Below are 113,264 nucleotides of genomic sequence, written 5' to 3' on the forward strand. Positions count from 1 at the left end.
TGACCGACCGACGGCAGACCAACATCCTGATCACGGATCGCGGGCGGCAAACCCTGGAGGACGCTCCAGATCCGCTGCAACAGCTCTATGTGCAGCGGTTCAAGCAGATGGAGGACTGGGAGCAGGCGATGCTTGTTGCCGCGCTCGAACGGGTTGCAACGATGCTCGACGCCGAAGACCTTCAGGCCGGCGCGATCCTGACAACCGGCGATCTGAACAAGGCGGAATAATAAATAGGCCGGAGTGACCGGCCCAGAGCTGACTTTAGCATGCCGATCCATCTCAGCACTGCTGCGTTTCCCCAAAACGGTCGTTGGTCGAAGGGCAAAGTCGAGGCATCTTGGAAACGGAAAATCGTTAGATTGAAATAGCAGCCGCCGACTTGGCTTAGCAAACAAGCCTGATTGCGGCACTATCGTTTTCCTTCAGCGGCCCAAATTGCACCCCGGCGAATGATCTCCTTGACCTGAGGTTGTTTCAAGTCGTCCAATTCATGCCCTATTGAACAATAAAAAACGCGCCCCTTATCCCATCGGCGCTTCCAAACCACCGGGATGACTGTCCCCTCGATCCACCACAGATGATCACCGGAAAAGGTTGTCGTCGCCAACACTTCGTTAGATGGATCAACCAGCATGTAATACTGCTCGGTTGTCAGACGAAAGCTTTTGATCCCTTCAACGATTGGGTCATCGGGTTTGCAAATGGTTACATCATAATCAATGTAATCCTCGCGTGGTTGAAGGTTGTCAGGCCATCCAGGTGGATGAGCAACAAACTGGCCTCCGATCAGAAAGTGGTAGGTTGGTCGGTCCCGGAACGCGTCACCCATATGGCCATGCCATCCAGCAAGCCCGCATCCATCCCCTATCAGTTTCAAAAGCCCGTCTTCCTGCGGTTTGGTCATGTTCCCATATTTGTCTTTGTGGCCGGATCTGGCAGATGACCAAATTGGTGTGATCAGATCCAGATCGGCCAGTTCATCCGGATCTTCCAAAGGTTCCAACGTGTCGTAGACATCCACTTCGAACCCGTTTTCCTTCAGGAGCGCCTCATACCAATCGCTGAATTGCTTGGGGGCGTGACCTTTCCAGCCTCCAACAAAAAGTGCGGCTTTCATCCCGATTGTCCTCGCATGTAGTTGAAGATGGACGCCATGTCGCGCGCATCAAAGCCTTGTGATTCGGCGTTTTTCAGCACCTGAAAAGTGGTCTCAGCCTGTGGCATCGGCACACCGACATCATGCGCCAGAGCCAGAGCGAGCCCGACATCCTTGCGTGCAAGCGCAACTGTGAACGTCACAGCCTGACTTGCTTCGTTCAGATAAATTGGGCGGCGGAACTTTAACATCGGCGCCGCAGCGGCAGAGTTTTCAATCACATCGAATGCGAGGTCGGTGGCAATACCAGAGCGTTCGGCAAGGCAGAGCGCCTCAGAGACCGTCTGGTTCATACCGTGGATCAACAAATTCACCGCAAGTTTCATGGCAGCGCCAGCGCCGACCTGCCCCAACCAGATGGTCTTGCGCCCCATCGCGTCAAAAAGGGGCGACAACGTCGGGGCGAGCGAAGCATCGGCGCCTACCATAATCAGAAGCGTGGCATCTTCAGCGGCGTTGGTTGCCCCGGAAACCGGCGCATCAACAAAGCGTTTTCCGGCTGTCTCGGCAGCCTCTGCAATCTCGGAAACCAAAGCCGGGCTCATTGTGCCCATCTCAATCAATAATTGCGCGCCTGGTGCCGAGATAAGACCTGCATCTCCGAAATAGACTGCCCGTGCGGCTGCATCGTCTGCGAGCATTGAGACTGTGACATCAGAAACTCGGGACAATTCTGCAGCAGTGTTGGCAATTCCGCCGCCAACACTCTGTGCAAAATCCTGCGCAGGACCGGTGCTGCGGTTCCAGACCGTGACCTCATGCCCTGCCCGGGCACAGTTGGCTGCCATCCGGCGCCCCATGCGACCCAATCCTGCAAAACCAACCCGCATCACGCGACCTGCGTCGTGCCGTTGTCAGAGAGGCCCGAGATAGCCCGAACCAGACTATCTTCGGTCACATCTTCAGACGTGAATTCCTGTGTGATCTGCCCTTGGAACATAGCGTAGATCCGGTCCGCAACGTGCAACACTTCAGGCATTTCCGAACTTATGACGATCACCGCATATCCCTGCGCGGCAAGATCCCGAATCAGGTTGTGAATCTCTGCTTTGCTACCGACATCGATCCCCCGGGTCGGTTCATCAACAATCAGCACGTTGGGGTGCATGGACAGCCATTTTCCGATGACAATCTTTTGCTGGTTTCCGCCTGATAGGTTTCCGACAAGTTGCCTCCAACCGGGCGTTCGGATGTCCAGCCGGTCGCGGTATTGATCAAAGATCGAGATCTCGGCCCCTTCGGCCACAAACGGACCAGCCTTGAGATCATCAACCTGAGGCAGGGTCATGTTGTCCCGGCAGTTCATGCCCAAGACCAGCCCCTGACCTTTGCGGTCTTCCGGGACCAGCGAGATGCCCCGCTCGATCGCGTCTGAAGGTGTGTGGATGCGTATCACTTCCCCATCAAGCAGGATTTGTCCGGCGGATGGATCGCGCAAACCAAACAGGGTTTCGGCAATCTCGGTTCGCCCCGCGCCAACCAACCCATAAAAACCGACCACTTCGCCGCGTCTGATCTTGAAACTTACGTTTTGGTACAGATCGCCGCAACTCAGGTTTCGCACCTCCAAAGCCACGTCCCCCAATTCGTGGTGCGAGACGTTGCGGGACAAGTCCAACTTTCGCCCGATCATCATCTGGGTGACGGATTCTTCATCCGTTTCAGCTGTGATCGCGGTGCCGGTGTGCTGCCCGTCCCGCAGAACACTGACCCTGTCGGTAATGCGAAAGATCTCTTCCATCCTGTGCGAGATGTAAATAATGCCCACGTCCCGCGCTTTCAGATCGGCGATCACTTCGAACAGAACATCCTTTTCCGTGTCTGTCAGTGATGCGGTGGGTTCGTCAAAAATCACGGCTTTGGCGTCGACTGTTAGGGCGCGAGCAATCTCGACCATTTGCTTGTTGGCGATGGACAGATCCCCGACGAGGGTCTTTGGTGTAAAACCGACCTTCAGCCGATCCAGAATGTTCGCTGTATCGGCATATAGCTTGTCCCAATCGACCCGCCCGAAAGACTTGCGCGGCAACTCACCGAGATAGACATTCTCGGCCACGGACAATTCGTCTGCGAGGCTAAGTTCCTGATGAATGAACACAACACCCTTAGCCTTGGCTTCCAGTGGTGAGGTCATCGCAGTCGGAGACTCTTCGATCAGGATCTGGCCTTCATCGGGTTGATAGATACCCCCCAGAACCTTCATCAGTGTTGATTTCCCGGCTCCGTTTTCCCCCATCAGCGCATGCACTTCTCCGGGCATGACTGCAAAGGAAACGCCATCAAGCGCGCGAACACCGGGGAATGTCTTTACGATCCCTTCAAGACGCAGGGCGGGTGTGCTTTCGGTCATGTCTTGAGCTCCTCTGCACCTTTGCGGTTCAGTTGCTTGTCGAGATAGAGCACGGCGATTAGGATCAGACCGATCACCAAATTTACGGTTGAGGTGTCCGCACCGATATGCCCCAAACCCTTGCGCAAAAGCTGGATCGCCAGCACGCCCCCAAAGGTCGAGATCACCGAGCCAGCGCCACCGGTCAGCTTGGTGCCGCCAAGAACCACCGCTGTGATAATCCACAGCTCGTACAACTCACCATCATTCGGGTTTACGGATCCGCTTTCGGAGTAAAACACCACGGCCGAAAGGGCCGCCAGAAACCCGATGATCATGAAATTGACCATCATGTGTGGGCCGACCCTGATACCCGCATTCACCGCTGCCTCGCGGTTATCGCCAATGGCATAGGCATTGCGTCCGTGGATGGTGCGATTCATCACAAACCAGATCACCAAGGTCACCGCCAGAAGGAACCAGGTGGCAGTGTGCAGGCCCAGAAACTGAGCCTCGGCGAAATCAACCAATGTCCAGTTCAGATGACTTGTCGGCTGTTCACCATTGTACATGAACACCAGACCACGATAGCCCAGCATCGAGCCAAGCGTCACGATGAACGCATCGACCCCTGTTTTCCAGACGATCAATCCGTTAATGGCGCCCAGCACGATGCCGGTCAGCAACGCAAGGCTCCACGAGATTGGGATGACCCAATCCCCGAGACCTGCAAAGACAGGCCATGTCAGGCTGTCCAGCAAGACAATTGCGCAGAGTGCAAAGGTCGCTCCGACGCTTAGGTCAATATTGCCATTGATCATGACGATGGTCATACCCATCGCGATGATCCCGATCGGAGCAGACTGTTTAAACAACAGCAGCATGTTATCGAGATCCATGAAGGCCTTGTCACTGAGTGACAAATATTCTCCCGCAACGCTGAAGAAAATCAGCTCGAAAACGATAAAACCCCAGATGGCGCCTCGCTTCAGGAAAGTGCTCAGAGTACCAGCTTGCATGTATCCGTTTCCCTTAAGCGATTGGTGACCAGAGTTTGCCGCGCTTGGCCGCAATATCGAGCCATACCGCCAAGATAATGATCACCCAGGTCACAACATATTGGACGTAGAATTGGAGGCCGACGAGCAGTAGCCCGTTCTGAATAAACCCAAGCATCAGGACGCCAATCACCGTCTTGAAGATTGTCCCGGACCCTCCCAGCAAAGACGCACCTCCGAGGATGACCGCTGCCAGCACTTCAAGTTCCAGACCTTGGCCCACGGTGTTCTGGCTGCCCATCGAACGGCTCGCTTGAATAAGTCCGGCGGTCGCGACACAAAAGGACGACGCAAGATAGCAGACGAAAACAACGCGCGCACGTCGAATGCCCGCGAAGGTTGCAGCGACACCGTTGCCCCCCACAGCGTAGACCTTGCGGCCAAAAGGGGTTTTGGCCAGCACGATACCCAGAAAAGCGGCCAACAGAACAAACAACAGAATTGGAACAGGAATGCCCAACGCGTCGCCCTGGCCGAAAACGCTGAACCAAGTGCCTTCCTTGTCGGCAATATCCATATTCTTGCCGCCAGAATAGGTTAGCGTCAGCCCGTGGATGGCCGACAGCATTCCAAGCGTCACGATCAGAGAGTTGAGTTTCAGGTAACCAACAAGAAACCCGATCAGGGCTCCCAGGCACATGGTCATGGCAAACATCGAAGGGATTGCCAGCGTTGGCCCAATCTTGTCGTGAAGGTCCAGGACAACAATTGTCGAAAAGGACATCATTGAGCCAACGGACAGATCAAGATTGCCGCTGATCACAACAAAGGTTACCCCCAGCGCCATGACACCCAGAATGGCAGATGAGCGGATCACGCCCATAATGTTGTCCGGATCCAGAAATCTGGGGTTCGCCAACGTAAATCCGATGATGAACACGACAAAAGCAACAAGAATACCTTGCCGGGCCAGTATGCCTCCGATGTCGGATTTCTTCAGTTGCGCCATCCCGTTCTCCCCGTCTCCGACAAGCCGGAGCATCTATCTTATTCGTGCGCTCACCGGGCGCAGCGTGTTCATACCAGCGTCATGCCGCCATCAATCATCACGATCTGGCCGGTCATGTAATCGCTATCCTGCGACGCAAGAAACGTTGTCGTTCCAGTGATGTCCTCAGGCTGGGCAACACGTCCGCGCAATATTTCAGCCGAAAACTCCTCCATCGCCTGTCCGGGACGCTCGGCAGCGCCAATCTCCATCAGGTCGCGGTCGACCTCTTCCCACATTTCCGTCGCGACCACGCCCGGGGCGAAGCCCGTCACCGTGATATCATGCTTTGCCAAATCCCGCGCACCCGACTGGGTCAGCGAAACAACAGCCCATTTTGAGGCGCAATAAGGCGCTACGTTGTCGAACCCCTGTCGGCTTGCAATTGATGCGGTATTGATGATTTTTCCACCGGTTCCCTGAGCAATCATCTGACGTGCGGCCTCCTGCATGCCTATCATGCATCCCAACCCATTAACGCCCATGATGAAATGCCAGTTCTCATCTGTCACATCGAGGAAATTCATCGGCTTGTTCACACCGGCATTGTTAAATTTCACATCCAGTTTTCCAAACTGGCTTACCGTATGGTCGATCATGGCGCGGACCTGTTCACGATCGGTCACATCGACGGCTGCATGGGTGACCTGACCGCCATAGCTGTTGGCTTTCTGTCTGTTCTCAGCGGCAACCGTCGCCACCTTGTCGCCGTTTATGTCGGCGAAACAGACATCAGCGCCTTGTTCCAACAGCGCTTCGCCGATTGCACGCCCGATACCTTGAGCTGCCCCCGTGACAATACAGGAACGTCCAGAGACTCGCCCCATGGGTTTCTCCCTGTTCAAATGAGTTTATTAAACTGCGCAGAGCCCAATGGGCTCCGCGCATCTGGGGGAGACTTAGAAAACCGGCTTGGTAAACTCGCTTTGGTTTTCCTGCGTGATCTTCGGTGTGTCGAAGTAGTTCAAGAACGGCAGTTCCTTACCTTCGAGCGTTTCGATCGCTGTTTTCAATGCAGCCTCGGCATCGTCAACGGGCGACTGGTAGATCGAGCCCCAGTATTCGCCACGCTCCATAGCTTCGTAGCCAACAGCGAAGTTGGTGGCACCAACAAAGATAATGCCTTCACGACCAGCAGCTTTGGCGGCGTTCAATGCGCCCACGCCCATATTGTCATCGCCGGAATAGACGCCATCGATGTCATCATACTTCACAAGGAAAGCTTCCATGACCTTCTGGGATTTTTCACGGTTCCAGTCACCAGGTTGGGTTTCAACCAGCGTCACGTTGGGGCAAACTTCCGGCAGGCGATCATCAAAGCCTTTTTGGCGTTCGATGGCCGTGGTGTAGCCCGGCTGCCCCGAGATCTGAACGACACGTGCTTCATTTTCGATACCCATGTCCTTGAATTTATCGCACATGATTTCCGCTGAACGCGAACCTTGTGTGATGTTGTCGGGGCCAGAGAAGGACGCGACGAACGGGAAGCCTGCTTCGGCGATGTTTGAGTTGGTGACAATAACGGGGATACCGGCCTTGTGCGCCTTGCGTACCGCCGGGATCACGGCTTCGCCATTGGTTGGCCAGATGATGATGGCATCCACTTCCTGTTGGATCAGGTCCTCCATTTGGGCAATCTGACGGGCTACGTCACCACCTGCATCCAGAACGACAACATCGACATCGCTGTTCGCCTCGGCGGCTGCGATAAAGGCTTTTTCATACGTGGTCTGGTAGCTGTCGACGCCGACATTGTTTTGCGTAATGCCAATGGTCATTGTATCAGCCATAGCTGCCCCGCCGAAAGCCGTCAGGGCCAGGGCGGTGGTCGCCACAAGAGTTTTGCGGATATTCATTCGGTTTCCTCCCGGGTAAATTCTTGGTCTTGCCAACTCCCGTCTTTCCTCCGCGGGAATCATCATCCGTAGATCGGATTAGCCCCGACAGGTTCGCGAAAACTTCCGCGCTAAGACCCCCCGAAAATATCCAAATTGAGAATCATGGTATCCAGAACGGATATCTAAGCAATACTGCACCACGATCATTCTGAACATTTTGAGAGGGAGGGCAATATGAACGAATCGAATTTGTCCAAATCGAACAATCCAGCGCCGGACTCGGCCCAAACTCATGATCAGGGTGCAAAGCGGTACAAACCCATGGACGGCTCAGCTTCGACATTTCAGCAAGGTTATTTTCAGGACAAGACCGAAATGCTTCAGGTCGTCTCGTTTCTGGAAAGTTTTTGCGAAGAGTTGGAAGACGTGATCGAGGTCTTTGCCCCGAACCCGTTTTTCCTGATGTCCCTTTTCCTGATCCGAAATCACATTGAGGGTAAGACCGTCACCCCGACGTCACTCATATCGGCGTCGCACATTCCTTATGCCACTGCGTCGCGCCGCGTGAAGGAAATGATCGAAACAGGACTGATTGAACAGCGCCCGCGTACCAGTTCCGGCAAAAGCTTCTCTCTTCATCCCAGCGAACACCTACTTGACGGATGGATGCAGTTATCTACCCGCATACGGCGCCTGGCAGAGATTGAATTTGGAACAAGCGAACAACGCGCAGAATCCACCGACTATTATTTCGGCGGATCTTACATGGCGACCAAGTCGATCCCACCACTTCAAGTTTTGGGAGACCCCCTTAAACTGGCTGGTGGGGTTCGCGTTCTGGTTCATGGCGACCCGACCTTCATGGTGATGGAAACGCTCAAGCGGCAGTTTGAACAAGTGATTGGCTCGCCGATCCATCAACGTGCCTTTTCAATTGATCGCCTGCGAGAAGAAGCTCTCAAAAACGCGGAACGCCCAACCAGCCGATATGACATTATCGCGGTTGATCTTCCGTGGATCGGTGAGTTTGTCGAAAAAGGAGTACTGCTGCCTCTGGAGGACGTGATGGAATTGGCCGTGCTGGATCCGGCCGATTTTCATACTGCAGGCTGGAAAGCGGCACATTGGGGCGGGAAAGCCTATGGTGTCCCGGCGCAAACCACACCAGAGCTTTTGTTCTATCGGCGCGATCAGTTTGCTGATGCCGGGCTTGAACCACCTGCGACAACGGATGAACTTCTGACAGCGGCACAGGTTCTCCACGATCCGCAGCACGGACGATATGGCATAGCGTGGAACGCAGCGCGTGGTACTGCGCTTGGACATACATTCCTGACGACGCTTTCAGATTTCGGGCAGCCGATCGTTGATTTAAAAGAGATAGCCGGCGGTTTTGACACCGAAGACTTACACCATGACAGCTACCAATTCACCATCAACACGGCTGTGGGGCTAAGTGCGGCTGAGTATCTGATGGAACTGCTGAAATACTCGCCGCCCGACATTTTGTCGATGTCGTGGTACGAACGTATCCGTCCCTTTGCCGCAGGCAAGGTGGCGATGGCATATGGCTATACGCTACTGGCGCCTTACTTCGAAGCCGATCCGTCGTCACCCGCACATGGGCAGACTGGTTTTCTTCCACATCCTGCGGGACGTGGCGCCACTCAGGTGGCACCGGTCGGCGGTTATGTGATGGGCATCCCTTCCAATCTGCCGGTCGAGCGTCGTGCCGCAGCAGCAGAAGCGTTGCGGGTCTTCACGTCTCCCGAGGCTCAGAAGCTGTATGTCCAGAACGGCAGCCGGACCAACCCGCGTTATTCGGTTGGTGCCGACCCCGAAGTACGTCGATCGTCGCCGATTTTCGAAGCAGTTGACGCGATGTCCTGGCGAGATGAGCTGCAATTCTGGCCACGCCCTCCCGTACCGGAGATCAGCGATGTCATTCGCATCTGCGGGGAGGAACTCCACGACATGCTGCGTGGGATCATACCCCCAAAAGAAGCTCTGCGCCGTGCGCAGGATCGTGCTGACGAAACGCTAAGTGGCAAGCGTCGAAGATAGAACCCCAAGGAGAAGATCATGGACCCCAATCGCCTGAAAGGTAAGAATATTCTGATTACTGGTGCCGCTCGCGGCATGGGACAGGCGAACGCCGAGTGCTTTGCGTCTCAGGGTGCAAATATCTGCATTGGGGACATTGATCACGCAGAGGCGCAGAAAGTTGCGGATGGCATCAATGCCAACGGCAACGGCAGCGCAATCGCGGTAAAAATGGACGTGACCAAGCGCGAAGACAATGCGGGGGCCGTTGCGGCAACCGTCGACGCCTTTGGCAGCATCAACGTGGGTCTGTTTAACGCGGGCCTGAACAAACCCCGGTTTTTCATGGATATCGATGAAGACAACTGGGACATGATCATGAACGTCAACACCAAGGCGATGTGGCTGGGTATGCAGGAAACTGCGCGTCAGATGATCAAACAAGGCCCGATGGAGGGACATCCTTACAAGATCATCAACGTCGGTTCGATCGCCTCGCGCAAACCACTTGTTGATGTGACGGTTTATTGCACCTCGAAGTATGGCTGCCTGGCCCTGACCCATTGCGGTGCCGTTGCGCTGTCCGAGCATAAAATCACGGTCAACGGTTATGCGCCGGGCGTCGTTGTAACTCCACTTTGGGAACAGCTCGACAAAGATCTGGTCGATATCGGTTTTAAGGAACGCGAAGGGCAAGCGTATGAAGACATCGTGCGTGATGCACTTCAGGTCAAACGAGTCTCCTATCCAAACGACATCGTGGGTACCGCATCGTTCCTGGCCAGCGATGACAGCGACTATATGACCGGCCAGATGATCCACATCGATGGCGGCTGGTGCATTCAGTAACGCAGCAACACCGCGCAGTCCCTACACAACATATCGGTGGTTCGACCACCCGAAGGAGCCGTCATGTCCAGAGCACTAATGCCCAACCTGCTTACTCCGCAGGATCTTGAACCCAACTGGCAATGGGAAGGGCGATTGCCCGCATGGGGTCATACATCCGTCGACTTTGAGCGTCGAATTGATCATGACCGCCTGCGCCGTTATCGCCTGGCACGCACGCGTCAGGCTCTGAGAGCTTCGAATGCGGGCACGCTCCTGCTCTTTGATGTAAACAACATTCGCTACGTTTCGGCCACCAAGATTGGGGAATGGGAACGCGACAAGATGTGCCGGTTCTGCCTGCTGACCGGCGACGACGCGCCCTATGTCTGGGATTTCGGGTCCGCTGCGATGCATCACAGAAAATATTCGGATTGGCTGGTGCCGGATCATTGCCGTGCAGGTGTAGTCGGCATGCGAGGCACCATCCCGCCCGAGTTTGGATTGATGCGCAAATACGCCAAAGAAATCGCCGGACTAATCCGCGAAGCAGGAATGGGGGATATGCCGGTTGGATTGGACTATGCAGAAACAGCGATGTTCGAAGCGCTCAAGGCTGAGGGCATAAATGTCGTCGACGGCCAACAAATCATGTTGGCAGCACGCGAAATCAAGAACTGGGATGAAATCCAGCTACTGACGCAAGCTGCTTCGATGGTCGACGGCGTCTATCACATGATTTACGAAGAGCTGAAACCGGGTGTGCGTGAAAACGACATCGTCGCGCTGTCGAACAAGATGCTTTATGAGATGGGCAGCGACGATGTTGAGGCGATCAACGCTATTTCCGGCGAACGCTGCAACCCGCACCCGCACAACTTCACCGACAGGCTGTTCCGTCCTGGTGATCAGGCATTCTTTGATATTCTGCAATCCTATCAGGGGTATCGCACCTGTTACTATCGGACATTCAACATCGGCCGGTCCACGCCGTCCCAAAACGACGCCTATGTGAAGGCGCGCGAATGGATCGACGCATCGATTTCAATGATCAAACCGGGGGTCAGCACCGACAAGGTGGCTGAGGTTTGGCCAAAGGCCGAAGAGTTCGGCTTTCCCGACGAAGCGTCTGCCTTTGGCCTTCAGTTCGGTCACGGGCTGGGCCTTGCATTGCATGAACGGCCGATCATCAGCCGCGCTGTCAGCCTTGATCATCCAATGGAGATCAAGACGGGAATGGTCTTCGCGCTTGAAACCTACTGCCCGGCTACAGACGGATACTCTGCCGCGCGGATTGAGGAAGAGGTCGTGGTAACCGAAACCGGTTGCGAAGTGATTAGCCTTTTCCCGGCCGAGGACCTGCCAATCGCCAACCGCTACTGACGCTTATCCAACCGGTCCTTTAGGGGCCAGCGTCACTTCTTAGGAAAGATTATCATGAGCGCCGCAAAGACCAACACTGAGGACTATCTGCGGATGTACGCCCAGATGGTTCGCATCCGAACATTCGAAGACAACGCAAACCAGTTGTACCTGTCGGCCAAAATGCCGGGGCTGACGCATATGTATTCCGGAGAAGAGGCCGTGGCGGTTGGTATTTGCGAGGCTTTGCGAGTGACCGACAAAATCACCTCGACCCACCGTGGCCACGGCCATTGCGTCGCCAAAGGTGCCGATTTCAAGGAAATGTTCTGCGAGTTGCTGGGCAAAGAAGAAGGATATTGCCGCGGCAAAGGCGGATCCATGCATATCGCGGATCAGTCCAATGGGAACCTTGGCGCGAACGCGATTGTTGGCGGGTCGATGGGTATCGCAACAGGAGCTGCCTTTTCAGCTAAACTGTTGGGCAAAGATGACGTCACTGTCTGTTTTTTTGGCGATGGGGCTACTGCACAGGGGCTGATGTACGAGGTCATGAACATGGCCGCCTTGTGGAAGTTGCCCGTGATTTATGCCTGCGAAAACAACGGGTATTCAGAATACACCCGCACGGATGAAATCGCGGCAGGCACCATCACTGCACGCGCCGAAGCCTTTGGCATCGAGGCCCATCAGGTCGATGGGCAGGATGTGCTGGCCGTGAATGAACTGACCGAGAAGTTGGTCGAGCGTACACGCAAGGGCGAGGGTCCGTTCTTCATAGAACTGATGACTTATCGCTACCACGGCCACCACGTGGGCGACATAAATCGCGAGTATTACCGGTCGAAAGAAGAAGAAAAGCACTGGAAGGATAACCGCGATCCGATCACGCGGTTCCGATCCTGGCTTGTTGCAGAAGGTATTGCATCGGAGGCCGAGATTGAAGCCATGAACGCTGACATCAAATCCGAAGCTGCCGCCGCCGTCGAATACGCCCTGAACGCCGACTATCCAGACGCCGCCGAAGTCGACATGCATGTGTTCACAGACGTCAAACACGCGCTGGCCTGAGGAGCAGAATATGCGAGAAATTACTCTGTCTCAGGCTGTCAACGAAGCGCTTGCCGAAGAAATGCGTCGCGATCCCTCTACATTCATCATCGGTGAGGATGTGGCCGAAGCAGGAACACCATTTAAGATCCTTTCCGGTCTGGTCGAAGAATTTGGCACAGATCGCGTGGTCGACACCCCAATTGCGGAACCAGGGTTCATGGGGCTTGCGGTTGGTGCCTCCATGACCGGCACCCGTCCCATCGTTGATCTGATGTTTGGCGATTTCATCTTCCTGGTCATGGACCAGCTCTGCAATCAGGCGGCCAAGATCCACTACATGTCTGGTGGCAAAATGAACGCGCCGTTGGTCCTGCGCACAAATCTGGGCGCGACTCGACGATCCGCTGCGCAACACTCCCAATCCTTGCATGCGCTTGTGGCCCACATTCCGGGTTTGAAAGTGGCGTTACCTTCTTCGGCCTACGAGGCCAAGGGACTGCTAAAGACCGCAATCCGCGATGACAACCCGGTTGTGATTTTCGAAGACAAGCTGATGTACAACGACAAGGCACCGGTCCCGGAAGAAGAGTTCCTCATTCCCTTTGGCGAGGCCAATGTCAAACGCCATGGCACAGACATTACGTTGATCGGCACATCTTCGATGGTTCAAGTTTGTGAGAAGGCCGCTAAGATTCTATCAGCCGAAGGGATTTCAGCCGAGGTGATTGATCCACGTACAATTGTTCCATTGGACGAAGAAACGCTACTTGCCTCTGCCCGCAAGACGAGCCGTGTGATTGTTGTGGATGAAGGGCACCAAAGCTATGGTGTGACGGGTGAAATAGCCAGCCGTATCAATGAGAAAGCGTTCTACCACCTTGATGCACCTGTGCTGAGGATGGGGGCCATGGACGTGCCCGTCCCGTTCTCGCCCGCACTGGAGGACATTACTGTTCCAACCCCGGAAGGTGTTGCTGAAAACGCCCGCAGGCTCATGGCGGGGGACATGTTTCATGCCGCATGAGGTGATCATGCCGGCCCTTGGCATGGCGCAGGACACGGGTCTTTTGGTCAACTGGCTGAAAGCGCCGGGCGAGGCGGTGAGCCTGGGTGATCCGCTCTTCGAAGTGGAAACCGACAAATCGACCATGGAAGTAGAGGCACCTGCGGATGGGTTTTTGACCGATCTCAAAGCCGAAGCAGGTGCAGAAATACCAGTGGGTCAGATCATCGCCCTGATTTCGGATACTGCCGAGGGTGAAGGGCTTACGCAGGAGCCCAGCGACTTCATTGACACCCAAGTCGCGGAAAAGGTCGACGCAGAACCTACGGCCGCAATCCCAACACACAAGGTCGCTGATCCACCCGTTGGGTCGCGTCAAAACACAAACATCGCCGTCGCACCGGTCGCAGAGAACGAACGCATTCTCGCCTCGCCCAAAGCGCGCCGCCTTGCCCACGAAGCAGGGTTGGACCTGAACCGGCTGGTATTGGCCGGGCATCCACAGCCTTATCATGTCGCCGACATCGAGGTGCTTCGAACGTTACCCAAAACCGGCAGCAACGCAGCCACTTCGGCCCATCTTTCTCAGATCACAGCATGTGTGCCACGAACCGGCACGGATGACTTCCTCAACTGGATGCTGGAAGACGGCGGAATTACCATTGCACCAACTGCACTGTGGGCCAGTTTCGCCTCGGGAGCACTGCGTTCTGCGATGCCAGACACAGTGGATCTGATAATTGCACTTTCGAATCTGACCGGCGTAACCGCAGTTCTGAAGAACCCTGACAAAACGCGCTTGCTCCATCAGATGGAGGTGCCGGATAGTCACGCAGATCTGGTATTGAGAGACATGACGGACAGCCCCATCACCGGGTTGCGATTAGGTCCCCCTGACACGCCGGTTCTGAGCGTCGCAAGCGACAGAGACATGTTGCGCCTCAGCCTTGAATTCACGTCGGACCAGTTAGAGAGCGAGGCCGCAATCGCGCTGATTTCAGGCTTTGCCGAACGATTGGCCGACCCTTTGCAATATTTGATATGACCTGAACGGACTCACCATGAAAAACACCGATCTATACATCAATGGTCAGTGGCATGCCGGCGCTGCAGATCAACGATTTGACGTAGTCAATCCAGCAACCGAAGAGGTTATCGCATCGGTCGCATCCGCCGAAATCGCGGATGCAGACACCGCATTGGACGCTGCCGAAGCGGCGATGGCAGATTGGGCCGCACGCACGCCCCGCGCACGCTCTGAGGTATTGCGTAAAGCGTGGGAGCTGATGACGGACCGCCTTGAGGAGTTCACCCATCTGATCACTTTGGAAAACGGCAAGGCACGAGCGGATGCGATTGGTGAGGCAACCTATGCCGCAGAATTCTTTCGCTGGTTTGCCGAAGAAGCCGTGCGCGCGGACGGCATGATCACCCACGCGCCCAGCTCGGGTGCGCGGATCATGGTGCAGCACAAGCCCGCTGGCTTGGCTGTGTTGGTGACACCCTGGAATTATCCCGCCGCCATGGGCACGCGCAAGATCGCCCCGGCCCTTGCAGCCGGTTGTGCCGTCATTATCAAACCCGCCTCAGAAACCCCACTGACCATGTTGGCATTGATGCCTTTGTTGGAAGAGGCCGGAGTTCCACCCGGTTTGGTCAATGTGCTACCATCACGGCGCACCGGTGCTTTGGTGGATCACATGATGCATGATCCGCGTGTGCGCGTTGTGAGTTTTACCGGCTCAACCGGTGTGGGTCGAAAACTGCTGAAAGGCGCGGCGGATCAGGTTTTGAAATCCGCAATGGAGCTTGGCGGCAACGCACCGGTTATCGTTCTGGAAGATGCTGACATGGAGACCGCGATTGAGGGCACGATGCTGGCCAAGATGCGCAATCTGGGCGAGGCATGCACGGCCGCCAATCGCATCTATGTCCACGAATCCCGCGCCGAAGAGTTTACGAGGCGCCTATCGGAAGAAATGTCTGCGTTGAAAGTCGGGGATGGTACCGATCCTTCCGTTGACGTCGGCCCATTGGTCAACTCTGACACTCGTAACAAAGTCGCTGAGTTCGTTGCTGATGCGGTCGCAAAAGGGGCCCGTGTTGAATGTGGTGGTGCCACGCCTGACGGGACAGGTTTTTTTTACCCACCAACTGTCCTGTCAAACGTACCGGAAAACGCCGATTGCGTGCATGATGAGATTTTTGGACCGGTCGCTGCCATACAGACGTTCACTGACCAAGAGGATGCAATCCGCCGGGCGAACAACACAGAATATGGCCTTGTGGCATATGTGTTCTCGCGTGATTTCAAACGCGCATTACAGATATGCGAACGGCTGGAATACGGTATGGTCGGCCTAAACCGAGGACTGGTAAGTGACCCTGCGGCGCCATTTGGCGGCGTCAAACAATCAGGCATTGGGCGCGAAGGTGGCCACGAGGGTATGCTGGAATTCATGGAAACTCAGTACATCTCGGCCAGTTGGTGATTTTGGCACTTCAAACTGAGCAAAGACTGGAAATTGAAACCACCGATAGTGACCCACCATTGGAATAACATGCTTCAAGGAGGACCAGAGCTCAGACGCTTGCGATCATGGAAACATCACAATCGCCGTCGATAAATCAATGTCTGCTCTCAGGTGTGCGTTGTTGGTTTTTCGCACATGCAGCGAAAGACCGCTTCCCGCCTTCAGAACCTCAATGCGCGTTCAGTAACCGCTGACGAAGTTCACTCACCTTCAATCACTATGACGCTTTCCTATGACACCCCTACCCGCTTTCTGTGCCGAACCTGCCCACCTTACCGTCACAAGACCCTTGTTTTATTGATCCGAGGTCTTCTGGTTTGATGCCTAAAACGGTCTCGAAAACCGTTGTGGGTGCAAGCCCACCCAGGGTTCGAATCCCTGTCTCTCCGCCATAATTTCCAAATGGTTTCTTTGCTTTCACAGACCGACAGGTCTGTCGTGCTGCGCAAAGAGAGGGGCTGGCCAAGACCCCCTCATCCAGCCCCCCTCACACCGCCCCTCACATTCAACCACAAAGTGAGAGATCAGTGCCCCTTTTGGCCCAATAGGCCTATGCAAACAAAAGTCGTTACTCGCTAATTTGGGAACCGAACCCGATCACGATCCGCAAAATGTCTTATTTACCCTGTCTGACTGCAGTGTCGGTCATTTTGGGATCAAAGGCAGTGAAGTCCTTCACATAAGACCAAAAATTCGACCGATCCGTAAAATGCGGACCTCGCTCGGCTCCATGTTCTCGTTCACGGACTGCCGAGCGACCCGCAGAATGTGTTTTCGTTAAAATTCAACGCAAAATCCAAAACGGTGGGCGCTTTGTCGCCGGATCAAGCCGCCCAATCAGCGTAGCTTGGCCCAAACCCGTATTCTGCTGAGAAATCACAAGAATTCCCCCTTTGAGTCGTCCTAGAATTGGATCATCCCAGCGGCACAAATTTCCAAAGGAGACATATAATGTCGCGTACTCTTCTTATCATCATCGTCCTCGTCGGCCTTGGCGCGGGCGGGTATTTCTATCTCAACCAACCCGAACCGACGCCGGCTGAAAAACTTGAAGCCGCAGCCGAGGATGCGGGCGATGCGGTCAGCGAAGCGGCCTCGGCCGTGCAGGAAGCCGCAAGCGAAGCACTGGAATCGGCCACAGAACAAGCCAGCGAAGCGGCGTCATCTCTGACCGATCAGGCCACTGAGGCCGCGTCATCTGTTGCGGATCAGGCTACTGAGGCCGCCAACTCGATCGCAGATCAGGCCTCCGAGGCTGCAGATCAAGCCGGTGATCAGGTCGCCTCGCTGGCCGATCAGGGCCAGGAGCTGTTCAACTCCTGGGTTCAAGAGGGCATGCTAACTGCTCAGAACTTTGACTATGACGCCATGGTCGCCTCGGTCCAGAACAGCGAGATGGCACAGGTTGTCAAAGATCAGGTGATCAAGATCCTGGATGAGATCAAAGCCTCGCCCGAGGCGGTTCTGACCAAACTTCAGGACCTGCAAAAAGCGATGAGCCAATAAGGGTCAGGCCGTCCATGGGCGGCCTTCTTCACATGCCGCGACGTTAGACAGCGGCAGAATTGACGCGGCGCGGGGCTTTTGTTTGGCTTGACCCAACACGAACCCCGCGCCGTTTTTCTTTGCCATCAGGCTTACCCCTGATCCGGAGAAACGCGCAATTCAAGGACTGACCAATGACCGACTTGCCCTCTACCATGCGCGCCGTTGTCCTGAAACATGACGGCTATTCCGGCACCATGACAGGCCCCACAATCACAGACGCGTCTGAGTGGTTGGTCGATGCCGAATTGCCCGTCCCTACCCCCGGCCCCGGACAGGTTCTGATCCGGCTGCGCACTGCCTCGGTAAATCCGTCAGACATTCACTTCATCAAAGGCGAATACGGCCAACCCCGTGTCAAAGGTACCGCTGCGGGCTTTGAAGGGTGCGGACATGTTGTAGCAACGGGCAAAGGGGCGGAAGGTCTACAAGGCCTGCGCGTCGCCTTTGTCGCTGCCGGATCGGGGGCTTGGGCGGAATATGTCGTAACCCAGATGCAAATGTGCATCCCTCTGCGCCCTGACATCTCGGACGATGACGGGGCTGCGCAGATCGTCAACCCGCTGACCGCGATGGCTATGGTTGATATAGCCAACGAAGACGGCGACGCGTTTGTCGTTTCAGCCGCCACCAGCCAATTGGGTAAGCTGATGTGCAGCCTTGGGCGGGATCTGGGCTTGAAGCCCATCGCTATGGTGCGGCGCGCTGAGACTGCTCCGATGCTGAAAGAGCTTGGGGCTGCGGAAGTTCTGGTCACAACGGACCCTGACGTTGCGCGCCAATTTGCCGAACTGAGCGCCAAGCTGAAGCCCCGCGTCTTTCTCGACGCTGTCATGGACCCTCTGTCCGAGCAGATTTTCTGCGCCATGCCCAATCGCGCGCGCTGGATTTGCTATGGCAAACTCGGCAGCGACGCCCCGACCCTGACCCAAACCGGGCAGCTGATCTTCATGGGCAAACGGATCGAAGGATTCTGGCTGACCAACTGGATGATGACCACCCCTCCGGCCGATCAGATGCGCGTTGTGACCGAGGTTCAGGCGCGTTTCGCAGACGGGCGTTGGAAAACAGATGTGTCCGAGCGTCTGACACTGGGCGATCTGATCTCCAACCTAGCGGACGCTTTGAAAACGAGTGACGGGAAGGTGATGATCACGCCCTAACCCTATGAAAAGAAAAAAGGGCCCGCACATGCGAGCCCTTTTGAAATTCGTAGTTCGCAACGATTAACGCTTCGAGAACTGGAACGAACGACGCGCTTTGCGCTTACCGTATTTCTTACGTTCCACAACACGGCTGTCGCGGGTCAGGAAGCCAGCGGCTTTCAGAGCACCACGCAGCGACGGATCGTACAGCTGCAGCGCTTTCGAGATGCCGTGCTTGACCGCACCGGCCTGACCGGTCAGGCCACCGCCTTTGACGGTTGCAACAACGTCGAACTCACCTTCCACACCGGCAACCTGGAACGGCTGGCGCAGGATCAGCTGCAGAACCGGACGCGCGAAGTACTTGTCCTGGTCTTTGCCGTTCACGGTGACCTTGCCGGAACCCGGCTTGATCCAAACGCGGGCAACAGCGTCTTTACGCTTGCCGGTGGCATAGGAGCGGCCCAGCTCGTCGCGTACGGGTTCACGTACGATGACTTCTTCGGCCACGGTTTCAACGCCTGCGACGGCGCTCAGCTCTTCGAGAGTATTGATCTGATCAGCCATCGGTCATTAGCTCCGGGTGTTTTTCTTGTTCATGGACTTAACGTCCAGAACTTCGGGCGCTTGCGCCTCATGAGGATGCTCGGCACCGGCGTAAACGCGCAGGTTGGTCATTTGCTGACGCGCCAGACGGTTGCCCGGCAGCATGCGCTTGACCGCCTGGGTCACGACGCGCTCGGGGTGGGCACCTTCCAGGATCTGCTGTTTGGTGCGCGACTTGATGCCGCCCGGGTGGCCAGTGTGCCAATAGAAGTTCTCTTCGCGCTTCTTGCCGGTCATCTGGATTTTGTCAGCGTTGATCACGATGACGTTGTCGCCCATGTCCATGTTCGGGGTGAACGACGCTTTGTGCTTGCCACGCAGGCGCATGGCGACGATCGAGGCAAGACGGCCCAGAACAACGCCCTCGGCGTCGATCAGGATCCATTTCTTGTCGATGTCTGCAGGTGTTGCAGAAAAGGTTTTCATGGCAGGATAGTCCTGTTTGATGTGAAAGACCGCCCCAAGACAGAGCGGTCCGAATTCGATGGACGGGTTCTATGACCTAGGGATGTGCAGGTCAACCACCACAAATCAATTTTAACAATGTAAAAACAATGCTTTATAAAATGGGTATTATTTTACCCCACATTTCTAACCCCTGTCCGCTTAGCTGTTCGAGCCCTTCATCGCGGAGACCTTGCACCAAAGAGGTTCAGATGCCCACACTAACCCATGTAATTTCCGACTACGGCGCCGCTTGGCAAGAGCATGATGACGCCGCCCGATTGGCCTTGCTGATCCGCTGTTTTGCTGTAGACGGTCGCTATGTCGACCCTACGGCCGATGTCAGTGGGCGGGACGCGCTGAGTAAACATATCGGTGAAGTTTTGGATAGCTCGAAAGGTCGCGTGGAGCTGACCAGCAAACCGGTTTCGCACCACAACGTTGTGCACTTTACTTGGCACATGATCGACGCGGATGGGGCCGAGATGGTCGCTGGCCACGATTTCATTCAGTTGGGCGAAGACGGAAAGATAGCGTCTTTGTCTGGCTTTTTCGGCGACCCTCAGCCTTTGGGCTGATTGGTTGGACGCTGATGTTGGTGCCCAAGTCTGCGATTTTCTTAGATCGCGCGACTTCTCTATCAAACCAATACACTACCCCACTTTACATCAAAAACTTGAGCGTCAACTTGATCTCGCACTATTATTGAGAACGTATCAGCCAGATGATCTTCGTTGAATTCAATACCGAAAACCGGAAAAGACTTATTGTCTGCAGAATCTTTCGCGAACGCGTCTGCAAAGTTACCGCGAACCGAGGTCTCGCGAACTAGGCCTGCCAATAGGTCAGCGGCTTGAAGTGGAAGAAACTGTTTATCGTCGCCGAACACTGGTTTTCTTCCATACAAGTTGCGAACGTTGTCGGAGCGGTTGCAGATATATTCGTCCCAGAAGCCCATAATGGCCCGTTGCTCTCCCACTTGTTCGTCAAAAAAGAAATCGATGGGTTCGGTAGCAGGGACGATTTCCGGGAATTCAGACCGTGACGAATGAAACTTGTCCATCATACAACGAAATGCAACGTGGTAAGGGTTTTTCAATCTTCCGAAGTCGACGGATTGAGCTGCCGGTATTTGTATTCTGCGAACAGCGTTTATTACATCGTTTGTGTTGATGCGGCAGAAGATGCCAAACATGGCGTGCTCATGGACAATATTTTCAAAGATCTTGATTCTTTCGCGGCGTTCCGGATTGGATGCCATTTGATTGTATTTAAAGTGATAGCTATTTGCCTTGTGGTCTAGAACACCAAACCTCCTGAGGCCTCGCTCCCACTCTCGTGAGAATTTGGCCCAACGTTCGGCGCTTGAAACGTAGCCACCGAGAACAAACACGCCGCCAGGTGCATAACTTTCGTCAATGAATGCCTGTAACGCCATAGATCGATTCGACATTAGCCAGATTAAACTCAGTTAATTTGCTGATTTATCAACAGTGTAATATGTATTCATGAATTTCGAACTTTAGTCTTACTTTAGTTCGAATTCAATTTAACAAGAAAGAAAGTGTCTGTTTTTAAACGCTGATTTGCTCGGGCGGATTGTCCAGCAAAGCCCGTAGACGGAGCATCGCGTCCTCGAACCGCTGCAGAGAGACATGCCCGTTCATGGCAATGCGCACCGCATTCGGGGCGCGCCCGTCCCGCAGCGCGAACTCATCCGCAGATCGCAGTTGAATTCCTTCGCGCTCAGCCGCGCGACTGAAAGCAGCAGCCCGCCAACCTGACGGCAAATGCAGCCAAACAAACGGCACATCCGGCGCCCAGTTTAGATCGAACCCACCCAGAGCATTCACTGTTACCCGCACATACTCTCCCATCCGCGAGCGCACATCCCGCGCGATTTGGCGCGTGCGAGGGTCAGAGAGCAGCAGCCGGGTCAGTTCGGCCAGCGGCTGTGCCAGGCCAAAATATCCGTATTCGGCTGAACGGCGCAGATCTACGCTCCGGTCCCTGGGCGCAATGGCAAAGCCGACACGCAAGGACGGTGTCAGCACTTTCGAGATCGAAGACACGTGCCATCCCCGCTCGGGGGCCAACGCGCGGAAACTGGGTTCTTTTGCGTCTCCCATCCGGTAGCAGTCGTCCTCAACGATCTGCACATCGTATTTCCGTGCGATTTCCACGATTTCCTTGCGCCGCTCCAAAGGGGTGTGCAGCCCGGTCGGGTTCTGAACCTCGGGCGAAACACAGACCGCCTGCGCTGGCGTCTGGCGCAAGACATGCTCCATCGCTGCTGGGTCGATGCCCCATTTGTCCATACGGATGCCAACCGCATCGGCCCGCATCAACTCTGCCGCGCGACGGAACCCGGCATAAGAGAGGTCTTCGACCATCACGATCGGTTTGGGACCCTGCAGAATGGTCTGGAATACAAGGCACAGGCCGTTCTGACCGCCGTGTGTCAGGACAATGTCGTCGTCGCTCAATTTGCCGAGCGGCAGGTCCGACAACCATTCAACAACCGCCTGACGCATGGGTTTATACGCATCGCGTGTCGGGTAGTTCATGAACAAAGCCGGATCGGACTGCGCGACTTTCTTTAGACACTCGCGGATCAGAGAAACCTGCCCCATATCCGCAAGCCTCGGGCTGAACAGGCTGACGTGGTTGGCATTCTGAGCTTCGGCTAGATGAAGCTGCCGAGACCAAACATCGTCCAGAATCGGAGATTTCGGAGGGGCGACAAATGTACCACGTCCGACCTCAGCTTGTAGCAAACCCTCTTCGGTCAGAATCGTATAGGCCCGCGCGACGGTTCCCGGAGTGATCTGGAGCCGATACGCAAGTTCGCGCACAGGGGGCAGTTTGGCCCCGATATCTAACGTCTTACTTTCAATCGCTTTTCGTATTGTATCAGCCACTAAGGTGTACTTGGGCCCTTTGGATTTCGGCAGCGACTCCGGCCAAATTGTATCCATTACAATTCTTCCTTTGCATTTGACACAATTGCGAATGTATCAAACACATGTACCGAACATTGCTACTTTGTGTCAATACAATTTGAAAGGAATACTGAGATGACACGCACAATGCACACGCCCGCCCTTACACTGCTGAACGCCAGCCCCCGGCTGCCGCTGATCGCTGTGCTGGCCGTGCAGTTTGCGGCGGCGGTCACTCAATGGGAACGCCGTCGTCGCAGTCGCGTCAATCTGGGAAAGCTGGATGACAGGTTGCTCAAGGACGTGGGCCTGACCCGTCTGCAAGCCGACCGCGAAATCAAGCGCTATTTCTGGCAGCTTTAAGCCATCCCCAGTCCCAAATTCATTTGGGACCTCTTCCCTGGCCGGGGTTCGCCCCGGCCCTTTTTATCCGAATTTTGCAGCCGAAGACCCAGCAGGTGGGATGGAATAGGTCATACTGGCCCGCGCCACGGGTTGATCTGACCCGACCGAGTAAATCAACACATCGCCAACCGCCAGAGTGCGCCCCAGTTTCAGCAAGCGACATTCAGCGATCAGATCCTTACCACCTTCAGGTTTGCGCAAAAAGTCCAGAGAGCTATTGGTCGTCACCGCCAAGGACTGACGCCCCTTGCGCGCCAACACCATGGCATAGACGCAAACATCTGCCAGACCGAACATCGACGGCCCTGAAACTGTACCACCGGGGCGTAAATGACGGTCCTCGACCACAAGGCGCATGGTGATCGTCTCCTCGGTCAGGTCCTCAACCACGAAATCGCGATGAACCTGTGGGAATACCTCTTTAAGGTACTGCGACAGCTCGTCTTTGCTTAACGCCAATCCCATGCTTCCCCTCCTTCACTTCTCACCCTAGAGTTGGCCCAACAGTCGACAGGAGGGCAAGATGGCAATTTTGGAACGTAACGACACAGGTGCCATCGCGCGGCTGCACATGAACGCGCCCGAAAGGCTGAACGCGCTGAGCGACGAGATGCTGGCCGCCTTGCAGTCCGAGTTCGACGCGCTGCGCGATGATCGCTCGATCCGGGCCGTTGTTCTGTCGGGCGAAGGCAAGGCCTTCTGCGCTGGACATGATCTGAAACAGATGACAGCCGGTCGCCAGTCCGAGGATGGCGGCAAGGTCTATTTCCAAGACCTCTTTAACCGTTGTGCGCAGATGATGATGTCGATTCAGTCCCTGCCCCAACCCGTTATCGCGCAGGTCCACGGCATTGCCACAGCCGCCGGTTGTCAATTGGTCGCCACCTGCGATCTGGCCGTCGCTGCCGAGGGCACGCGCTTTGGGGTGAACGGAGTGAATATCGGCCTGTTCTGCTCGACCCCCATGGTCGCGCTCAGCCGCAATATTCCCAGAAAGCAGGCATTTGAGATGCTGACCACCGGAGGTTTCCTCTCAGCCGAACGCGCGCAGGAACTGGGGCTAGTCAATCGGGTTGTCCCTGAAACGCAACTCAACGACCAAGCCCTCGCCTTGGCCGAACAAATCGCAGACAAGCTGGGCATCGCCGTCAAAATCGGGAAAGAGGCGTTTTATCAACAGCTTCAAATGCCGCTGGATCAGGCCTATGCCTATACCGGAGAGGTAATGGTGCAGAATATGCTGCATCGCGACACCGAAGAAGGCATTTCTGCGTTTATTGAAAAACGCCCGCCGAATTGGTCTCAATAAGGCTATTATTCCGAACATTTTTCACCACTGTTGTCATTTTTGCACTTTTCAAAAGGGCAACACTGTGGCAATGCTGGGTCGAGGCTAAGGCTTCAGCACACTTTTGGGTCGCCGTGGGCGGAAGGTCCCTCCAAGCTGGTTTCTCTCACTAGCGTTGACATTCCCGCAGCGGCGACCCCAAGACCTCCCCTAAATTCTGAAGCATTTGACGGTTGCTCAGTTGCGCCTGCTTGGGCTCTGCCCTATGTGGCAGCGCATGACACAAGCATTGCATATCGTGGGCGGCGGCATGGCCGGGTCCGAGGCCGCATGGCAGGCGGCGAAAATGGGCGTGGATGTTGTGATCCACGAAATGCGCCCCACCGTGGGCACCTTTGCGCACCAGACCGGCAATCTGGCCGAGATGGTGTGCTCCAACTCGTTCCGCTCGGACGATGATGAGCAAAACGCCGTGGGTCTGCTGCATTGGGAGATGCGCGCCGCAAACGGCTTGATCATGACGACCGCCGATGCCCACCGCCTGCCCGCAGGCGGGGCGCTGGCCGTCGACCGCGACCCTTTTGCCGAGGCGGTCACCGCTAAACTGCGCGCGCATCCCCGGATCACGGTGACGGATGAAGAGGTTACCTCACTTCCCGACGACGGCCAGTGGATCTTTGCCACCGGCCCCCTGACCTCAGCCAAGCTGGGTGAAGCCATCCAAGCCGAAACCGGTTCGGACGCGCTGGCGTTTTTTGATGCCATCGCGCCGATTGTCTATGCCGAGAGCATCGACATGAGCAAAGCCTGGATGCAGTCTCGCTATGACAAAGGCGAGACCGAGGAAGAGCGTACTGCCTATCTGAACTGCCCCATGGATCGCGATCAGTACGAGGCTTTCATTGATGCCCTTCTGGCCGCTGATAAAACCGAGTTCCACGAGGGCGAGACCGCAGGCTACTTCGATGGCTGCCTGCCGATCGAGGTGATGTCAGAACGGGGTCGTGAGACCCTGCGCCACGGGCCGATGAAACCCGTCGGCCTGACCAACCCCCATCAGCCGGACGTGAAACCTCATGCCGTTGTGCAGCTGCGCCGCGACAACGCGCTTGGCACGCTGTTCAACATCGTGGGGTTCCAAACCAAGATGAAATACGGTGCACAGGCTGAGGTTTTCCGCATGATCCCCGGCCTGGAGAACGCCAGTTTCGCACGTCTTGGCGGAATACATCGCAACACGTTCATCAACTCTCCGACCTTGCTCGACGCGCAGATGCGGTTGAAATCAAAGCCGAACATCCGCTTCGCCGGTCAGATCACCGGTGTCGAAGGCTATGTCGAAAGCGCGGCTATGGGGCTTTTGGCAGGTCGAATGGCGGCCGCTGAAATTCTGGGCCGCACCCTGCCCGAGGTACCGCAAGACAGCGCTATGGGCGCATTGATTCATCACATCACCGGCGGCGCCGAGGCCAAGACGTTTCAGCCCATGAACGTCAATTTCGGCCTGTTCCGCCCTGTGGATGGCCTGAAAGGTGGCCGCCGGGGACGCAAAGACCGCTACAAAGCCTACACCGACCGCGCCAAGGCTGAATGGACGGAGTGGCTCGCGCAAAGCTGACTGGACGATAGACGATCCAACGGCTTAACATGCAGTTATGAGTGACAAGTTTTTCAAGGACACATACGGATCGAAATCTCCGCAGGACACCCAAGCGCACTACCAGAAATGGGCCGCAACCTATGAGGATTCTGTCGCGGAACAGGGATATGCTACTCCGGGCCGGGTTGCCAAAGCGCTGTGGTCCAAGAGGCCTGAGGCACAAACGCCTATTCTCGACTATGGCTGTGGCACAGGATTGTCTGGTGTTGCGTTACGCTCAGTTGGGTTTGAAGTGATCGACGGAATGGACCCCACGCCCAATATGCTCGAGGAGGCCAAAGCCAAGAACGTCTATCGGGCGCTGATCGGCTTTGACATCTCTGATCTCGAACCCATTGAACACGACGCCTACTCAACCATTTCGGCCATCGGAGTGATCGGTGCCGGAGCAGCACCGCCTGAAACTCTGGACCTCCTCATGCAAGCGCTGCCCAAGGAAGGTCTTTTGGCATTCTCTTTTAACGATCATACACTTGCCGACCACTCTTACACCACACGCCTGAACGACTGGCTGGACATGGGGGCCGCGCGCCTGCTGTTTAAGGAATACGGGCCTCATTTGCCCGGAATGAACATGAAATCTGACGTGTACATACTCGAAAAGACGTGACTTTTACGACTCGCTTCGCGCCTTCCCCTACAGGTCCCCTGCATCTTGGTCACGCCTATTCGGCGATGCTGGCCAGTGACATGGCTGTGTCTGAAGGCGGCACTTTCCTGCTGCGGATCGAGGATATCGACCAGTCCCGTGCGCGACCGCAGTGGGAAAAACAGATCTACGCAGATCTCGAATGGCTGGGCCTCAGCTGGCCGACACCGGTTCTGAGGCAATCTGAGCGCATCCAGATCTACGAACAGGCCCTCAATACCCTATGGTCGAAAGGTCTTTTGTATCCTTGCACCTGCAATCGCAAGGATATCGCCGCAGCGGCCAGCGCCCCTCAGGAAGGGGCTCCTCTGCACGGGCCGGATGGGATCATTTATCCCGGCACTTGTCGGCATAAAGCCAGCCGAAACAGAAAAGAACGACCTAAAGACACGCCCCTGAGGCTTGATATGGCCATGGCGGCACAATCCGTTCTGTCACATCAGAGCAGTTTTCTCGAGCTTGGCACTGGCCCAAACAGGGAAACCGGACGGATTTCCTTCGACAAAACCGAACTGGAAACAACGATCGGTGATGTTGTCCTGTCCCGCCGAGGTATGGGCACCTCTTACCACCTGTCCGTCGTCCTCGACGATGCAGCGCAGAGGATTACCCGCGTCGTTCGCGGTCAAGACCTGTTTGAGGCAACGCGTATCCACGTTCTCCTACAGGCTCTGCTGGGCCTTCCCACGCCCGAATACCTGCACCACCACTTGATCCGCGACCCGAACGGCAAACGTCTCGCCAAACGAGACGACGCTCGCGCCATTTCTAAATACAGGGCCGAAGGCGCAACCCGTCAGGACATCCGTACCATGGCCGGCCTCTGACCCGGCTTCATCTTTTCAAAAATACTCTCGCCGAAGGCAATGGCGCCCCGCGCCATTCACTCCATCGGCTTCATCAACTCGACTTCCCCACCCTCGCGCACGGCCGTGTAGAAACACGTCCGGCGGTTGGTGTGACACGCCGCGCCGGTCTGACGGATCACGACCAAGATGCAATCCCGGTCACAATCAAAGCGGAAATCAACAAGTTCCTGAATGTGGCCGGACGTCTCGCCCTTGATCCAGAACGCCTGACGCGAGCGCGACCAATAGGTGACGCGCCGCGTCTCCAACGTGCGCTCAATCGCTTGCTGGTTCATCCAGGCCATCATCAGGACCTCACCCGAGGCGTGATCCTGGGCAATGGCGGGGATCAGCCCGGCTTCGTTATATTTGAGATTGGATGGATCGAACGTGACAGTGTCAGACATGACAAAAACCTTTTGCATCCCGAGGGCTGACCACTATGTATGGGGAACACGGAACGAGGGAAAGCCATGAGCGGCGAGAATGACCTGATAAAGCTGTACTCCGGGCGCATTCTGGCGCTGGCGGCTGATATCCCGCATCTGGATCGGCTGGATCAGCCCGATGCGACGGTCAAGAAACGCTCGCCGCTTTGCGGATCGACCGTAACCGTCGACGTGAATATGAAAGATGGGCGCGTCGCTGAATTCGGGCAGGACGTCAAAGCCTGCGCCCTCGGTCAGGCCGCTGCTTCAGTGGTTGGCGATGCGGTGATTGGTGCCACGCGGGCACAAGTTGAAACCGCCCGAGATCAGCTGAAGGCCATGCTAAAAAAGGACGGCCCTGCCCCGGACGCCCCGTTTGACGGGCTTGAGGTTCTGATCCCCGCCCGTGAATACAAAAACCGCCATGCCTCAATCATGCTGGCGCTTGAGGCAACAGCTGAGGCGATGGAACAAGCCGAACAGTCGAACTGCGCTTAAGCTTGGTGTTTTTGCCTAAACCTGTTTAATTTCACCCAAACTTCTTTGGAGGAATGGGCTTGAACAACCTGCTCGAACATTTCGTGACGTTGTGGGTTGTCATTGACCCGATCGGCACAATCCCCGTTTTCATCGCGGTCACCGCGGGCCTCGAAGCCGCTGCACGGCGTAAAACGGCGATGCTCGCAGCGCTGATCAGCGCCGGGGTGCTGCTGTTCTTCCTCGTCTTCGGACAATTGCTGATCGAGGCGCTGGATATCGGGCTGAACTCGTTCCAGGTCGCCGGAGGGATCATCCTGTTCCTGTTCGCGCTGACGATGATCTTTGGCGAAAGCAAACAGGAGATCGAACAACGCGCCGCCGAAGACGACAAGGAAGATAAGGTCCATAAGCACAACCCAGCGATCTTCCCTCTGGCTGTACCATCCCTGGCGTCACCCGGTGCGATGCTAGCGATCGTGATCCTGACCGACAACCACCGCTACAGCGCCGCCGACCAGGGGATTACTGCGTTGGTCATGCTGTCGGTCGTGCTTATCGCCTTTGTTCTGATGCTGTTGGCCGAACCGATCATACGCCTGATCGGTCACTCCGGCGCGGCAATCATCAGCCGTGTGATGGGGATGATCCTGGCCTCGGTCGCGGTGAATTCCGTTCTGTCGGCCATGTTGGAAATCATCAAAACAGGCCAGCTGTAAAAAAACCGCCGCTCCTTCCGGGCGGGAAGGGCGGCGGCAGGCAATGCGTTTCTCGTGTGGGGTCCGGGACACCGCGCGGGGCCGAGGCATGGCCCCTCAAGGGGTTTGGGACAGGCAGGTCACCCTTGATTTCACTGGGGATGACAGGCGCGGGCTATTCGGCACGAGATCGCAGGCAAAAGGGGTTAGAAACCAACCGGAAGGTGAAGAGCGACCATCAGCATAACGACCAGAGACGCAACACCCGCTGCATCCTGCAAGATGGTCGAGTGCGAGCGCGTGATTACGGTCTTGATCTGGGTCAGCATGGGTCACCTCCGGGTTAGGGATTTAATCCTTTGTTGACCTTTTGTTCTCATATTTCCCCGAGTCGGTAAAGAACTTTCTGAGAACATTTGCGAACTTTATGGATACTTTCGTGCTAACCCACTGAAATCAAACGGATCGCCTGATCCTGTTTCATCAGCCAAAGCAGAACACGCGCAGCTTTGCCTCTATCTGTGGTCAATTTGGGATCGGTATTAAGCAAGGCTCGTGCATCAGTTTGGGCAACGGCCATCAATCCGGCCTGCCGTTCCAGATCCGCAATGCGAAACTTGGGCAGGCCCGACTGGGCCGTGCCAATCAGATCGCCCGCACCACGCATCTGTAGGTCAGTCTCAGAAATGCGAAAGCCGTCCTCAGTCTCACGCAGGACCTCCAACCGTTTGCGACCACCCTCACTGAGAGGCGCCTGATACAACAGCAGACAGGTCGAATCCGCATCCCCTCGGCCAACGCGTCCGCGCAACTGGTGCAGTTGAGCCAGACCGAAAATCTCGGCCCGTTCGATCACCATGATTGAGGCATTGGGGACGTTCACGCCGACCTCGATCACGGTCGTCGCCACCAGAACCTTGGTTTCACCCGTCTGAAACGCGGTCATGGCGGCATCTTTTTCGGCAGGCGGCATTTGCCCGTGGACCAGACCTACGGCGTCCTCGCCCAAAATCGCGCGCAGCCGTTTGAACCGCTCTTCCGCCGCTGTCAGGTCGGAGACCTCGGATTCGTCGACCAGCGGACAGACCCAGTAACACTGCCGCCCTTCCTCAATGGCGCGGCGCAGATGGGCGACGACTTCTTCCATCCGTCCCGTGCTTACAATCGCGGTCTTGATCGGTTTTCGCCCCGGCGGCTTTTCATCCAGAACCGAGACATCCATATCGCCATATTGCGCCAAAGCGAGACTGCGTGGGATCGGCGTGGCCGTCATGACCAGAACATCGGCACCCTGCCCTTTTTCCGACAACTCCATCCGTTGACGCACGCCAAAGCGATGCTGTTCGTCGACAATCGCCAGACGAAGCGCCTTGAACGCCACATCACTCTGGAACACCGCATGGGTGCCCACAAGTATCTGGATATCGCCAGCCTCCAAAGCAGCCAGCTTGGCCCGACGCTCGGCCCCCTTGTCGCGTCCGGTCAGGATTTCCAACACAACGCCAGCCTCTTCGGCCAAGGGACGCAGCCCCTCAAGATGCTGGCGCGCCAGAATCTCGGTCGGAGCCATCATGACACCCTGCCCTCCGGCCTCGACCGCGACCAGCAGAGCCATGAACGCCACCAGAGTTTTGCCTGCACCTACGTCACCCTGGAGCAGCCGATTCATGCGCGATTCCGAGGCCATATCGCCCGCGATTTCCTCTATCGCCCGCGTCTGTGCTCCAGTCGGCCGGTACGGCAGGCTCGCCAGAACCTTTGATTGCAACGCGCCTGTGCCAACACTAACAATCCCGCGTGCTTTGCGTTCCCGTTGCCTTGCCAGAGCCAGCGTCAACTGATGCGCCAGCAGCTCATCATAAGCCAAACGCTCGCGCGCCGGGGCGAATGAGGCCACGTCATCCGCGCCTTGAGGGTTATGTGCAGCCTGAATTGCCGCGTGCCATGAAGGCCAGTTCTGACTGCTGATCTGCGCTGGATCAGCCCATTCGGCCAGGACCGGTGCGCGCGTCAAAGCGCTACGTACGGCCTTGAACATGGTCTTTTGCGTGATCCCCTGCGTCAGATGATAGACCGGCTCGAACTCAGGAATGCCCGAAGCCTGATCCACCGGCAGCATATGATCGGGATGCACCATCTGCGCCATGCCGTCGAACAGTTCCAACTTGCCCGAGATCACACGGCGCGATCCCTCCGGCAGGACTTTCTTCAGGTAGTCGCCACGCGCGTGAAAGAACACCAATTGGAAATCGGCCTGACTGTCCTCGACATGGACCCGATACGCGCCGCCCCTGTTCCGAGATGGGCGATGCGGTCCGACCGTCACCTCAACCGTCAACGTCGACGGCAGATCAACCCCTTGGATCGTGTCGCGCCTGCGTCGATCAATCACGGCATAGGGCAAGCCAAACAGAACGTCGCGCGGGCTTTCCATCCCGGCCTGCGCCATCGCCTGAGCGGTCTTCGGGCCGACCCCCTCCAAGGTTTCGACCCCTGCAAACAGGGGAAACAAAGTTTCTGGCCGTCCGCTCATGCGCCTTCAATCAGCTGCAACCAGCTATCCTCATCCAGGGTTTCGATCCCCAGCTCTGCCGCCTTTTTGGCCTTCGAACCAGCGCCCGGCCCCGCAACCAGAATATCGGTTTTCTTACTGACCGACCCTGAGACTTTGGCCCCCAACGCCTCGGCCCGCGCCTTGGCTTCGGCGCGTGTCATCTTTTCCAGCGTGCCAGTGAAAACTACCGTCTTGCCCGCCACCGGGCTTTCTGAGGCCGGCGCATCAGGTGGCACGACAGTCAAATGCGCCTTGAGCGCGTCAAAGGCCTGTCGCTCCTCTACATTGGCGAAGGCGTCGGACAGAGCCAAACCAACCGTCGCACCGATCCCGTCAACCGCTATCAGATCCGACCACGCAGCCGAGGCCTCCTCGGGCACGGACAATTCCGCGATGGCGGCGGTGCGGCTTTCCTTGATCCGTGCCCGACGCCCTTGCGAGTCTGCGGCCACCCGTTCAGCCTCTTCCGCTTGATCCGCGGCGCGATACGCAAGCGCCGCCGGGCGCGCGGAATCGACAGCTTGGGACATCGCCTCCCAGTCGCGGTAATGTAGCGCAAGATCACGCGCGACGACCTCACCCACATGGCGGATTCCAAGGCCAAACAGCAAGCGAGCAAAGGGTATGGTCCGTTTCTCATCAATGGCCGCAAACAGATTACTGGCTGAGGTGTCCCCCCATCCTTCGCGATTTTTCAAACGGGACAGAGCGCTCGAGTCCCGGTCTTCCAAATCGAAGATATCAGCAGGCGTTTTGATCGGCAGAACGGGATCTTCATAGAACATCTCGATCTGTTTTGCGCCCAAGCCTTCTATATCGAAGGCCTTGCGAGACACGAAATGCTTCAATTTCTCAACAGCTTGCGCCGGGCAGATCATGCCACCCGTACAGCGTCGCACCGCGTCACCTTCTTCGCGCACCGCCGCACTTCCACACTTCCCGCACCTATGTGGGAATTCATAAGGAACCGCATCTTCGGGCCGTTTCGAAAGGTCGACATCCGCAATCTTGGGGATCACATCCCCGGCGCGGTAGACCTGCACCCAGTCCCCCTCTCGGATGTCCTTGCCATCCCGGATGGTGCCACCCTTGGCATCGCGCCCGGCGATATAGTCTTCGTTGTGTAGCGTTGCATTCGACACGACAACTCCGCCAACCGTAACCGGATGCAAACGCGCAACAGGGCTGAGCGCGCCGGTGCGACCGACCTGAATGTCAATTGCTTCCAGCCGGGTCCAGGCCAATTCGGCGGGGAATTTATGCGCGATGGCCCATCTGGGTGTCGTTGATCGAAACCCGAGACGGGCTTGCAGCCCAAGATCATCCACCTTGTAAACCACACCGTCGATATCATAACCCAGCGTCGCGCGCTGTTCTTCGATCGACCGGTAGTGCGCCAACATGTCCTGCGTTGTCTTGCACAAACGTGTCAGCGGATTGGTCGAGAACCCATAACTTTTCAGACGCTCAATCGCCTCATCTTGCGTCTCAGCCAGAGGGGCCGACAGCTCTCCCCACGCGTAGGCAAAGAACTTCAGCGGACGCGCGCGGGTGATTTCGGCATCCAGCTGTCGCAACGAACCGGCCGCCGCATTTCTGGGGTTGGAAAAGGGTTTGCCGCCAGCCTCAGCCTGACGTTCATTGAGCGATTCGAAATCCGCGTGAGACATGTAGACCTCACCACGCACTTCCAGAATATCCGGGGCGCCTTCGATTATGTGCGGAATATCCGAGATCGTTCGGGCATTCGCCGTCACATTCTCTCCCACTTCTCCATCGCCCCGCGTGGCGGCTTGGATCAGTTTTCCTTGCTCATACCGCAGGGACAGCGACAGTCCATCGATCTTGGGTTCAGCCGTATAAGCCAATGACGCATCCACAGACAGGCCGAGATATTTGCGAATCGAGCGGTCGAAATCCGCGACATCCTCATCATCAAACGCATTGCCCAAAGACATCATGCGCTGTGCATGCGTGACCTTGGAGAACCCGTCCGCCGGGCGCGCGCCAACTTGATCACTTGGACTGTCAGAGCGTTTTAGATGCGGAAATTTCTCTTCTATTTCGGCATTTCGCCGTTTCAGCGCATCGTATTCAGCATCCGAAATCTCCGGCGTGTCTTCTCCGTGATACAGCCTGTTGGCCCGCGACAGCAATTCTGCAAGGCGCGCAAGTTCGGCGCGTGCCTCATCCTCTGTCAGGTCTGCTATCGAGATGGAATTGCTCATGGCCTCGCCCTGTCACTTTATTCTGGACCTCAGTGATAGGGCGAGGTCATGGCCAGGTCCAGACGTGCTGAGCCGTGAGTGGAGATGCCACCCTCTGGACCATGGGTGGCAAGTGTCTTCGGACGTCAGGCGTTGACCGCCATCCGCGTCTCATCAACAGAATTACTTTGCGGGTCTCGCAACACGTAGCCGCGCCCCCATACGGTTTCGATGTAGTTGTCTCCGCCCGTCGCATTGCTGAGCTTCTTGCGCAGCTTGCAGATAAACACGTCGATGATCTTCAACTCGGGTTCGTCCATGCCGCCGTAAAGGTGGTTGAGGAACATCTCTTTCGTGAGGGTTGTGCCTTTTCGCAGGCTCAACAGTTCGAGCATCTGGTATTCCTTGCCGGTCAGATGCACCGTCTGACCATCAACCTCGACGGTTTTCGCATCCAGATTGACCGCCACCCGACCGGTGTGAATCACTGATTGCGAATGCCCTTTAGAGCGGCGAATAATCGCGTGGATACGGGCCACCAGTTCCTCGCGATGGAACGGTTTGGTCAGATAATCGTCTGCACCAAACCCGAAGCCCTTGATTTTGCTTTCGGTGTCATCGGCACCGGACAGGATCAAAATTGGCGTTTCCACACGCGCAATACGCAGTTGGCGCAGAACCTCATGCCCGTTCATATCCGGCAGGTTCAGGTCCAAAAGAATGAGATCGTAATCATAGAGTTTCGCCAGGTCGATCCCTTCTTCCCCAAGGTCCGTCGCATACACGTTCAGGTTGGCATGCGTCAGCATCAATTCGATGCTTTTGGACGTGGTCGGATCATCCTCGACAAGAAGTATTCTCATTTCACTGCTCCAATTCGGGTCAAAACTTCCAATTAAAAATAAACCTGACCAAGAATGGTTAATCTTGCGTTACCGTTGAATCATTTATTCACTTTCACCCTTAGGTTGTCGATATTTTTTTAGTGCGGTGACCTTCAGAGCATCAACGCCATGCTCGGCCACGGCTGAGACCCAGAGGTTGAATTCTTCATCGCTGATGCCGTAGCGTTTTTTGGCCTCGGACAAGGTAATCAGGCCATACAACACCCCGCGCACGACCAGGATCTTGCGCGATGCCACCCAGCGCCGCGTATCCGGCGGCGGCAGATCGGCCTGCGACAAAATCGTGCCATCCGGCAGGGTTACAGACCGCGGACCTTCAACTTTGTGCAAATACATCTCTCAACCCTTTTCTGCTGCGACAAAGTTGACACCAGCCTACTTAATGCTGCGTGAAACCGCCCCTTGAGAGTGTCTAGAATTTTCTTATATTCTGCCGGTCTTTCTTAACCCGAACGGAATCGCCATGGCCCTCGCCGCCGAGACCCAACTCAATTCGCTTGGCTTTGCCAAACCACCCTCGGAAACACGGGTGGTGGTTGCTATGTCGGGCGGCGTCGACAGCTCGGTCGTGGCTGCGTATCTGGCGGATCAGGGCTATGATGTCGTGGGCGTCACGCTGCAGCTGTACGACCACGGTGCGGCGCTGGCCAAAAAAGGTGCGTGCTGTGCTGGGATCGATATCCACGACGCGCGCCGTGTGGCCGAGGAGCGTGGTTTCCCGCATTACGTTTTGGATTATGAGAACATCTTCAAGGACGCGGTAATTGACGAATTCGCCGACAGTTATCTGGCGGGGGCTACTCCGGTCCCTTGTATACGCTGCAACGAGCGCGTGAAGTTCAAGGACCTTCTGGAAACCGCCAAAGACCTGGAAGCTGATTGCATGGCGACCGGCCACTATATCCAGCGCAAGATGGGCGCGAATGGACCCGAGTTGCACAGCGCTGAGGATGCGAACCGCGATCAGTCTTACTTCCTGTTCTCGACCACGCCCGAGCAGCTGGATTTCCTGCGCTTCCCTCTGGGGCACCTGCCCTCGAAGGATGCGACCCGCGAAATGGCAGCGCAATACGGGCTGGCGGTGGCGGACAAGCCCGACAGTCAGGACATCTGCTTTGTGCCCAACGGCAACTATGCCAGCGTTATCGAAAAGCTGCGCCCCGGTGCAGCTGAACCGGGTGAGATTGTCCATGCCGATGGCCGCGTTCTGGCGCAGCATAACGGCGTGATCCACTACACGATCGGACAGCGCCGCGGGTTGGGTATCGGAGGCCTGAGCGAGCCGCTCTACGTGGTGAAACTGGATGTCGACAAGAAACAGGTCGTTGTCGGCCCGAAAGAGATGCTGGCCACGCGAACGGTTCCCGTGCGCGAGATCAACTGGCTGGGCGATGAACCCTTCACGTCACGCGACGAATGGCATGTGTCGGTCAAAGTTCGCTCGACCCGCCCCCCGCGCGAGGCGATCATTCGGCCATTGTCTGAAACTACGGCCGAGGTCGAATTGCTGACACCTGAGGAAGGGATATCGCCCGGTCAGGCCTGCGTGTTCTACGACCCAAACAGCAGTCGCATTTTTGGCGGCGGCTGGATTTGGCGCGGCTACTAGGCCGAGACCGGCGTAACCTCGGGTTCGATCTGGATCTGAAGCGCATCGTTGAACCGATTGAACGCCCCGCATAGGGTAATGCGCCATGTCAGCTCAACGATCTGTGCGTCAGTGAACCACTCTTTCAGGTCCAAGACCTCAGCATCGCGCATCCGGCCTGAACGGGTGGTCACTGCTTCGGCATAGCGGACCACTGCCCTGTCACAGGCGTCCAGCTCGGGGTGATCTTCGACCTCCGGTAACCGCGCTGCGCCTTCCGCGCTGAGACCCGCCACAGTCAGCAAGGGCGTGTGATGCGACACGCAATAGTCGCAGGCGTTCAGTTTGGAGACGGTGACCATCGCCAGCTCCAACGCGCGGCGTGGAAGGGTCGCCTGCGCGCGCAAAGTGGTGAGCATCCCGCTGACATGCTCCAGAACCGGAGGGCAATGCGCCGCCATCCGCGCCCAATTGTCGAACGGCCCATATGCGTCCAATTCCGCATGCGCAGCACGCGCGGCCGGTGTCATGTCATCGTCGGTCAAAGCGGGAATACGGGTCATAAGGGTTCTCCTTCTGCCGCAGGGTATCGCAAGCCGCAGGTCCAACTGCAACGCTGCTTCGTTCACAACACCGACACAGATCAGAGGATATCGGTCGGCGAGTTCAGCAGGATGTAGAGTCCGACACAGACCATGATATAGGGCGCGATCCTCTCGAGCCGAGTGACCCGTGGACCCAATTTCTGCGCATGAGGCGCGCCCCAGGCAGCAACGGCTGCCAAACCTGCCGAAGCGCAAGCCGCACCTATAAGCGCGGCCAACCGGAACGCGGGGCTGGAATCTGCCAGCAAGGGCGTCATCACGGCGAATGTATCGACCGAGAGGCTGAGAAACAGTGTCACGACCGAGGTCACCGCGCCACTTGGGGTGTCGTCTGTCTGCTCAACGCCTGAAATCTGGTGCCAGATACCGCGCAGACCCAGAGCCAATGGAACAATCCCAAGATACCCGATCCACTCTGGCAGTCCGCTCTGGCTCAGGCCTGTTGCGACGGCCAAGGACAGGCACAGGACAAGCCCATGCGCGACGGCAAACCCCATCAACGAGCGGCGGTGATCCATCACCAGCATCAACCCCAACAACACGGCCAAATTGTCGAGATTGGTCGACACCATCACAACCCCGGCCGAGATCGAAAAAAGCAGATACTCAAGCATCAGCTTTGGTCATCCGGGCCAACACGGCCCTGGCGGCGCGCAGGCCCGGTGCCTCACCGCCGCGGCCCAGACGATCCATCGTGACCGCCATGGCCTCACGTTGCGCTTCCGGGTTCGCGGCGACATTCGCCAAGGCTTCGGCGATCTGGTCGGGCTGGCAATCGTCCAGCAGACACTCGGGCACTGTCCGCGTGTCCGAGACCAGATTGACCAGCGTCACCGTGTCCAGATGCACCATCCGCTTGGCAATCAGAGTTGTCAGCCAGTTGAGGTTATACGCAATCACCATTGGCACAGCTTGCGCCGCCAGTTCCAGCGACACAGTCCCTGACGCTGCCAATGCCAGATCCGCAGCCGCAAAGGCCGCTCGCTTTTGCGCCACCGCCTGATCCGAGGGCAAATCACGTGGATCAACCACCACAGGCGATCCGGGCCAGCTGCGTAAATGTTCGGTCACGGTGTCGACCATATGGGCCACCGCTGGCACTACAACCCGTGTTTCGGGGCGGGGTTTCAGGTAGAGCGAGAGCGCCTCGCCAAAGACAGGTGCAAGCCGGTCGACCTCGCCCCGACGTGACCCCGGCAGAGCCAGCAACAGCGGCGCATCCCCCAGATCATAGGCATCACGGAAGGCCTTGATATCCGCCTCCGTCACCTGCGGCTCGCTGGCGACCGGATGGCCGACAAAATCGCACTCCATCCCCGCGCGTTCCATGTAGGGCGGCTCGAAAGGAAGCAGCGCCAGCACATGGTCGATCACCTTGGCCATCTTGTCGGCACGACCCGGACGCCAGGCCCACACGCTGGGGGCGACATAGTGAACAGTGCGAATGTCACCGCTCTCCTTGACCAGTTTGGCCACACGCAGCGAGAAATCCGGGCTGTCGATGGTGATCAGAACATCTGGTTGGGTGTTCAACACCGCCTGTGCCGTCTCAGATATCCGGCGTTTGAGGTGGAAGAACTTGGGCAGAACTTCGACCAACCCCATGACGCTGAGTTCGGACATGGGAAAGCGGCTGTTCAGACCCTGAGCCTGCATCAGCGGCCCGCCAACCCCGTCAAACGAGACATCAGGGACCAGCGCCTTTAGGCCCTCCATCAACGCGCCGCCCAGCCGATCGCCCGAAGGTTCCCCGGCGACCAGAAAAACGCGCATCAGACGGCCCGCTCGCGGACAAAGAGGAACAGGCCAAGGCGGTTGCACTCGGCGACAACATGATCCCGTCGCAGCACCATCACCCCGCCTTTTTCGATAACGATGCCCGTCAGACCGGCGGCCACCGCATCAGTGACGGTCTCCGGACCGATGGCAGGCAGATCAACGCGGCGATCCTGATCTGGTTTCGGACCTTTGAACAGAACGCCTCCGCCCGCATCCGGGCGCTGGGTCAGCGATTGCAACATCCACGCAGTGCCAAAAATGCTCTCAACCGCCAGAGCCTGCCCTTTGGAGACGGCGCAGGCCTGTCCTATATCGGCGCTGCCCATCGCGCGCAGAATACCAACGGCGCGGTCGGCATCTGCCAGATCACCCTCGGACGGGTGCGCCTCGGTCAGGCATCCCAGCGGAGGCAGCAGATCAGGTGCGATCTCATGCGCGGCTTTGACGACCAGGCCCGCATCTTCAAAGATACCGATCACAGCGCGTAAAGCGCCATCGTCACCCGACATCATTGCCTTTTGAATAATCGGCACCAAAGGCATCGTAGCGGCATCAATCCGCGCGGGATCGACTTTAGGCCGCTGCACCGCGCCCGCCATGCAGATCTGTGTCACGCCGCGCGCCTTGAGATCTGCGAGAAAGCTGCCGAGCTGCTCCAGACGGAAAACGACGTCTACAGTCAGGCTCTCGGGCTCGAAACCCTCCATCGCGCAGACCAACGGACGGTCTGGCAGAGCGCCCACGACAGCCTCCGGCAGAACACCTGTCCCTGCGATCAAAGCCAGCATTTGATTACTTCCTCGGCGTCAGGAACGAGCGATCTGATTGACCGGTGACGAACTCGACAATGCGCTGAACATATTCGCTGTCGGTCCCCTCGCCTGCGCGATGAGCGCGTTCCTGAAAGGTCCCCTCGCCGCCGGACAGTTCCTTGAACGCCGCCCGCAGAGCCGAGATATCCTCACGCGATACACCGCGCCGCTTCAGGCCGACAAGGTTCAACCCGTCCAACTCGCCACGCGGCGCTTGCACCAGACCGTAGGGAATAACGTCATTGGGCACCATGGTCAGTGCACCGATGATGGCACCGCGACCGACACGGACCCACTGATGCAAGCCCGAGATTCCGCCAACAATCACATCATCTTCGACAATACAATGCCCCGCCGCGCCCGCGTGGTTCACCATGATCACACGGTTGCCAATCTGAACGTCATGGGCCACGTGAACTCCGGCCATGAACAGGCAATCGTCACCGATCCGTGTCACACCACCACCGCCTTCGGTGCCGGTGTTGATGGTCACATGCTCGCGGATGCGGTTGCGCTGGCCGATCTCAAGCCTTGTATTCTCGCCGCCGAATTTCAGATCCTGCGGGATCTCTCCGATCACCGAGAAGTTAAAGATGACAGTATCGTCGCCGACCGTAGTATCACCCGTGACGACCACATGCGTCTTCAGCTCGACCCGGTCGCCCAGTTTGACCTGAGGACCCACGTAGCAGAACGGACCAATCACACAGTCCTGACCGATCTGCGCACCGTCTTCGATGATTGCGCTTGGGTGAATGCCGCTCATGTCGTTTTTTCCATGTCCCAATCCACGTAGGCCGAGAATTCGGCTTCGGCTGCGACCTCACCATCAACGGTCGCGCGTCCATTGAACTTGAACAGCTTGCCGCCCTTCTTGCCGCGCAGGGTTTCGACATGCATCTCCAGCACGTCACCCGGCACCACCTTGCGGCGGAATTTGCATTTGTCGATGCTCATGAAATAGATCAGCAGCTCTGTATCAATGACATCCATGCCGACACCCAACATCACGCCCGAGGTCTGCGCCATCGCCTCAACAATGGTCACGCCCGGCATGATCGGTGTTCCGGGGAAGTGGCCCTGGAAATGAGGCTCGTTCATGGTGACATTTTTGATGCCACGGGCCGATTGATAGCCATCGATGTCGACCACCTTATCGACCAGCAGAAACGGATAGCGATGCGGCAATATCCGCTGAATCAGCTGAATGTCGGCGCTTTTTGTTTCCGTCGTCATCGTTCAATCGTCCCGTTATTTGGATGTGTCAGTTTCCGCGTGGTTAGCAATACCGGCCCCTGAGGGCAAGCGAACCTATTCGCCTGAGCCGTCCTGAAGGCCGGTTCCATCGCCGATTGCGGCATTGATACGGGCAATCGCTTCATCAGTGATGTCGGAAGTGTCAGCGCTGAGGAATACATTCGCGCGTTCCAGCACCACGGCGGCCCCCGTCTCGCGCATCAGTTCGATCAGAACGGGCTGCGCCAGGGCATAAAACGTCTGGCGGCTTTCTTCGCTGCGCCGGGCCAAGGCGTCCAGTTTGGCGCGCTGGCCGTCGCGATGCGATTGCACCTTTTCGTCGAAGGCCTGCGCCAAAGGGCGGAAATCCTCTGGGGCCAACTCGGCGCGCTTCTGAGTCAGGTCTTTCTCTTCGGCACTGAGTTCCGCGACGATCCGCTCATTCTCTTCCGCAAGCTGTGCCCCTTCAGACTCGATCTCGGTCAAAACACGCTGACCGAAGGCCGAATCCGCGAACAACCGGTCGCTTGCGATCGTCAGAACAAGTGGGTCACGTACACCCAATTGTTGCGACGCCCCCTGAGACGCAAGCGTAAGGCCCAGCAAAACGCAAAGGGCCCGAACTGGGCCCCAAGCTTGCCTGAATGAATGCAACAGCATGCCAGATTAGAACCTTGCCTGAACGGTCAGGTCGAAACTCTGTTCCTTGTCGAAATCTTCTTTTTTCAGAGCTTTTGAGAAGTTGAAGCGCAGTGGGCCGAACGGTGTTTCCCACAGAACCGACACACCAAGCACGTGGCGGATCGAGCCATCAGCCCCCACAATATTCGCACCCGCTGTGTTGACGTTACTGACATTGTAGAGGTTGCCTACGTCGTAAAACACGCCGCCCCGCAGGCCCAATTCTTCCGGCAGCCCAAGAGGAAAGTCGCTTTCGAACCGCGCCACCCAATAATAGTTGCCGCCGATTGCATCATCCTGCCCGTTGGACAAATCTCGCGGTCCAATACCAGCCGGTTCAAACCCCCGGAACGTGCTGGGCCCCAGAATGAAACGGTCAATGGTACGGCTGAAGTCATTCCCCGACCAATGCAGCGCACCGGCTTCAAAAGTTGCCCGCAGAACGACCTCTTCGTTCCACACACGGGTCTGTGCGATACTGCGCGCAGTCGTCTTGAAGAACTTGTTGTCACCGCCCAGACCCGCTGCGTCAAACCCGAGTTCGAACAAAACACCGGCGTTTGGATTCAGACCACCCAGACGGCTGTCATACACATAGGTTAGACCAAGGGTGCTGCTGACCCGCTCACCTTGGGCAATTTCCGAACTGATGACAGCGCCGTTCGGCTGATCGCCTTGCTGGGTCATTTCAGACCGTTCCCAACCATAGCGCACACGCAGGGCCGACAAATCGCCAATCGAATATGTCAGCTGCGGAGTAAAGAACGCTCGGTCAGTATCATAGCTGGCAAAGCTGGAATTCGTTGCTGCAATGCCCAATCCCAGATCAAAACGTAGTTTACGGCCCAAAAGGTACGGCTCGGTAAAGGTCAGCGAGTATTGCTCGGAGTCCTGGGCAGTTGAGATGAGTACCCCGATATTCTGGCCCCGGCCAAGAAAGTTCGATTCATTCAAGCCAATCGCAATACCGAAACCATCCGAGGCCGAATAGCTACCACCAAGGCTGAGCGATCCGGTGGGTTGCTCCTCGACATCCACATCCAGGATGACCTGGCTGGGCGAGGATCCTTCACGCGGCTCGACCTCGGCACGAGCGAAGAAACCCAAAGCGTTGATCCGCTCAGCCGCCTGACGAATTTCACGTGGGTTGAACGGGTCGCCTTCCACGGTGTCGAACTGACGACGGATCACCCGGTCCAACGTGGTTGTGTTGCCCTCGATATCAATGCGTTCCACGAAAATTCGCGGGCCGCGACTAAGGACGAATTCAACGTCCAGCGTCAGATCACGCGGATTGCGCGTGACGCGCGGCTCGACGCGCAGGAAATCCACGCCCTGTTTCACGCCCAACCGCTCCTGACGGGCAATCGAGTTCTCGATCAGGGTCGGAGAATAGGTCACGCCCGGTTTGATTTTCAAAGCGTCCTGATAGATCGACGCATCCACACCCGGGATCTCGCTGACGGTCGTGATTTTGCCGAACGAGAACTTCTGCCCTTCGGTGATGTTCATAACAAGGAAAAAGGCGTCCCGCTCGCGGGTGAATTCCACGTTGGCACTGTTCACACGAAAATCTGCAAATCCGCGCGACAAATAGAAATCCCGGATCACTTGTTTATCAAATTCGATCCGGTCTCCGATGAACGTATCATTGCGGAAGAACGTCCGCAGGAAAGTGGCCTGTTTGGTCTCGAGCACGCGACGCAGACGGCGGTCGGAAAACGCACGGTTGCCGACAAAACTGACACGTTCAATCTCAATCGTGGTGCCTTCTGCAACCTCGAACACCAGATCGACGCGGTTATCATTCCGGCGGATGACGCGCGGGATCACAGTTGCCGATACCCGACCTTGCGCAGAATAGACTTCGGCAATGAGATCGGCATCCGCCTCGGCCACCTGGGGCGTGAAAACACGGCGCGGCTCGGATGTGATCACGTCCAGCAGAAGATCATCTTTGACCCGGCGATTCCCTTCGATGCTGATTTGGTTGATCGTTGGATACTCTTGCACCTCGATCACCAGAGTCGAGCCACGAGGTGTCAATTCGACTGTTTCAAAAACACCACTGTCAAGCACACGCTGATACGCGTCATTCAACTGACCTGCCGAAACCGTCTGCCCCGGCTCGATTCCCGTCTGTTGAATGATTGTGCCGGTCTCGATGCGCCGGTTCCCCTCAACTTCGAATGAATTAATGGTGAAGTTTTGAGCCTGCGCTGCATGCGGCAAAGCCAGTAAACCCATTACCGCAGTAAGAAAAAGAAATGATCGTGTGCGCCACAAAATCTTGTTTGTTGTCATCTGCCCTCCGCAGGATATACCCGCGCCTCGCCCGTCAGCCATTTTTTCTCTACCCAAAAATTTAGGACTTAATGCTGAGTAGCGGGATTGAATGCGCTTGTCAAAACTCCAAAACCATCAGGGCGACGATAGGTCACCTGACAAGCATTTTTACAGGGCTTTTGGGGAATCAGAGACCGGCGAGATACGCACCGCCGGCAAGTGCCAGCGCTGTCAGACCAAAGCACAAAAGCACATCCCAGTTCAGAACGAACAGGATGCTGACACTCTGATAGGATTTTTGAATAGCTTTGGTCATGGCCGCCTCATTTTTCAGCGGCCACTTTCTACGCCTGAAATGCGGCATCAATGCGGCGCGAATGCGCCGCTTGCGCCACAATCAGCAGAACAGATCGTTACTGACCGAGAAAACCATGAGGCTGAGAACGACTGCAATTCCGAGGGTCATCAAAATCCGCAGCGCTTTGTCGCTGGGCGGTTTGCCCGAGACGGCCTCGTAGGCGTAGAACACCAGGTGCCCTCCGTCCAAGGCCGGGATCGGGAACAGGTTCAGCAGACCTACAGCCGTTGACAGCACCGCGATGAAGAAGATGAAATTCTGCGCACCCTGGCTGGCCATGGCACCCGAGGTCTCGGCGATTCCGATCGGACCCGAGATGTTACAGGTGCTGATCGCGCCGGTAATCATGTGCCACATGCCGGACAGAGACCCTTCTATGATGCGCCCGGTCTGACCCACACCGCCAACCAGCGAATCCCAAAGCCCCGCAGGCTCGGTCGCGGGTTGCAGCATCATGCCGCCAACGATCCCGATCCGCCAATGGGTGACGAACCCACCATCCGGCTGAGGTTCATCGGTCCGACGCGGAGCAAGCGCGAACTCAAGCTCGGCCCCGTCACGCCAGACGTTCAACAACAACACCCGACCGTCCGAACCTTCAACATGTTCTTTCAGTTGCTCGAACGCAAAGATCGGATCTCCATCGACCGAGGTGATGACGTCGCCCCCTTCCAACTGGATATCAAACGCCGCACTGCGCGGCGTGACCTGCTGGATCAGCGGCGGGAACAGCCAAGGGGCTGAGACATCCAGCGTTTCGCCATCGCGCAGGACCGTATAGTCCAGCACCGGTTCGACCGGCAGAGCGTCGGTGAAATCGCTCCACGCGCCTTCTTCGTCGAAATCAGGCACTTCAATCCCGGCAATGGCCAGAATCTCATCGCCCTCCTGCAGCCCCTGCTCTGTTCCCGGCAGCGGCTTCAGTTCGCCCACCGTCAGCGGCTCACGCGTAACGCCCTGAGACCAGAAGATCAGGCCAAAGACCAGAATCGACATGACGAAATTGAAGACCGGCCCCGCCGCCACAGTGGCGGTTCTCGCCCAAAGGGGTGCTCCGTGCATGGTGTGGCGCAGGTATTCCGGCTGCTGCTGCGCGATGTCATCCATCGCGTCTTCATCCTTGCCCGAGGCCGCATTGGCATCACCAAGGAACTTCACATAGCCGCCAAAGGGCAACAGCGCGATCTGCCACCGCGTGCCGCGTTTATCCACGCGGCTCCATAGAACAGGGCCGAACCCGATCGAGAACACCTCGGCATGAATGCCGGACCAGCGGCCGACGATGTAGTGCCCGTACTCGTGAACCGCGACGATCGCGGACAGGGCGATCACAAAGGCCACAATCGTCCAGAGCAAATTTCCGAACTGAGGGATCAGCGAAAGTACGTCCAAAACTCTATCCTGCTCGTTTGATCACGGCTTCATCCGCCCACTGCCGTGCGAGATGGTCCGTTTGCTGTACGTTATCAAGGGTCAAAGGGGCGTTAATAAGGCCATCCTCGGCATCAAAACGGTCCAGAACGCGTGAGACGACTTCTGCCATGGTCGTGAAACCTATTTGGCCTGCGATGAAGTGATCCAAAGCACGTTCTTTCGCGGCGTTGAAAACGGCCCCCGAAAGGCCGCCGCGCGCCATCACGTCTCGGGCCAGTTTCAGCGCGGGATAGCGGTTCAGGTCGGGATGGGAAAAGCGCAACTGGCTGAGCTGCGCCAGATCCAACCGATCAACCGGCAGATCGCGCCTTTCGGGCCAATGCAGAGCATAACCAATTGCATGCCGCATATCAGGCGGGCCCAGATGTGCCATCAGCGCCCCGTCCCGAAACCCGACCATCGCATGCACTATGGATTCGGGATGCACCAATACCTCGATCTGGTCCGGACCGACGCCAAAGAATTCTCGGGTTTCAATGACTTCAAGCGCTTTATTGAACATGGATGCACTATCAATCGTGATCCGCTGCCCCATGTTCCAGTTCGGATGGCTTGAGGCCTGTGTAACGGTTGCGGACGCCAGATCCTCGAGCGGCCAATCCCGGAACGCTCCGCCGCTTGCGGTGATGATGACGCGTTCGACCGCATCCATATCCTCACCGGCCAATGCCTGAAACACCGCTGAATGCTCACTGTCGACAGGCAGTACACGCGCATCGTTCTCGCGGGCCGTCTGCAAAACTAGGGCGCCCGCACAGACTAAAGTTTCTTTATTGGCAAGCGCCAGCGTTGCGCCCTGTTTTAACGCCTCAATTCCGGGGGCCAGACCGGCGGCGCCAACAATCGCGGACAGCACCCAATCGGCGGGGCGCGCGGCGGCTTCGACGATCGCGCTCTGACCCGCCGCTGCCTCGATCCCGCTGCCCTGCAACGCATCGCGGAGGTCCTGCAACCGGTCCTCAAACGCGGTGACCGCGACTTGCGCGCCAAGCCGCCGGGCATCCTCGGCCAGTTTCCGGATGTTCGCGCCACCTGTCAGGGCGACCACATCATAGGCTTCGATATCGCGCGCAATGAGGTCAATCGCATTCTGACCAATTGATCCGGTCGCCCCAAGGATCGAGACTTCGCGCATCACATCTCTCCGGGAGCGTAAACCAGCCCTGCGATCAGCACGAACAACGCCGCGCCCATCATGCCGTCAAATCGGTCGAGAAACCCGCCATGCCCCGGTATGAGGTTCGAACTGTCTTTGACGCCGAATTTCCGCTTGACCGCGCTTTCACAGATATCGCCCGCCTGGCTGGCCATGGACGCCAGAACCGAGACCAGAACGAACGGTACCCCGAACCCGCCATGCATTGCGAAACCCGCGCCAACTAGGCCCGCCGCGACCCAACCACCTGCCGTGCCCGACCATGTTTTCTTGGGGCTGACCTTGGGCCAGAATTTCGGGCCACCAATGGCCTTGCCCACGAAATACCCGGCAACATCCGTTGCCACGACGACCGCGATCAGCCAGACCATCCAGCCGAAGCCCATGTTTTCACGTATGGAAATGAAGCCTAGACCAGCGCCCGCAATCCACAAAGCAAACAGAAAGTACAACCCGCGCGAACGGGTGACCTGCCCTGCCCCGACCAGCGCCGGAGCAACGAGAAACGGTAGCTTGTAGAGCGGCGGCACGTGATAGCTGATGATCACCGCAACCCCGGTCAGAATACCGAGTTGCATGGCCATGCCTCCGCGCTGCGGTTCGATCATGCGTACAAGTTCCCAAGTCATCAAACCGCAGGCAACCGCGATGAAGCTTTCAAACCACAAGCCGCCCAGCCAGACCTCAACCGCGCCGATTGCGACCAAAACGACTGCGGACAGAACCCGTGCGGTCAGATCAGACCATCGGCCTTCGCTCATGCCAGAACCGCTCCGAAACGCCGCTCGCGCGCGCCGTAGTTGCGGCACAGACGCTCCAACTCGGCGGCAGTGAAATCCGGCCAGAGGGTGTCGATAAATTCGTATTCGGAATAGGCCGACTGCCACAGGAGAAAGTTCGAGATCCGCGCCTCTCCGCTGGTGCGAATGACAAGATCGGGATCGGGTAGAACACGTGTATCCAGATACTTGGGCAGGGTTTCTTCATCCACATCTTCGGGCTTCAGCCGCCCCTCGGCCACGTCCCGTGCAAGACGTTTCGTGGCCCGCGCCACCTCATCCCGGCCGCCATAGTTCAACGCGACGGTCAAATGGACCAAATCGTTGTCCTTCGTTGCCTCTTCCAGCGAATCCATCAGGTCGATCAGCTTGGCATCCAAGCGGACCCGATCGCCGATAAAGCGCACGCGAATGCCATTCTCAGCCAGAGTGCGGGTTTCCTTGATGATATACCGCCGAAACAGGCTCATGAGGCCAGCGACTTCGACCTGAGTCCGCTTCCAGTTCTCCGTCGAAAACGCAAAAACCGTCAGGTATTTGATGCCCAACCCCGGACAGGCCTCGACCACCTCTCGTACGCGCCGCGCACCTGCGTGGTGACCAAAAAGCCGAGGCCGGCCACGCGCCTGCGCCCACCGACCATTGCCATCCATGATAATTGCGACATGCTTTGGGCCAGCCTGCACGTCCGTATGGGGATCCTTGGGCATCAGTACCGGCTCAGACCTGCATGATTTCCGACTGCTTGGTCTCAAGCGCGGCATCAACAGCTTTGATCATCGTGTCGGTCAGATCCTGAACTTCGCTTTCCCAGAACTTCTGGTCATCCTCGGACATTCCATCCGATTTCGCTTTCTTGATCTGATCCATACCGTCCCGGCGTACGTTGCGGATCGAAACCCGCGCGCTTTCGGCATATTGCCCGGCAACTTTGCCCAGCTCGCGGCGGCGCTCTTCGTTCAGTTCCGGGATCGGCAGCATGATGATTGTGCCGTTCAGCTGTGGATTGATACCCAGCCCGCTTTCACGGATCGCCTTTTCCACCTTGCCCACAAGGCCCTTGTCCCAGACATTCACCGTCACCATCCGAGGTTCAGGCACATTGACCGTGCCAACCTGGTTGATCGGCGTCATCGAGCCATAGGCATCCACCATCACCGGCTCCAGCATCGAGGCCGAGGCCCGCCCGGTGCGCAGAGAGGCAAATTCAGTTTTGAGATTGGACATCGCGCCATCCATGCGGCGTTTCAGATCGTCGGTGTCCAGTTCGAAGTCGTCAGACATGCTGCTCACTCCCCGTCTTCAAGTGCTGTTTGGATGGGTCTTAAGCCATCGCATTTGGGATGTATAGCAATCATGAGCATGAATTGTGGCAATGACCAGAACTGTTTCGGTCCTTTTGCCGACCCGAAGGTTAAGCCAGGGCAGTTCTGCCCCGGCTATTTTCCTTTATCAGGCGTTTACGTCGACGACAACGCGCCCCTTGACCTGACCTTTCAGAATATCCGCACCCAGCTGCGGCAAATCGGACAGAGCGGCCGGATGCACCATGGCCTCCAGCTTGTCCATCGGCAGGTCGGTCGCGATGCGCTGCCAAGCCCGCAGACGGTTGTCATAGGGCTGCATCACGCTATCGATCCCCAGAAGGTTCACCCCACGCAGCAGGAAGGGAATCACTGTTGCAGGCAACCCCGCACCACCGGCAAGTCCAACAGCGGCGACCGAGCAACCGTATTTCATCTGACCCAAAACGCGCGCCAGCATGTCACCGCCAACTGCATCGACACAGCCCGCCCAGGTTTCGCTTTCCAGCGGGCGCTTTGTGGTTTCGTTCAGCTCTTCACGCGGCACGATGGTCGTGGCGCCAAGCGATTTCAGGTAGTCTCCGGTCTCAGGACGTCCGGTTACAGCCGCGACCTCATAACCCAGCTTGCCCAGAATGGCCGTCGCCACCGAACCAACACCACCCGCAGCGCCAGTCACCAGCACAGGCCCACGATCCGGCGTCAAACCGTGATCCTCCAGTGCCATAACCGCCAACATGGCCGTGAACCCGGCTGTTCCAACGGCCATCGCCTGCCGAGCATCCAACCCATCCGGCAAAGGCACCAACCAATCGGCCCGAGCGTTGGCCTTCTGCGAATACCCACCCCAATGGGCCTCACCCACTCGCCAGCCGGTCAGAACCACCTTGTCACCGGGCGTGTAACGGTCATCCGAAGACGCTTCGACCGTTCCTGCATAGTCGATACCGGGAATGTGCGGATAGTTCCGCACCAGCCCACCACCCTTGGCCGACAGGCACAAACCGTCCTTGTAGTTCACCGTCGAATACTCAACAGCCACTGTTACCTCTCCGTCAGGCAGATCCTCCAGCGAGAGCTGCTTGACCGAGGGGCTTGCCAGACCGCTTTCTTCATCCTTTTCCATAACCAAAGCATTGAACATATTGCTATCCTTTCATTTTTGGCGGCCAGCCCAATCCTTCACCTGGCCCAAAATATCCCGGGGGAGTCGCGCAGCGACGGGGGCAGAGCCCCCAGCCTCCGCTAGATCCAAAACTGCCCCTGCACCGTCGCGCCCCGCATTCCGTCAGGCGTTTCAACCTCAACCTTTGTTCCGGCGTCCCAATGGCTCAATTTGACCATACCTATCGAAACATTGGTCGAGAAATCCGGAGACCAGGCCGCAGACGTCACCTGACCCACCTGCTTTCCGCCCGCAAAGACAGGCCACGGCTGAACACAAGGCGGCACTGCATCTCCGTCAATTGCGATCGGTCTGATCTGCTGCACCGGGCCCTCCTTGGCCACGCGCAACAACGCATCCCGGCCCACACAGCCAATAGCGGTATGCGTATTGCAGAACTTGCCCAGCCCACATTCATGCGGTGTGTTGTCGTCGGTCATATCATTGCCGTAGGACAGCAACCCACCTTCGATCCGCTCGATCAGGTTGGGGCACCCGGCCCGCACGTCCAGGTCTTCGCCCGCCGAGAACAGAGCGTTCCACAGATGCATACCAATATCGCTGCCCTCGACATAAATCTCGAACCCGCCCTGTTTTGAGTATCCCGAACGGGCAACCGCAAGGTCGCGCCCTTCGAATTCGAACATGTCGAACTTGAAGAAACGTATATCGCGCACACGATCACCGAATACGCGCGCCATCAGCTCATCTGCCTTTGGCCCCTGAACGCCTAAGGGCGACACGTCCGGCTCATCAACCAGCACATCCAGACGATATCCGTTGGCCAACCCTTTGACCCATAGCAACAAATCGCTGTCGGCGATAGAGATCCACCAGCGGTCCTCCGACAGTTTCACCGCTACGGGATCGTTCAGCATACCACCGGTTTCGTCCACAATCGGCACATAGAAGCACTGCCCGGGCAGCATCCCGCGCAGGTCACGCGGTGTCAGCATCTGCATCAGACGGGCAGCATCCGGCCCGCGCAGTTCAACCTGACGTTCACAGGAGACGTCCCAGACCTGAACGTTCTTCTTCAGGTGATGGTAGTCGGCCTCGACACTTTCAAAAACCGTCGGCAACAACATCCGATTGTACACCGTGTAGCCTTTGACACCAGCGGCTTCGACGCCTTCGGAAAACGGCGTACGACGCAGGCGACGAGACAGGGATATTTGCGGCATTCAGCCCTCCTTTGGCATGAAGCAAAGATCGCTGACCGGGGCCTCGGAACCGGCTTCAGTCAGCATTTTGTGGAGTTGTCCACGATGATGGGTTTGATGGTTGAAGAAATGCATCACGCATTGCGCGTAAGGCAAAGTAACATCAGCCTCTTTTGCGGCTGAGTACCATGTGAAAGGCCCGGAAAGGACCTCATCGCCAAGCGTATCCGCCCAGTCCGAGATCCGGTCATCCATAGCCACGCGCAGAGCCAGCCAGCTGTCGAGGTCAGGGCAGAGATGCACGCTTTCGTGGATGCCGCCTCCGGGTCGGTGGATATTGCTCTCTGGTCCCGGCCCTTTGTCAAAGCGTGACATCCAGATCCAGTCGCCCCACAGCAAGTGGTTCGCCGTGCCCATGATCGAGCCGAAAAACGCACCGCGTTCCTGCATCAGTTCCTCGGGTGAGAGCGCTTGAAGAAATTCTGCCAACTGGCTGTTTTGCCAGTGGTTGTAGCGCGCCATTTCCCTTGCATAGGCTCCGGAGATCATCACTTGGGCCCATGCCAGTCGATCGGGCAGATCTCGGCGGATTTACCACCGAAATCCCAGACGCGCCCATAATCGCGCACTTTCGATTTGTTTCCGCGCGCCACGATGATGTCTGGCCCCATCCAGTATTTGGAGTTCGACACCATCACCGGATGCTCAGGGTCTTTACCGCCCAGCATCTCGATCTCGCCTTGGATTTTGCGACCGATCGCAATCCTGCGCTTGTTGCCGTCCCGTTCGATCTGGACCGGAGCACGCTCGGCCCCGATGATCTCACTCACCAGCATTGTGAACAGACCCGTGGTGCCCCCGGCCTGACCGCTGAAAATCTGCAGCAGCCCGTTATAGGCCTTACCGCTGGCGCGTTCATCGACGTAAGCGGCGACTTTCCATTGCCCCTCGCCCATGCGACCCGGAATATCGACCAGCAGGCCGACATTCAGACCAGACAGGTCTTCGCCCTCGTAGTGCCCTTCGTCGATGATCACACCCATCCAGGCGTGACAATGACCCTCGGTCGGAGGGTGCGCACCCAATGAGACCACACAAGGGCAGAACACATCGCATGAGCAGTTCAGGATCAACTCGCCTTTGATGGACCAATCCGTCGGGCTCATCTCACGCCGTTTCGGGTTGGGCATACGGCTGTCGATCCGCTGACTAATCGGAAGCCGGTCGGCCTCGGGTTTTCTGTTTTTTGCCATCAGCTTATCCTCCGTAAGCAAAGGGATAGATCAGCAGCACAACACCGCCTGCAATCAGTATGAACCCCATGGGTCGGGTCACAGCATGCCCGATCTGGGGGAGTTTTTCCAAAACCATGAACAGGGTCGCCAGACCCATCCACAAAAGGCTCATGACGCCACCGACAAAGCCGAGCGCCATGAAGCCCCAGCAGCAACCGACGCAGAACGCGCCCAGGCCCAGCCCCATTCTCACACCGCCCGCAAAGCCGGTTTTCCAATGGCTTAAAAAATACGTCATTGGGGCGTGACAGACGCCGTGGCAAACCTCTTTGGCGCGAGTGAACTGGAAGGCGCCGACCACGATCAGCAGCCCTCCGGCCACCCAATGGGACTTGGCGATGCCCAGCATATCGACAAACCCACCGAACAGCAGGGCAAGCTGAACGCCCGCGATAAGCGCCGCAAATCCCACCCAGACGATGAAATACCCGGCCAGAACGCCCAGCCATCCAGCCCGCGTACCATTGGCGCTGCGTATCAGGTCGTCATAGCTGCGGAGCGTCGGCACAAGCGTCGGCAGCATCATTGCAGCCATCATGATCGCCCACATCCAGAACAAAGGTCCGAACTCCGCCATGGGCATATACATATCCATGCGCGGATCCATCGCCGCCATGGCCTGTCCCATCGGCCCTGGCCGGCCAATGAAGTCGAGGTCCATGTCTCGGCTCATCGAGAACATGACCCACCAGGCCCACAGGATCACTGCGTAGAACGCCAGCCACATCCCGCTGCGGAACATTGCGCGACTCATGTGATCCTCCGACTCAACTCTCTTGCTTTTCAAATGTCAGACTTTTAAATGTCAGACAAATAAAATTTTCAGACCGGCTCCAAAATGAAGATAGATCCCGCCAATCCCGCAGACCTCTCTGCCCAGATCGCACAGGCCATTCGGAACGCGATCGTGTCCGGCGAATTGATCGTGGATGAGCGCCTGCCCTCTGAATCGGAGCTTGCAGATCAGTTTCAGGTTTCGCGCCCCACGGTACGCGAGGCCCTGAAGCGTTTGGCCGCGCAGTCCCTGATCCGCACCCAACGCGGTGCAACCGGCGGGGCCTTTGTGAACCGGATCAGCTTTGAGGACGCCTATTCGCAGCAAATAACCACCTCGACCCTGCTGCTGTCGATGAACGCCGTCAGTTTCGATACGGCATGCGAGGCGCGGTATGCGCTGGAACGCGCCTGCGCGGCTTTGTCAGCCCAACGTCGCACCGCGGATCAACTGGCAACGATGCGGGCCGAGATCTTTCGTCAGGCTCAGCCGGGCCTGACAGATGAGGCCTTCTGCGCCTCGGACGTCGCCTTTCACCGCGCGCTGGTCGATGGCGCGGACAATCCAGTGCTGTCCTATCAACTGGCGGGTGCGGTCGAGGCCATGCAGCCTCTGATGAACATGATCACTTTCACCGCGCGCTCGCGCGAAGAAATCATTGCGCTGCACACCAAGATCGCCGACGCGCTTGAGGCGCGCGATGCCCCATCGGTAGACGCAACGCTGATCGAACTAGAAACCTATACGCGCCAACTGGCCCGAGACGTGGCTGAGCGCAAACGTAAAACCGCCTGACACCCAGGCCCGAAATCTGACGCAGACCAACAGGCAGAAAGGAAGCACGAGCAGGCAGGATGTCACCCGGCGGCAAGACCGGAACTCTCAAAATTAATTGAAGATCAATGACTTACGGGAGGATGTTATGAACACGAGACCGGACCCAACCTTTTACCCATCTGCCAAGCTGGCGATGGAGGGCCCCACTGAGACGCTTGCTTTTACGCTGATGCTCAGCCCGGATTTTTCGCAACCTGACGGGCTGGCGGTTGTGAATGTCGATCCAACTTCTGACGACTATGGAAAAATCGTCCATCAGGTCATCATGCCGGAAAAAGGCGATGAATTTCACCACTTTGGCTGGAATGCTTGCTCTTCCGCGCTGTCACCACTGACGGGCCATGCGTTTCTGGAGCGGCGCTATCTGATCATTCCGGGCATCCGCTCCAGCCGGATCTACGTGATCGACGTGAAGAACCCGCTTGAGGCCAAGATCCACAAGATCATCGAACCCGAAGAAGTCTTTGCAAAGACAGGTTATTCTCGCCCCCACACCATTCATTGCGGACCTGAGGGCATCTATGTCAGCACCTTGGGCGGTGGCGGAGAGGACGGAACCGATGGCCCTCCGGGTATCTTCATCATGGATTGCGAAAGTTTCGAGATCATCGGACGGTATGAGATCGAGCGCGGTGTTCAAGACAAGCACTATGATTTCTGGTGGAACCTACCGCGTGACTACATGGTCAGTTCCGAATGGGGGCTGCCGCCACAGTTCGAAAACGGAATCGTGGCCGAGGACCTGCTATCGAACAAATACGGTCACAGCATCCATTTCTGGAACCTGCGCAGCCGTACCAATATCCAAACCATTGATCTGGGCGAAAACCACCAGATGGCGCTGGAAATCCGGCCTGCGCATGATCCGGTCAAACAGTATGGCTTCTGCGGCGTCGTTGTGGACACAACCAACCTGCAAGGTGCGATCTTCACATGGTGGAGAAACGATGACGGCACGTTTGAGGCCAAGAAAACCATCACCATCGACCCGCAACCGGCCGACCCGGATGACCTGCCGGACTTGCTGAAAGGTTTCTCGGCCGTTCCACCGCTGGTGACAGATATCGACCTGAGCCTCGACGACAAGTACCTCTATGTCGCCTGCTGGGGCACCGGTGAGATGCACCAATATGACGTCTCGGACCCGATGAACCCGACACTCGCGGGCAAGGTCGAAATTGGCGGGATCGTCAAAAAGACCAAACATCCGAACGGTCAGGACTTTGGCTATGGCCCGCAAATGGTCGAAATCAGCCGCGACGGCAAACGGGTCTACTGGACAAACTCGCTCTATTCCACTTGGGATGACCAGTTCTATCCCGGTGAACGTGGAGCGGCGATGGTCAAGGCGGATGTCGGCGAGAACGGAGGCTTGACCTTGGATCCTAAGTTCTGGGTCGAGTTCCCCAAAGGTTATCGCAGCCACCAGATCCGGCTGGAGGGCGGAGACTGTTCGACCGACAGTTTCTGCTACCCTTCGGTCTGAGTTGGAATTTCTGATGACATCAACGGCTGGCCTCTGGCTAGCCGTTGTTCTCAGCGGTGCCTATCACGGGCTGAATCCCGGTATGGGCTGGCCGCTTGCCGTCTCGTCAGCGTTGATGGAGCAGCGCCAGTCGGCGCTCTGGCGCGCGCTGGCGGCGCTTGCTGGCGGTCATTTCCTGGCGATGCTGGGTGTCCTGTTGCCATTTGCAATGATGGCCGTGTTGATCGACTACCAACGCGAAATCCGCATTGGGGCCGCGCTGATCGTTATTGCGATGGGGCTTTATATTGCCGTCACACGCAACCACCCTCGGTTCTTGTCGCGTGTGCCGCCCAGCAAACTCGCGCTGTGGTCCTTTTTGGTCGCGCTGGCCCATGGCGCGGCCTTGATGCTGGTTCCGATCTATCTGGGCCTATGCAACTTGGATGAGCTAGACGCCGGGCATCAGGCCATCTCTCAGATCATGACAACGAACACCCTGCTGGTTCTGGCCGTGGCCGCGCTCCACACGGCGGCAATGATCCTAGGAGGCGGTCTTCTGGCCTATGGCGTCTATCGCTGGCTGGGGCTGCAATTCCTCTCACGCACGTGGTTCAACCTTGAACTCATCTGGGCACTCAGCCTGATTTTGGTCGGCGTGATGGGGCTTTGGTCGGCAATCTAGTCGCCGCACGATCACCTTGCACAAGTTTTGAAAAACCGCTTTGTCCTGCTTTGAAAGAAGTTAGGAGTTTTCGAAGTGTCCCAGAACACGCGCCCCACGGAAATGCTGCGTCAGGGCAAGGCTGCCGACTGGCAGGCGGCAACAACCCATGCCTTCACGCGCGAGTTGTCAGACGGCACCCTGCCCGAGGACAAGATGCGCTGGTATCTGCAACAGGACTATCAGTTCGTCGATGGCTTCGTCCGCCTGCTGGCCAGCGCCATCGCACACGCGCCCACCTTGGCCGACAGCGTTCTGGCCGCGCAATTTCTAGCGGTGATTACCGGTCCTGAAAACACCTACTTCCTGCGCTCGCTCGAGGCTCTGGGCACACAACCCAGCACCGACGCTGCCCCCGCCACCAAGGCGTTTCAGGACCTGATGGCGGAGGCTGCGGCCTCGGGCCGGTATGAGAACACGCTTGCAGTGCTGGTTGTCGCCGAATGGGTCTATCTCAGCTGGGTCAGCCCGGAAAATCCGCCGAAACCCGACCTGCCCTTCTGGTTCGCGGAATGGATCACGCTACATGCCGGAGGAGGTTTTGAGGGCGTGGTCGAGTATCTGCGTGGACAGCTCGACAAGACCTGGCCCACCTTGACGCCCGAGGCGCAAGCCGAGGTCACAAGACTTTTCCACCGGGCGGTTGAGCTGGAGAAAGACTTTTTTGACGCCGCCTACGCGGTGTAACCGGATAAAGGCACGATCATGGTACATATCCTCAACGTCATCGCGGCTCTGCTGACCATCGGCTTTGGCCTGTTCGGCTTTCTCGCACCTTTGCACACCGCGACGGCGCTGGATCTGGCCCCGACCAACAGCACCATGGGCCTGAGCGAGATGCGCGCCTCGGTCGGAGGGTTGTTCGTCGTGACGGGCATCGCCGTGATCTGGCTAAACCATCCAATGGCATACGCCATGCTGGGCGTAGCCTATGCCGGGGCGGCTTTGGGGCGGTTCGTGTCGGTGCTGCTGGACAACCCTCCGCTTGCCAAGGCCATGATTTTCGGGGGAATTGAACTGATCCTGGCCGTCTGGCTGATCGCTGCAAATCTGAACCGCACCTCGTGATTTACAGTGCCCTGAGGGCATTTCCGGGTTTGCATCCCGAAATCTCCTCACCTATATAAGTTCTGTCCTTCGGGACTATGGACATAAACGCGCTCGTAATAAGCGGATCGGACCCGGGGGCGGTACCCGGCGGCTCCACCAACCATCCTTCGTTTGAGGATTTTGGGGCCGAAATAGGATCGACGAACGTCTAAAGGGGTTAGCTTTGTCTCGGCTGTCTGCCACCGTTATCGGCGAAACTAGTACAATTGCAAACGACAATCGTGCTCCGGTTGCAGTTGCTGCGTAAGCAGTAACAAGACCGAAACTTAAGCCCTTGCGCCTAGCCGCGTAAGGCGGGGTTCGCAGGTACCTGGCAACAGAAACCTGCATTCTTTCACGCCTTTTGTCTGCGTTTATTTTTATTTCGGCTCAGATTCAGAGTTTATTCATCCCTTTTGTCCAAAGTCATCTCAGACAGACAGGAGGGCCGGGATGACCCACTCAGATATCTTGAAAGCTTGGTATTCGGAAGTTTGGGAACAAGGGAATACCGATGCGATTGATCAATATTTTGCACCAGAAACCATGGCCGAGGGGCTGATCCCTGAAATGCAGGTTGGGGCCGATGATTTTCGCGATCTGGTGATGGCCTTCCGGCATATTCTGGGTGACATCTCGGTCGAGCTGCCAAAGATCATCGAAAGCGGGGACTGGGTGTCCGGCATTCTGCACGTCAAAACTTTCCGCGCCGACAATGGCGCACCGCTTGAGGTGACAGGTCAGGTCATGGCTCGCTTCAAAGGCGACAAGATGGTCGAAGCATACAACCAGTTCGATTTCATATCGTTTTTTGAACAGCTTGGGCAATTTCCGCAGGATACCCTGCCCGTCTGCATGACCGGTCAGCGACTGGATTGGAGCTGAACACCCAAGCCGCCTTGACCCCCAAGTTTCCAACGCGATAGCTAAGGCCATATGTGCTGCGCGCATTCCGAGCGCGGCCGCTATTGCAGGGAAACGGGTCATGCTTCGTGATCGAAAAATCCAGCCATCCGAGCGCATTTTGACCGTCGGGCAGACGTGACATGACGCCTTCGATGCACGAGCTTGTTCTGGTCTTCGGCAGAATTGGTCTTTTGTCCTTCGGCGGCCCTGCGGCACAGATATCCTTGATGCATCAGGAGTTGGTAGACCGTCGCGCCTGGTTGTCTGAGGAAACCTATTTGCGCGCCCTGTCCCTATGCATGTTGCTGCCGGGGCCAGAGGCAATGCAGTTGGCCACCTATGCGGGCTGGCGTCTTCGGGGCGTGACCGGAGGGTTGATTGCTGGCACCCTGTTTGTCCTGCCGGGGGCCATGGTGATTGCCGCGCTGGTTCTGCTCTATGCTCGCTTCGGCACCCTGCCCCTTGTGCAAGCCGGTTTTCTGGGAATCAAGGCCACGGTCATCGTGATCGTTCTGCAAGCGCTCCTGAAGCTTTCACGAAAAGCATTGACCGACACGGAACACCGCCTCATCGCGGGGATCGGATTCCTGGGTATCTTCCTGTTCAACCTGCCCTTCCCACTGATCATTCTGGCCGCTGCACTCTGGGGCTATGCGTCGTTCAAGGGACCCGTTGCGCAGCAAGACACCTCCCCACGCGCAAGTTTTTCCGGCACCCTACGCACGGTTGCCATTTGGGTGCCGCTCTGGCTCGGCCCATTGGTCCTCCTGTCCCTGTCCGGTCATCAATTGCTCAGCGACTTGGGATGGTTCTTCGCCCGTCTGGCCGTGGTGACCTTTGGCGGAGCCTACGCGGTTCTGGCCTACATGACCCAGACCGTCGTCGATCAATACCAATGGATCAGTACCGGTCAGATGATTGACGCGCTGGGCCTTGCGGAAACCACCCCCGGCCCGTTGATTCTGGTCACGCAATTCGTCGCGATGCTGACCGGACAAATCAACGGAGGGGTCTCGCTGGCCTTCGCCGCAGGTGCGGTTGCGCTATGGGCGACGTTCGTTCCGTGTTTCCTTTGGATCTTTCTGGCCGCTCCGTACTTGGACAAACTGGCGACCCGCCCTCGGCTCTCTGCCGGTTTGCATGGCATAACGGCAGCCGTCGTAGGTGTGATTCTCAACCTCTCCGTGTGGTTCGCCTTGAACGTTCTATTCGGTGCACTCACGCAATACAGTTGGGGGCCTGTCTCGATACCTCTGCCTGGGTGGGACTCGCTAAACCTCACTGCGGTTGCGCTTACTATCGCCGCTGGGGTATTGATTTTTCGGGCAAAATTAGGGATGGCAACGGTTCTGGCACTGATGTCCGTCACTGGCATCGCTATCCAGCTATTATGATCAATCCGGCGATACCCGCCCTTTCGTTTCCAGCTAAAACGCCTATGCTGGATGCAACCACTTTCGAGGATGACACATGTCGCAAGACATCGACTATGGAAACCTGATGCACACAGCCATGCGCGGGCTGATCAAAACCGTTCTGACCGGTGTCTCTGAAACCGGGCTACCAGGCGCGCACCATTTCTTCATCACGTTCGATACAAGAGAAGACGGCGTCGACATCGCAGACTGGCTGCGTGACCGCTATCCCGAAGAGATGACGATTGTGATGCAGCACTGGTTCGAAAACCTCGAGGTCGGCGAAAACGGCTTTGCGATTACGTTGAACTTCGGCGACGCGCCGGAACCGCTCTACATCCCTTACACGGCCATCAAAACCTTCGTAGATCCGTCTGTCGAATTCGGCCTGCGCTTTGAAGGACCCGAGGATGACGACGCGGAAGAGGAATTCGTAGAAGAGACAATTGAGGTCGAAGAACCCGAGGTTCATCACGACGCGGACGTCGTCTCATTGGATAGCTTCCGCAAGTAACCCATCAAGCCCCGCGCCCGTCGCGGGGTTTATTGTTTTTGTAAAAAGGTCTCGACCGCGCGGGATTTGTTTCCGTTGATGAAGCGTGAGAAAGACAGGTTCAGACCGCCCTCGGCCAATGTACGGTCATATTGCTGCAACTCGTAGCCGCCCTGCGCATCAATAAATAGGGAAAATACGGTCATCGTGTCCCCCTCAATCCGGCCCCAGACAAAAGGTTCGCCTTTCATTGGGTCCAGGGGCACCTCATGGCCGAACACATTCCGTTGCATGGCAGCAGAAAACACATCGGGCCGGTCCGAGGGCACAAAGTCGACCGAGAATTTCTGTTGCTTAACCCGCCCGTCCAGCTTGTAGGTCGTTGTGGTCCAGCTGACATTGAACCCGTGGCGGGTCTCATGGATCGAAACGCTCATATCCCGAGGCGTTGCAGTTCCATCTACGTCGACAACATTGGCGGATCCGGTGTAGTCCCCGACGAAAGGCGTGATACTGGATGCGTTTGCCAGCGTGCCCAGCAGGACCAGCCCCATGGCCAACAGCATGGTTTTCAACGGGATCATCCGAGCTGAGATTGGCATTTCATCCTCCACGATGGCCACACATTTATTGTAGCTCAGCGGCAGGCGCGCACAATGGGGCTCGTGCGCGCGATTGGAACAATTTCACCCGCCTTGCGCCTATACCTTGGGTTTTGTTGAGTTTAAGCTGCGCTCAACTGGCCAATTGCGTTGCGGCGCTGCCTTGGCTAAACGGCATACAACTGCATACCAGACGGAGTACCCGATGTCTCAGACCCGCACCGAATCCGACAGCTTTGGCCCGCTCGAGGTTCCCGCTGACAAGTACTGGGGGGCGCAAACACAGCGCTCGATCATGAACTTCCCCATCGGCTGGGAGAAGCAGCCCGTGGCCATCGTGCGTGCGCTGGGCGTGATCAAAAAAGCCTGCGCGATGGAGAACAAAGCGACCGGCAAGCTGGACGCAAAGATCGCCGACGCGATCATTCAGGCCGCCGGTGAGGTGATCGAGGGCAAGTTTGACGACAACTTCCCTCTGGTCGTGTGGCAGACTGGCTCGGGCACGCAGTCCAACATGAACTCGAACGAGGTCATCGCCAACCGCGCGATCGAGATTCTGGGCGGCGTCATCGGCTCGAAAGACCCGGTTCACCCCAATGATCACTGCAATATGGGCCAGTCGTCGAACGACACATTCCCCACCGCCATGCATATCGCTACCGCGATGAGCGTGCGCGATGTGCTGCTGCCGGGCCTTGAGAAACTGGCATCGGGACTGGAGCAGAAAGCCGAAGAATTCAAAGACATCATCAAGATCGGCCGGACACATACGCAGGACGCGACACCTCTGACCCTGGGTCAGGAATTCGGTGGCTATGCCCATCAGATTCGTCAGGGCATCGCCCGCGTTCAAGCCGCCCTGCCCGGTATTTACGAACTGGCCCAAGGCGGAACGGCCGTCGGCACCGGCCTGAACACGCAGAACGGCTGGGGCGAAGCGGTCGCAGGCCACATGGCCGAGATCACCGGCCTGCCCTTCGTGACCGCGCCCAACAAGTTCGAAGCGCTGGCCGCCCATGACGCCATGGTCTTCATGTCGGGCGCGTTGGCGACGATTGCGGGCAGCTGCTACAAGATCGCCAATGACATTCGCTTCCTCGGCTCTGGCCCGCGCTCGGGTCTGGGTGAGCTGATTCTGCCGGAAAATGAGCCCGGCTCGTCGATCATGCCCGGCAAGGTGAACCCGACACAGGCCGAGGCGCTGACCCAAGTCGCGGCACATGTGATGGGCAACAACGCCGCGATGACCTTCGCCGGCTCGCAAGGGCATTTTGAGCTGAACGTCTACAATCCGATGATGTCCTACAACCTGTTACAGTCGATCCAACTGCTTGGCGATGCCACCGACAGCTTTACCGAGCGGATGCTGCAGGGCATCAAGGCCAATGAGCCGCGTATCGACAAGCTGATGAAGGAATCGCTGATGCTGGTGACCGCTCTGGCCCCGACCATCGGATATGACAACGCCACCACGGTTGCCAAAACGGCGCATAAAAACGGAACGACCCTCAAGGAAGAGGCCATTGCACTGGGCTTTGTCGATGAGGAAACCTTTGACGCCGTTGTGCGCCCCGAACAAATGATCGGTCCGAAAGACTGATGGGTAAGCCGGTCAATCTGAACCGGTATCGGAAAGAGAAAGCGCGGGCCGAGAAAAAGGCCCGCGCGGATCAAAATGCGGTCGCCTTCGGGCGCAGTAAGGCCGAAAAACAGGTCGTGAAGCTGCAAAAGGACAAGCAGACCCGCGATCTGGACAATCACGAGTTGGATGAATGAGCGGCCCTCCGGTCAAACGCTCTCTGACCCTCAAGGGGCACCGGACGTCAGTCTCTCTTGAGGATGAATTCTGGCGTGCGTTCCGCGATATCGCCGAAGAAAAACAACAACCCATCAACGCTTTGGCGGCAGATATTGATGTTGCACGTGACCCTGAAACAGGGTTGGCATCGGCCATTCGGGTTTTCATTCTGAACTGGTACCGCGACAAGCTTTGACGCTTGTCAGAGCCTCAGCTTTGAGTGTAGCCTGAGTGAGAACAAAATAGGTACACTCATGAGCAAAACAGTTTTGGGTCCAGATGGCCGCGCCCGGTGCGCATGGTGTCAATCGGCGCCTGAGTTTTTCGACTATCACGACATGGAATGGGGTTACCCGGTGTCCGATGATCAGCGATTGTTCGAAAAACTGTGTCTTGAGAGTTTTCAGTCCGGCCTCAGCTGGCGCACGATCCTGAACAAGCGCGAGAATTTTCGCCGGGCCTTTTGCGACTTTGATTTCAACAAGATGGCCGAGTTTTCGGAGGCAGATATCGAACGTCTTTTGCAAGATGCAGCTATTATCCGCCATCGCGGCAAGATCGAAGCCGTGATCAACAACGCCCGCCGCGCGCAGGAGTTGGTGGCGCAGGAAGGTTCCCTCGCGGCGTATGTCTGGCGGTATGAACCGACCTCTCCGCCAGAGCCACAGACTGCCAGCACCTCAGCCGAGTCGGTGGGGATGTCGAAAGACCTGAAAAAGAGGGGCTGGAAATTTGTCGGCCCCACCACCGTTTTTGCCTTCATGCAGGCGATGGGGCTGATCAATGATCACGCGATAGGCTGCGTCAGCCGGGAAAAAGCGGCACAGATGCGCCGCGATTTCGTCAAACCGGTTTAGGGGTCAGGCCGACGCTTTGAAGATCTTGTCGATATTGCTGCCGAGGGCGGCGTTGAATTCCGCATCCGATTGCTGTTTCGAAAGCCCCTCGGTCAGCGCGCGTGAGAAAGATGCGATCATCTTGCCGTTCTGACCCAGCAGATCACAGGCCTGCTCGGTCGAGTAGCCACCCGACAGGGCTACGACGCGCAGAACACGCGGGTGATCGGCTAGTTCATCATAGAGGTTCGCGGTGCTTGGGATGGTCAGCTTCAGCATGACCTCCTGCCCCTCGGCCAGTTGGCCGAGGTTTTTCAGGATTTCAGCTTTCAGGATGTCCTCGGCCTCGGCTTTGGTCTCCGAGTTGATGTTCACCTCAGGCTCGACAATCGGAACCATGCCAGCGTCGGTCACAACGCGGGCTACGTCGAATTGCTGGGCAACAACGGCGGCGATGCCTTCGGCGTTGGCTTCGTGGATAACCGAGCGTTCCTTGGTACCAAACACGCCCTCCGCCTGGGCCAGAGTCTCGGCCAGGCCTGGGATCGGCTTCATCATTTGCACACCGTTTGCAGTCTCTTCCAGACCCTTGTCGATTTTCAGAAACGGCACGATCCCTTTGACGGACCATAGATAATCAGCGACTTTACGGCCATCGATCTCTTCGCCAAGGGTGCGCTCGAAAAGGATCGCACCGATCACTTTGTCCTTCGTGAAGTCATCCGCCAGGATGATCCGCGCGCGCATGTTCTGGATTTCGCCGAACATCTCCTCCTCCGAAGCGTATTGCGCCGCGTCCACACCATAAAGCGCCAGAGCCTTCGGGGTTGATCCGCCGCTTTGATCCAGTGCTGCAATAAAGCCTGCTCCGTCTGACATCTGCGCGCGCTGTTCTGCTTTGGACATAGTATTTTCCCGTTCAAGACTGATTCCGATTTCCTTCACCGCATACAGCACAGTTCTGGGTGATGGTAGTTTGTTAGCGCTCAACCACGCGCAACCAAATGCCATCCCGTGATCTGACCGTCAGATGAGCCACCGGAACGGGCGTTTTATCAGGGATTGATTCGAATCTGAAATGGCGCAGCAGCGTGGACAGGATCAAGGGCCCCTCAACCATCGCAAACCCGGCCCCGGGACAGACGCGCGGGCCTGTCGAGAACGGAATATAGGCCTCACGCTGACAGGTTTTGCCGTTATCAGTACTCCAACGAGTTGGATCGAAGCCATCCGGGTTGTCCCACAGCCGCTCCTGCCGATGCAGATGCCACGGGCTGATCACGATCTGTGACCCTTTTGGAATGTCTCTGTTGCGAAATCTCTCGGGGCAACTGGCCTGCCGGACCATCATCGGCACCGGCGGGTAGAGCCTCAGGGCCTCACGGAACACATCCCGGCTGAGTTTCAGCTTGGACATCACCGCGAAAGACCGATCCTCAAGCGCATCAGCTTCCTTCGCCAGACTCTCCTGCCACTCGGGGTAAAGCGCCATCAGGTAGAGCGTCCACGCAAGGGCCGAGGCGCTGGTTTCGTGCCCGGCCAGAAAGAAGATCGCAACCTGATCGACCATCTCCTCCGGTTCAAAACACTTGCCGGTTTCCGGGTCCGGTGTCGTCATGATCTTGGTTGCCAGATCATCGGGCGCGCGATCCGCAGCAATCGCCGCAGCCCGGTCTTTCGTCAGTTTGGCAATCAGGGCGCGGATCTCTCGCGCGGTTCCGCGGGTCTTTCGCGAATGAAACCGGGGCAACCAGCGCGGGAGCGGCACAAAAGCGGCGAGGTTCAACAAGGGCTGCTCGCGCTGATACGCTCGGAACCTGTCGAATACCTGTGCGGCGATGTCGTGTTCGATAGGCACGGAAAACAGAGTTCGGAAAATCACGTCAGCGGCGGCATGGCTGGTGACCTGTTCGCACTCGACCTGCGTTCCCACCAAAGGTCGCAGCCGATCCACACAAGCGTCAGCGGCGGCGAGCATGGCGGGGAACGTATCCTTCAGCCGTCCGCCCTCAAAAGCAGGGTCAATGATACGACGCTGGTGCTTCCACATCGCCCCGTTCGTGAGAAACACGGACTCCCCCAGCAACGGCCGCAACCCCTCCCTGATGCGGTTGGATTTCGGAAAATCATCCTGACGTTTCTTGAGGACTTCATCCACCAAATCCGGTTGATTGATCATGTAGGACCGGAAGAACGGCGTGCGAAACTCGGCCATCCACGCGCGGTAGAGGCGCTGAGGTTGCGCCGACAGAAGGTCCTGCCGGAACAATTTCAGATAGCGCCAGAGAGAGACTCGATCCGTACGAGATTGCGGCTTGGGCGGCTTCATCAGCACGTATCCGTGTATTTCGAGACCGGCGTCTCAATCCGGCTGTTCGACGGCGCGCGGTCTTTGAACCGTTCTGCCAATGTCAGAGGTCCCGCAGTGATGCGAAAATAGTCATAGGTTCCCGGTCGATCAAAGGCGCAGAGGTATTGAAAATGCAACCGAAAGAACCTCCACCTCAGGGCTTTCCACCGCTCCGGTGACAGCGTCTGTGTAAACGCGGCGGACAGGACCAGAGGCCATTTCTTGTCGGGACCCGCGACACCGCTAACGGCGACCGGATCACATAGGGCGAAAGAGCAGCCATCCCCCGGTGCTGAGACATCCACCCATGTCAAAGTCGCTTGCGTAGACAGGAACTGAAGGTCCGACCTGAGTTTCTGTGCTTTGGGCAGGAACGAGACCATCGGCACCACTTGCCCGAGTGTGAGAAACGAAAGTGTCGGCCCACCTGCGGTCTGTCTGCGCAAAACATCCGCCAGAACTGAAACGCCAAGATGCGCGCCCGAACTATGGCCGACGACCAGAACCTCATCCACATCCGTCTCTAGCGCGGCCGCGATCAAATCCGCGAACTCCTCCAAGCGGTGCTGGAGCTTGTCCGGAATCTCCCCCTGAAATTGCGCCGAGTATGCGTAATCATGCATCAGGTAATAGGCGAAAAGCCGATTGTCGATTTTGCGAAACCAACGCAGGAGGCCATAGGCCAAAATCAAACCCGGCAGCAGCCCCCACCATCCAATTAGACCAACCGCAAGGATCACAACGAAAATGGCGGCGAGAAGTTGCAAAAGCAGCATCCCCACCGGATAAAGCGCAGCAATCACCGGGCCCTTCCTTAGTTGCCGCAGCCTCTTCAACGTTCCTGTTGAGATATAGGTCCACGCCGTCTGACCAAGCTGCCGATAGGTCGCCAGAATTGAGCCCGACATGCTGTCCTGCACGATATCAGACCAGACCAGAACCTCGACATCCGTTTGAACCTCAACCCCGTCCTGAACGGACGAAACATGCCAGCCAAACGGGCCATCGCCCGTCTTTGGCGCAAGGTTGATCTGATAACCCGAGATCTCAGCCTGCGCCTTCGACTCGGTCCGATACAGCTCGCGGTAGCGCCGCGCGGGGATCGGGTCGTAGCCGGGAATGTAGAACACACGCCGCCTGCGCAGCTGTGGCTGATTTATCTGACTGCTCATGGCCTTACCTTCTGCTGCGCAGGTTAACGCAGCATTGCGGCCAAGGTAAGGTGGATCAGCCCAGAACCGCCAGTGCCGGGAAGGTTTCCAGCAGCCACCAGCTGAATTCAGTGAACAGGCCGGTGATCAGCATGATGCCCACGAACAGCAGTAGCCCGCCCATGACCTTCTCGATCATGCCCATATAGGGTTTGATCCGGTTCATGACGCCCATCGAGCGATTCAGGAACATCGCCGCCAGCAGGAACGGAATCCCCAGACCCGCCGCATAGACGCCGAGCAACAAAGTGCCCCGCGCGACCGATGCCTCGGACGCGGCCAGAGACAGGATTGCACCCAACTGAGGGCCAATACACGGCGTCCAGCCAAAGGCAAACGCAAGACCCAGAATATAGGCACCAAAGACCGAGCCACCGGAGTCTCCGGTTTCAACCCGCGCTTCGCGGTCCAGCAGAGGAATGCGGAACACGTTCAGAAAGTGCAAACCAAAGACGATCACCACCGCACCCGAGAGCTTGGCGAAAAGCACCTGATTTTTCAGAACAAACGCCCCGAAGGCCGAGGCGGTAAAGCCAAGCAGCAGGAACACGGTCGACAGACCCAGAACGAAGAACAAGGCGGTCAAAGTCGCCTTGCGCCGGGCGCGGGCCTGATCCTGCATCTCGTTGATGCTGACACCGCTCATATACGCCAGGTACGGCGGCACGATGGGCAGCACACAGGGCGACAGAAAGCTGATCAAACCGCCGATCAGGGCGATGAACATGGCGGGCAAAAGGCCCGCGTCGATGATATCTATTCCGAACATGTTTCAGCACATATGGTATGAAGGCGGCTTCGTCACGGGGCTATTCGGTCACATCCTCGTGGTTGCGCGCTGGACACTGCGCCTTGGGCGAAATATCTGAGCCTTATGTCAAATCCTACTGAAACCCTCGATGCCCTGGGCCTGCTGTGCCCTTTGCCTGTGCTCAAAGCACGCAAAAGGTTGAAGTCCTTGCCCGGTGGCGCCGTGTTGCGCGTACTGGCGGATGATCCTGCGGCGATTGTTGATGTCCCGCATTTCTGTGCGGAGAGCGGCCACACGCTGCTGTCGCAAGGGGAAGAGAACGGCCATCAGGTCTATCTGATCCAGAAAGCGGGCTAAGTCCCGAGCTGTCCAAACGAAAAAGGCGGGCCTCAAGCCCGCCTTTTCATTTTAGCTTCTCATTCAGCTTCCGAGCGACCACCAACCGCGCCGTTTTGGCTTGGGCGGCTCTGCTGGTTTTTCCGGCTCTTCCGAAACCGTTTCGAGAACAGGTTCCGCAGGGGTTTCCTCAACTGCGGGTGCGGCTTCAACCTCGGCAACCTCTTCGACCGGAGCTGGCTCCTCAGCCGGTTGAGCTTCGACCGGTTCTTCTGCTCCAACCGCCTCGGCAGGCTCTGCCGTTTCAACAGCCTCAGCAGGTTCTTCGGCGTCTTGAGCCGGTTCCGGTGCGGCTTCTGCAACCTCCGCGACGTCCGCCGGAGCCTCTTCCGCCTGTTCCGGAGCGGCCTCAGCCTCGGCAACCACATCGGCTGCTTCCACAGGGGCGTCTTCCTTAGCCTCTGCCTGCTGTTCGGGGGCATCCTGCGCTTCGGCTTCCACGTCTTTCTTCTTGCGACGCGGCGCACGGCGACGCTTGGGCTTGGCGGGCTTTTCACCCTCGTCCGATGCCTCAGGAGCGTCTTCAGCCTTTGCATCGTCCGAGGGAGCCTCGGCAGCCGAGCGATCAGACGCGTCCGCTGCCTCAGCCTCCTGCTGATCGTTACCGCCCTTCTTGCGGCGACGACGACGACGCTTGCGCTTGGGCTTGGATTCTTCTTCGGCCTGAACCGCCTCTTCTTCGGCCTCTTCCTCTTCGGTTGCGTCAACCAGATCCATCAGTGACGCATCGACAGACACGACCGGAGCGGTCGCTTCGGGCACGATCCGGCTGGCGGTCTTGAACTTCTCCAGCGAGAAATCAGGGCTGACCAGATGCATGTCGCCTTCGACGCGCACGGAAAGACCATAGCGCGCCTCGATCTGGGCGATATGTTCGCGCTTTTGGTTCATCAGGAAGTTGGCAATACTGACCGGGCAGCGCACCAGAACTTCGCGAGAGCGGCGGCGGGTGCCTTCTTCTTCGATCTGGCGCAGGATCGACAGCGCCATGTTGTCGTCCGAGCGGATCAGGCCGGTGCCATGACAGGCCGGGCACGGCTGCGTCGTCGCCTCGAGCATACCGGGGCGCAGGCGCTGGCGGCTCATCTCCATCAGACCAAAGCCCGAGATGCGGCCCATTTGAATGCGCGCGCGATCGGTCTTGAGCTTGTCTTTCATCCGCTTTTCAACGGCCGAGTTGTTCTTGCGCTCGTCCATATCGATGAAGTCGATGACGATCAGACCGGCAAGGTCTCGCAGACGCAACTGGCGCGCCACTTCCTCGGCCGCCTCAAGGTTGGTCTTGAGCGCAGTTTCCTCGATCGAGCCTTCCTTGGTTGCCCGACCGGAGTTCACGTCGATCGCCACCAGCGCTTCGGTCACGCCGATCACGATATAGCCACCGGATTTCAGCTGCACGGTAGGGTTGAACATCCCGGCCAGATAGCTTTCCACCTGATAGCGCGCGAACAGCGGCAGCGCGTCCTCATACCGTTTCACGTTCTTGGCGTGGGACGGCATGATCATCTTCATGAAGTCCTTGGCGATGCGGTAACCGCCCTCGCCTTCGACCAGAACCTCATCGATGTCGCGGTTATAGAGGTCACGGATCGACCGTTTGATCAGGTCGCCTTCCTCATAGATTTTCGCGGGCGCGATGGATTTCAGAGTCAGCTCGCGAATCTGCTCCCACATACGCTGCAGGTATTCATAGTCGCGCTTGATTTCGGATTTCGTGCGTTTGGCCCCTGCGGTCCGGATGATCAGTCCTGCGCCGGTTGGCACGTCGATCTCGGCTGCGATTTCCTTCAGCTTCTTACGGTCGGGCGCATTTGTGATTTTGCGGCTGATGCCGCCGCCACGCGCAGTGTTGGGCATCAGGACGCAGTAGCGACCGGCCAACGACAGATAGGTGGTCAGCGCGGCGCCCTTGTTGCCCCGCTCTTCCTTAACGACCTGCACCAGCAGAACCTGGCGCACTTTGATCACTTCCTGGATCTTGTAGCGGCGCGGGCGCGGCTTGCGCGGAGGACGGATATCCTCGCTGTCGTCCTCATCGGCGACCGATTCAATCGAATCATCCTTGGCGGTCGCATCAGGTTTTTTCTCTTCGTCGTCCGAGTCGTCGCCTTCGGCAGGCTCTGCCTCAGGGGTTTCTGCCTCAGGCTCAGCCTTTGCGGTTTCCTCGGTGTCAGCCTTGGCTTCTTCCGTTTCAGTTGAAGGTTGGTCTTCCGCCTCGGTTTCAGCCTGCTCATCGGAGGTCGTCTCAACGGTCTCGACCTCAACCGCCTCAACCTCAGCAGTCTCTTCCTCGGCAGCCGGGGCGTCAGTGCCCTCAGACGCTTCATCCTCAGAAGGTTCTTCCACCGGCGTCTCGGCAACCGTCTCCATCGGAGAGGTCCCCTCGGGCACAGCCAGATCATCATTCTCTTCGCTGTCGTCGAGATCAATGGTCTCCATACCGGTCGGCTCGGACGAGACATCCAAGGTCTCGACCGGGTCGTTCGACTTGACGTCTGCTGCCTTGCTGCGCGACCGCGAGCGGCGTTTTTTGGGTTTGGCTTCCTCGGCCTCATCACGCGCTTTCATCGCCTCGGCATAGGCGCGCTCTTCCTCCATCAGCGCCTCACGGTCGGCGACGGGGATCTGATAATAGTCGGGATGAATTTCCGAAAACGCCAGGAAACCATGACGATTGCCGCCATAGTCCACGAACGCCGCCTGCAGAGACGGTTCGACCCGGGTAACTTTTGCTAGATAGATATTGCCAGCAAGCTGACGTTTGTTTTCGGATTCAAAATCGAACTCCTCGACCTTGTTTCCGTCAACCACCACAACCCGAGTTTCCTCGGCGTGGGTGGCATCGATAAGCATTTTCTTAGCCATGTGTCCTTGATGCACCGCGCCAAACGCGTTGTCCTGACCCATCCAGGCGGACAGGCACTTTTGGGGAGGTGTCTTGTACGGGCGATATCAGACGGCGCGCGGCAGGGTCTGGCGCTGTGGCCCCCTGCCCGGTCTCTCAAACGTTGCGCGCGCGTCATCGCGGTTCTTCTCCGACAGGCGCGATCTTGGTCGCAGCCTGCCCATTTATTCCTTTCGCCCGGAATTTTCCGGGCTCAGGCACTCCATTGCCCCGACGGGGGCACAATCGGTCTGCCATGCAGTGAAAGATCGATCATCACATGCGGCACAGCAGCGAAACTCAAAAAAGCGGGACTTATGGGCGTCAAAATCGCCAAGCCCGTTCGGACACAATAAAAGCAGTCCTGTGGAAAAGACAATGGGCAAACGTCATGCGACCGAGAAAGCAACACAATTGACAGCGAGGTCGCAAACAGAACAGACTTAAAACTACCGCTGCTGAGGATGATGCTGCAAGTCCGAGGAACTGAATGCCGAACGAAGTTTGGAAAATACGTCTGATCAGCCGCACGATTGGCGCGGATCGTGGGCGTGCCGCACGGGGGCGTCCAGCACAGGCCTGATTTTGATCGCAATCTCAATCACCTGAATTATCGGATACCCACAATGAACGAACAAACTCGCAGCTCTGCAAGAACTGGCGGACGCGCAGCGCGTCGCGCCGCCCGCGCCGCGGCCCTGCCCGACCACCTGCGCCCGGTCCGCCCGGGGATGGAGGGCGGCACCTACAAGCCTCTGACCCAAGAGCAGATGGAACGTATTCACGAAACGGCGCTTCAGGCTCTGGAAACCATCGGGCTGGCGGACGCTCCGCAAAGCGGGATCGACTATCTGGTGGGCGCTGGGTGCAGTCTCGGTGAAGACGGGCGCATTCGTTTCCCTCGCGCACTGGTCGAAGACACCATCGCAAAGGCAAACCGCTCGGTCACTCTGTATAGCCGAAACGGCAAGACCGATCTGGAGCTGAGCGGGACGAAGGTTCACTACGGCACGGCGGGTGCCGCGGTCAGCATGGTCGACGTGGATGGGCGGAATTACCGCGACTCGACCGTACAGGATCTGCACGATGCCTCTCGCATCTGCGAGCAGCTCGACAATATCCACTTCGTTCAGCGCCCCATGGTGTGTCGTGACATCGCCGACAACCTCGAGATGGACCTGAACACGATCTACGCGGCATGCGCAGGTACGTTCAAACATATCGGCACATCCTTTACCGAACCCAGCCACGTCGCCCCGGCTATGGAAATGATCCACATGATCGCCGGCGGCGAGGATAAATGGCGAGAACGTCCTTTCATCTCGAACTCGAACTGCTTTGTTGTGCCACCTATGAAATTCGCAACCGAAAGCTGCGAAGTCATGGAAGCGGTCATCAAAGCCGGGATGCCGGTCCTGTTGCTGTCGGCTGGCATGGCGGGAGCGACCGCACCGTCGACCATCGCTGGCGCCATCACTCAAGCGACCGCAGAATGCCTGGCCGGTCTGGTCTACGTAAACGCCGTCGTGCCTGGCGCGCCTGCCGTCTTTGGCACATGGCCCTTTGGTCTGGACCTGCGCACCGGGGCGATGTCCGTGGGATCGGGCGAACAGGCGCTGCTGAGCGCAGGATGCGCCCAAATGCACAACTTCTACAACCTTCCGGGCGGAACCGCCGCCGGAGCGTCAGATTCGAAACTGCCCGACATGCAGGCCGGATGGGAGCAGATGTGTTCGAACGTCATGACCGGCCTGTCTGGCGCCAACATGATCTATGAGGCTGCCGGTATGCACGCGTCCCTTCTCGGGTTCTGCCTTGAGAGCCTGATCCTGGGCGATGACCTCATCGGACAGGCGCAGCGCTGTGTGCGTGGGATCGAAGTTTCGGACGAAACTCTAGCGCTGGATCAGATCGCCGAGGTCTGTCTGGGCGGCCCCGGCCACTATCTTGGCACCGATGCGACGCTCAGCCGGATGCAGGCGGATTATGTCTACCCAACCTTCGGTGATCGCACCTCACCCAAAGAATGGGCCGAATTGGACAAGCCTGATCTGATCGAAAAGGCAATCGCGCGCAAAAACGAAATCCTCTCCAGCCCGTCTGCAGCGAATTTCGATCCTCTTCTAGACGCGGAACTTCGCGCCAAATTCAACATTCACTTACCGTTGTAAGAAATTGAAAAGCGGCCCGATTTCACTCGGGCCGCTATATTGTGCCGGCAATCAGCCGTTGCTTGGGGGCAGCAAACCAGCTTCTTGCGCGATGGCGATTTCATCCGCATCTAACGCGCCATCCCCATTTGCATCCATGGCCGAGAACGTATCAGCGTTAACCTCGGGCACGACGGCTTGAACCTCTTCGATGGTCAGCACGCCGTCTCCATTTGCGTCGGCAGCCGATTGCGCAGCGGCCAGAGTGGGCAGTGCGAGCGCAACAGCCGCCAGAGCGGTCAGATATTTCGGTGTCATAAGTTTGCCTCCTGAGTGAATATTTGGATTTTGCGTCCGGACGAGCGCAAGAAACCTCAGGACTGGGCCAACGTCACCCGTCTAACGGGATTGCACCTGCTTCGCGCCAATCTCCGCGTGTTTGGCCGAGTCGCCTCTGCGGCTTGTTGCCGGGCAAAAATCCCCCATCGCGCCTCGGCAGAACTTGCCCGACGGTTTTGAGGTGATCTGGCAAAACTCAGCTTAGCGGCCGGTCTTTATCGCGTTTCGGGTTAAACCTGAGACGCTTTAGACAAAAAGAAAGGGGGCCGAAGCCCCCTGTCAGTTTCGCCTTCCAGGCTCATTTCGTTGACCGCCCGGTATTTTTTTGCCTGCGGCCTGGACTGCGCATGGGGCGAGCGCACCCGCCCCGTGAAAGAGTGGGAGGGAGCAATATTCCGCCCCACCCTGTTCCCGGCCAACACGGGCATGTCGGCCGAGTGGAACATGGCTTTGATGGTAAGTCTCAGCGCCACGCTCCGTATTCGTCGGGGCCGGTACATAAGGCAGCGACCGACCCCTGCACCCCGGGTTGCCGGGGCGCTAAACTCAGCTACACCCGCTTGTCGCGCCGCAGGTGTTGCACTTCATGCAGGTGCCGTTGCGCACCAGCGTGTAGTTTCCGCATTCACCGCAAGGGTCCCCTTCATAGCCCTGCATCTTGGCTTTGGTCCGTGCGTCCATGCCGGTCGCCACGGCGGTTTCCGCCGACGCTTCAAACGCGGCTGCCGGTTCGGACATTCCGTTGAGCTCGGCTTGCGGGTTGAACATCGCCAGATCCTGCGGCAAGCGTTTCCGCAGATACCCGGTGGAGCTGATTTGCTTCAACACTTCCAAGGACTTGGACGCCGCACTGTCACTGATCTCGGAGACGTTCGAGATGCCTTCTTCCTCGCCACGACCCAGATCATCAAAACTCGCGCCTTCGGGTTTCACATGGGCCAGATCGGTGCGATCCAGATAGGACACGGCCAATTCGCGGAAGATGTAGTCCAGAATCGACGTCGCGTTCTTGATCGAGTCGTTGCCCTGCACCATCCCGGCCGGTTCGAATTTGGTAAAGGTGAAGGCGTCGACGAACTCCTCAAGCGGCACACCGTATTGAAGACCGACCGACACGGCGATGGCAAAGTTGTTCATCATCGCCCGGAAGCCAGCGCCTTCCTTGTGCATATCGATGAAGATCTCGCCCAGCTTGCCGTCTTCGAACTCGCCGGTGCGCAGGTAAACCTTGTGGCCGCCCACGATCGCCTTTTGGGTATAACCCTTGCGGCGATGCGGCAGTTTCTCGCGATGGCTGCGGATCATTTCCTTGACCACAACCTTCTCGATCACCTTCTCGGCCAGAACGACAGCTTTTTCCTGTGTCGAGCCGCTTTCCAGAACTTCTGCCGCCTCATCATCATCCTCGACCAGCGCCGCCGCCAGAGGCTGAGACAGTTTCGAGCCGTCGCGATAGAGAGCGTTGGCCTTCACACCCAGCGACCAGCTGAGTTCGTATGCCTTCTGGCAATCCTCAATGGTCGCGTCATTCGGCATGTTGATCGTTTTCGAGATCGCACCCGAGATGAAGCTCTGTGCCGCCGCCATCATGGTGATGTGGCTATCAACCCCAAGGAAACGCTTGCCTTTCTTGCCGCACGGGTTGGCGCAGTCAAAGATCGAATAATGCTCTTCCTTCAGATGCGGCGCGCCTTCCAGAGTCATGGTCCCGCAGACATGATCGTTCGCTGCGTCGATATCGGCCTTGGTAAAGCCCAGATGGCGCAGCAGGTCGAAGGTCGGATCGTTCAGCTTGGTCGCCGGGATGCCCAACACGCCGGTGCAGAAATCCTCACCCAGAGTCCACTGGTTGAACACGAAACGGATGTCGAAGGCGCTTTCCAGCGCAGCGTCCACCTTCGCTAACTCATTGGGGCCAAAACCATGACCAGTCAGCGAGGTGTGGTTGATCCCCGGCGCGTTTCCGATCGTGCCGTGACCAACCGCATAACCCACGATCTCTTCGATCTGAGACGAGGAGTAGCCCAGCTTCTCCAGCGCCGACGGCACCGAGCGGTTGATGATTTTGAAGTAGCCGCCACCGGCCAGCTTCTTGAATTTGACCAAAGCAAAATCCGGCTCGATCCCTGTGGTGTCACAGTCCATCACCAGACCGATTGTGCCGGTGGGCGCGATCACAGTGGCTTGCGCGTTGCGATAACCGTTCTGTTCACCAAGGCTCAGCGCCTCATCCCAAGCCGACATAGCCAGATCGACCAGACGTTTGTCCGGGCAGCTACCGTGATCCAGAGGCACCGGCTTTACGGCCAGTTTCTCATACCCATTGGTCACGCCTTGCGCTGCACGGCGGTGGTTGCGAATGACGCGCAACATGTGGTCCGCGTTGCGCTCATAGCCCTTGAAAGGCCCTAGCTCTCCGGCGATCTCAGCCGAGGTCGCATAAGCCACACCGGTCATGATTGCAGTCAGCGCACCACAGATCGACCGACCCTCGTCCGAGTCGTAGCTGTAGCCCATGTTCATCAGGAGGCCGCCTATATTGGCGTAACCCAGACCCAAGGTACGGAAATCATAGGAGAGTTTGGCGATTTCCTTCGACGGGAACTGCGCCATGGTCACCGAGATTTCCAGCGTCAGCGTCCACAGGCGCGCCGCATGCATGTAATCGGCCGCCTGGAACTCACCATCCTTCAGGAAGGTCAGCAGGTTCATGGACGCCAGGTTACAGGCCGTGTCGTCCAGGAACATGTATTCCGAACACGGGTTGGAGCCGCGAATCTCACCGTCTTCGGGGCATGTGTGCCATTCGTTAACGGTGTCATGGAACTGGATACCCGGATCGGCGCAGGCCCAAGCAGCGTGGCCGACTTTCTCCCACAGATCGCGCGCCTTGACGGTCTTGGCGACCTTGCCGTCGGTGCGGTTGATCAACTCCCAATCGGCGTCTTTCTCAACAGCGGTCAGGAAAGCATTGGTCACGCGGATCGAGTTGTTCGAGTTCTGACCCGAGACCGAGCTATAGGCCTCTGAATCCCAGTCTGTATCGTAGGTCGGGAACTCGATGCTATCGTGCCCCTGCCGCGCATAGTCCAAAACGCGCTTGATGTAAGTCTCGGGGATCGCGACTTTTTTGGCTTCGCGCACCGCCTTCTTAAGACCGTCATTCTTATTGGGATCATACGCATCGTCCTGCGCACCGTCCCAGCTGCGGATGGCCTCGAAAATGCCGTTCAGCATCTTCTCGTGCATCTTCGATCCGGCAACGATCGAGGCCACCTTCTGCTCTTCGATCACCTTCCATTCGATGAATTGCTCGATATCCGGGTGATCCGCATCGACGATTACCATCTTTGCTGCTCGACGGGTTGTCCCGCCTGATTTGATCGCGCCAGCGGCGCGGTCGCCGATCTTGAGAAAGCCCATGAGGCCCGAGGACTTGCCGCCGCCCGACAGCGCCTCACCTTCTGCACGCAGATGGCTGAAGTTGGTGCCGGTGCCCGAGCCGTATTTGAACAGGCGCGCCTCGCGCACCCACAAGTCCATGATGCCGCCCTCGTTCACCAGATCATCATCGACGGACTGGATGAAGCACGCATGCGGCTGCGGATGCTCATAAGCGGATTTCGACTTGGTCAGCTTGCCGGTTTTGTAATCAACATAGTGATGCCCCTGCGCCGGGCCGTCGATCCCGTAAGCCCAGTGCAGACCCGTGTTGAACCACTGAGGCGAGTTCGGCGCGGCACGCTGGGTCGCCAGCATATAGCGCATCTCATCAAAGTAAGCGCGCGCGTCTTCCTCGGTTGAGAAATAGCCACCCTTCCAGCCCCAATAGGCCCAAGCGCCCGCCAAACGGTCGAACACCTGTTTAGAAGACGTCTCACCTTCGAACTCGGCATCGTCAGTCGGGACCGAGCGCCACAGGAATTCGGGTACGTCCTTTTCTTTGACCTTTTTCAGCTTGCTGGGAACGCCAGCCTTGCGGAAGTACTTCTGCGCGATGACATCGCTGGCCACCTGGCTCCAGCTTGAGGGGACTTGGATATTGTCCAGACGAAAGACGATTGTGCCGTCAGGGTTTCGAATCTCGGAGGTTGCCGAAACGAAATCGAGCTCCGCATACGCATCCTGCCCTGATTTGGTAAATTTTCTTTCAATCTTCATGTCCGCCGCCTTTTAATGTCCGTCAACCCTCGCTGCGGCTTGGGAAATGCAAAGCCACCAGCAATGCCGAACCTGACAGACGCAAAGGACCAACCGCTGCCCGTATGAGCGCGATACCGCCGCTGCGGTTGCACAAATCTACTCGTGTGCGTTCCGTCCCTGCCCTGCGCCCTCCCCGGCTTTCATACCAGATGTAGTGGCGTCATATTCGGCCCATACAATCTGGCGTATCTTTGCATATCAGGTCAACGACCTTTTTAAGTCATTTTTGAAATCTTTTGTGTTGACCTGTTTGTCGGGTGCTGGGCGATCTGATTCCTCCACAGAATGATCCACGGCGGGACGGCGCCGATCGCAAAACCGGCCAGATGAAATTGCCTTTTTTACCAGCATGGTTATCCGGGTTTGATCATCCAGTCCTGTGCTGGCTAAGCTGGCAGGGAATCGCGTTGTGGCCTTTCGGCCATATCCTCGCGTCAACCCATTGAAAAAAGAGCAGGCAAAACGATGAAGTTGCTTCAACTCGCCCCGATAGGCGCCCTGATCGCGGCCTGCACAGCACAAGAATTGCCAACGGCGTCGCGTAGCGCTCAATTCAGCGCCTACCCCGACAGGTTGTTCAAAACCTTCCAGACCAGTTGCGAAGGCCCCGGCGAGACGTTCCTGAAGATCGACGCCAATTCTTATGAGTGCCGCGAGTTTCTACCACCGGACACCACAGCCTTTTTGATTCTCAGCTATGATGGCTCGCCTGAGGATCTACCGCAGAGCATCATGCGCATGACCTCAACCAAGACCTCTGGCGGGTACCGCGTGGATGCGCGGCTGTTCTTTCAAGTGCCGCAAAAAAGCGGCGCAACCGTCGAAGTTCCCGTTGAAAGCAAAACGCTGGATAAAGCGCTGAGCGCGCTCTACCAAGCGATGGGTGGTTCACCAACATAAGTGAAGAAGTGGTCGGGGCGGCAGGATTCGAACCTACGACCCCCTGTACCCAAAACAGGTGCGCTACCAGACTGCGCCACGCCCCGGACCGTGCGCCGTTCCTAACGATGCTGATCTGATTTGAAAAGCCCTAACAGGGCCAAATCGCACTCGCTTGTGAAAAAATTTCGTGCCGCATCTGGGTGCCGGGCTGAATGCCGTAACGGGCGGACAAACCGGCGTTGATTTCAAGCACGGCAAAGATGTCGCCGCCCCCTTCAATCGGGGTCAGATCACCGGGAATCGCACCTTCATGCACGCGGGTCACAACGCCTGCCTGATCGACGAAAATCATATCCAGAGGAATCAGTGTGTTCTTCATCCAGAACGCCACCTGTTGCGGTGGATCATAGACGAAGAGCATGCCAGAGCGGTTCGGCAAGTGCTCGCGGAACATCAGCCCACGCGATTTCTCGGGACCGGTCACGGCCAGTTCGACATCAAATCGGACATGAGTCTGATCGTTGCGCAACTCTACCCGGTCAGGACGACATTCGGCGGCCACGCCTTCTGCCAGAAATGTTACGCATACTGCCAGAGAAGCCCAAAACCGCATCATACTGTCAGTGATCCAGCGCCGCTTCCCAGGCCAGGACCTGAGCCGCCATACGGCCCCGTTTGCCATCAATCACCCGCATGGCGAGCGCCTCGCCCGGCTGCAGATCGGCAAGGCCAGAACGGCGGAGGACTTCGATATGCAAAAACACATCCTCATCCCGGCCGAACACATTGGCGAATCCGAATCCCTTGCCCTTGTCGAACCATTTCACCCGCGCAGCTTCCAAAGGCGCTGCCGCAATCGCCGCCGGATCCAGCTCGGCAAAGTCAGCCAACATCATCGAGTCGGCGCGCACCGGAGGATCAACAGCAACAACTTCGACGGCCTGAACACCGCGATCCGTGCGATGGGTCATGATCTCGATGCCTGCCCCATCGGCGACCGAGCTCTGCCCGAAATTCCGCAACACGTTCACATGCAACAGAATATCCGGGCCGCCTTCATCAGACACAACGAACCCGTATCCCTTGGCGGGATCGAACCATTTTACGTGTCCACGAACGCGGTACATGTTGTTCAGGTCTTCTGGCACGGTGTTTCCATCGAATGTTTTAGTAGTGCGTTAAGGTTTCGGTTTTTATGGGAATGGCAGGCAAATTCAAGCTGAAAAAAACCTTTGATTTCGGCCTGTTGCATTTCGCGATACGTGAACGTCATGGATTTAACCTCTGCACATCCCAAGCGGAACCCGGATCGGCCCTCCGCCATCTGAACCGATCATGCAGGCGAAATGCGCCATCGGCCCAGAATTCAATTTCCGTCGGAACCAACCGATACCCACCCCAAAAAGGAGGGCGCGGCGGATTGGCCCCTAGTTTTGCCGTCACCTTGGCAACCTCGGCCATCAGGGCCGTTCGGCTGCTCAGGGGTTGCGACTGCTTTGACGCCCAAGCGCCCAGCCGACTTTTCAGCGACCTTGACGCGTAATATTCATCCGCCTTTGGCCCGCTTTCCCGACTGACTATACCACGAACACGAATCTGACGCCGCAAAGATTTCCAATGCATGACAAAAGCGGCTTTTTCGGCCTGATCCAGCTCAGCCGCCTTGGCGCTTTCGTAGTTGGTATAGAAAACAAAGGCCTCCGGCTCGATGTCTTTCAAAAGAACCATGCGCGCGTTGGGCATACCGTCCTTGTCCACGGTCGCCAGGGCAATCGCGTTCGGGTCATTCGGTTCATTCTGTTCGGCCTCACCCAGCCACCGCGCCGCTATTTCAAACGGATCGGAGCCAGCAAAAATGCCATCACGCTCGGTCATTTCCATCCCCTGGAAAGTATTTGATGGAAGCCTAGGGCGATTACCCGCCGCGGGCAAGACCACACGGCCTTGAAGCAGGGCAGTCAATGGCATAAACCCATCGGAACATAACGCGACGACAGGCGGAGAACCAATCATGTCAAATCAGTTGATGGCCGGAAAACGCGGCCTCATCATGGGACTGGCCAATGACAAATCAATCGCATGGGGAATCGCCCGCGCCTTGTCCAACGCCGGGGCCGAGTTGGCCTTTTCTTATCAGGGCGATGCTCTGAAAAAACGTGTCGACCCTCTGGCAGCGCAACTCGGCAGTGAAATCGTCCTGCCCTGCGACGTGAGCGACGAAGCTTCGATCGACGCTCTGTTCACCTCACTGGAAGAAAAATGGGGCAAGCTGGATTTTGTCGTCCACGCCATCGGTTTTTCGGACAAGAATGAGCTGCGCGGACGCTATGTCGACACCAGCCGTGCAAATTTCAAACTTACCATGGATGTGTCCGTCTATTCCTTCACCGCCGTGATGCAGCGGGCCGAAAAGATGATGTCCGAGGGCAGCAGCGCAATTACTCTGACGTATTACGGCGCCGAGCAGGTAATGCCCCATTATAATGTGATGGGTGTCGCTAAAGCCGCGCTCGAAGCGTCGGTCAAGTATCTCGCCGAAGATCTGGGCAAGGACGGTATCCGCGTCAACTCGATCTCGGCGGGTCCGATCAAGACGCTGGCCGCCAGCGGCATCGGAGATTTCCGCTACATCATGAAGTGGAACGAATACAATTCGCCCTTGCGCCGCAACGTGACGATCGACGATGTGGGCAACTCGGCCCTGTATCTGCTGTCCGACCTCAGTAGCGGTGTCACCGGCGAGAATCTGCACGTGGACTCGGGCTACCACATCGTAGGCATGAAAGCCGTCGATGCCCCGGACGTTGAAAAGGGTTAAGAAAAAATGAGCGCCAAAGACCGCCTGCCCCACGAAAAAGGCTTCCACATCAGCTGGGATCAAATTCACCGCGACTCGCGCGCCTTAGCGTGGCGGCTTGATGGTCAAGGCCCGGATGACGGCGCATGGCGCGCCGTTGTTGCGATCACCCGCGGCGGCATGGCCCCCGCCATGATCGTCAGCCGCGAGCTAGACATCCGCACCGTCGACACAATCAGCGTCCGCTCGTATCACCATCAGGAACAAGGCGAAGCCGAAGTCCTGAAGGCCCCCGATGCAGATCTGATGGGCGATGGTGAAGGCGTTCTGATCATCGACGATCTGGTCGATAGCGGCAAAACGCTGGAACTGGTGCGCGCGATGTACCCAAAGGCGCACTTCGCCACCGTTTACGCCAAACCCAAAGGCCGCCCGATGGTGGACACATTCATCACCGAGGTCAGCCAGGACACGTGGATCTTCTTCCCCTGGGATATGGCCCTGCAATATGTCGAGCCCTATCGCGGCACCGACTAACTTCTTCTGTTTAAAAATACCTCGGAGCGCGAGGCAGAGCCTCGCAAAGAGTCTGCCATGTCCCAAACACGAACTCGGTCCACCTTCCCCCCTCCAGTGATGGAGGCGCGGCGTTGGTTGGACGGTGTGGTGTTTCCCAACGACCGGTCTTTGATCAATGTCAGCCAGGCCGCGCCGGTTGACCCTCCGCCGCTATCCATGCGGCAGGCCATAGCCGAGTTCACCGTGGCCGAAGACAGCGCCCACCTTTATGGGCCTGTTCTTGGCAATGACGATCTGCGCGCGGAATTGGCTGCGCAAATCAGCGATCACTATGCCGGACAGGTTTTACCTGATCAGATCGCCATAACATCAGGTTGCAATCAAGCATTCTCAGCCGTGATTTCGGCGCTCACCGACGAAGGGGATGAGGTCATCCTCCCTACCCCTTGGTATTTCAACCATAAAATGTGGCTGGACATGGCAGGTGTGCGGGCCGTGGACTTGCCCACGGGCGACGATTTGCTGCCCGATCCAGAGGCGGCGCGCGCTTTGATCACCGAGAAAACCCGCGCCATTTCTCTTGTGACCCCAAACAACCCGGGCGGCGTCGAATATCCGGCCGAATTGGTCAGCGCCTTCTACGATCTCGCGCGCGAGGTAGGCATTCGCTTGCTGGTCGACGAAACCTACCGCGATTTTGACAGCCGCAGTGGCCCTCCGCATGACCTGTTCCAAAAGCCCGGCTGGGATGAGACGCTGGTGCATCTCTATTCCTTCTCCAAAGCCTACCGCCTGACCGGACATCGCGTCGGCGCGGTTGCAACCAGCGCAAGCCTGCTGGCCGAGGCCGAGAAATTTCTCGACACTGTCGCCATCTGCCCTGGTCAGATCGGCCAGTTTGCCGCCCTTTGGGGAATGCAGAACCTGTCGCAATGGCTTGCCGGAGAGCGGGACGAAATCCTCGACCGCCGCGCCGCGATTGCTGAAGGCATGCCTCAGCTCGAGGCCAAAGGTTGGCGCCTGCTGGGTCTTGGTGCCTATTTCGCCTATCTCGAGCACCCGTTCGACCTCCCGTCGGACGAGCTGGCGCAAAGACTGGTGCCCGAGGCCGGTATCCTGCTGCTGCCCGGCACCATGTTCATGCCTGATCACGACCCGGCCGGAAAACGTCAGGTGCGCATCGCGTTCGCCAATCTCGACCGCGCCGGGATCGCCCAATTGTTCGACCGGTTGCAGGCTCTGTCCTTCTAAGCTTGCCCCCCGGCGGTGCCCGTCGTATTCAGGGCCGCAACCAACAGGGCAAGCAGTAAGAGGGCATCATGGCCGCAGGCAAAAACAGCATCTCGAAAACCTTTGTCTGGATTCTGATGGGCCTTCTGTTCGTAGGCCTCGCAGGGTTTGGCGCCACCAGCCTGACCGGCACCATCCGCACGGTTGCGCAGGTCGGGGATGAGAGTATCTCGGTCGACGCCTATGTCCGCGAACTTCAACGCGAAATCCGCGCGGTTGAGGCGCAGACCGGCCAAGCCCTGCAGATGTCTCAGGCGCGTGAGCTGGGTCTGGAACAGCTCGCCCTGTCCCGCCTGATCGCTCTGGCCGCGCTAGATAACGAGGTGGGTCAACTGGGCCTGTCCATTGGCGACGAGAACTTGCAAGATGAGATCGTCTCGATCCCGGCCTTTCAGGGCGTGAACGGCACGTTCGACCGCGAAGCCTACCGCTTTCAGCTGGAACAGATCGGGATGACCGATACCGAGTTCGAATCGGACCTGCGCAAAGAATCCTCGCGCACCATCGTACAGGGCGCGATCATCGGCGGTGTTGAAATGCCCTCAACGCTGACCGACACATTGACAAATTACATCGGCGCGCGCCGCAGCTTTACCGTGGCGACTTTGGGTACGGATGCGTTGGAAACGCCGGTGGGTGATCCGACCGACGCGCAGATCCAAGATTACTACGACGAGAACACCGACCAATTCACCCTGCCCCGCACTAAGCGTCTGACCTATGCGATCCTGTCGCCAGAAATGCTGCTGGATACAGTTGAAGTGGACGAGGACACGCTGCGCCGCCTCTATGATGAGCGCGCCGATGAGTATCAGCAGCCCGAGCGCCGCTTGGTCGAACGCTTGAACTTCCCGGATGAGGACTCCGCGAACAACGCCAAAGCCCAGTTGGAGGTCGGTGGCACCACCTTCGAGCAACTCGTGCGCGAACGCGAGCTTGAGCTGAGCGATATTGATCTGGGCGATGTGACCCGCGACGATCTGGGAGAAGCTGCGGATGAGGTCTTTGCTGCTGAGCTGGACTCGGTCGTTGGCCCTCTGCCTTCCGTGTTCGGCCCGGCGCTGTTCCGCATCAACGGCTCACTGGCGGCCAACAACGTCCCGTTCGAGGATGCCGAGCCTGCCCTGCGGGAAGAACTGGCCTCGGACCGCGCGCGTCGTTTGATCGAAGCACAATCCGAAGACATCAACGATATGCTCGCCGGTGGCGCCACGCTCGAAGAGCTGGCCCAGGAAACCGATATGGAGCTGGGCCAAATCGACTGGACCCGCGACAGTGTGGATGAAGTCGCCGCTTATGACGGCTTCCGCAGCGCGGCTGAGGCTGTACGCGACGGCGACTTCCCCGAGATCGACTTTCTGGAGGACGGCTCGATCTTCGCTCTGCGTCTGAACGAAGAACTGGCGCCACGCCCGGAGCCTCTGGACAGCGCCCGTGACCGCGTCGCCGCTGCATGGGTTGCCGCCGAAACCGCCAAAGCGCTGCAAGAGCAGGCCAATTCTGTTGTCACCACCCTGGCAACGGATGGCGATTTCACCGCCACCGGCCTGCCGTTCCGCGTGGAAAACGCCCTGACGCGGACTGCGTTTCTGGATGACGTCCCCGCAAACTTCATGAACGAAGTCTTCGAGATGGAGCCCGGCGACCTGCGCGTCGTTGACGGCGAAGGAACTGCCCTGATCGTCCGTCTGGACGAGGTTCTGCCCCCGGCAGAAAGCGATGAGCTGCGTCAATTGAGCGACGCTCTGTCCGCGCAGATGAATCAGGCGCTGGCGCAGAACATCTTTGACGCCTATGTGCGCGACGCCCAAACCCGCGCGCGCCCGGTTGTCGACCAGCAGGCCCTGAACGCCGTACAGGCGAGTTATTGAACGAGACCCAAATGGCCCTGACACCCGAATATGAAAGCTTCGCGCGCGCCTATGAAGCGGGCGAAAACCAGGTCGTATATACGCGCCTTGCGGCCGATCTCGACACACCTGTCTCGCTGATGCTGAAACTGACAGGGGCGCAGAAAGATGCCTTTGTCCTGGAATCGGTTACCGGAGGCGAAGTGCGCGGGCGCTACTCGATCATCGGTATGAAACCCGATTTGATCTGGCGCTGCCGGGGCGAGGAGTCCGAGCTGAACCGCTCGGCCCGGTTTGATGGCGAAGCCTTCACGCCGCAAGAAGGCAATCCGATGGATAACCTGCGCGCGCTGCTGGCCGAAAGCCGCATCGACCTGCCCGATGATCTACCCCAAGCGGCGGCTGGGCTGTTCGGCTATCTGGGCTATGACATGGTCCGTCTGGTCGAATATCTGCCTGATGTGAACCCCGACCCGCTGGGCCTGCCGGACGCCATCATGCAACGCCCCTCGGTCATTGCGGTGCTGGACGGTGTTAAGGGCGAGGTGACCGTCGTGTCCCCGGCGTGGGTGACCGAAGGCCAATCGGCCAAGGCCGCCTATGCGCAGGCAGCCGAGCGTGTGATGGACGCGGTGCGTGATCTGGAACGCGCCATGCCCACTGAGACCCGCGATCTGGGGGATGCGCATGAGGTTGCGCCTCCGGTGTCGAATTTTACCAAATCCGGCTATATGGAGGCGGTTGAAAAGGCCAAGGAGTACATCCGCGCAGGCGATATCTTTCAGGTCGTCCCAGCCCAACGCTGGACGCAGGACTTCCCGCTGCCGCCTTTTGCGCTCTACCGGTCGCTCCGCCGCACGAACCCGTCGCCCTTCATGTTTTACTTCAACTTCGGCGGCTTTCAGGTCGTGGGCGCGAGCCCCGAGATTCTGGTGCGCGTCTTCGGCAGCGAAGTGACAATCCGCCCGATCGCTGGGACTCGCCCGCGTGGCGCAACCCCGGAAGAGGATAAGGCAAACGAGCTTGACCTGCTGGCCGACAAAAAAGAACTGGCCGAGCATCTGATGCTGCTGGATCTGGGTCGCAACGACACCGGCCGCGTCGCCAAGATCGGCACCGTTCGCCCAACCGAAGAGTTCATCATCGAACGCTACAGCCATGTGATGCATATCGTCTCGAACGTGGTCGGAGAGCTGGCCGAAGACAAAGACGCGTTGGATGCGTTCTTTGCCGGGATGCCTGCGGGCACCGTCTCGGGCGCGCCCAAAGTGCGCGCGATGGAGATTATTGATGAGCTGGAGCCCGAAAAACGCGGCGTTTATGGCGGCGGTGTTGGGTATTTCAGTGCAGGCGGCGACATGGATATGTGTATCGCCCTGCGTACGGCTATCGTGAAGGATCACAAGCTCTATATCCAAGCCGGTGGCGGCGTTGTCTATGACAGCGACCCTGAGGCCGAGTATATGGAAACCGTCCATAAATCCAACGCCATACGACGGGCGGCGGCGGATGCGGCCCGGTTCACAGGCAACAGGAACTCATAAAGAAAGGGCGGCTGATCACAGGATCAACCGCCCTTCGCTTTTCTGCGGAAACGTTACTGAACTTCGCGTTTCATAACCGCCGAGATCGGCGCCATGGCAACCCGGTTGCCGCGATCCTCAAGCCCCCACAGCAGCAGGGCCGAGATTGTCTCGGGGCGCACGCGTCCCAGCATTACAACCGTCCCCTCCTGCCCGGCGCGGAATGCTGCCTGATCCAGGAAACGACGCATGATCTTCGGATCCTGCCGCGCACCATCGATATCGCGGAACACCACGCCAGAGGGGATGCCGTTGCGCGCGGCCAGTTTCTGGACCGTGTTCAGCCCGTTATCCTGCGTGATCAACCCGCGACCGGTGGCCGCCGCAATCGACGCAACCTGATCGGCCAGTTTCCGATTGCCCTGAATTCCGCTTTCGACACCTTCCAGAATACCAACTGTCTCGTGCAGCGTGTCCAGCCATACGGCCATCGATACCTCGGCATCCTGCGCGCTGGCGGATTCATGCAGATCGGCCATGGCCAGAACCTCAAACCCGGCGGCGCGATGGCGGGCCATTTTCTCGGCGGCGTCAGGGTCGGATGGGCTGATCGCGAAGCTGACGGGATACGGGAAGTCCTGCAACGCTTCGGCTCCGAAAGAGCCCTCATCATCGATCAGGATAATCGACATCAGAGGCTTGGCTTCGGGGTTTTCAAAGCTGGCAGCGTAGTCCTCGATCGGCTTTCCGGTCATCTCGTCTACGACCGCTTCATCGGTTTCGACCGGTGTATCGTCTCGCTCGGTCAGGGGGACAACGCGCGTGCCAACCAATGTGTTGGTCGAGGTCGTGTCCTCTCCGCCGATCTGGGGAAGTGCGGCCAGTTTGGGCAGATTGCGGGGCAAGGTGTCCTCATCCCCTTCCACAGCGATTGGGCTGTTTTCAAAGGGATTCTCTTCATCCAGCTCAGCCTCTTCGGGCGCAAGCTGCGATGGCAGTTCGGGCAAAAGCGTCGCCACATCTTCTGGCTCGGCAGAGGGTTCCGGCGCTTCATCCACAACAACCGGCGCCGCGTCTGTTTCCGGCGACGCGGGGGCGGTACTGGGTGCCTGCGGAGCAGCCGGCGCGTCGGTCATGACGGTCACGCTGGTTTGATCCTCGGCCTGAGGCTCCTGCAACGCGTCCCCGGCCTCAGCCACGGAGGGCTGTTCGTCCGGCACCGTTTCCAGATCGGACAGATCAAGCGCCTCATCCGGCGCTTCGGCGGGTTTCGGCCCAGCAGGCGGCAGTTCGACCAGATCCGCGTCCGACGGGGTCTCGGCGATTTGTTCCGGTGCTTCGGGTGTTTCAACATCTACCGGTTCGGGAGCCTGGGTCTTGACCACTGGCTTATTGGCCAGCGGCGTGTTGAGCGACAACATCACCCCTACGATCAAAACAACGACCGCCCCGACGATCATTCCTCCGAAAAATCCACGCATTGCTCGTGCCTCTCGACTTCTTATCTTGCCTCGCCCATTCTGCGCCATCTTTTGTGGCGCTCGACCTGATAGCGGGTCAAGAACGGGATGTCCTCTTGACGCTGCCTCACAAGCCTGAGCATGTATGTCCCGACATTATACCGTGGCCCGGGGCTGCATCGCCAGCCTGAAATGCCCAAGCGAAGACAAGTGCCAAATGCTGCTGCTGATCGACAACTACGACTCGTTTACCTACAACCTGGTGCATTATCTGGGCGAACTTGGGGCCGAAATGGTCATTCGCCGGAATGATGCGCTTGACGTGCAAGAGGCCATGGCGATGAATCCCGCCGGTATCCTGCTGAGCCCCGGCCCCTGCGACCCGGATCAGGCGGGCATCTGTCTTGCCCTGACCGAAGCCGCAGCCGAGACCAAAACTCCGCTTTTGGGTGTGTGCCTGGGGCACCAGACCATCGGGCAATCTTTTGGCGGTAAAGTCGTGCGTTGCCATGAGATCGTGCATGGCAAGATGGGCACCATGAACCACACCGGCAAAGGTGTTTTCGCCGGGCTTCCTTCTCCGTTTGAGGCCACGCGCTATCACTCGCTGGTGGTTGAACCCGAGAGCCTGCCCGACTGCCTCGAGATCACGGCAGAACTGGAAGACGGCACCATCATGGGGCTGCAGCACAAAGAGCTGCCCATCCACGGCGTCCAGTTCCATCCGGAATCCATCGCGTCCGAGCATGGCCACGCCCTCCTCAAGAACTTCCTGCAAGAGTTGAAAGTCCCCGCATGAGCGACGCCCTGAAACCGCTGATCGGAGCGTCCGCCGACCGCCCTCTGACCCGTGCCGAGGCCGAGCAGGCCTTTGCCATCCTCTTCGACGGCGAAGCCACGCCCAGCCAGATCGGCGGTCTGTTGATGGCAATGCGCACACGCGGCGAAACGGTCGAGGAATATGCCGCCGCCGCCGCCGTTATGCGTGCCAAATGCAACGCGGTGAAGGCACCCGAGGGCGCGATGGACATTGTCGGAACGGGCGGTGATGGCAAGCACACGCTCAACATTTCCACCGCGACGGCCTTTGTGACTGCCGGGGCCGGAGTGACGGTCGCCAAACACGGCAACCGCAATCTCAGCTCCAAATCGGGGACCGCTGATCTGCAAGCGCAGATGGGTATCAACGTAATGGTTGGCCCTCAAGTGGTTGAAAAGGCGCTGAATGAGGCCAGTATCTGCTTCATGATGGCCCCAATGCATCACCCTGCGATCGCCCATGTCATGCCCTCGCGGCAAGAGCTTGGAACCCGCACGATCTTCAACATTCTGGGACCGCTGACCAACCCCGCAGGCGTCAAACGCCAGCTGACCGGCGCCTTCACGCGCGAGCTGATCCGCCCCATGGCCGAAACGCTGGGCCTGCTGGGGTCCGAGCGCGCGTGGCTGGTACATGGCTCAGACGGCACAGATGAACTGACGATCACCGGCATCAGCTGGGTCGCCGCTTTGGAAGACGGTCGCGTCAAAGAGGTCGAACTACATCCCGAAGATGCCGGTCTGCCCGTCCATCCATTCGAAGATATCGTCGGCGGAACACCCGAAGACAACGCTGTCGCATTCCGTGCCTTGCTGGACGGCGTGCCCTCGGCCTATCGCGATGCGACGCTGTTGAACGCAGCGGCCGCTCTGGTCGTTGCTGATGCCGCGTCAGATCTGCGCGAAGGTGTTGAAATGGCTGCTGATAGCATCGACAGTGGCAAAGCAAAAGAAAAAGTCACCGCGCTGGCGCGGATCACACAGGAAGCCGCATGACCGAGACCGTTCTGGACAAAATCAAAGCCTACAAGCTGGAAGAAATCGAAGCGGACAAGGCGCAAAAATCCCTGGATGAGCTTGAAAGCGAAGCCAGAAACGCGCCCGAAGTTCGCGGCTTTGCCGAGGCTTTGCGTAAAGCCGCCCGGTCTGGCTATGGCCTGATTGCCGAGGTAAAAAAGGCCAGCCCGTCCAAAGGCTTGATCCGTCCCGACTTTGATCCGCCGGCGCTGGCAAAAGCCTATGAAGACGGCGGCGCGGCTTGTTTGTCGGTCCTGACGGATACGCCCAGTTTCCAAGGTGCCAAGGAATTCCTGACCGCCGCACGTGCCGCGACCAACCTGCCCGCGCTGCGCAAGGATTTCATGTATGACCCCTATCAGGTGGTCGAAGCCCGCGCTTTGGGCGCCGACTGCATCCTGATCATCATGGCCTCGGTCGAGGACGCTCAGGCCGCCGAGTTGGAACAGACGGCGTTTGACTGGGGTATGGACGTCCTGATCGAGGTTCACGATCAGGAAGAGCTGGAGCGCGCAACCGAACTCAAAAGCCCTCTGATCGGGATAAATAACCGCAATCTCAAGACCTTCGAGACAACTCTGGATACAACGCGTCGCCTGTCCAAGCTGGTGCCCGGGGATCGTACCATCGTCTGCGAAAGCGGCTTGGGTACACCCGAGGATCTGGCGGACATTGCTCGCTACGGCGCGCGCTGCTTTCTGATCGGTGAAAGCCTGATGCGACAGGATGACGTTGCCTCGGCCACCCGCCACATCCTCTCCAACCCGCTGATCCCCGGGGTGATGTGATGCCTCTCACCCATTTTGATGCGCAGGGACAGGCTCATATGGTCGATGTCTCGGATAAAGAGGTGACCGACCGCGTGGCAGTAGCCGCCGGTCACATCAAGATGGCCCAGGAAACCTTTGATTTGATTTCAGAAGGTCGCGCCAAGAAAGGTGACGTTCTGGGTATCGCACGGCTTGCGGGAATCATGGGGGCCAAGAAAACCCCGGACCTGATCCCGCTTTGCCACCCTCTGCCGGTGACCAAGGTCGCGGTCGAGTTGACGCTGGACCCCGACCTGCCTGGTGTTCAGATCGAGGCCACCGTCAAGACCTCGGGCCAGACAGGCGTTGAGATGGAGGCCCTGACCGCCGTTTCGACCGCAGCGCTGACCGTCTATGACATGACCAAGGCGGTCGACAAGGCGATGGAGATCGGCGGCATTCGCGTTTTGCTGAAAGATGGCGGTAAATCAGGGCGTTACGAGGCGACATGATCACTGTCGAAGACGCCCGCGCCCTACTTTTTGATCTGGTTGAAACGCTGCCCGTAGAAACCGTCCCTCTGGCTGAGGCCGCAGGTCGTGTGCTGGCGCAGGACGTGAGCGCTACGCGTGAACAACCGCCTTTCGCGGCCTCTTCCATGGATGGCTATGCGGTCAAAGCGGCCGAGGTTGAGTTGCACGCAATGTTCAAACTGGTGGGTGAATCGGCAGCCGGAAACCGCTTTGACGGCGTAGTGGGTCCGGGTCAGGCCGTGCGTATATTCACCGGCGCGCCAGTGCCGGAAGGTACTGATTTCGTTGTAATTCAGGAAGATGTCGACCGCAAGGGCGACCTCATCACCATCAGCGACGATCCCGGCCAAAAGACCAATATCCGACCGGCGGGCATAGACTTCAACAAGGGCACCTCAATCACCGCCCCGCGCGTGATCCGCCCCGAGGATATGGCGCTCATGGCGGCGATGAATATCCCTCAGGTCCCCGTGACTCGGAAACCACAGATCGCATTGATCTCGACCGGGGATGAGTTGGTGATGCCCGGAGAGGTTCCGGGTCCGGATCAGATCATCGCGTCCAATACGTTCGGCCTGAAGGCGCTGTTGGAGCGCGAGGGCGCGCATGTTCGCATTCTCCCCATCGCGCGGGATACCGCATCGTCGCTGGAAACCGCCTTTGGTCTGGCCAAAGGCGCGGATCTGGTGGTCACGATCGGAGGTGCCTCTGTCGGCGACTATGATCTTGTCTCTGACGTCTCCGAGGCGTTGGGCATGGATCGGTCCTTCTACAAGATTCGCATGCGGCCCGGAAAACCTCTGATGGCCGGTCGCATGGGGGATGCAGCGATGGTCGGTCTGCCTGGAAACCCTGTGAGTGCAATGGTTTGCGGCTATTTGTTCCTTGTTCCTCTGGTCCGGCGGATGCTGGGGCTGGAGGCCATTCTCAACCCGTTCAAAACGACCGTATTGACGGAACCGCTTGCAGCCAATGGTCCGCGTGAACACTACATGCGCGCGGTTTTCGATGAAAACGGCATTCGGGCCTGCGCGGATCAGGACAGTTCCTTGCTGAGCGTTCTGGCCGACGCGAATGCTCTACTGATGCGCCCGCCGCAGGATCCGGCCTTGCCCGCAGGGGCCAAAGTTCAATACCTGCTGCTGTAGAACATCCTCAAAATCGTTGACACAAAACGTGAACATGCGTAGAACAAATGCAAACGCATAAGCGACGAGGTATGAGCGATGCTGACCAAGAAGCAGCTGGATTTGCTGGAATTCATCCACAAACGCGTACAAGCGGACGGTGTTCCGCCGAGCTTTGACGAAATGAAGGCGGCGTTGGACCTTCGATCCAAATCCGGCATCCACCGTCTGATCACCGCGCTTGAAGAACGCGGCTTTATTCGGCGTCTGGCACACCGCGCCCGCGCGATTGAGATTGTCAAACTTCCAGAGAGCTTAGGCGGAGAGCCCACGGCGGGCTTTACCCCCCGCGTGATCGAAGGCGACAAGCCCGAGGGCCCGCGCCCTGCCAATTTCGAGCCAGTCTCGGTCGACGCGATGGAGCTACCAGTCATGGGCCGGATCGCAGCCGGTGTGCCAATCGAGGCGATCAGCCATGTCTCACACCGCGTTGCAGTGCCCGGCCCGATGGTCTCGGGCCAGGGGTTGCATTATGCACTTGAGGTCCGCGGAGATTCGATGATCGACGCCGGGATCAATGATGGCGACGTTGTGGTGATCCGCGAAACCTCAACCGCAGACAATGGCGATATCGTTGTCGCTCTGGTCGAAGATCAGGAGGCGACGCTGAAACGGTTCTTCCGCCGTGGCAAAGCCATCGCGCTGGAGGCTGCGAACCCCGCCTATGAAACTCGTGTTCTGCCGCAGGAAAAAGTCAAGGTTCAGGGCCGTCTGGTCGGATTGATCCGGACCTACTGATTGCCAGCATTCGAGCGGGTCCCCGTGGATTTCGGGGACCACAGCCGATCCCCAATCCTTTCAGCGCTTGAAGTGATTTTACCACCTGAGATCGACAAGCTTCCGGTTTCATACAGCCGGTCCGGGTCGAAGATGGTGCAACCTCCACTAAGTTTCAGATCGACCGAAGACACAATGATCTGACCGGTATTGCATTCGTCAAACTCAAGCGCCGCGCGTTTGCCGGTCAGGTGGATCACCTCTGCCCCGGTCAAAGCGATCCTTTGCACTTGACCCGCATGGCCAGGCCATCGACTGGCCGCCTGCCCTTGTGTCAAACCGTCTCCGTCATTCTCAAGCCAGACCGTGGCCACGAATCCGCTGCCCTTCTCTTTGCTGAGCGCGCGGCCCTCAGTGGTCATGACGCCGACCAGCCCACCGGATTCGGCGATCAGAACCTCAGGCCGGTTGCCCGAGGTCCAAAGCACAAAGGCCAAGACCACCGGAGCCACCCCAACCCATCGCACTCGGCCCTGCCACAAAGCCAGCCAAAGCGCCCCCAACGCGATCATGGGCAGGGCAAACCATGGCGGGCCAACCACATAGCCCTGAGATCCGTCCAACCCGGACACCCACTCCGCGATCATCAGGATCCAACACAGTCCCAGCCCCATGACCTCAAGCGCGATCCACTCCAGCCTGAAAGGCGCCAACAGCGCCGCGACAACGGCTGCGGGCACGACGATGGACCCCATGACAGGCACGGAAAGCAGATTGGCCAACAGGCCGTAGTGCGACATTGTATTAAAATGCGCCGCTCCGATTGGTGCGGTCGCAAGGCCCGCGATGGCCGAGGACATCAGAAGACCAATCGCAGCTTTGGACCATTTCGGCCCCGGCATGGGTCCGAAATCACGCAGTGCTCCGAATACAGCGACCAGAGCGGTGGTCGCCGCGAATGACATTTGGAAACCGGGGCTGAGCAGCGTTTCGGGGCGCAGGGTCAACACAATCAATGCGGCCACCGCGACGGCCCGTAGCGAAATGGCGCGCCGGTCGATCAGGACCGCTCCGAACATGACGCTGACCATGACAAAGGCCCGCTCGGTCGCGACATTGCCGCCGGACAACATCAGGTAAATAACGGCGGCCAACAACGCACATCCAGCGGCGAATTTGCGGACGGGTACACGGAGGGCCAGTGCGGGGATCGCTGACAATCCAACGCGACAAACCATGAAAACAAACCCGGTCAGCAACCCCATATGCAGGCCTGAAATCGCCAGAAGATGCGCCAGGTTTGACGCGCGAAGTGCATCGAGCGTGTCTTGCCCCATGCCGCTGCGGTCTCCTGTCATGACGGCGGCTGCGAATCCTCCGACCTCGCCCGGAAGATGGGCGCGCACATGGTCCGAGATTGCCATGCGAATGGCCGTGACCCGAACGCCCTGCACAGCGTCCTGCGGCGGCGCGATGGTCATCACCGGTACCCGGGTGTACCCAACGGCGCCCAGCCCCTGAAACCAGGCGTGACGGCGGAAATCGAACCCTCCGGGCTCGACAGGGCCTTGCGGCGGGGACAGATGCGCCGTGGTCATGATCCGTTGTCCCGGCGCGATGGGCCCGACCTCGGAATGAACGGAAAGACGGATGCGCTGCGGACGCCGGTACTCTGGCACGTCCCCTACCCGCACCTGATCCAACGTCAATCGCAGCGCATCCGAGGCGGAGCGGTCCATGGCGACGACCCTCCCCTCGATTGGGCCATAGTATCGCCATGACAGAACCGGTTCCGCCACCATATGGGCGCGGGCACCTGCCAGCAGAAAGCCAGCCGCCACCAGCGCCCCCCCGATTGCCAACGCGCCCCATCCGGCGGGCAACACACGACCCAAGCCGATCAAAGCCAAGCCTGCCACGGCCAGACCCAAGTACAAAGGCCCCTCAGGTTCGAACCGCAATCCGAAATAGAGACCGATCCCAAGGCCCAAACACACCGGAGACCACGGAAACAAAAACCCGATCTGGTTCAGCAGCGCCAACCGGACCTGTGCGAGAACACGCATGGTTGCCCCCGTCCTTGAGGCTCGTTAGACAGGCGCCAAGCTAAGCCCATCGCGGTTACCAAAAGGTTAATCAACACAATGTCCGATCAGGTCGTCACCCGTTTCGCCCCTTCGCCTACCGGTTTTCTTCACATTGGCGGCGCGCGTACTGCGCTGTTCAACTGGCTCTATGCTCGTGGACGCGGCGGCAAGTTCCTGTTGCGGATCGAGGACACGGATCGGGAACGCTCGACCCCCGAGGCCACGGCGGCGATCCTGCAAGGGATGGCATGGCTGGGACTGGATCATGACGGAGATGTCATCAGCCAATTCGAAGGGGCTGCGCGTCATGCCGAAGTGGCGCATCAGCTTCTGGCAGAGGGCAAAGCCTACAAGTGTTTCTCGACCCAGGACGAAATCGCGGCTTTTCGTGAGCAGGCGCGGGCCGAGGGTAAATCGACCCTGTTCCGCAGCCCCTGGCGCGATGCTGATCCGGCCACGCATCCGGATATGCCCTTCGTGATCCGCATCAAGGCCCCGCAGGACGGCGCCACCGTGATCCGAGACCAAGTACAGGGTGACGTGACCATCCGGAACGACCAGTTGGACGACATGATTCTGCTGCGCTCGGACGGGACACCGGTCTATATGCTCGCGGTTGTGGTGGATGACCACGACATGGGCGTAACGCATGTGATCCGGGGTGACGATCACCTGAACAACGCCGCGCGCCAGATGATGATCTACGAAGCGATGGGCTGGGATGTTCCTGTCTGGGCCCATATCCCGCTGATTCACGGGCCGGACGGCAAGAAGCTGTCGAAGCGTCACGGTGCCTTGGGCACGCAGGAATATCAGGCGATGGGCTACCCCGCCGCAGGGATGCGCAACTATCTGGCCCGCCTCGGCTGGAGCCACGGCGACGACGAGTTCTTTACCGATGAACAGGCCAAAGAATGGTTCGATCTGGGTGGAATCGGCAAAAGCCCGGCGCGGTTCGATCTGAAAAAGCTCGAGAACCTGTGCGGCCAGCATATTGCGATCTCAGATGATGCTGCGCTGCGGCGTGAAATCGAAGCATACTTGGCAGCGGCCGGTCTGCCACCTCTCTCGGAGACACAATCCGGTGATCTGGAAAGCGCGATGTATTGTCTCAAGGACCGCGCGCGAACTTTCCCGGAACTGCTTGAAAAAGCGCATTTTGTACTGACCTCGCGCCCTATCGAGTGCGATGAGAAAGCCCAAAAGGCGCTGTCGTCTGTATCCGATGGTATACTGAGTGAATTGACGCCGCAGCTGCAAAATGTTAGCTGGTCCCGGAACGAGCTGGAGGAGGCTCTGAATTCCTTTGCAGAAGCAAAGGAGGTCAAGTTCGGTAAGCTGGCAGGCCCGCTTCGGGCGGCATTGGCTGGTCGGGCAGTCACTCCTTCGGTTTTTGACATGATGCTTGTGCTGGGGCGCGATGAAACCTTGGCGCGGCTTTCTGAAGCAGCGGATTAAACCCAATCTTCATATTCGGGTAACGCTGCACCGCTAACACACCCGGGCTGCGCGCCCGCGCGCAGTCATTGCCCGCAGGTCAGGGCGATGAACTGACCTGCGCACAAATGAAGAAGGGACAACCATGACTGATAGCAACAAGACAGCAACTCTGACCGTCCATGGCAAAGAGTATGAGTTGCCCGTTCACTCTCCAACTGCTGGGCCTGATGTTGTCGATATTCGCAAGCTTTACGGTCAGGCAGGTGTGTTCACCTACGATCCCGGCTTTACCTCGACCGCCAGCTGCGACAGCACCATCACCTATATCGACGGCGACAAAGGTGAGCTGTTGCACCGCGGCTACCCGATTGATCAGCTGGCCGAGAAATCCCACTTCCTCGAAGTCTGCTACCTGCTTCTTTACGGAGAACTGCCGGGCGCAAAAGATCTTGAAACCTTCGAATCCACGATCACGCGCCACACGATGCTGCACGAGCAGATGCAGTATTTCTACCGCGGCTTCCGTCGTGACGCGCACCCGATGGCCATCATGGTTGGTGTCGTCGGCGCGATGTCGGCCTTCTATCACGATTCGACAGACATCTCGGACCCGCATCAGCGCGAGGTCGCCTCGCACCGCCTGATCGCCAAGATGCCGACAATTGCGGCCTGGGCTTACAAGTATCACACCGGTCAGCCCTTCGTGTATCCGCGCAACGATCTGGACTATGCGTCGAACTTCCTGCGCATGTGTTTCAGCGTTCCGGCCGAAGAATATGAGGTGAACCCGATCCTCAGCCGTGCGATGGACCGCATCTTTACCCTGCATGCGGATCATGAGCAGAACGCCTCGACTTCGACCGTGCGTCTGGCCTCGTCTTCGGGCGCGAACCCGTTTGCCTGTATCGCTGCCGGTATCGCCTGCCTCTGGGGTCCGGCGCATGGTGGTGCGAACCAGGCCTGTCTTGAGATGCTGGAAGAGATCGGCACCGTCGATCGTATCCCGGAATATATCGCCCGCGCCAAAGACAAGAATGATCCGTTCCGCCTGATGGGCTTCGGCCACCGGGTTTACAAAAACTTCGACCCGCGTGCGAAGGTGATGAAGCAATCTGCGGACGAAGTGCTGGATCTGCTGGGTGTTGAAAACAACCCGAAACTGCAGGTCGCCAAAGAGCTTGAGAAAGAAGCTCTGCAAGATCCGTATTTCGCCGAGAAGAAGCTGTTCCCGAACGTGGACTTCTATTCGGGCATCATCCTCGAGGCGATGGGCTTCCCAACCTCGATGTTCACGCCGATCTTCGCCCTGTCGCGCACCGTCGGCTGGGTCAGCCAGTGGAAAGAGATGATCGCCGATCCTCAGAACAAGATTGGCCGCCCGCGTCAGCTGTATCTGGGCGAGACGAGCCGCGACTACGTGGATATCGAAAAGCGCTGAACCGCGCGCTAGACCAAACAAAACCAAGGCTCCGGGTGTTGCGGGGCCTTTTTTTGATCCTGATTTGTTGTAGCACTGCGTCACTTGCCCCGGCGGTTTTTGCGCCTGCTTCTCTCAGCCTAAGACCATGGATATGGTCTCGTGAAATTGTAGAAACCCTGTGTTGCGATGGTATGTCGGTTCCTTCAAATAGTCTTTCTGGCGTTCTTTGCGTTTCCGGCGTCTGGTTTGGCGCAAGGGATTCTTGAGGACATTTTCAAACAGATCCAGCGCGAAAACGCGGCGGGTTCTCTGGCAATTTTGGGCCTTGCTGGCATCCCTGATGACTCGGCCAGTGCGATCTCACTGCAATCGAACACGGGAAACCGCGAGTATGATTTCAAATCTGCGCAATTGGGCGGGGGCTTTCGACTGAGCGAAGGCGTGCCCATCTACCTTGAAGGCTATATAGGCTATGCGCGCTATGACCCGGTCCTGTTCTTTTCTGGCTCCGGCGAGACCACTACGTTGCCGCTCAAATGGACAAGCGCCGCTGTAACAGGCGGTATCGGTTACCAGTTCGACTTGGGAGAGCGCTGGAAACTGACGCCCATGGCCCATATCTCGATCGGGCGCACCCAGTCTGATGCCTCGGTCGCCACCCAAGTGATCGCCGAGCGGCTTGGCATCGAGGGGGAGTTTCTCGAAAGCGGTGGCCTCTGGGCTGGAGGTGCTGGCGGTTCGCTGACGCTGGACTACGCACGGCCTCAGACCAATGACCGAGAGTTCGAGATGAGCTTTCGCTACACCCATATCGAATACTGGCCCATTGGTGACGACGAAGACCTGTTGGTGCAATCGACGGCTGCAAATGCCGTGCTTTGGTCACGGTACCGGTTTCCGACAGGCGGTCGGATGTTTGGCCGCCCGGTTCGCTGGGTCGGAGATCTGTCTTTCTCTTACCTGATCGGGGATCAGTCACTGGTTCTGGGCACAGATTGGCTGGCACGCGTCGGCGGCGGGATCGAGGTCGATCTGTCCGACACCTGGGTTCCGTGGGTGAGCACCACGCGGATCATGGTGCGCTACTATGGTAGCGACACGGTCAACGGGTTCACAGCCGGGATCGGCATCAGCTTCTGACGTACCGTCTAAAACAGGCTCATCTGATCGCCCGGCTGCGGAGGTTTTGCGAAGAGATCGCGACGTAGCTCATCAGATTTCACCTTCAGGCCCAAACGTTTAACGGCCACCTTGAAGCGCTTTGCGATCAATTCGGCATACTCGCCTTCTCCGCGCATCCGATGACCCCAGCGCGGGTCATAGTCGCGACCACCATGCATTTCGCGCAGCCGTGCCATGACCTTTTCGGCCCGTGCGGGCTCATGTTCGGCCAGCCAGTCCTGCCACAGCGCCGATACCTCTCGGGGCAGGCGCAGCATGATCCAGCTCGCAGTGTCGGCGCCGGCATCATGCCCGGCCTCCAGCAGGGTCTCCAGCTCATGATCGGTTAGCCCGGGCACAACGGGCGAGGTCATCACCCGCACCGGCACCCCTGCCCCGGTGAGACGTCGGATGACCTCCAACCGCCGTTTGGGAGACGGAGCCCGCGGCTCCATTCGGCGAGATAGGCCCGCGTCCAAAGTTGTCAGCGATATCCCGACGCGTACCAGCCCCAGCGCTGCCATGGGCGCAAGAATATCCAGATCCCTCTCGACCAAGGTCCCTTTGGTCACGATCGCTATGGGGTGGTTGAAATCCCTCAGAACCTCAAGACAGGCCCGCGTGATCCCGCGTTCTTTTTCAACGGGTTGATAAGGGTCGGTGTTAGTGCCTAAGGCGATTGGCGCGACCCTGTAGGACCGCGCGGACAATTCCTTGCGTAATACCTCAGCCGCATTGCCACGCGCGGTCAAACGGGTCTCAAAATCCAGCCCTGCCGACAGTCCAAGGTAGGCATGACTGGGCCGCGCAAAGCAATAAACGCAGCCATGTTCGCACCCCCGATACGGGTTGATCGAGCGGTCGAACGGCAGGTCGGGAGAGCGATTATAGGTGATCACACTGCGCGCCACCTCGTCCCGAACCTCGGTTCTCAGAAGCGGTTGATCTTCTTCGATGTCCCAACCGTCATCCGTCTGGACCGTGGCAAGTTTTTCAAAGCGACCCGCGTCATTGGATGCGGTCCCTCGAGCGCGGATATTGGTTTGAGGCTGCATTTGTTCACCTTACGTTCCCACCCTATAGGTAAGCGAATACTGAACGCGAGGCAACCACCCCCTGTTTTTGCTAACCTGAGCCAGACACAGGATGATCATGCATATTATTCTGTCGCCCGATGCCGATTTTTGACATAAACGTCGGTCCCGAAACCGCCGAGGTCGCAATCGTCACAGTAAATCTGCGACGTTTTGGCCAAAACGAAAAAAATGCCACCCCGGGCCACGAGTCCGCATAGCTCAGGAAATCATCCCATGTCCGACGAAGAAGACATCATCCTGTCCGAACTGAATGACGAAGAGCTTGTTGAACAGATGTTCGACGATCTCTACGACGGTCTGAAAGAAGAGATCGAAGAAGGCACCAACATCCTTCTCGAGCGCGGCTGGACCCCCTACGACATCCTGACCAAAGCACTGGTCGGTGGTATGACTGTCGTTGGTCACGACTTCCGTGACGGCATCCTGTTCGTGCCCGAGGTTCTGCTGGCCGCCAACGCGATGAAAGGCGGTATGGCGATCCTGAAGCCTCTGCTGGCTGAAACTGGCGCACCGCGCGTTGGCAAGATGGTCATCGGCACCGTGAAGGGTGACATCCACGACATCGGCAAGAACCTTGTGTCGATGATGATGGAAGGCGCAGGTTTCGAAGTTGTCGACATCGGCATCAACAACCCGGTTGAAAACTACCTGGAAGCGCTGGAAAACGAACAGCCCGACATCCTGGGCATGTCCGCCCTGCTGACCACCACAATGCCATACATGAAGGTCGTGATCGACACGATGGTGGAACAAGGCCTTCGCGACGACTACATCGTTCTGGTCGGCGGCGCGCCGCTGAACGAAGAGTTCGGCAAAGCCATCGGTGCAGACGGTTACTGCCGTGACGCCGCCGTTGCGGTTGAGATGGCAAAGGACTTTGTCTCGCGCAAGCACAACCAGTTGGCGGGATAAGAACACCGTTTTATGTTCTGAAGGGGCCGCTCGATTTCGGGCGGCCTTTTTTGTTCCAAGCCACGGTTTCGGGCGAAATCACCCGGACCAGCCAGCCAGAGGACCCCGGAATGTCACAGAACCAACATCCCGATGACGCCAGTCTGACGACCGATGGATATGACGAAACCGGCAAGGGCCGTATTCTGTTGCTGGCCTGTGGGGCCTTGGCGCGCGAGATTCTGGATCTCAAGACCCGCAAGGGCTGGGACCATATGGATCTGACCTGCCTGCCCGCGATCCTTCATGTTCACCCTGAGAAGATCACTCAGGCCGTCGAGGATGCAATTGCCAAGCATCGTGAGAAATACGATCAGGTTTTCGTGGTCTACGCAGATTGCGGCACCGGCGGCCTGCTGCAACAGGCGTGCGACCGGCTGGGTGTCGAGATGGTCAAAGGCCCACATTGCTATTCGTTTTTCGAGGGGAATGAGGTCTTTGCCGCGAAGGGTGAGGACGAGACAACCGCCTTCTACCTGACCGATTTTCTGGCCCGGCAGTTCGACGCCTTTGTCTGGAAACCGCTGGGTCTGGATCGCCACCCCCAACTGCGAGACATGTATTTCGGGAACTACACCAAACTGGTCTATCAAGCCCAAACAGATGATCCCGCGCTGACGGCGCGCGCGCAGGAATGCGCCGAGCGTATGGGTCTGGATTTTGAGCGTCGCCTGACCGGCTATGGCGATCTGGAAACTACGCTGACCGATTGGGCGACGAGAACCCGCTGACGCTACGCTTTCTCCTGCGCGACTTCACGGATGCGTTCGATCATCGCCCTCAGACCGTTCGACCGCTGAGCGGACAAGTGGTCATTCAGGCCCAGCCGCGCAAGCTCTCCGCCAGCGTCGACCTTGATCACCTCGGCCACTGGCAAGTCGTTGTAAAGCAGACGTAAAACCGCGATCAGGCCACGGACGATCAGCGCATCGCTATCCCCATCGAACCGAAACACGCCACCGTCGATCATCGGGTGCAGCCACACCTGGCTGGCGCAGCCGTCGACTTTGGTGGCTGGAACTTTGAGCGCGTCGTCCAGCGGCTCCATCGCTTTGCCTTGTTCAATCACATGGCGATAGCGGTCCTCCCAATCCTCGAGGAACTCGAAATCTTCGACAATTTCTTCAAAGGCGGGCGTTGCCATGGCGCGGCGGTCCTTCTGTTTCATTCACAAGTGTGACCTATGCCGACGATAGCCCCCTGTCCAGCCCTCGCCGTGGCTTTTCAAGGCAGGCAAATTACGCTAACCCATTGCATGAATGACTGTTAAAGCCGTGGGTCCATGCAAAAATCACTGTCTCTTCTTGTCGTCGCCGCGTTGACCCTGTCTGCCTGCAACAGCTGGCGCGATTCGCGGGCGAACCCGTCCAACTGGTTTGGATCCAGCCAACCCGCCCCAGTCGAAACCGCTCCGGTGGACGAGGCCTATGCCCTGGTCCCCAAACAGCGCGAGGGCATCGGCCTGTTTGACCGCCCCGAAGAAGAAGACACCAGCGTTCCGATTGCAAAAATCGACGAGTTGCGGATCGACGCAACGCCAACCGGAGCGATCGTCTATGCCTCGGGCACGGCGCAACGCCAGGGCGCGTTCAACGCCCGTCTGGTTCCCGTGGAGTCGGAAGAAAACCAGAAGAACGGCGTGATGGAGTTTACGTTCCGAGTGAACTACCCCAAGGCGCAAACGGCGCAGGGCACTGAGCGTTCGCGCATGGTCTCCGACGCCATCAACGTCTCCCGACAGGAGCTTGAAGGCATTCGTCTGGTCCGTGTGGTCGGCCAGCAAAACGCCTTGGAATCGCGCCGCCGCTAAACGGTCAGAGGGGCACGACCTTCACGTTTTGCCCCTTTGCAGCCAGTGCGATCTTGCCTTCGCACAGCTTCAGAGCATCCTCACCGAACACCTCGAACCTCCAGCCGGTCATGGAGGGAAGGCCGCGCTCGCCCGCTGCAATCTGGTCCAGTTCGGCGCTGGTGGCGATCAGCTTTGCCGCCACGCCCGAGCTTTCGGTTTTCGATTTCAGCAGCACCCGCAACAGATCGGCCAGCGCTGGGTTCACCTTTAGTTTGTCGCGGCTCGTGTCGACCTTGGGCAGCTGTTCGGGCGGACAGTTCACACCCTTTTTGACAGCCGCCAGAATGCCTTCCGCAATCGCCCCCTTGCGCGCTTCTCGCAGCAATAGGCGCGAGCCGCCAAGGTCCGACGGCGTTTTGGGTTTGGTCGAGGCCAGCTCGATCAGCGCGTCATCCTTGAACACGCGATTGCGCGGGATGTTGTTGTCCTGTGCGTGAGATTCGCGGAACTGTGCCAACTCTCGCACAACCGCCAGAAACTTGGCCGAATTCGTCCGCGTTTTGACACGTTTCCACGCATCTTCGGGCCGGATGTCATAGGTGCCGGGCTGGGTCAGGATGCGCAGTTCCTCGGATACCCAATGGCTGCGCTTGGTTTTCTCAAGCTCAGCCGCGAGATGTTCGTAGATCTTGCGCAGATGGGTCACATCGGCCAGCGCATATGTCTTTTGCGCATCTGTCAAAGGACGCCGCGACCAGTCAGTAAAGCGCGAGGTTTTATCCACCCCCTGCTTGCAGATCTTGCGCACCAGCGTCTCATAGCCGACCTGTTCGCCAAAGCCGCAGACCATCGCGGCAACCTGCGTGTCAAACAGCGGGGTTGGAAATACGTTCGCATCGACCCAGAAGATTTCCAGATCCTGACGCGCGGCGTGGAACACTTTGACCACGCCCTCATTCCGGAACAGCTCATAGAGCGGCTCAAGCGAGATGCCATCGGCCAATGGGTCGACCAGAACGGCACTGTCTTCATCCTCAGAAGGGACGGCCAACTGGACCAGACACAGTTTTGAATAGTAGGTCCGCTCGCGCAGAAATTCGGTATCTACAGTGACATAGGGAAAGGCAGCAGCAGCCGAGCAGAAATCAGCCAGCTCTTGCGTCGTTGTCAGAGTTCTCATGCGCCGTACTATTCTTGTTCTTTGTGTGACTGCCCGTTTTTCTACCGTCCCGAGCGTTATCGGCGACCATAGGACGAATTTCCGCCGGGTGTAAATCACCCAAGGGCGATCAGGGCAGCATAAGAACGGACCTGTTGCCTTCCACATACCGCCGCAGCACCGACGGGTAGAGCTGATGCTCATAAAGCAGCACTTTGGCGGCGAGGCTGTCGGGGGTGTCCTCGGGTGCAATGGTTACCCGCGCCTGCCCCAGAATTGGGCCATCATCCAGCGCTGCGGTGACCTCATGCACGGTGCAGCCGTGTTCGGCATCGCCTGCTTCGATCGCGCGGGCATGGGTGTGCAGGCCTTTGTATTTCGGCAGCAGCGAGGGATGAATGTTCAGCATCCGTCCTTGAAAGCGCGAGACGAAATCGCCGGTCAGAACCCGCATGAACCCGGCCAGACAGACGATATCAGGTTGCGCAGCCTCAAGCGGTTTCAGGAGTTCCGCCTCAAACGCCGCCCGATCCCCTTTGAAGGGGCGGTGATCAACCACGGCCGTTTCGATGCCGCGATCCCGCGCCTTTGCCAGACCACCGGCCTGCGCGTCGTTGGACAGAACCAGACATGGGCGCGCAGGATGGTCTCGGGTCATGCTGTCGACCAGAGAGACCATGTTCGACCCGCCGCCGGAAATCAGGATCGCGACGCGCCTGTGGCTCACAGCAGTTCGCCCGAATAGGCCACGCCAACCGCGTTAGTCACGGTGCCGATGCGCGACACAGTCTCACCCGCCTCGGCCAGCAATTCAGTCAGTACCTCAGCCTGATCGGCAGCGCAGACCACGATCAGGCCGATGCCGCAGTTGAAGGTCTTCAACATCTCAGCTTCGGCAATCCCGCCAGTTTCGGCCATCCAACCGAAGACGGGCGGCAGGTCCCATGCGTCCAGATTGATCTCAGCACCCAGCCCTTCGGGCAGAACACGCGGCAGGTTTTCGGTCAGACCGCCGCCGGTGATATGAGCCAGCGCATGCACACCCCCGGCGCGGATCGCAGCCAGAGCAGGCTTCACATAGAGCCGCGTCGGCGTCAGCAGCGACTCGCCCAGCGTGCCGTCGCTAAACGGCGAGTCGGCCTCCCAACCCAGCCCGGAAATTTCGACCAGTTTGCGCACCAGAGAGTAGCCGTTGGAATGCACCCCGTTCGAGGCCAGCCCCAGCAGAACGTCCCCTGCTTGCACACCGTCGGGCAGATCGGCACCCCGCTCCATCGCTCCGACCGAGAACCCGGCCAGATCGAAATCACCATCGGGATACATGCCCGGCATCTCGGCGGTTTCGCCACCGATCAGGGCGCAACCCGACTGCGCGCAGCCTTCGGCAATGCCTTCGATGATCCGCGCGGCGGTGTCGGTGTCCAGCTTGCCGGTGGCGAAATAATCAAGGAAGAACAATGGCTCAGCGCCCTGACAGATCAGGTCGTTGACGCACATGGCGACCAGATCAATGCCGACGCCATCGACAACACCGGTATCAATCGCAATCCGCAGCTTGGTGCCAACACCGTCGGTGGCCCCCACCAGAATGGGGTCTTCATAGCCTGCGGCCTTGAGGTCAAACAGCGCGCCGAACCCGCCCAGACCGCTCATGACTCCGGGGCGATTGGTGCGTTTGGCGGCAGGCTTGATGCGGTCGACCAGGGCGTTGCCTGCATCAATATCCACACCCGCGTCGGCGTAGGTGATTCCGTTCTTGCCCGCTGTCATGGCCTATCCCTCATGAATGGTTTGCGGGCGGGTTAGTCGATTGTGCGCTTTGATGCAACGGTCAGGCTTGACGCGGGCGATCACCGTGGTACTCAAAGCGCTCAGGCGGGCCTGTAGCTCAATTGGTTAGAGCAGAGCGCTCATAACGCTTTGGTTGCGGGTTCAAGTCCTGCCGGGCCTACCAAATTCCGCTGTTTTCCTTAGAATACCACACCTCTAGCGCCCTACGATGATGTCGGCACACAGCCCGCCCAGTCTCTCGCTTTTGCCAAGGCGCAAGACGCCGCCATGGGCGCGGGCGATGTCGGCGACGATGGCAAGGCCCAGCCCCACACCGCTTCCTTGGTTCTGATTGCGTGCAGGGTCCAGGCGGGAAAAGGGCTTAACGGCCTCGGTCCGCTGTTCGGGAGGGATACCCGGCCCATCATCCTCGACCCGGATGCGCAGCGATTTGGGCGTCAGCGTCAGGCTGACATCCGCCTTGCTGCCATAGCGCACGGCATTGCCGATCAGGTTCTCGACCGCCCGGCGCATGGCCGATGGTCGCAACATCGCTGTCCCCTGCCCGTCGACGGTAACCAGTTCCGCCTTATGGCCAGCCCGTCTTGCATCGCTGACGATCTGCGTCAGCAAATCTTCGGGATCGACCTCTTCAGGAGCACCTTCGGCAGCACCGCGGGAAAAGTCGAGGAACGCATCCAGAAGCGATTGCATCTCTGTTACGTCCTGCTGCAACGGCGCAGCCTCTTCTTCGGGCAGCATTGACAGACCCAGTTTCAGCCGTGTCAGCGGAGTACGCAGGTCATGGCTGACACCCGATAGCATCATTGTTCGCTGCTCCATCTGCCGCTCGATCCGCGCCCGCATGTCGAGAAAAGCGTTGCCTGCCGCCCGGACCTCGACCGCGCCGCCGGGGGAATACGGCACCACCCGTCCTCGACCAAAAGCCTGTGCCGCATCCGCAAGCCGTGTGATGGGCCGGAGCTGGTTGCGCATGTATAGAAACGAGATCGAGGTCATGATGATGGCAAAAAAAACCATCGTCACGATCAACTGATGCGGCGCCGCAGGGGACAGACGCCGTCGATCAAAGGTCAGCTGCAACAGACCCAGATGAGTGGGCATATAGAGGCGCGCCTCTTGCCCGCTGGGCAGGGCAACCGCCTCAAGGTCAGGCAATTCCGCCATCAGATCTGCCTCAACCTGTGGCGCAATAAAGTCGTACCATCTGCGCCGGCCGATTTCCGGCATCTCATCCGCATCGAGGAACTGCATATTCATCGACAGAGCGCTCAGATCGGGACGCACGGCGGCCAGCGCCTGTTGCCGGGTCTCAGATTCGGCCATGGTCTGAGTGATCAGTCGGACCTCACGCGCGGCGGCTTGCGTCATTTGCGCGGTCACGTCCTCCAGATGCTTTTGCAGGAACGCAATGCCCACCACCAGCAGCAAGGCCACCACCGGCAGGACGAGAATCAGCGCAGCCCGGACATACAGGCCGCGCGGCATATAGGGTTTGAGCCATTGCGTGGACATGCGCTAAACCTAGCGGGCTGCCCGGACAAGAGAAAGAGGACAGAATGCAGGCACCTGACGAATTCAACCCGCCAGCTGGCGTGGCGCAGGAGCTGCATCCGGGTTTGCAGCGCATTCTGGCTCCGAATCCGTCGCCGATGACGTATCGGGGCACGAACACCTATCTTCTGGGCACGCGGGATCTGGCGGTGATCGACCCCGGACCGCTGAGCGGCGCGCATCTTGAGGCGATTCTGGACGCGCTGACACCCGATCAGAGAATCAGCCACATCCTCGTGACCCACACCCATCTGGATCATTCGCCTCTGGCCGCCCCTCTCGCGGCCCGCACGGGTGCCCCGATTCTGGCCTTTGGAGGCCCTGAGGCCGGGCGCAGTGCGGTCATGGCCGACCTCGCCAAAAGTGGCATGGTGCAAGGCGGAGAAGGTATCGACACCGCATTCCGGCCAGATATCGAATTGGCGGACGGAGAACGCATCACGGGCGACGACTGGCAGCTCGAGGTCATCCACACCCCCGGTCATCTGGGCAATCACATCGCGCTGGCTTGGGGCGATATCTGCTTTACGGCGGATCACGTGATGGGTTGGGCCAGCTCGCTCGTCTCTCCCCCCGACGGAGACCTCACCGACTTCATGGCGGCCTGTCATCGGCTGAAACAGCGCGACTGGTCTGTCTTTCACGCAGGCCATGGCGCGCCGATCGAAAACCCTGCTGAGCGGTTGGAGTGGTTGATTCAACATCGCTTGGGGCGAGAAGCGCAAATCCTGGCGGCTCTGGCAGATCGGCAAGGCTCGGCCCGGCAATTGGCCGAGCGTATCTACACCGATACCCCTAAAGCCCTGCTGCCCGCAGCCGAGCGTAACGTCCTGGCGCATTTGATTGATTTGGCAGGAAAATCCAAAGTCACCTACGATGGCCCGCTTGCGTCAGATGCGGTTTTCCGGCGGCGGTTGTGAGTGCGTCAAAAAATTCTGATTTCTCGCGCTTCCCCTCTGGACGTCAAAAATCGGGGTTGTTATACGCCCCTCAGTTCCGGCGTAGCTCAGCGGTAGAGCAGTTGACTGTTAATCAATTGGTCGTAGGTTCGATCCCTACCGCCGGAGCCAATCTTCTCAGCAAAATCTGGTGAAATTGGTCATGGTCCAGACGGGCCTGAACTGCGCTTTGCTGATCGGCAGAAAAAACTTTTCATCCCCCACTGGACGCCGCGAAAACAGCTTGCTATACGGCGCGAACCGTTCCGGCGTAGCTCAGCGGTAGAGCAGTTGACTGTTAATCAATTGGTCGTAGGTTCGATCCCTACCGCCGGAGCCAATTCCCCCAGATCACCCCGTCAAAGCGTCGGCAAACTGCGTGCGCAAGGTCCGTTTCAGCACCTTTCCCGTGGCGTTCAACGGCAGAGCGTCGATGAACACAACCTTGTCCGGCACTTGCCATTTGGCGATCTTGCCATCGAAGAAGGATAGCAGTTCTTCCTCTGACGGCTCCTCTCCCTCGGCCTTCACGGCGACCAGAATCGGACGCTCGTCCCATTTGGGGTGCGGCACCCCAACCACTGCAGCTGTGGCGAGTTTTGGATGGGCGACTGCGATGTTTTCCAACTCGACCGAGCTGATCCATTCGCCGCCTGATTTGATGATGTCCTTGGAGCGGTCGCGGATCGTCATGTAGCCGTCTGCATCCAGCGTTGCGACGTCCCCGGTGGCGAACCAGCCGTCCTGCAGAAGCGCCTCGTCCTGCATCTGGAAATAGCTGTCCAGCACCCATGGGCCACGCACCATCAGGTCGCCTTGGGTTTCGCCGTCATGGGGCAAATCGTTACCGTCGTCATCCACGATCTTCAGCTCAACCCCATAGGGAGGCCGCCCCTGGCTTTCGCGTAGACGGTGCTGCTCGTCGATCGGCAGGTCGCGATGTTTGGCAATCGGGACATTGGTTGAGCCCAGCGGACTCATTTCACTCATGCCCCAGGCGTGGACGGTGTCAACGTCGTAGACCTCGCGGAAGGTTTCGATCATCGAGGGTGGACAAGCGGCGCCTCCGATTACGGTGCGCTCAAGACTGGCGAGATTGCTGTCGGATTGCGCGGCGTGGGCCAGAAGGCCTTGCCAAATCGTAGGAACACCCATCGCGACCGTCACGCTATAGGTGTCAATCAGGTTGACGAGTGCCTCACCATGCAGTCCCGGCCCAGGCAAAACCATGCGCGAGCCGGACATGGCGCAGCCATAGGGCGACCCCCAGGCATTGACATGGAACATCGGCACCACGGGCATCACGACATCCATCGCCGAATAGCCAATGACGTCTCGCGCATTCGAGGCAAAGCCATGCAATACGGTCGAGCGATGCGAGTACAGCACCCCTTTGGGATGGCCCGTCGTGCCCGAAGTGTAACACAGGCCGGAGGCCGTGTTTTCATCCAAGTCCGGCCATGCGAAATCGGCATCACCCGTCTCGATCAACTCGTCATAGAATTGCAACCCGTCGATCTGCGCTGCCGCTTCGTCGTCACGCGGGCCCATCAGCACAAAGTGATGAACCTCGCCGAGACCTTCTTGCAACGCGGCGACCAGAGGGATGAAGGTGGCATCAAAAAACAGAACGCGATCCTGGGCGTGGTTGATGATGTAGGTCAGCTGCTCGGGGAAGAGGCGTGGATTGATCGTGTGACACACGAAACCGGCGCCCGAAGTGGCATAGTAGATCTCAAGGTGGCGGCGATTGTTCCAGGCCAGAGTGCCGATGCGGTCCTGCGGTTCCAGTCCAAGCTTGGTCAATGCCGATCCCAACCGGCGAGCGTTGCGGGCCACTTCGGACCAATTGGTCTGCGTTACGGTGCCGTCCGTCTCAACCGACACGATTTCCGTCTGACCGTGGTAGCGCTCGGCGTGATCAATCAGTGACGAGATCAGCAAGGGCTGCGTCATCATCTGTCCCAGCATGGACATCCTCCCTTTTTTGTTCAGGCCACGCTGTCGGCGGCCATTCCGTGCTTAGAGTGATACGCGGGCAGGTGGCCGGGTGATCAATCTTGACGGTTCATTGGGGAGAACCCTGCCAAGCAATTATTTGTCTGACAATAAAAAGATTGCAGACCGAGATTGGCCTGGGCCGCATTTCACCACGTCAATTGCGGTGGCGCAGGGCATAGGCGACCAAGGCGGCGGTCGAGCCATCCTTGTCGTCCGCGCTCTCTTCTCCGTCCACGATCGGCCCGAGCGAGGTGGCAAGTTCTTTGCCCAATTCGACACCCCATTGATCGAAGGAATTGATGCCCAGAAGAACGCCTTCGACGAACACCCGATGTTCATAAAGCGCAATGATCTGCCCCAGCACAAAGGGCGTCAGCTTGGGATAGATCAAGGTGGTCGAGGGCCGGTTGCCCGGAAACACCCGATGCCGTGCCTGACGGTCGAGTTCGTCGCCTTGCAAGCCTTTGGCGGCCATTCGGGCGCTGGCTTCGTCAAGCGAACGACCGCGCATCAAGGCCTCGGACTGCGCAAGGCAGTTGGCCAAAAGCAGGCGGTGGTGATGGGCCAGCTCCGGCTCATGTCCTTCAGCGGCGACCATGAATTCGCAGGGGATCACGTCGGTGCCCTGATGGATCAACTGGTAGAAGGCATGCTGACCATTGGTGCCTGGCTCACCCCAAACAACAGGCCCGGACGGCATTGTCAGTGCGCTGCCATCCATTGCGACCGATTTGCCGTTCGATTCCATCTCAAGCTGCTGGAAATAGGCCGGCAGGCGCAACAGCCGTTGGTCATAGGGCAACACCGCGCGGCTGGCATGGCCCAGCACCTGACGATGCCAGATTCCGACCAAGGCGAGCATCACTGGCACGTTCTCGGACCAGTCGGCCGAGCGGAAATGCAGGTCCATCGCCTGTCCGCCCCGCAGGAACGCATCGAACGCATTTGAGCCAATCGCGATCATCACCGGCAATCCGACAGGACCCCAGACAGAGTACCGCCCTCCGACCCAATCCGCGAAACCGAATACGCGGTCCTCTGGGATGCCGAAGGCCTGCGTTTTGTCCAACGCGCTTGAGACGGCGGCGAACTGCTTGGCGGGGTCTCCTCCGCCCTCGCTCATCCATGCCCGCGCGGTGCGGGCGTTGGTCATGGTTTCAATCGTTGTGAAGGTTTTTGAGGCCACGATCACCAATGTTCGGGTCGGGTCCAACTGGCGCAACGTATCCGCTATATGCGCGCCATCGACGTTCGAGACATAGTGCAAACGCGGACCGTCATGGTAGGGCGACAGCGCATGGGACGCCATCACCGGCCCCAGATCCGAACCTCCGATGCCGATATTCACCACATCGGTAAAGCTGCCCCCTGCCCCGGCTGCCGTGCCTCCGCGCACCTCCTCGGCGAAGACACGCATCCGCTGCAAAGTGTCCAGAACGTCCGGCATGACATCCTGACCATCGACCTCAACAGCGCCGCCGTCCAGGTTTCGCAACGCCGTGTGCAACACCGCTCGATCTTCGGTCTCGTTGATCTTCTGGCCAGAAAACATCGCCTCACGGCGCGCGGCCAGATCGGCTTGGTTGCACAATTGGATCAAAGCATCCCGGATCTCGCCGTTGATCTGCGTTTTTGAGTAGTCGAACAGCATATCGCCGGTTGAGGCAGAGAACCCCTGTGCACGATCCGCGTCCACTTCGAACAGGTCGAGAATGCGCGCCTGCTGCGATGCTGCCAGTGCTTTCAATCTATCCAGCTGCATGGCTCACTCCGCCCAATGCACGGTCATGCCGCCCAGAACGGCCGCAATCGGGGCCTCTTCAGGCGGCAGAGACATGGCCTTCTCAAGCGCTTCCCGCTTCTCAGCGCCGAAGATGATCAGATGTTTCGACAAGGCCCCATCCAGGACCGGAGCCGTCAGGGTGATGCGCGGTTCCGGTTGCACATCCGTTCGCGCCACGGCCAGCGTCGGCGCGTTGCTGTCCAACGCCTCGGCCAACCCCTGCATTCCGGGAAACAGTGAGGCTGTGTGCATATCGCCTCCCATCCCCAACACCAGTACCGACAAAGGCAGCACCGGTGCGATCAATGATTCGATCTCAGGCAGAGCGTCCTCGGGTGCGGCCCCAGGGACATAGAGAGGTACATATTGCGCCACCGAGGCGCGGTTGGTCAGTAGACGCTCGCGGATCAGACGCTCGTTCGAGCGGTCACTGTCCGCAGGCACACAGCGTTCGTCGGTCGGCAGCACGCGTATCCGCGCCCAGTCCAGATCTGCTGCACATAGGACATCAAAAACCGGCCCCGGAGTCGTCCCGCCCGGCACTGCGAGGGCCACCGTGTCGTCATGCAACAACGCGGCCTCCAATTCTCCGGCCAATGCGTTGGCCACATCGATCGCCAACATGTCGCGGTCGGCATATTTCTGAATATTCATGGCTTGATTCCCTGCCAGTGGCGACCGTCTCGTTTCATCAGCAGCTCGGCGTCGCCCGGCCCTGTGCTGCCACTGTCATAGGGTTTGGGGACATCACCCCGCGCCTGCCATCCGGCGATGATCGGATCGGTCCAGGCCCAGGCGGCCTCGACCTCATCACCACGCATGAACAGGGTCTGGTTGCCCCGGATCACGTCCATGATCAGCCGTTCATAAGCATCGGGCGGGTCCT

111 protein-coding genes, 4 tRNA genes, 1 other RNA gene and 2 pseudogenes (1 of these 118 running past the window's edge) are annotated in these 113,264 nt (G+C 58.1%); 56 read left to right on the forward strand and 62 right to left on the reverse strand.

Annotated elements, in window-relative coordinates; all coding sequences use genetic code 11:
• Nucleotides 1-230, forward strand: a pseudogene (locus J7394_RS12735) (MarR family transcriptional regulator); the annotation flags it as partial.
• Between the two features lie 182 nt (nt 231-412).
• Here the strand turns inward: J7394_RS12735 and J7394_RS12740 are convergent.
• The 7 genes from J7394_RS12740 to J7394_RS12770 form a co-directional block, all read right to left on the reverse strand.
• Nucleotides 413-1,120, reverse strand: coding sequence for a ThuA domain-containing protein (locus J7394_RS12740; protein WP_209253539.1), 708 nt, complete (start codon nt 1,118-1,120; stop codon nt 413-415).
• The gene (locus J7394_RS12745; protein ID WP_209253542.1) at nt 1,117-1,989 is read right to left on the reverse strand and encodes an NAD(P)-dependent oxidoreductase; all 873 of its coding nucleotides are present in this window, start codon (nt 1,987-1,989) and stop codon (nt 1,117-1,119) included. The genes J7394_RS12740 and J7394_RS12745 overlap by 4 nt, the downstream gene beginning before the upstream one ends.
• Complete coding sequence (locus tag J7394_RS12750; RefSeq protein WP_209253544.1) at nt 1,989-3,509, reverse strand: sugar ABC transporter ATP-binding protein; 1,521 nt, start codon at nt 3,507-3,509, stop codon at nt 1,989-1,991. Before J7394_RS12750 ends, J7394_RS12745 begins: the two co-directional genes overlap by 1 nt.
• Nucleotides 3,506-4,507, reverse strand: a complete 1,002-nt coding sequence (locus tag J7394_RS12755) for an ABC transporter permease (RefSeq protein WP_209253546.1) — start codon at nt 4,505-4,507, stop codon at nt 3,506-3,508. Before J7394_RS12755 ends, J7394_RS12750 begins: the two co-directional genes overlap by 4 nt.
• Before the next feature lie 13 nt (nt 4,508-4,520).
• A complete protein-coding gene (locus J7394_RS12760) occupies nt 4,521-5,495 on the reverse strand; it encodes an ABC transporter permease (RefSeq protein WP_209253548.1) in 975 nt (324 codons plus the stop codon).
• Between the two features lie 68 nt (nt 5,496-5,563).
• Nucleotides 5,564-6,361, reverse strand: coding sequence for an SDR family oxidoreductase (locus tag J7394_RS12765; RefSeq protein ID WP_209253550.1), 798 nt, complete (start codon nt 6,359-6,361; stop codon nt 5,564-5,566).
• A 72-nt stretch (nt 6,362-6,433) separates the two neighbouring features.
• Nucleotides 6,434-7,390 (reverse strand): sugar ABC transporter substrate-binding protein, encoded by a 957-nt coding sequence (locus tag J7394_RS12770; protein ID WP_209253552.1) that lies wholly within the window; start codon nt 7,388-7,390, stop codon nt 6,434-6,436.
• Nucleotides 7,391-7,606: 216 nt separating this feature from the next.
• Here J7394_RS12770 and J7394_RS12775 point away from each other — a divergent pair, with 216 nt between their 5' ends.
• The 8 genes from J7394_RS12775 (at nt 7,607) to J7394_RS12810 (ending at nt 17,701) form a co-directional block, all read left to right on the forward strand.
• Entirely contained in the window at nt 7,607-9,436 is a 1,830-nt protein-coding gene (locus J7394_RS12775) for an extracellular solute-binding protein (protein ID WP_209253554.1), read from the forward strand.
• Between the two features lie 18 nt (nt 9,437-9,454).
• Nucleotides 9,455-10,264: an SDR family NAD(P)-dependent oxidoreductase gene (locus tag J7394_RS12780; protein ID WP_209253556.1), complete on the forward strand. Its 810-nt coding sequence runs from the start codon at nt 9,455-9,457 to the stop codon at nt 10,262-10,264.
• 63 nt (nt 10,265-10,327) lie between these two features.
• Entirely contained in the window at nt 10,328-11,626 is a 1,299-nt protein-coding gene (locus J7394_RS12785) for a Xaa-Pro peptidase family protein (protein ID WP_209253557.1), read from the forward strand.
• A 54-nt stretch (nt 11,627-11,680) separates the two neighbouring features.
• Nucleotides 11,681-12,676, forward strand: a complete 996-nt coding sequence (locus J7394_RS12790; protein WP_209253558.1) for a thiamine pyrophosphate-dependent dehydrogenase E1 component subunit alpha — start codon at nt 11,681-11,683, stop codon at nt 12,674-12,676.
• A gap of 10 nt (nt 12,677-12,686) precedes the next feature.
• Entirely contained in the window at nt 12,687-13,682 is a 996-nt protein-coding gene (locus J7394_RS12795; RefSeq protein ID WP_209253559.1) for an alpha-ketoacid dehydrogenase subunit beta, read from the forward strand.
• Nucleotides 13,672-14,706, forward strand: coding sequence for a biotin/lipoyl-containing protein (locus J7394_RS12800; RefSeq protein WP_209253560.1), 1,035 nt, complete (start codon nt 13,672-13,674; stop codon nt 14,704-14,706). The genes J7394_RS12795 and J7394_RS12800 overlap by 11 nt, the downstream gene beginning before the upstream one ends.
• A gap of 16 nt (nt 14,707-14,722) precedes the next feature.
• Nucleotides 14,723-16,153, forward strand: a complete 1,431-nt coding sequence (locus tag J7394_RS12805; protein WP_209253561.1) for an NAD-dependent succinate-semialdehyde dehydrogenase — start codon at nt 14,723-14,725, stop codon at nt 16,151-16,153.
• A 993-nt stretch (nt 16,154-17,146) separates the two neighbouring features.
• A complete protein-coding gene (locus J7394_RS12810; RefSeq protein WP_209253562.1) occupies nt 17,147-17,701 on the forward strand; it encodes a hypothetical protein in 555 nt (184 codons plus the stop codon).
• Nucleotides 17,702-17,704: 3 nt separating this feature from the next.
• Here J7394_RS12810 and J7394_RS23025 read toward each other — a convergent pair whose 3' ends face one another.
• The gene (locus tag J7394_RS23025) at nt 17,705-17,827 is read right to left on the reverse strand and encodes a hypothetical protein (RefSeq protein ID WP_256439825.1); all 123 of its coding nucleotides are present in this window, start codon (nt 17,825-17,827) and stop codon (nt 17,705-17,707) included.
• Nucleotides 17,828-17,874: 47 nt separating this feature from the next.
• On the opposite strand from J7394_RS23025, the gene J7394_RS12815 reads away from it, so the two are divergent.
• Complete coding sequence (locus J7394_RS12815) at nt 17,875-18,903, forward strand: alcohol dehydrogenase catalytic domain-containing protein (protein WP_209253564.1); 1,029 nt, start codon at nt 17,875-17,877, stop codon at nt 18,901-18,903.
• A 63-nt stretch (nt 18,904-18,966) separates the two neighbouring features.
• Here the strand turns inward: J7394_RS12815 and rpsI are convergent, their stop codons facing one another.
• Together rpsI and rplM are read right to left on the reverse strand one after the other, a co-directional pair.
• Nucleotides 18,967-19,452 carry a 30S ribosomal protein S9 gene (gene rpsI, locus J7394_RS12820; protein ID WP_039535473.1) on the reverse strand — a complete coding sequence of 162 codons (486 nt, stop codon included), beginning with the start codon at nt 19,450-19,452 and terminating at the stop codon, nt 18,967-18,969.
• A 6-nt stretch (nt 19,453-19,458) separates the two neighbouring features.
• Nucleotides 19,459-19,917 (reverse strand): 50S ribosomal protein L13, encoded by a 459-nt coding sequence (gene rplM, locus J7394_RS12825; protein ID WP_039536983.1) that lies wholly within the window; start codon nt 19,915-19,917, stop codon nt 19,459-19,461.
• A gap of 230 nt (nt 19,918-20,147) precedes the next feature.
• On the opposite strand from rplM, the gene J7394_RS12830 reads away from it, so the two are divergent.
• On the forward strand, nt 20,148-20,513 hold the full coding sequence (locus tag J7394_RS12830) for a nuclear transport factor 2 family protein (RefSeq protein WP_209253566.1): 366 nt from the start codon (nt 20,148-20,150) through the stop codon (nt 20,511-20,513).
• A 62-nt stretch (nt 20,514-20,575) separates the two neighbouring features.
• On the opposite strand, the gene J7394_RS12835 is transcribed toward J7394_RS12830, so the two are convergent.
• On the reverse strand, nt 20,576-21,373 hold the full coding sequence (locus tag J7394_RS12835; protein ID WP_209253568.1) for a DUF3800 domain-containing protein: 798 nt from the start codon (nt 21,371-21,373) through the stop codon (nt 20,576-20,578).
• A gap of 136 nt (nt 21,374-21,509) precedes the next feature.
• Nucleotides 21,510-22,913: a PLP-dependent aminotransferase family protein gene (locus J7394_RS12840; RefSeq protein ID WP_209253570.1), complete on the reverse strand. Its 1,404-nt coding sequence runs from the start codon at nt 22,911-22,913 to the stop codon at nt 21,510-21,512.
• A gap of 99 nt (nt 22,914-23,012) precedes the next feature.
• On the opposite strand from J7394_RS12840, the gene J7394_RS12845 reads away from it, so the two are divergent.
• Complete coding sequence (locus tag J7394_RS12845; protein ID WP_170373748.1) at nt 23,013-23,240, forward strand: DUF1127 domain-containing protein; 228 nt, start codon at nt 23,013-23,015, stop codon at nt 23,238-23,240.
• A gap of 63 nt (nt 23,241-23,303) precedes the next feature.
• Here J7394_RS12845 and J7394_RS12850 read toward each other — a convergent pair whose 3' ends face one another.
• Nucleotides 23,304-23,747, reverse strand: a complete 444-nt coding sequence (locus tag J7394_RS12850; RefSeq protein WP_170458244.1) for a PaaI family thioesterase — start codon at nt 23,745-23,747, stop codon at nt 23,304-23,306.
• 49 nt (nt 23,748-23,796) lie between these two features.
• Between J7394_RS12850 and J7394_RS12855 the strand changes: the two are divergent.
• From J7394_RS12855 to gluQRS, 4 genes and pseudogenes are all read left to right on the forward strand, one after another.
• Nucleotides 23,797-24,591, forward strand: a pseudogene (locus tag J7394_RS12855) (enoyl-CoA hydratase); the annotation flags it as partial.
• A gap of 256 nt (nt 24,592-24,847) precedes the next feature.
• Nucleotides 24,848-26,188, forward strand: coding sequence for a methylenetetrahydrofolate--tRNA-(uracil(54)-C(5))-methyltransferase (FADH(2)-oxidizing) TrmFO (gene trmFO / locus J7394_RS12860; protein ID WP_209253574.1), 1,341 nt, complete (start codon nt 24,848-24,850; stop codon nt 26,186-26,188).
• 37 nt (nt 26,189-26,225) lie between these two features.
• Nucleotides 26,226-26,840, forward strand: coding sequence for a class I SAM-dependent methyltransferase (locus J7394_RS12865; protein WP_209253576.1), 615 nt, complete (start codon nt 26,226-26,228; stop codon nt 26,838-26,840).
• On the forward strand, nt 26,837-27,706 hold the full coding sequence (gluQRS, locus tag J7394_RS12870; protein WP_209253578.1) for a tRNA glutamyl-Q(34) synthetase GluQRS: 870 nt from the start codon (nt 26,837-26,839) through the stop codon (nt 27,704-27,706). Before J7394_RS12865 ends, gluQRS begins: the two co-directional genes overlap by 4 nt.
• 56 nt (nt 27,707-27,762) lie before the next feature.
• On the opposite strand, the gene hisI is transcribed toward gluQRS, so the two are convergent.
• Nucleotides 27,763-28,152, reverse strand: a complete 390-nt coding sequence (gene hisI / locus J7394_RS12875; RefSeq protein ID WP_209253581.1) for a phosphoribosyl-AMP cyclohydrolase — start codon at nt 28,150-28,152, stop codon at nt 27,763-27,765.
• A 48-nt stretch (nt 28,153-28,200) separates the two neighbouring features.
• Between hisI and J7394_RS12880 the strand changes: the two genes are divergently transcribed.
• Nucleotides 28,201-28,653 (forward strand): iron-sulfur cluster assembly scaffold protein, encoded by a 453-nt coding sequence (locus J7394_RS12880; protein ID WP_209253584.1) that lies wholly within the window; start codon nt 28,201-28,203, stop codon nt 28,651-28,653.
• Nucleotides 28,654-28,712: 59 nt separating this feature from the next.
• The gene (locus tag J7394_RS12885; protein ID WP_209253586.1) at nt 28,713-29,351 is read left to right on the forward strand and encodes a MarC family protein; all 639 of its coding nucleotides are present in this window, start codon (nt 28,713-28,715) and stop codon (nt 29,349-29,351) included.
• A gap of 185 nt (nt 29,352-29,536) precedes the next feature.
• Here J7394_RS12885 and J7394_RS23030 read toward each other — a convergent pair whose 3' ends face one another.
• The 5 genes from J7394_RS23030 to J7394_RS12905 form a co-directional block, all read right to left on the reverse strand.
• A complete protein-coding gene (locus tag J7394_RS23030) occupies nt 29,537-29,659 on the reverse strand; it encodes a hypothetical protein (protein ID WP_256439826.1) in 123 nt (40 codons plus the stop codon).
• Between the two features lie 113 nt (nt 29,660-29,772).
• On the reverse strand, nt 29,773-31,863 hold the full coding sequence (recG, locus tag J7394_RS12890) for an ATP-dependent DNA helicase RecG (RefSeq protein WP_209253588.1): 2,091 nt from the start codon (nt 31,861-31,863) through the stop codon (nt 29,773-29,775).
• Nucleotides 31,860-34,112 carry an NAD-dependent DNA ligase LigA gene (ligA, locus tag J7394_RS12895; protein WP_209253589.1) on the reverse strand — a complete coding sequence of 751 codons (2,253 nt, stop codon included), beginning with the start codon at nt 34,110-34,112 and terminating at the stop codon, nt 31,860-31,862. The genes recG and ligA overlap by 4 nt, the downstream gene beginning before the upstream one ends.
• 125 nt (nt 34,113-34,237) lie before the next feature.
• Nucleotides 34,238-34,954, reverse strand: coding sequence for a response regulator transcription factor CtrA (gene ctrA / locus J7394_RS12900; RefSeq protein ID WP_170479360.1), 717 nt, complete (start codon nt 34,952-34,954; stop codon nt 34,238-34,240).
• Between the two features lie 84 nt (nt 34,955-35,038).
• Complete coding sequence (locus J7394_RS12905) at nt 35,039-35,332, reverse strand: DUF1153 domain-containing protein (protein WP_209253590.1); 294 nt, start codon at nt 35,330-35,332, stop codon at nt 35,039-35,041.
• A 127-nt stretch (nt 35,333-35,459) separates the two neighbouring features.
• Here J7394_RS12905 and mnmA point away from each other — a divergent pair, with 127 nt between their 5' ends.
• Nucleotides 35,460-36,605 (forward strand): tRNA 2-thiouridine(34) synthase MnmA, encoded by a 1,146-nt coding sequence (gene mnmA / locus J7394_RS12910; RefSeq protein WP_209253591.1) that lies wholly within the window; start codon nt 35,460-35,462, stop codon nt 36,603-36,605.
• Here the strand turns inward: mnmA and J7394_RS12915 are convergent.
• The 19 genes from J7394_RS12915 to J7394_RS13000 form a co-directional block, all read right to left on the reverse strand.
• Complete coding sequence (locus tag J7394_RS12915; protein ID WP_209253592.1) at nt 36,602-37,147, reverse strand: carboxymuconolactone decarboxylase family protein; 546 nt, start codon at nt 37,145-37,147, stop codon at nt 36,602-36,604. The two genes, mnmA and J7394_RS12915, sit on opposite strands and share 4 nt — an antisense overlap.
• A gap of 80 nt (nt 37,148-37,227) precedes the next feature.
• Nucleotides 37,228-37,803, reverse strand: a complete 576-nt coding sequence (locus tag J7394_RS12920; RefSeq protein WP_209253593.1) for a hypothetical protein — start codon at nt 37,801-37,803, stop codon at nt 37,228-37,230.
• Nucleotides 37,796-38,962: a lipid-A-disaccharide synthase gene (gene lpxB, locus J7394_RS12925; RefSeq protein ID WP_209253594.1), complete on the reverse strand. Its 1,167-nt coding sequence runs from the start codon at nt 38,960-38,962 to the stop codon at nt 37,796-37,798. Before lpxB ends, J7394_RS12920 begins: the two co-directional genes overlap by 8 nt.
• Complete coding sequence (locus tag J7394_RS12930; RefSeq protein WP_209253595.1) at nt 38,962-39,756, reverse strand: LpxI family protein; 795 nt, start codon at nt 39,754-39,756, stop codon at nt 38,962-38,964. Before J7394_RS12930 ends, lpxB begins: the two co-directional genes overlap by 1 nt.
• Before the next feature lie 4 nt (nt 39,757-39,760).
• The gene (gene lpxA / locus J7394_RS12935) at nt 39,761-40,546 is read right to left on the reverse strand and encodes an acyl-ACP--UDP-N-acetylglucosamine O-acyltransferase (RefSeq protein WP_170458277.1); all 786 of its coding nucleotides are present in this window, start codon (nt 40,544-40,546) and stop codon (nt 39,761-39,763) included.
• Entirely contained in the window at nt 40,543-41,016 is a 474-nt protein-coding gene (gene fabZ / locus J7394_RS12940; RefSeq protein ID WP_170373767.1) for a 3-hydroxyacyl-ACP dehydratase FabZ, read from the reverse strand. The genes lpxA and fabZ overlap by 4 nt, the downstream gene beginning before the upstream one ends.
• 75 nt (nt 41,017-41,091) lie before the next feature.
• Entirely contained in the window at nt 41,092-41,580 is a 489-nt protein-coding gene (locus tag J7394_RS12945; RefSeq protein WP_247748208.1) for an OmpH family outer membrane protein, read from the reverse strand.
• A 102-nt stretch (nt 41,581-41,682) separates the two neighbouring features.
• On the reverse strand, nt 41,683-44,001 hold the full coding sequence (gene bamA, locus J7394_RS12950) for an outer membrane protein assembly factor BamA (protein ID WP_247748209.1): 2,319 nt from the start codon (nt 43,999-44,001) through the stop codon (nt 41,683-41,685).
• Between the two features lie 169 nt (nt 44,002-44,170).
• The gene (locus tag J7394_RS23035) at nt 44,171-44,299 is read right to left on the reverse strand and encodes a hypothetical protein (protein ID WP_256439827.1); all 129 of its coding nucleotides are present in this window, start codon (nt 44,297-44,299) and stop codon (nt 44,171-44,173) included.
• Between the two features lie 81 nt (nt 44,300-44,380).
• Nucleotides 44,381-45,733, reverse strand: a complete 1,353-nt coding sequence (rseP, locus tag J7394_RS12955) for an RIP metalloprotease RseP (protein WP_209253601.1) — start codon at nt 45,731-45,733, stop codon at nt 44,381-44,383.
• Nucleotides 45,734-45,737: 4 nt separating this feature from the next.
• Nucleotides 45,738-46,910: a 1-deoxy-D-xylulose-5-phosphate reductoisomerase gene (dxr, locus tag J7394_RS12960; RefSeq protein WP_209253603.1), complete on the reverse strand. Its 1,173-nt coding sequence runs from the start codon at nt 46,908-46,910 to the stop codon at nt 45,738-45,740.
• On the reverse strand, nt 46,910-47,692 hold the full coding sequence (locus tag J7394_RS12965; RefSeq protein WP_209253605.1) for a phosphatidate cytidylyltransferase: 783 nt from the start codon (nt 47,690-47,692) through the stop codon (nt 46,910-46,912). The genes dxr and J7394_RS12965 overlap by 1 nt, the downstream gene beginning before the upstream one ends.
• Entirely contained in the window at nt 47,689-48,420 is a 732-nt protein-coding gene (locus tag J7394_RS12970) for an isoprenyl transferase (RefSeq protein ID WP_170638659.1), read from the reverse strand. Before J7394_RS12970 ends, J7394_RS12965 begins: the two co-directional genes overlap by 4 nt.
• Nucleotides 48,421-48,430: 10 nt before the next feature.
• Nucleotides 48,431-48,994: a ribosome recycling factor gene (gene frr / locus J7394_RS12975; protein ID WP_170373774.1), complete on the reverse strand. Its 564-nt coding sequence runs from the start codon at nt 48,992-48,994 to the stop codon at nt 48,431-48,433.
• Between the two features lie 168 nt (nt 48,995-49,162).
• Entirely contained in the window at nt 49,163-50,158 is a 996-nt protein-coding gene (acuI, locus tag J7394_RS12980; RefSeq protein ID WP_209253607.1) for an acryloyl-CoA reductase, read from the reverse strand.
• A gap of 101 nt (nt 50,159-50,259) precedes the next feature.
• Complete coding sequence (locus J7394_RS12985) at nt 50,260-51,363, reverse strand: dimethylsulfoniopropionate demethylase (RefSeq protein ID WP_209253609.1); 1,104 nt, start codon at nt 51,361-51,363, stop codon at nt 50,260-50,262.
• Complete coding sequence (locus J7394_RS12990) at nt 51,364-51,891, reverse strand: DinB family protein (RefSeq protein ID WP_209253611.1); 528 nt, start codon at nt 51,889-51,891, stop codon at nt 51,364-51,366.
• The gene (locus tag J7394_RS12995; protein WP_170458301.1) at nt 51,891-52,595 is read right to left on the reverse strand and encodes a DUF1326 domain-containing protein; all 705 of its coding nucleotides are present in this window, start codon (nt 52,593-52,595) and stop codon (nt 51,891-51,893) included. Before J7394_RS12995 ends, J7394_RS12990 begins: the two co-directional genes overlap by 1 nt.
• A gap of 4 nt (nt 52,596-52,599) precedes the next feature.
• Entirely contained in the window at nt 52,600-53,391 is a 792-nt protein-coding gene (locus J7394_RS13000; RefSeq protein WP_209253613.1) for a DUF2182 domain-containing protein, read from the reverse strand.
• 84 nt (nt 53,392-53,475) lie between these two features.
• Here J7394_RS13000 and J7394_RS13005 point away from each other — a divergent pair, with 84 nt between their 5' ends.
• The 9 genes from J7394_RS13005 (at nt 53,476) to J7394_RS13045 (ending at nt 60,362) form a co-directional block, all read left to right on the forward strand.
• Nucleotides 53,476-54,207, forward strand: a complete 732-nt coding sequence (locus J7394_RS13005) for a FadR/GntR family transcriptional regulator (RefSeq protein WP_170458306.1) — start codon at nt 53,476-53,478, stop codon at nt 54,205-54,207.
• 127 nt (nt 54,208-54,334) lie between these two features.
• Complete coding sequence (locus J7394_RS13010; protein ID WP_209253615.1) at nt 54,335-55,735, forward strand: selenium-binding protein SBP56-related protein; 1,401 nt, start codon at nt 54,335-54,337, stop codon at nt 55,733-55,735.
• Between the two features lie 13 nt (nt 55,736-55,748).
• Nucleotides 55,749-56,399, forward strand: coding sequence for a hypothetical protein (locus J7394_RS13015; protein WP_209253617.1), 651 nt, complete (start codon nt 55,749-55,751; stop codon nt 56,397-56,399).
• A gap of 75 nt (nt 56,400-56,474) precedes the next feature.
• Nucleotides 56,475-57,125 (forward strand): TenA family protein, encoded by a 651-nt coding sequence (locus tag J7394_RS13020; protein WP_371812007.1) that lies wholly within the window; start codon nt 56,475-56,477, stop codon nt 57,123-57,125.
• An 18-nt stretch (nt 57,126-57,143) separates the two neighbouring features.
• Nucleotides 57,144-57,506, forward strand: coding sequence for a DUF4345 family protein (locus tag J7394_RS13025; protein ID WP_170479317.1), 363 nt, complete (start codon nt 57,144-57,146; stop codon nt 57,504-57,506).
• A gap of 25 nt (nt 57,507-57,531) precedes the next feature.
• Nucleotides 57,532-57,879, forward strand: a transfer-messenger RNA (tmRNA) gene (ssrA, locus tag J7394_RS13030).
• Nucleotides 57,880-57,980: 101 nt separating this feature from the next.
• A complete protein-coding gene (locus tag J7394_RS13035) occupies nt 57,981-58,412 on the forward strand; it encodes an ester cyclase (protein WP_209253619.1) in 432 nt (143 codons plus the stop codon).
• A 161-nt stretch (nt 58,413-58,573) separates the two neighbouring features.
• On the forward strand, nt 58,574-59,827 hold the full coding sequence (gene chrA, locus J7394_RS13040; RefSeq protein ID WP_209253621.1) for a chromate efflux transporter: 1,254 nt from the start codon (nt 58,574-58,576) through the stop codon (nt 59,825-59,827).
• Nucleotides 59,828-59,903: 76 nt separating this feature from the next.
• Nucleotides 59,904-60,362, forward strand: coding sequence for an SspB family protein (locus tag J7394_RS13045; protein WP_170466831.1), 459 nt, complete (start codon nt 59,904-59,906; stop codon nt 60,360-60,362).
• Between the two features lie 29 nt (nt 60,363-60,391).
• Here the strand turns inward: J7394_RS13045 and J7394_RS13050 are convergent, their stop codons facing one another.
• On the reverse strand, nt 60,392-60,907 hold the full coding sequence (locus J7394_RS13050; RefSeq protein WP_170665231.1) for a hypothetical protein: 516 nt from the start codon (nt 60,905-60,907) through the stop codon (nt 60,392-60,394).
• Between the two features lie 241 nt (nt 60,908-61,148).
• Between J7394_RS13050 and fumC the strand changes: the two genes are divergently transcribed.
• Genes fumC through J7394_RS13070 form a run of 4 tightly spaced genes read left to right on the forward strand, consistent with a single transcriptional unit; the run spans nt 61,149 to nt 63,598 of the window.
• On the forward strand, nt 61,149-62,543 hold the full coding sequence (gene fumC, locus J7394_RS13055; RefSeq protein WP_209253622.1) for a class II fumarate hydratase: 1,395 nt from the start codon (nt 61,149-61,151) through the stop codon (nt 62,541-62,543).
• On the forward strand, nt 62,543-62,719 hold the full coding sequence (locus J7394_RS13060; RefSeq protein ID WP_209253623.1) for a DUF4169 family protein: 177 nt from the start codon (nt 62,543-62,545) through the stop codon (nt 62,717-62,719). The genes fumC and J7394_RS13060 overlap by 1 nt, the downstream gene beginning before the upstream one ends.
• Nucleotides 62,716-62,937, forward strand: coding sequence for a ribbon-helix-helix domain-containing protein (locus J7394_RS13065; RefSeq protein ID WP_170479303.1), 222 nt, complete (start codon nt 62,716-62,718; stop codon nt 62,935-62,937). Before J7394_RS13060 ends, J7394_RS13065 begins: the two co-directional genes overlap by 4 nt.
• 58 nt (nt 62,938-62,995) lie before the next feature.
• Entirely contained in the window at nt 62,996-63,598 is a 603-nt protein-coding gene (locus J7394_RS13070) for a DNA-3-methyladenine glycosylase I (RefSeq protein WP_209253624.1), read from the forward strand.
• Between the two features lie 3 nt (nt 63,599-63,601).
• Here the strand turns inward: J7394_RS13070 and J7394_RS13075 are convergent, their stop codons facing one another.
• From J7394_RS13075 to J7394_RS13090, 4 genes are all read right to left on the reverse strand, one after another.
• The gene (locus tag J7394_RS13075; RefSeq protein WP_209253625.1) at nt 63,602-64,483 is read right to left on the reverse strand and encodes a fructose bisphosphate aldolase; all 882 of its coding nucleotides are present in this window, start codon (nt 64,481-64,483) and stop codon (nt 63,602-63,604) included.
• A gap of 73 nt (nt 64,484-64,556) precedes the next feature.
• Entirely contained in the window at nt 64,557-65,906 is a 1,350-nt protein-coding gene (locus J7394_RS13080; RefSeq protein WP_209253626.1) for a cytochrome P450, read from the reverse strand.
• Nucleotides 65,906-67,099: a hypothetical protein gene (locus J7394_RS13085; protein WP_209253628.1), complete on the reverse strand. Its 1,194-nt coding sequence runs from the start codon at nt 67,097-67,099 to the stop codon at nt 65,906-65,908. Before J7394_RS13085 ends, J7394_RS13080 begins: the two co-directional genes overlap by 1 nt.
• A gap of 55 nt (nt 67,100-67,154) precedes the next feature.
• The gene (locus tag J7394_RS13090) at nt 67,155-67,907 is read right to left on the reverse strand and encodes a cytochrome c biogenesis CcdA family protein (RefSeq protein ID WP_209253629.1); all 753 of its coding nucleotides are present in this window, start codon (nt 67,905-67,907) and stop codon (nt 67,155-67,157) included.
• A gap of 105 nt (nt 67,908-68,012) precedes the next feature.
• Here J7394_RS13090 and J7394_RS13095 point away from each other — a divergent pair, with 105 nt between their 5' ends.
• Nucleotides 68,013-68,246: a sulfurtransferase TusA family protein gene (locus tag J7394_RS13095; RefSeq protein WP_170458346.1), complete on the forward strand. Its 234-nt coding sequence runs from the start codon at nt 68,013-68,015 to the stop codon at nt 68,244-68,246.
• 63 nt (nt 68,247-68,309) lie between these two features.
• Here the strand turns inward: J7394_RS13095 and J7394_RS13100 are convergent, their stop codons facing one another.
• On the reverse strand, nt 68,310-71,150 hold the full coding sequence (locus tag J7394_RS13100; protein ID WP_209253631.1) for an Rne/Rng family ribonuclease: 2,841 nt from the start codon (nt 71,148-71,150) through the stop codon (nt 68,310-68,312).
• Between the two features lie 645 nt (nt 71,151-71,795).
• On the opposite strand from J7394_RS13100, the gene J7394_RS13105 reads away from it, so the two are divergent.
• On the forward strand, nt 71,796-73,340 hold the full coding sequence (locus J7394_RS13105; RefSeq protein ID WP_209253633.1) for a trimethylamine methyltransferase family protein: 1,545 nt from the start codon (nt 71,796-71,798) through the stop codon (nt 73,338-73,340).
• A gap of 51 nt (nt 73,341-73,391) precedes the next feature.
• Here the strand turns inward: J7394_RS13105 and J7394_RS13110 are convergent, their stop codons facing one another.
• Complete coding sequence (locus J7394_RS13110; protein ID WP_170479284.1) at nt 73,392-73,637, reverse strand: hypothetical protein; 246 nt, start codon at nt 73,635-73,637, stop codon at nt 73,392-73,394.
• 567 nt (nt 73,638-74,204) lie between these two features.
• Nucleotides 74,205-77,819, reverse strand: a complete 3,615-nt coding sequence (locus J7394_RS13115; RefSeq protein ID WP_209253634.1) for a vitamin B12-dependent ribonucleotide reductase — start codon at nt 77,817-77,819, stop codon at nt 74,205-74,207.
• 507 nt (nt 77,820-78,326) lie between these two features.
• Here J7394_RS13115 and J7394_RS13120 point away from each other — a divergent pair.
• Nucleotides 78,327-78,761, forward strand: coding sequence for a hypothetical protein (locus tag J7394_RS13120; RefSeq protein ID WP_209253635.1), 435 nt, complete (start codon nt 78,327-78,329; stop codon nt 78,759-78,761).
• 9 nt (nt 78,762-78,770) lie between these two features.
• Here J7394_RS13120 and J7394_RS13125 read toward each other — a convergent pair.
• The 4 genes from J7394_RS13125 to pdxH all read right to left on the reverse strand — a co-directional run bounded on the left by J7394_RS13125 (nt 78,771) and on the right by pdxH (nt 80,618).
• Nucleotides 78,771-78,847: transfer RNA gene (locus J7394_RS13125), tRNA-Pro, on the reverse strand.
• 44 nt (nt 78,848-78,891) lie between these two features.
• A complete protein-coding gene (locus tag J7394_RS13130; protein ID WP_209253636.1) occupies nt 78,892-79,359 on the reverse strand; it encodes a DUF192 domain-containing protein in 468 nt (155 codons plus the stop codon).
• Nucleotides 79,360-79,363: 4 nt separating this feature from the next.
• Complete coding sequence (locus J7394_RS13135) at nt 79,364-79,891, reverse strand: cold shock domain-containing protein (protein WP_170373801.1); 528 nt, start codon at nt 79,889-79,891, stop codon at nt 79,364-79,366.
• Nucleotides 79,892-80,012: 121 nt separating this feature from the next.
• Nucleotides 80,013-80,618 (reverse strand): pyridoxamine 5'-phosphate oxidase, encoded by a 606-nt coding sequence (gene pdxH, locus J7394_RS13140; protein ID WP_209253637.1) that lies wholly within the window; start codon nt 80,616-80,618, stop codon nt 80,013-80,015.
• Between the two features lie 136 nt (nt 80,619-80,754).
• Here pdxH and fabI point away from each other — a divergent pair, with 136 nt between their 5' ends.
• The 5 genes from fabI to trpE all read left to right on the forward strand — a co-directional run bounded on the left by fabI (nt 80,755) and on the right by trpE (nt 86,743).
• Nucleotides 80,755-81,561: an enoyl-ACP reductase FabI gene (gene fabI / locus J7394_RS13145; protein WP_170458428.1), complete on the forward strand. Its 807-nt coding sequence runs from the start codon at nt 80,755-80,757 to the stop codon at nt 81,559-81,561.
• A gap of 6 nt (nt 81,562-81,567) precedes the next feature.
• Entirely contained in the window at nt 81,568-82,077 is a 510-nt protein-coding gene (gene gpt, locus J7394_RS13150; RefSeq protein ID WP_170458430.1) for a xanthine phosphoribosyltransferase, read from the forward strand.
• Between the two features lie 57 nt (nt 82,078-82,134).
• Nucleotides 82,135-83,310, forward strand: coding sequence for an aminotransferase (locus J7394_RS13155; RefSeq protein WP_209253638.1), 1,176 nt, complete (start codon nt 82,135-82,137; stop codon nt 83,308-83,310).
• A 68-nt stretch (nt 83,311-83,378) separates the two neighbouring features.
• Nucleotides 83,379-85,220 carry a SurA N-terminal domain-containing protein gene (locus J7394_RS13160; RefSeq protein ID WP_209253639.1) on the forward strand — a complete coding sequence of 614 codons (1,842 nt, stop codon included), beginning with the start codon at nt 83,379-83,381 and terminating at the stop codon, nt 85,218-85,220.
• A gap of 11 nt (nt 85,221-85,231) precedes the next feature.
• Nucleotides 85,232-86,743, forward strand: a complete 1,512-nt coding sequence (trpE, locus tag J7394_RS13165) for an anthranilate synthase component I (protein WP_209253641.1) — start codon at nt 85,232-85,234, stop codon at nt 86,741-86,743.
• Between the two features lie 53 nt (nt 86,744-86,796).
• On the opposite strand, the gene J7394_RS13170 is transcribed toward trpE, so the two are convergent.
• Entirely contained in the window at nt 86,797-88,203 is a 1,407-nt protein-coding gene (locus tag J7394_RS13170) for a divergent polysaccharide deacetylase family protein (protein ID WP_209253642.1), read from the reverse strand.
• Nucleotides 88,204-88,399: 196 nt separating this feature from the next.
• Here J7394_RS13170 and J7394_RS13175 point away from each other — a divergent pair, with 196 nt between their 5' ends.
• The 6 genes from J7394_RS13175 to lexA all read left to right on the forward strand — a co-directional run bounded on the left by J7394_RS13175 (nt 88,400) and on the right by lexA (nt 93,225).
• Nucleotides 88,400-88,981, forward strand: a complete 582-nt coding sequence (locus tag J7394_RS13175) for an aminodeoxychorismate/anthranilate synthase component II (protein WP_209253842.1) — start codon at nt 88,400-88,402, stop codon at nt 88,979-88,981.
• Complete coding sequence (gene trpD / locus J7394_RS13180) at nt 88,978-89,997, forward strand: anthranilate phosphoribosyltransferase (RefSeq protein ID WP_209253643.1); 1,020 nt, start codon at nt 88,978-88,980, stop codon at nt 89,995-89,997. Before J7394_RS13175 ends, trpD begins: the two co-directional genes overlap by 4 nt.
• Nucleotides 89,994-90,806, forward strand: a complete 813-nt coding sequence (gene trpC / locus J7394_RS13185) for an indole-3-glycerol phosphate synthase TrpC (protein WP_209253644.1) — start codon at nt 89,994-89,996, stop codon at nt 90,804-90,806. Before trpD ends, trpC begins: the two co-directional genes overlap by 4 nt.
• Entirely contained in the window at nt 90,806-91,279 is a 474-nt protein-coding gene (gene moaC, locus J7394_RS13190) for a cyclic pyranopterin monophosphate synthase MoaC (RefSeq protein WP_209253645.1), read from the forward strand. Before trpC ends, moaC begins: the two co-directional genes overlap by 1 nt.
• Complete coding sequence (gene glp / locus J7394_RS13195; RefSeq protein ID WP_209253646.1) at nt 91,276-92,448, forward strand: gephyrin-like molybdotransferase Glp; 1,173 nt, start codon at nt 91,276-91,278, stop codon at nt 92,446-92,448. Before moaC ends, glp begins: the two co-directional genes overlap by 4 nt.
• Before the next feature lie 78 nt (nt 92,449-92,526).
• Nucleotides 92,527-93,225, forward strand: a complete 699-nt coding sequence (lexA, locus tag J7394_RS13200; protein ID WP_209253647.1) for a transcriptional repressor LexA — start codon at nt 92,527-92,529, stop codon at nt 93,223-93,225.
• Here lexA and J7394_RS13205 read toward each other — a convergent pair.
• Nucleotides 93,219-95,270, reverse strand: coding sequence for a ComEC/Rec2 family competence protein (locus J7394_RS13205; protein WP_209253649.1), 2,052 nt, complete (start codon nt 95,268-95,270; stop codon nt 93,219-93,221). The genes lexA and J7394_RS13205 overlap by 7 nt on opposite strands.
• A gap of 78 nt (nt 95,271-95,348) precedes the next feature.
• On the opposite strand from J7394_RS13205, the gene gltX reads away from it, so the two are divergent.
• From gltX to J7394_RS13220, 3 genes are all read left to right on the forward strand, one after another.
• Nucleotides 95,349-96,749 (forward strand): glutamate--tRNA ligase, encoded by a 1,401-nt coding sequence (gene gltX, locus J7394_RS13210; RefSeq protein ID WP_209253651.1) that lies wholly within the window; start codon nt 95,349-95,351, stop codon nt 96,747-96,749.
• 124 nt (nt 96,750-96,873) lie between these two features.
• On the forward strand, nt 96,874-98,169 hold the full coding sequence (gltA, locus tag J7394_RS13215) for a citrate synthase (protein WP_209253653.1): 1,296 nt from the start codon (nt 96,874-96,876) through the stop codon (nt 98,167-98,169).
• A gap of 228 nt (nt 98,170-98,397) precedes the next feature.
• The gene (locus J7394_RS13220; RefSeq protein ID WP_247748211.1) at nt 98,398-99,291 is read left to right on the forward strand and encodes an autotransporter domain-containing protein; all 894 of its coding nucleotides are present in this window, start codon (nt 98,398-98,400) and stop codon (nt 99,289-99,291) included.
• 8 nt (nt 99,292-99,299) lie between these two features.
• Here J7394_RS13220 and J7394_RS13225 read toward each other — a convergent pair whose 3' ends face one another.
• Nucleotides 99,300-100,367 (reverse strand): PA0069 family radical SAM protein, encoded by a 1,068-nt coding sequence (locus tag J7394_RS13225; RefSeq protein WP_209253657.1) that lies wholly within the window; start codon nt 100,365-100,367, stop codon nt 99,300-99,302.
• Nucleotides 100,368-100,622: 255 nt separating this feature from the next.
• On the opposite strand from J7394_RS13225, the gene J7394_RS13230 reads away from it, so the two are divergent.
• Together J7394_RS13230 and J7394_RS13235 are read left to right on the forward strand one after the other, a co-directional pair.
• Entirely contained in the window at nt 100,623-101,321 is a 699-nt protein-coding gene (locus J7394_RS13230; protein WP_209253659.1) for a B12-binding domain-containing protein, read from the forward strand.
• Nucleotides 101,322-101,431: 110 nt separating this feature from the next.
• On the forward strand, nt 101,432-102,091 hold the full coding sequence (locus J7394_RS13235) for a DUF1638 domain-containing protein (RefSeq protein ID WP_209253661.1): 660 nt from the start codon (nt 101,432-101,434) through the stop codon (nt 102,089-102,091).
• A 2-nt stretch (nt 102,092-102,093) separates the two neighbouring features.
• Here J7394_RS13235 and J7394_RS13240 read toward each other — a convergent pair whose 3' ends face one another.
• Nucleotides 102,094-102,504: a SufE family protein gene (locus tag J7394_RS13240; RefSeq protein ID WP_170374327.1), complete on the reverse strand. Its 411-nt coding sequence runs from the start codon at nt 102,502-102,504 to the stop codon at nt 102,094-102,096.
• A 138-nt stretch (nt 102,505-102,642) separates the two neighbouring features.
• Between J7394_RS13240 and J7394_RS13245 the strand changes: the two genes are divergently transcribed.
• Nucleotides 102,643-103,170, forward strand: a complete 528-nt coding sequence (locus tag J7394_RS13245; protein WP_209253663.1) for a hypothetical protein — start codon at nt 102,643-102,645, stop codon at nt 103,168-103,170.
• Between the two features lie 4 nt (nt 103,171-103,174).
• Here J7394_RS13245 and rnd read toward each other — a convergent pair whose 3' ends face one another.
• The 3 genes from rnd to purM form a co-directional block, all read right to left on the reverse strand.
• Nucleotides 103,175-104,332 carry a ribonuclease D gene (gene rnd / locus J7394_RS13250; RefSeq protein ID WP_209253665.1) on the reverse strand — a complete coding sequence of 386 codons (1,158 nt, stop codon included), beginning with the start codon at nt 104,330-104,332 and terminating at the stop codon, nt 103,175-103,177.
• A 109-nt stretch (nt 104,333-104,441) separates the two neighbouring features.
• A complete protein-coding gene (gene purN / locus J7394_RS13255; protein WP_209253667.1) occupies nt 104,442-105,038 on the reverse strand; it encodes a phosphoribosylglycinamide formyltransferase in 597 nt (198 codons plus the stop codon).
• Nucleotides 105,035-106,081 (reverse strand): phosphoribosylformylglycinamidine cyclo-ligase, encoded by a 1,047-nt coding sequence (gene purM, locus J7394_RS13260; protein ID WP_209253669.1) that lies wholly within the window; start codon nt 106,079-106,081, stop codon nt 105,035-105,037. Before purM ends, purN begins: the two co-directional genes overlap by 4 nt.
• 107 nt (nt 106,082-106,188) lie before the next feature.
• Between purM and J7394_RS13265 the strand changes: the two genes are divergently transcribed.
• A tRNA-Ile gene (locus tag J7394_RS13265) sits at nt 106,189-106,265 on the forward strand.
• A gap of 32 nt (nt 106,266-106,297) precedes the next feature.
• Here J7394_RS13265 and J7394_RS13270 read toward each other — a convergent pair.
• Nucleotides 106,298-107,617 carry an ATP-binding protein gene (locus J7394_RS13270; protein WP_209253671.1) on the reverse strand — a complete coding sequence of 440 codons (1,320 nt, stop codon included), beginning with the start codon at nt 107,615-107,617 and terminating at the stop codon, nt 106,298-106,300.
• A 44-nt stretch (nt 107,618-107,661) separates the two neighbouring features.
• Here J7394_RS13270 and J7394_RS13275 point away from each other — a divergent pair, with 44 nt between their 5' ends.
• From J7394_RS13275 to J7394_RS13285, 3 genes are all read left to right on the forward strand, one after another.
• Nucleotides 107,662-108,576, forward strand: a complete 915-nt coding sequence (locus J7394_RS13275; protein WP_209253672.1) for an MBL fold metallo-hydrolase — start codon at nt 107,662-107,664, stop codon at nt 108,574-108,576.
• Nucleotides 108,577-108,651: 75 nt separating this feature from the next.
• Nucleotides 108,652-108,726: transfer RNA gene (locus J7394_RS13280), tRNA-Asn, on the forward strand.
• 133 nt (nt 108,727-108,859) lie between these two features.
• Nucleotides 108,860-108,934 (forward strand) — tRNA-Asn (locus J7394_RS13285).
• A gap of 11 nt (nt 108,935-108,945) precedes the next feature.
• Here the strand turns inward: J7394_RS13285 and J7394_RS13290 are convergent.
• The 4 genes from J7394_RS13290 to zwf all read right to left on the reverse strand — a co-directional run.
• Entirely contained in the window at nt 108,946-110,565 is a 1,620-nt protein-coding gene (locus J7394_RS13290) for a long-chain-fatty-acid--CoA ligase (protein WP_209253673.1), read from the reverse strand.
• Between the two features lie 184 nt (nt 110,566-110,749).
• A complete protein-coding gene (pgi, locus tag J7394_RS13295; RefSeq protein WP_209253674.1) occupies nt 110,750-112,357 on the reverse strand; it encodes a glucose-6-phosphate isomerase in 1,608 nt (535 codons plus the stop codon).
• A gap of 3 nt (nt 112,358-112,360) precedes the next feature.
• Nucleotides 112,361-113,032 (reverse strand): 6-phosphogluconolactonase, encoded by a 672-nt coding sequence (gene pgl, locus J7394_RS13300; protein ID WP_209253675.1) that lies wholly within the window; start codon nt 113,030-113,032, stop codon nt 112,361-112,363.
• Nucleotides 113,029-113,264 carry the end of a glucose-6-phosphate dehydrogenase gene (gene zwf, locus J7394_RS13305; RefSeq protein ID WP_209253676.1) on the reverse strand. Its footprint extends 1,216 nt past the window's final position, so only the last 236 of its 1,452 coding nucleotides appear in the window; its start codon lies off the right edge, out of view; it ends in the stop codon at nt 113,029-113,031. Before zwf ends, pgl begins: the two co-directional genes overlap by 4 nt.

The sequence above is a fragment of the Ruegeria sp. R13_0 genome, assembly GCF_017743995.1.
GTDB lineage: Bacteria > Pseudomonadota > Alphaproteobacteria > Rhodobacterales > Rhodobacteraceae > Ruegeria.

What these genes read in the sequence shown, in the direction of transcription:
- J7394_RS13015 (WP_209253617.1), top strand. Translation starts at nt 55,749, where the DNA reads ATGACATCAACGGCTGGCCTCTGGCTAGCCGTTGTTCTCAGCGGTGCC.
- J7394_RS13085 (WP_209253628.1), bottom strand. Translation starts at nt 67,099, where the DNA reads ATGAGCAGTCAGATAAATCAGCCACAGCTGCGCAGGCGGCGTGTGTTC.
- rnd (WP_209253665.1), bottom strand. Translation starts at nt 104,332, where the DNA reads ATGAGAACTCTGACAACGACGCAAGAGCTGGCTGATTTCTGCTCGGCT.
- J7394_RS23030 (WP_256439826.1), bottom strand. Translation starts at nt 29,659, where the DNA reads ATGCTGACCCAGATCAAGACCGTAATCACGCGCTCGCACTCGACCATC.
- J7394_RS12755 (WP_209253546.1), bottom strand. Translation starts at nt 4,507, where the DNA reads ATGCAAGCTGGTACTCTGAGCACTTTCCTGAAGCGAGGCGCCATCTGG.
- moaC (WP_209253645.1), top strand. Translation starts at nt 90,806, where the DNA reads ATGCCTCTCACCCATTTTGATGCGCAGGGACAGGCTCATATGGTCGAT.
- J7394_RS12785 (WP_209253557.1), top strand. Translation starts at nt 10,328, where the DNA reads ATGTCCAGAGCACTAATGCCCAACCTGCTTACTCCGCAGGATCTTGAA.
- glp (WP_209253646.1), top strand. Translation starts at nt 91,276, where the DNA reads ATGATCACTGTCGAAGACGCCCGCGCCCTACTTTTTGATCTGGTTGAA.
- J7394_RS12850 (WP_170458244.1), bottom strand. Translation starts at nt 23,747, where the DNA reads ATGGGATTGGCGTTAAGCAAAGACGAGCTGTCGCAGTACCTTAAAGAG.
- J7394_RS13000 (WP_209253613.1), bottom strand. Translation starts at nt 53,391, where the DNA reads ATGAGTCGCGCAATGTTCCGCAGCGGGATGTGGCTGGCGTTCTACGCA.
- J7394_RS12840 (WP_209253570.1), bottom strand. Translation starts at nt 22,913, where the DNA reads ATGGATACAATTTGGCCGGAGTCGCTGCCGAAATCCAAAGGGCCCAAG.
- J7394_RS13225 (WP_209253657.1), bottom strand. Translation starts at nt 100,367, where the DNA reads ATGCAGCCTCAAACCAATATCCGCGCTCGAGGGACCGCATCCAATGAC.
- J7394_RS13095 (WP_170458346.1), top strand. Translation starts at nt 68,013, where the DNA reads ATGTCAAATCCTACTGAAACCCTCGATGCCCTGGGCCTGCTGTGCCCT.
- J7394_RS13025 (WP_170479317.1), top strand. Translation starts at nt 57,144, where the DNA reads ATGGTACATATCCTCAACGTCATCGCGGCTCTGCTGACCATCGGCTTT.
- J7394_RS13205 (WP_209253649.1), bottom strand. Translation starts at nt 95,270, where the DNA reads ATGCGTGTTCTCGCACAGGTCCGGTTGGCGCTGCTGAACCAGATCGGG.
- J7394_RS23035 (WP_256439827.1), bottom strand. Translation starts at nt 44,299, where the DNA reads ATGACCAAAGCTATTCAAAAATCCTATCAGAGTGTCAGCATCCTGTTC.
- J7394_RS13035 (WP_209253619.1), top strand. Translation starts at nt 57,981, where the DNA reads ATGACCCACTCAGATATCTTGAAAGCTTGGTATTCGGAAGTTTGGGAA.
- J7394_RS13170 (WP_209253642.1), bottom strand. Translation starts at nt 88,203, where the DNA reads ATGCGTGGATTTTTCGGAGGAATGATCGTCGGGGCGGTCGTTGTTTTG.
- J7394_RS12805 (WP_209253561.1), top strand. Translation starts at nt 14,723, where the DNA reads ATGAAAAACACCGATCTATACATCAATGGTCAGTGGCATGCCGGCGCT.
- recG (WP_209253588.1), bottom strand. Translation starts at nt 31,863, where the DNA reads ATGAGCGGACGGCCAGAAACTTTGTTTCCCCTGTTTGCAGGGGTCGAA.
- lpxB (WP_209253594.1), bottom strand. Translation starts at nt 38,962, where the DNA reads ATGCGCGTTTTTCTGGTCGCCGGGGAACCTTCGGGCGATCGGCTGGGC.
- J7394_RS13270 (WP_209253671.1), bottom strand. Translation starts at nt 107,617, where the DNA reads ATGTCCACGCAATGGCTCAAACCCTATATGCCGCGCGGCCTGTATGTC.
- J7394_RS13110 (WP_170479284.1), bottom strand. Translation starts at nt 73,637, where the DNA reads ATGACACCGAAATATCTGACCGCTCTGGCGGCTGTTGCGCTCGCACTG.
- trpC (WP_209253644.1), top strand. Translation starts at nt 89,994, where the DNA reads ATGACCGAGACCGTTCTGGACAAAATCAAAGCCTACAAGCTGGAAGAA.
- J7394_RS12915 (WP_209253592.1), bottom strand. Translation starts at nt 37,147, where the DNA reads ATGACCCGTATTCCCGCTTTGACCGACGATGACATGACACCGGCCGCG.
- fabZ (WP_170373767.1), bottom strand. Translation starts at nt 41,016, where the DNA reads ATGACGACGGAAACAAAAAGCGCCGACATTCAGCTGATTCAGCGGATA.
- J7394_RS13045 (WP_170466831.1), top strand. Translation starts at nt 59,904, where the DNA reads ATGTCGCAAGACATCGACTATGGAAACCTGATGCACACAGCCATGCGC.
- trpE (WP_209253641.1), top strand. Translation starts at nt 85,232, where the DNA reads ATGGCCCTGACACCCGAATATGAAAGCTTCGCGCGCGCCTATGAAGCG.
- J7394_RS12930 (WP_209253595.1), bottom strand. Translation starts at nt 39,756, where the DNA reads ATGCTGGCTTTGATCGCAGGGACAGGTGTTCTGCCGGAGGCTGTCGTG.
- J7394_RS13275 (WP_209253672.1), top strand. Translation starts at nt 107,662, where the DNA reads ATGCAGGCACCTGACGAATTCAACCCGCCAGCTGGCGTGGCGCAGGAG.
- J7394_RS13070 (WP_209253624.1), top strand. Translation starts at nt 62,996, where the DNA reads ATGAGCAAAACAGTTTTGGGTCCAGATGGCCGCGCCCGGTGCGCATGG.
- gltA (WP_209253653.1), top strand. Translation starts at nt 96,874, where the DNA reads ATGACTGATAGCAACAAGACAGCAACTCTGACCGTCCATGGCAAAGAG.
- J7394_RS13240 (WP_170374327.1), bottom strand. Translation starts at nt 102,504, where the DNA reads ATGGCAACGCCCGCCTTTGAAGAAATTGTCGAAGATTTCGAGTTCCTC.
- J7394_RS13245 (WP_209253663.1), top strand. Translation starts at nt 102,643, where the DNA reads ATGCAAAAATCACTGTCTCTTCTTGTCGTCGCCGCGTTGACCCTGTCT.
- J7394_RS13050 (WP_170665231.1), bottom strand. Translation starts at nt 60,907, where the DNA reads ATGCTGTTGGCCATGGGGCTGGTCCTGCTGGGCACGCTGGCAAACGCA.
- J7394_RS12880 (WP_209253584.1), top strand. Translation starts at nt 28,201, where the DNA reads ATGAGCGGCGAGAATGACCTGATAAAGCTGTACTCCGGGCGCATTCTG.
- J7394_RS13120 (WP_209253635.1), top strand. Translation starts at nt 78,327, where the DNA reads ATGAAGTTGCTTCAACTCGCCCCGATAGGCGCCCTGATCGCGGCCTGC.
- rplM (WP_039536983.1), bottom strand. Translation starts at nt 19,917, where the DNA reads ATGAAAACCTTTTCTGCAACACCTGCAGACATCGACAAGAAATGGATC.
- J7394_RS12905 (WP_209253590.1), bottom strand. Translation starts at nt 35,332, where the DNA reads ATGTATTTGCACAAAGTTGAAGGTCCGCGGTCTGTAACCCTGCCGGAT.
- bamA (WP_247748209.1), bottom strand. Translation starts at nt 44,001, where the DNA reads ATGACAACAAACAAGATTTTGTGGCGCACACGATCATTTCTTTTTCTT.
- fabI (WP_170458428.1), top strand. Translation starts at nt 80,755, where the DNA reads ATGTCAAATCAGTTGATGGCCGGAAAACGCGGCCTCATCATGGGACTG.
- J7394_RS13010 (WP_209253615.1), top strand. Translation starts at nt 54,335, where the DNA reads ATGAACACGAGACCGGACCCAACCTTTTACCCATCTGCCAAGCTGGCG.
- J7394_RS13230 (WP_209253659.1), top strand. Translation starts at nt 100,623, where the DNA reads ATGTCCGACGAAGAAGACATCATCCTGTCCGAACTGAATGACGAAGAG.
- J7394_RS13235 (WP_209253661.1), top strand. Translation starts at nt 101,432, where the DNA reads ATGTCACAGAACCAACATCCCGATGACGCCAGTCTGACGACCGATGGA.
- J7394_RS12970 (WP_170638659.1), bottom strand. Translation starts at nt 48,420, where the DNA reads ATGCCCAAGGATCCCCATACGGACGTGCAGGCTGGCCCAAAGCATGTC.
- J7394_RS12800 (WP_209253560.1), top strand. Translation starts at nt 13,672, where the DNA reads ATGCCGCATGAGGTGATCATGCCGGCCCTTGGCATGGCGCAGGACACG.
- fumC (WP_209253622.1), top strand. Translation starts at nt 61,149, where the DNA reads ATGTCTCAGACCCGCACCGAATCCGACAGCTTTGGCCCGCTCGAGGTT.
- J7394_RS13100 (WP_209253631.1), bottom strand. Translation starts at nt 71,150, where the DNA reads ATGGCTAAGAAAATGCTTATCGATGCCACCCACGCCGAGGAAACTCGG.
- purM (WP_209253669.1), bottom strand. Translation starts at nt 106,081, where the DNA reads ATGACAGCGGGCAAGAACGGAATCACCTACGCCGACGCGGGTGTGGAT.
- trmFO (WP_209253574.1), top strand. Translation starts at nt 24,848, where the DNA reads ATGACACAAGCATTGCATATCGTGGGCGGCGGCATGGCCGGGTCCGAG.
- J7394_RS12865 (WP_209253576.1), top strand. Translation starts at nt 26,226, where the DNA reads ATGAGTGACAAGTTTTTCAAGGACACATACGGATCGAAATCTCCGCAG.
- J7394_RS12845 (WP_170373748.1), top strand. Translation starts at nt 23,013, where the DNA reads ATGACACGCACAATGCACACGCCCGCCCTTACACTGCTGAACGCCAGC.
- J7394_RS23025 (WP_256439825.1), bottom strand. Translation starts at nt 17,827, where the DNA reads ATGGCAAAGAAAAACGGCGCGGGGTTCGTGTTGGGTCAAGCCAAACAA.
- chrA (WP_209253621.1), top strand. Translation starts at nt 58,574, where the DNA reads ATGACGCCTTCGATGCACGAGCTTGTTCTGGTCTTCGGCAGAATTGGT.
- J7394_RS12780 (WP_209253556.1), top strand. Translation starts at nt 9,455, where the DNA reads ATGGACCCCAATCGCCTGAAAGGTAAGAATATTCTGATTACTGGTGCC.
- gltX (WP_209253651.1), top strand. Translation starts at nt 95,349, where the DNA reads ATGTCCGATCAGGTCGTCACCCGTTTCGCCCCTTCGCCTACCGGTTTT.
- J7394_RS13115 (WP_209253634.1), bottom strand. Translation starts at nt 77,819, where the DNA reads ATGAAGATTGAAAGAAAATTTACCAAATCAGGGCAGGATGCGTATGCG.
- J7394_RS12810 (WP_209253562.1), top strand. Translation starts at nt 17,147, where the DNA reads ATGTCGCGTACTCTTCTTATCATCATCGTCCTCGTCGGCCTTGGCGCG.
- J7394_RS12775 (WP_209253554.1), top strand. Translation starts at nt 7,607, where the DNA reads ATGAACGAATCGAATTTGTCCAAATCGAACAATCCAGCGCCGGACTCG.
- J7394_RS12765 (WP_209253550.1), bottom strand. Translation starts at nt 6,361, where the DNA reads ATGGGGCGAGTCTCTGGACGTTCCTGTATTGTCACGGGGGCAGCTCAA.
- J7394_RS12760 (WP_209253548.1), bottom strand. Translation starts at nt 5,495, where the DNA reads ATGGCGCAACTGAAGAAATCCGACATCGGAGGCATACTGGCCCGGCAA.
- J7394_RS12815 (WP_209253564.1), top strand. Translation starts at nt 17,875, where the DNA reads ATGACCGACTTGCCCTCTACCATGCGCGCCGTTGTCCTGAAACATGAC.
- J7394_RS13090 (WP_209253629.1), bottom strand. Translation starts at nt 67,907, where the DNA reads ATGTTCGGAATAGATATCATCGACGCGGGCCTTTTGCCCGCCATGTTC.
- J7394_RS12770 (WP_209253552.1), bottom strand. Translation starts at nt 7,390, where the DNA reads ATGAATATCCGCAAAACTCTTGTGGCGACCACCGCCCTGGCCCTGACG.
- J7394_RS12990 (WP_209253611.1), bottom strand. Translation starts at nt 51,891, where the DNA reads ATGATCTCCGGAGCCTATGCAAGGGAAATGGCGCGCTACAACCACTGG.
- J7394_RS13060 (WP_209253623.1), top strand. Translation starts at nt 62,543, where the DNA reads ATGGGTAAGCCGGTCAATCTGAACCGGTATCGGAAAGAGAAAGCGCGG.
- J7394_RS12920 (WP_209253593.1), bottom strand. Translation starts at nt 37,803, where the DNA reads ATGCTTGAGTATCTGCTTTTTTCGATCTCGGCCGGGGTTGTGATGGTG.
- mnmA (WP_209253591.1), top strand. Translation starts at nt 35,460, where the DNA reads ATGGCCCTCGCCGCCGAGACCCAACTCAATTCGCTTGGCTTTGCCAAA.
- J7394_RS12985 (WP_209253609.1), bottom strand. Translation starts at nt 51,363, where the DNA reads ATGCCGCAAATATCCCTGTCTCGTCGCCTGCGTCGTACGCCGTTTTCC.
- J7394_RS12835 (WP_209253568.1), bottom strand. Translation starts at nt 21,373, where the DNA reads ATGGCGTTACAGGCATTCATTGACGAAAGTTATGCACCTGGCGGCGTG.
- lexA (WP_209253647.1), top strand. Translation starts at nt 92,527, where the DNA reads ATGCTGACCAAGAAGCAGCTGGATTTGCTGGAATTCATCCACAAACGC.
- ctrA (WP_170479360.1), bottom strand. Translation starts at nt 34,954, where the DNA reads ATGAGAATACTTCTTGTCGAGGATGATCCGACCACGTCCAAAAGCATC.
- J7394_RS13155 (WP_209253638.1), top strand. Translation starts at nt 82,135, where the DNA reads ATGTCCCAAACACGAACTCGGTCCACCTTCCCCCCTCCAGTGATGGAG.
- pgl (WP_209253675.1), bottom strand. Translation starts at nt 113,032, where the DNA reads ATGAATATTCAGAAATATGCCGACCGCGACATGTTGGCGATCGATGTG.
- J7394_RS13105 (WP_209253633.1), top strand. Translation starts at nt 71,796, where the DNA reads ATGAACGAACAAACTCGCAGCTCTGCAAGAACTGGCGGACGCGCAGCG.
- pgi (WP_209253674.1), bottom strand. Translation starts at nt 112,357, where the DNA reads ATGCAGCTGGATAGATTGAAAGCACTGGCAGCATCGCAGCAGGCGCGC.
- rpsI (WP_039535473.1), bottom strand. Translation starts at nt 19,452, where the DNA reads ATGGCTGATCAGATCAATACTCTCGAAGAGCTGAGCGCCGTCGCAGGC.
- J7394_RS13075 (WP_209253625.1), bottom strand. Translation starts at nt 64,483, where the DNA reads ATGTCCAAAGCAGAACAGCGCGCGCAGATGTCAGACGGAGCAGGCTTT.
- J7394_RS12790 (WP_209253558.1), top strand. Translation starts at nt 11,681, where the DNA reads ATGAGCGCCGCAAAGACCAACACTGAGGACTATCTGCGGATGTACGCC.
- J7394_RS13160 (WP_209253639.1), top strand. Translation starts at nt 83,379, where the DNA reads ATGGCCGCAGGCAAAAACAGCATCTCGAAAACCTTTGTCTGGATTCTG.
- gpt (WP_170458430.1), top strand. Translation starts at nt 81,568, where the DNA reads ATGAGCGCCAAAGACCGCCTGCCCCACGAAAAAGGCTTCCACATCAGC.
- J7394_RS13290 (WP_209253673.1), bottom strand. Translation starts at nt 110,565, where the DNA reads ATGCTGGGACAGATGATGACGCAGCCCTTGCTGATCTCGTCACTGATT.
- J7394_RS12795 (WP_209253559.1), top strand. Translation starts at nt 12,687, where the DNA reads ATGCGAGAAATTACTCTGTCTCAGGCTGTCAACGAAGCGCTTGCCGAA.
- trpD (WP_209253643.1), top strand. Translation starts at nt 88,978, where the DNA reads ATGAGCGACGCCCTGAAACCGCTGATCGGAGCGTCCGCCGACCGCCCT.
- hisI (WP_209253581.1), bottom strand. Translation starts at nt 28,152, where the DNA reads ATGCAAAAGGTTTTTGTCATGTCTGACACTGTCACGTTCGATCCATCC.
- J7394_RS12965 (WP_209253605.1), bottom strand. Translation starts at nt 47,692, where the DNA reads ATGAGCGAAGGCCGATGGTCTGATCTGACCGCACGGGTTCTGTCCGCA.
- J7394_RS12740 (WP_209253539.1), bottom strand. Translation starts at nt 1,120, where the DNA reads ATGAAAGCCGCACTTTTTGTTGGAGGCTGGAAAGGTCACGCCCCCAAG.
- J7394_RS13175 (WP_209253842.1), top strand. Translation starts at nt 88,400, where the DNA reads ATGCTGCTGCTGATCGACAACTACGACTCGTTTACCTACAACCTGGTG.
- J7394_RS13080 (WP_209253626.1), bottom strand. Translation starts at nt 65,906, where the DNA reads ATGAAGCCGCCCAAGCCGCAATCTCGTACGGATCGAGTCTCTCTCTGG.
- lpxA (WP_170458277.1), bottom strand. Translation starts at nt 40,546, where the DNA reads ATGAGCGGCATTCACCCAAGCGCAATCATCGAAGACGGTGCGCAGATC.
- J7394_RS13005 (WP_170458306.1), top strand. Translation starts at nt 53,476, where the DNA reads ATGAAGATAGATCCCGCCAATCCCGCAGACCTCTCTGCCCAGATCGCA.
- J7394_RS12745 (WP_209253542.1), bottom strand. Translation starts at nt 1,989, where the DNA reads ATGCGGGTTGGTTTTGCAGGATTGGGTCGCATGGGGCGCCGGATGGCA.
- acuI (WP_209253607.1), bottom strand. Translation starts at nt 50,158, where the DNA reads ATGTTCAATGCTTTGGTTATGGAAAAGGATGAAGAAAGCGGTCTGGCA.
- dxr (WP_209253603.1), bottom strand. Translation starts at nt 46,910, where the DNA reads ATGCGCGAAGTCTCGATCCTTGGGGCGACCGGATCAATTGGTCAGAAT.
- J7394_RS13065 (WP_170479303.1), top strand. Translation starts at nt 62,716, where the DNA reads ATGAGCGGCCCTCCGGTCAAACGCTCTCTGACCCTCAAGGGGCACCGG.
- J7394_RS12750 (WP_209253544.1), bottom strand. Translation starts at nt 3,509, where the DNA reads ATGACCGAAAGCACACCCGCCCTGCGTCTTGAAGGGATCGTAAAGACA.
- frr (WP_170373774.1), bottom strand. Translation starts at nt 48,994, where the DNA reads ATGTCTGACGACTTCGAACTGGACACCGACGATCTGAAACGCCGCATG.
- J7394_RS12995 (WP_170458301.1), bottom strand. Translation starts at nt 52,595, where the DNA reads ATGGCAAAAAACAGAAAACCCGAGGCCGACCGGCTTCCGATTAGTCAG.
- J7394_RS12830 (WP_209253566.1), top strand. Translation starts at nt 20,148, where the DNA reads ATGCCCACACTAACCCATGTAATTTCCGACTACGGCGCCGCTTGGCAA.
- ligA (WP_209253589.1), bottom strand. Translation starts at nt 34,112, where the DNA reads ATGAGCAATTCCATCTCGATAGCAGACCTGACAGAGGATGAGGCACGC.
- J7394_RS13130 (WP_209253636.1), bottom strand. Translation starts at nt 79,359, where the DNA reads ATGATGCGGTTTTGGGCTTCTCTGGCAGTATGCGTAACATTTCTGGCA.
- pdxH (WP_209253637.1), bottom strand. Translation starts at nt 80,618, where the DNA reads ATGACCGAGCGTGATGGCATTTTTGCTGGCTCCGATCCGTTTGAAATA.